The 115,343-nt window shown below is 55.9% G+C and carries 106 protein-coding genes (1 of these 106 running past the window's edge); 89 read left to right on the plus strand and 17 right to left on the minus strand.

The genetic code is table 11. The features are described 5' to 3' along the window. The 24 genes from V9K67_RS05845 to V9K67_RS05950 form a co-directional block, all read left to right on the plus strand. Positions 1 to 675, plus strand: a 675-nt coding sequence (locus tag V9K67_RS05845) for an IS3 family transposase (RefSeq protein WP_336720740.1), incomplete at its 5' end; no start/stop codon positions are given. 36 nt (positions 676 to 711) lie between these two features. After that, positions 712 to 867, plus strand: a complete 156-nt coding sequence (locus V9K67_RS27145; protein ID WP_414696763.1) for a helix-turn-helix transcriptional regulator — start codon at positions 712 to 714, stop codon at positions 865 to 867. Between the two features lie 229 nt (positions 868 to 1,096). After that, the gene (locus V9K67_RS05850; RefSeq protein WP_336720742.1) at positions 1,097 to 1,471 is read left to right on the plus strand and encodes a hypothetical protein; all 375 of its coding nucleotides are present in this window, start codon (positions 1,097 to 1,099) and stop codon (positions 1,469 to 1,471) included. A gap of 407 nt (positions 1,472 to 1,878) precedes the next feature. Further along, a complete protein-coding gene (locus V9K67_RS05855; protein ID WP_336720744.1) occupies positions 1,879 to 2,451 on the plus strand; it encodes a Crp/Fnr family transcriptional regulator in 573 nt (190 codons plus the stop codon). A gap of 67 nt (positions 2,452 to 2,518) precedes the next feature. After that, positions 2,519 to 2,971 carry a carboxymuconolactone decarboxylase family protein gene (locus tag V9K67_RS05860; RefSeq protein ID WP_336720746.1) on the plus strand — a complete coding sequence of 151 codons (453 nt, stop codon included), beginning with the start codon at positions 2,519 to 2,521 and terminating at the stop codon, positions 2,969 to 2,971. Positions 2,972 to 3,310: 339 nt separating this feature from the next. Further along, positions 3,311 to 3,706, plus strand: coding sequence for a hypothetical protein (locus V9K67_RS05865; RefSeq protein ID WP_336720747.1), 396 nt, complete (start codon positions 3,311 to 3,313; stop codon positions 3,704 to 3,706). Positions 3,707 to 3,860: 154 nt separating this feature from the next. Beyond that, positions 3,861 to 4,367, plus strand: coding sequence for a YcxB family protein (locus V9K67_RS05870; protein ID WP_336720749.1), 507 nt, complete (start codon positions 3,861 to 3,863; stop codon positions 4,365 to 4,367). A 222-nt stretch (positions 4,368 to 4,589) separates the two neighbouring features. Continuing rightward, entirely contained in the window at positions 4,590 to 5,126 is a 537-nt protein-coding gene (locus V9K67_RS05875; protein WP_336720750.1) for a hypothetical protein, read from the plus strand. 261 nt (positions 5,127 to 5,387) lie between these two features. Next, a complete protein-coding gene (locus tag V9K67_RS05880; protein ID WP_336720753.1) occupies positions 5,388 to 5,873 on the plus strand; it encodes a hypothetical protein in 486 nt (161 codons plus the stop codon). A gap of 301 nt (positions 5,874 to 6,174) precedes the next feature. Next, on the plus strand, positions 6,175 to 6,492 hold the full coding sequence (locus V9K67_RS27240; RefSeq protein WP_432205899.1) for an immunity protein Imm33 domain-containing protein: 318 nt from the start codon (positions 6,175 to 6,177) through the stop codon (positions 6,490 to 6,492). A 126-nt stretch (positions 6,493 to 6,618) separates the two neighbouring features. Then, positions 6,619 to 7,191, plus strand: a complete 573-nt coding sequence (locus tag V9K67_RS05885; RefSeq protein WP_336720754.1) for a hypothetical protein — start codon at positions 6,619 to 6,621, stop codon at positions 7,189 to 7,191. A gap of 317 nt (positions 7,192 to 7,508) precedes the next feature. Next, entirely contained in the window at positions 7,509 to 8,315 is an 807-nt protein-coding gene (locus V9K67_RS05890; RefSeq protein WP_336720756.1) for a hypothetical protein, read from the plus strand. Positions 8,316 to 8,405: 90 nt separating this feature from the next. Continuing rightward, positions 8,406 to 8,777, plus strand: a complete 372-nt coding sequence (locus V9K67_RS05895) for a hypothetical protein (RefSeq protein WP_336720758.1) — start codon at positions 8,406 to 8,408, stop codon at positions 8,775 to 8,777. A gap of 233 nt (positions 8,778 to 9,010) precedes the next feature. Beyond that, positions 9,011 to 9,361 (plus strand): DUF2200 domain-containing protein, encoded by a 351-nt coding sequence (locus V9K67_RS05900; protein WP_336720759.1) that lies wholly within the window; start codon positions 9,011 to 9,013, stop codon positions 9,359 to 9,361. A gap of 70 nt (positions 9,362 to 9,431) precedes the next feature. Next, positions 9,432 to 9,812 (plus strand): TfoX/Sxy family protein, encoded by a 381-nt coding sequence (locus tag V9K67_RS05905; protein WP_336720760.1) that lies wholly within the window; start codon positions 9,432 to 9,434, stop codon positions 9,810 to 9,812. A gap of 10 nt (positions 9,813 to 9,822) precedes the next feature. Beyond that, complete coding sequence (locus V9K67_RS05910) at positions 9,823 to 10,365, plus strand: NADPH-dependent FMN reductase (protein ID WP_336720761.1); 543 nt, start codon at positions 9,823 to 9,825, stop codon at positions 10,363 to 10,365. A 297-nt stretch (positions 10,366 to 10,662) separates the two neighbouring features. Further along, positions 10,663 to 11,439 (plus strand): hypothetical protein, encoded by a 777-nt coding sequence (locus V9K67_RS05915; RefSeq protein WP_336720762.1) that lies wholly within the window; start codon positions 10,663 to 10,665, stop codon positions 11,437 to 11,439. 133 nt (positions 11,440 to 11,572) lie between these two features. Further along, a complete protein-coding gene (locus tag V9K67_RS05920; RefSeq protein ID WP_336720764.1) occupies positions 11,573 to 11,992 on the plus strand; it encodes an SRPBCC family protein in 420 nt (139 codons plus the stop codon). 145 nt (positions 11,993 to 12,137) lie between these two features. Beyond that, positions 12,138 to 12,701, plus strand: coding sequence for a YdeI/OmpD-associated family protein (locus V9K67_RS05925; protein ID WP_336720765.1), 564 nt, complete (start codon positions 12,138 to 12,140; stop codon positions 12,699 to 12,701). Between the two features lie 21 nt (positions 12,702 to 12,722). Further along, the gene (locus V9K67_RS05930) at positions 12,723 to 13,202 is read left to right on the plus strand and encodes a DUF416 family protein (RefSeq protein WP_336720767.1); all 480 of its coding nucleotides are present in this window, start codon (positions 12,723 to 12,725) and stop codon (positions 13,200 to 13,202) included. 21 nt (positions 13,203 to 13,223) lie between these two features. Further along, positions 13,224 to 13,811: a Crp/Fnr family transcriptional regulator gene (locus tag V9K67_RS05935; RefSeq protein ID WP_336720768.1), complete on the plus strand. Its 588-nt coding sequence runs from the start codon at positions 13,224 to 13,226 to the stop codon at positions 13,809 to 13,811. Between the two features lie 129 nt (positions 13,812 to 13,940). Further along, positions 13,941 to 15,110 (plus strand): MFS transporter, encoded by a 1,170-nt coding sequence (locus V9K67_RS05940; RefSeq protein WP_336720769.1) that lies wholly within the window; start codon positions 13,941 to 13,943, stop codon positions 15,108 to 15,110. Between the two features lie 267 nt (positions 15,111 to 15,377). Then, positions 15,378 to 18,428, plus strand: coding sequence for a beta strand repeat-containing protein (locus tag V9K67_RS05945; RefSeq protein ID WP_336720770.1), 3,051 nt, complete (start codon positions 15,378 to 15,380; stop codon positions 18,426 to 18,428). Positions 18,429 to 18,585: 157 nt separating this feature from the next. Further along, positions 18,586 to 19,251 (plus strand): NADPH-dependent FMN reductase, encoded by a 666-nt coding sequence (locus tag V9K67_RS05950; RefSeq protein WP_336720773.1) that lies wholly within the window; start codon positions 18,586 to 18,588, stop codon positions 19,249 to 19,251. Positions 19,252 to 19,319: 68 nt separating this feature from the next. Here V9K67_RS05950 and V9K67_RS05955 read toward each other — a convergent pair whose 3' ends face one another. Together V9K67_RS05955 and V9K67_RS05960 are read right to left on the minus strand one after the other, a co-directional pair. Next, the gene (locus tag V9K67_RS05955) at positions 19,320 to 20,864 is read right to left on the minus strand and encodes a magnesium chelatase (protein WP_336720774.1); all 1,545 of its coding nucleotides are present in this window, start codon (positions 20,862 to 20,864) and stop codon (positions 19,320 to 19,322) included. A gap of 48 nt (positions 20,865 to 20,912) precedes the next feature. Then, complete coding sequence (locus V9K67_RS05960; protein ID WP_336720776.1) at positions 20,913 to 22,010, minus strand: vWA domain-containing protein; 1,098 nt, start codon at positions 22,008 to 22,010, stop codon at positions 20,913 to 20,915. Between the two features lie 397 nt (positions 22,011 to 22,407). Here V9K67_RS05960 and V9K67_RS05965 point away from each other — a divergent pair, with 397 nt between their 5' ends. The 17 genes from V9K67_RS05965 (at position 22,408) to V9K67_RS06045 (ending at position 44,229) form a co-directional block, all read left to right on the plus strand. After that, entirely contained in the window at positions 22,408 to 23,418 is a 1,011-nt protein-coding gene (locus tag V9K67_RS05965; protein WP_336720778.1) for an MBL fold metallo-hydrolase, read from the plus strand. A gap of 266 nt (positions 23,419 to 23,684) precedes the next feature. After that, a complete protein-coding gene (locus V9K67_RS05970) occupies positions 23,685 to 24,449 on the plus strand; it encodes a DeoR/GlpR family DNA-binding transcription regulator (protein ID WP_336720779.1) in 765 nt (254 codons plus the stop codon). A 38-nt stretch (positions 24,450 to 24,487) separates the two neighbouring features. Then, the gene (locus V9K67_RS05975) at positions 24,488 to 25,912 is read left to right on the plus strand and encodes an L-fucose/L-arabinose isomerase family protein (protein WP_336720781.1); all 1,425 of its coding nucleotides are present in this window, start codon (positions 24,488 to 24,490) and stop codon (positions 25,910 to 25,912) included. Between the two features lie 150 nt (positions 25,913 to 26,062). Continuing rightward, positions 26,063 to 26,875, plus strand: a complete 813-nt coding sequence (locus V9K67_RS05980; RefSeq protein ID WP_336720783.1) for a transketolase — start codon at positions 26,063 to 26,065, stop codon at positions 26,873 to 26,875. Between the two features lie 63 nt (positions 26,876 to 26,938). After that, positions 26,939 to 27,907, plus strand: a complete 969-nt coding sequence (locus tag V9K67_RS05985) for a transketolase family protein (protein ID WP_336720784.1) — start codon at positions 26,939 to 26,941, stop codon at positions 27,905 to 27,907. Between the two features lie 32 nt (positions 27,908 to 27,939). Continuing rightward, positions 27,940 to 28,902: a D-ribose ABC transporter substrate-binding protein gene (locus V9K67_RS05990; protein ID WP_336720786.1), complete on the plus strand. Its 963-nt coding sequence runs from the start codon at positions 27,940 to 27,942 to the stop codon at positions 28,900 to 28,902. A gap of 84 nt (positions 28,903 to 28,986) precedes the next feature. Then, positions 28,987 to 29,622, plus strand: a complete 636-nt coding sequence (locus tag V9K67_RS05995; protein WP_336720787.1) for a DUF2291 domain-containing protein — start codon at positions 28,987 to 28,989, stop codon at positions 29,620 to 29,622. A gap of 183 nt (positions 29,623 to 29,805) precedes the next feature. After that, complete coding sequence (locus tag V9K67_RS06000) at positions 29,806 to 31,311, plus strand: sugar ABC transporter ATP-binding protein (protein ID WP_336720789.1); 1,506 nt, start codon at positions 29,806 to 29,808, stop codon at positions 31,309 to 31,311. A 4-nt stretch (positions 31,312 to 31,315) separates the two neighbouring features. Continuing rightward, positions 31,316 to 32,317: an ABC transporter permease gene (locus tag V9K67_RS06005; protein ID WP_336720790.1), complete on the plus strand. Its 1,002-nt coding sequence runs from the start codon at positions 31,316 to 31,318 to the stop codon at positions 32,315 to 32,317. An 8-nt stretch (positions 32,318 to 32,325) separates the two neighbouring features. Further along, positions 32,326 to 32,937, plus strand: coding sequence for an SMI1/KNR4 family protein (locus V9K67_RS06010; protein ID WP_336720791.1), 612 nt, complete (start codon positions 32,326 to 32,328; stop codon positions 32,935 to 32,937). A 35-nt stretch (positions 32,938 to 32,972) separates the two neighbouring features. Then, on the plus strand, positions 32,973 to 34,475 hold the full coding sequence (locus tag V9K67_RS06015; RefSeq protein WP_336720793.1) for an FGGY family carbohydrate kinase: 1,503 nt from the start codon (positions 32,973 to 32,975) through the stop codon (positions 34,473 to 34,475). A 331-nt stretch (positions 34,476 to 34,806) separates the two neighbouring features. Then, the gene (locus V9K67_RS06020) at positions 34,807 to 37,992 is read left to right on the plus strand and encodes a SusC/RagA family TonB-linked outer membrane protein (protein ID WP_336720795.1); all 3,186 of its coding nucleotides are present in this window, start codon (positions 34,807 to 34,809) and stop codon (positions 37,990 to 37,992) included. A 25-nt stretch (positions 37,993 to 38,017) separates the two neighbouring features. Next, the gene (locus V9K67_RS06025) at positions 38,018 to 39,472 is read left to right on the plus strand and encodes a RagB/SusD family nutrient uptake outer membrane protein (RefSeq protein WP_336720796.1); all 1,455 of its coding nucleotides are present in this window, start codon (positions 38,018 to 38,020) and stop codon (positions 39,470 to 39,472) included. Positions 39,473 to 39,570: 98 nt separating this feature from the next. After that, positions 39,571 to 40,983 carry a DUF1593 domain-containing protein gene (locus V9K67_RS06030; RefSeq protein ID WP_336720797.1) on the plus strand — a complete coding sequence of 471 codons (1,413 nt, stop codon included), beginning with the start codon at positions 39,571 to 39,573 and terminating at the stop codon, positions 40,981 to 40,983. Between the two features lie 288 nt (positions 40,984 to 41,271). Continuing rightward, complete coding sequence (locus tag V9K67_RS06035; RefSeq protein WP_336720798.1) at positions 41,272 to 41,493, plus strand: hypothetical protein; 222 nt, start codon at positions 41,272 to 41,274, stop codon at positions 41,491 to 41,493. Between the two features lie 579 nt (positions 41,494 to 42,072). After that, complete coding sequence (locus tag V9K67_RS06040) at positions 42,073 to 42,966, plus strand: HAEPLYID family protein (RefSeq protein ID WP_336720799.1); 894 nt, start codon at positions 42,073 to 42,075, stop codon at positions 42,964 to 42,966. Positions 42,967 to 43,068: 102 nt separating this feature from the next. Beyond that, the gene (locus V9K67_RS06045; RefSeq protein ID WP_336720800.1) at positions 43,069 to 44,229 is read left to right on the plus strand and encodes an acyltransferase family protein; all 1,161 of its coding nucleotides are present in this window, start codon (positions 43,069 to 43,071) and stop codon (positions 44,227 to 44,229) included. Positions 44,230 to 44,660: 431 nt separating this feature from the next. On the opposite strand, the gene V9K67_RS06050 is transcribed toward V9K67_RS06045, so the two are convergent. The 6 genes from V9K67_RS06050 to V9K67_RS06075 all read right to left on the minus strand — a co-directional run bounded on the left by V9K67_RS06050 (position 44,661) and on the right by V9K67_RS06075 (position 55,887). Further along, on the minus strand, positions 44,661 to 47,972 hold the full coding sequence (locus V9K67_RS06050; protein WP_336720802.1) for a protein O-mannosyl-transferase family: 3,312 nt from the start codon (positions 47,970 to 47,972) through the stop codon (positions 44,661 to 44,663). Positions 47,973 to 48,247: 275 nt separating this feature from the next. Continuing rightward, the gene (locus tag V9K67_RS06055; protein ID WP_336720804.1) at positions 48,248 to 49,399 is read right to left on the minus strand and encodes a sensor histidine kinase; all 1,152 of its coding nucleotides are present in this window, start codon (positions 49,397 to 49,399) and stop codon (positions 48,248 to 48,250) included. 280 nt (positions 49,400 to 49,679) lie between these two features. Further along, positions 49,680 to 52,811 carry an efflux RND transporter permease subunit gene (locus tag V9K67_RS06060; RefSeq protein WP_336720805.1) on the minus strand — a complete coding sequence of 1,044 codons (3,132 nt, stop codon included), beginning with the start codon at positions 52,809 to 52,811 and terminating at the stop codon, positions 49,680 to 49,682. Positions 52,812 to 52,859: 48 nt separating this feature from the next. Then, on the minus strand, positions 52,860 to 53,921 hold the full coding sequence (locus V9K67_RS06065) for an efflux RND transporter periplasmic adaptor subunit (RefSeq protein WP_336720806.1): 1,062 nt from the start codon (positions 53,919 to 53,921) through the stop codon (positions 52,860 to 52,862). 104 nt (positions 53,922 to 54,025) lie between these two features. Continuing rightward, entirely contained in the window at positions 54,026 to 55,354 is a 1,329-nt protein-coding gene (locus V9K67_RS06070; RefSeq protein WP_336720809.1) for a TolC family protein, read from the minus strand. A 65-nt stretch (positions 55,355 to 55,419) separates the two neighbouring features. Next, positions 55,420 to 55,887: a GbsR/MarR family transcriptional regulator gene (locus V9K67_RS06075; protein ID WP_336720811.1), complete on the minus strand. Its 468-nt coding sequence runs from the start codon at positions 55,885 to 55,887 to the stop codon at positions 55,420 to 55,422. A gap of 141 nt (positions 55,888 to 56,028) precedes the next feature. On the opposite strand from V9K67_RS06075, the gene V9K67_RS06080 reads away from it, so the two are divergent. After that, a complete protein-coding gene (locus V9K67_RS06080) occupies positions 56,029 to 57,201 on the plus strand; it encodes a M20 metallopeptidase family protein (RefSeq protein ID WP_336720813.1) in 1,173 nt (390 codons plus the stop codon). Positions 57,202 to 57,275: 74 nt separating this feature from the next. On the opposite strand, the gene V9K67_RS06085 is transcribed toward V9K67_RS06080, so the two are convergent. The 5 genes from V9K67_RS06085 to V9K67_RS06105 all read right to left on the minus strand — a co-directional run bounded on the left by V9K67_RS06085 (position 57,276) and on the right by V9K67_RS06105 (position 60,779). Beyond that, positions 57,276 to 57,740 carry a hypothetical protein gene (locus tag V9K67_RS06085; protein WP_336720815.1) on the minus strand — a complete coding sequence of 155 codons (465 nt, stop codon included), beginning with the start codon at positions 57,738 to 57,740 and terminating at the stop codon, positions 57,276 to 57,278. Positions 57,741 to 57,936: 196 nt separating this feature from the next. Further along, positions 57,937 to 58,650 (minus strand): hypothetical protein, encoded by a 714-nt coding sequence (locus tag V9K67_RS06090; RefSeq protein WP_336720817.1) that lies wholly within the window; start codon positions 58,648 to 58,650, stop codon positions 57,937 to 57,939. After that, on the minus strand, positions 58,634 to 59,044 hold the full coding sequence (locus V9K67_RS06095; RefSeq protein WP_336720820.1) for a GntR family transcriptional regulator: 411 nt from the start codon (positions 59,042 to 59,044) through the stop codon (positions 58,634 to 58,636). Before V9K67_RS06095 ends, V9K67_RS06090 begins: the two co-directional genes overlap by 17 nt. Before the next feature lie 57 nt (positions 59,045 to 59,101). After that, positions 59,102 to 59,935: a hypothetical protein gene (locus V9K67_RS06100; protein ID WP_336720822.1), complete on the minus strand. Its 834-nt coding sequence runs from the start codon at positions 59,933 to 59,935 to the stop codon at positions 59,102 to 59,104. Then, positions 59,919 to 60,779: an ABC transporter ATP-binding protein gene (locus tag V9K67_RS06105; RefSeq protein ID WP_336720824.1), complete on the minus strand. Its 861-nt coding sequence runs from the start codon at positions 60,777 to 60,779 to the stop codon at positions 59,919 to 59,921. Before V9K67_RS06105 ends, V9K67_RS06100 begins: the two co-directional genes overlap by 17 nt. A 222-nt stretch (positions 60,780 to 61,001) precedes the next feature. Between V9K67_RS06105 and V9K67_RS06110 the strand changes: the two genes are divergently transcribed. The 3 genes from V9K67_RS06110 (at position 61,002) to V9K67_RS06120 (ending at position 64,993) form a co-directional block, all read left to right on the plus strand. Continuing rightward, positions 61,002 to 63,272: an NADP-dependent malic enzyme gene (locus V9K67_RS06110; protein ID WP_336720826.1), complete on the plus strand. Its 2,271-nt coding sequence runs from the start codon at positions 61,002 to 61,004 to the stop codon at positions 63,270 to 63,272. A gap of 121 nt (positions 63,273 to 63,393) precedes the next feature. Then, the gene (locus V9K67_RS06115) at positions 63,394 to 64,095 is read left to right on the plus strand and encodes an MlaE family ABC transporter permease (protein ID WP_336720828.1); all 702 of its coding nucleotides are present in this window, start codon (positions 63,394 to 63,396) and stop codon (positions 64,093 to 64,095) included. 37 nt (positions 64,096 to 64,132) lie between these two features. Next, entirely contained in the window at positions 64,133 to 64,993 is an 861-nt protein-coding gene (locus V9K67_RS06120; RefSeq protein WP_336720830.1) for an ABC transporter ATP-binding protein, read from the plus strand. Positions 64,994 to 65,153: 160 nt separating this feature from the next. Here V9K67_RS06120 and V9K67_RS06125 read toward each other — a convergent pair whose 3' ends face one another. Both V9K67_RS06125 and V9K67_RS06130 read right to left on the minus strand, forming a co-directional pair. Continuing rightward, a complete protein-coding gene (locus V9K67_RS06125) occupies positions 65,154 to 65,699 on the minus strand; it encodes a c-type cytochrome (RefSeq protein WP_336720831.1) in 546 nt (181 codons plus the stop codon). A 45-nt stretch (positions 65,700 to 65,744) separates the two neighbouring features. Continuing rightward, complete coding sequence (locus tag V9K67_RS06130) at positions 65,745 to 66,188, minus strand: cupredoxin domain-containing protein (protein ID WP_336720833.1); 444 nt, start codon at positions 66,186 to 66,188, stop codon at positions 65,745 to 65,747. Between the two features lie 234 nt (positions 66,189 to 66,422). Here V9K67_RS06130 and ric point away from each other — a divergent pair, with 234 nt between their 5' ends. The 6 genes from ric to V9K67_RS06160 all read left to right on the plus strand — a co-directional run bounded on the left by ric (position 66,423) and on the right by V9K67_RS06160 (position 71,341). Then, positions 66,423 to 67,397 carry an iron-sulfur cluster repair di-iron protein gene (ric, locus tag V9K67_RS06135; RefSeq protein ID WP_336720834.1) on the plus strand — a complete coding sequence of 325 codons (975 nt, stop codon included), beginning with the start codon at positions 66,423 to 66,425 and terminating at the stop codon, positions 67,395 to 67,397. Positions 67,398 to 67,465: 68 nt separating this feature from the next. Further along, positions 67,466 to 67,897, plus strand: a complete 432-nt coding sequence (locus tag V9K67_RS06140) for an RrF2 family transcriptional regulator (RefSeq protein ID WP_336720835.1) — start codon at positions 67,466 to 67,468, stop codon at positions 67,895 to 67,897. Then, positions 67,894 to 68,979: a DUF8744 domain-containing protein gene (locus V9K67_RS06145; protein ID WP_336720836.1), complete on the plus strand. Its 1,086-nt coding sequence runs from the start codon at positions 67,894 to 67,896 to the stop codon at positions 68,977 to 68,979. The genes V9K67_RS06140 and V9K67_RS06145 overlap by 4 nt, the downstream gene beginning before the upstream one ends. A gap of 23 nt (positions 68,980 to 69,002) precedes the next feature. Then, complete coding sequence (locus V9K67_RS06150) at positions 69,003 to 69,302, plus strand: metal-sulfur cluster assembly factor (protein ID WP_336720837.1); 300 nt, start codon at positions 69,003 to 69,005, stop codon at positions 69,300 to 69,302. Between the two features lie 108 nt (positions 69,303 to 69,410). Beyond that, positions 69,411 to 69,773 carry a hypothetical protein gene (locus V9K67_RS06155; protein WP_336720838.1) on the plus strand — a complete coding sequence of 121 codons (363 nt, stop codon included), beginning with the start codon at positions 69,411 to 69,413 and terminating at the stop codon, positions 69,771 to 69,773. Positions 69,774 to 70,006: 233 nt separating this feature from the next. Further along, positions 70,007 to 71,341, plus strand: a complete 1,335-nt coding sequence (locus tag V9K67_RS06160; RefSeq protein ID WP_336720839.1) for a hypothetical protein — start codon at positions 70,007 to 70,009, stop codon at positions 71,339 to 71,341. A gap of 9 nt (positions 71,342 to 71,350) precedes the next feature. Here the strand turns inward: V9K67_RS06160 and hisS are convergent, their stop codons facing one another. Both hisS and V9K67_RS06170 read right to left on the minus strand, forming a co-directional pair. Then, entirely contained in the window at positions 71,351 to 72,733 is a 1,383-nt protein-coding gene (hisS, locus tag V9K67_RS06165) for a histidine--tRNA ligase (protein WP_336720840.1), read from the minus strand. 30 nt (positions 72,734 to 72,763) lie between these two features. Then, complete coding sequence (locus V9K67_RS06170) at positions 72,764 to 73,237, minus strand: low molecular weight protein-tyrosine-phosphatase (protein ID WP_336720841.1); 474 nt, start codon at positions 73,235 to 73,237, stop codon at positions 72,764 to 72,766. Positions 73,238 to 73,458: 221 nt separating this feature from the next. On the opposite strand from V9K67_RS06170, the gene V9K67_RS06175 reads away from it, so the two are divergent. The 38 genes from V9K67_RS06175 to V9K67_RS06360 all read left to right on the plus strand — a co-directional run. Beyond that, positions 73,459 to 73,689, plus strand: a complete 231-nt coding sequence (locus tag V9K67_RS06175) for a hypothetical protein (protein WP_336720842.1) — start codon at positions 73,459 to 73,461, stop codon at positions 73,687 to 73,689. After that, a complete protein-coding gene (locus V9K67_RS06180; protein WP_336720843.1) occupies positions 73,686 to 74,627 on the plus strand; it encodes a PstS family phosphate ABC transporter substrate-binding protein in 942 nt (313 codons plus the stop codon). The genes V9K67_RS06175 and V9K67_RS06180 overlap by 4 nt, the downstream gene beginning before the upstream one ends. Positions 74,628 to 74,712: 85 nt before the next feature. Next, complete coding sequence (locus tag V9K67_RS06185; RefSeq protein WP_336720844.1) at positions 74,713 to 76,383, plus strand: tetratricopeptide repeat protein; 1,671 nt, start codon at positions 74,713 to 74,715, stop codon at positions 76,381 to 76,383. Positions 76,384 to 76,560: 177 nt separating this feature from the next. Beyond that, positions 76,561 to 76,971, plus strand: coding sequence for an NADH-quinone oxidoreductase subunit A (locus V9K67_RS06190; protein WP_336720846.1), 411 nt, complete (start codon positions 76,561 to 76,563; stop codon positions 76,969 to 76,971). Positions 76,972 to 77,108: 137 nt separating this feature from the next. Beyond that, complete coding sequence (locus V9K67_RS06195; RefSeq protein WP_336720847.1) at positions 77,109 to 77,693, plus strand: NADH-quinone oxidoreductase subunit B; 585 nt, start codon at positions 77,109 to 77,111, stop codon at positions 77,691 to 77,693. Positions 77,694 to 77,823: 130 nt separating this feature from the next. Continuing rightward, entirely contained in the window at positions 77,824 to 78,396 is a 573-nt protein-coding gene (locus V9K67_RS06200) for an NADH-quinone oxidoreductase subunit C (RefSeq protein WP_336720849.1), read from the plus strand. A 79-nt stretch (positions 78,397 to 78,475) separates the two neighbouring features. Continuing rightward, entirely contained in the window at positions 78,476 to 79,705 is a 1,230-nt protein-coding gene (locus V9K67_RS06205; RefSeq protein WP_336720851.1) for an NADH-quinone oxidoreductase subunit D, read from the plus strand. 30 nt (positions 79,706 to 79,735) lie between these two features. Beyond that, positions 79,736 to 80,233, plus strand: coding sequence for an NADH-quinone oxidoreductase subunit NuoE (gene nuoE / locus V9K67_RS06210; protein WP_336720852.1), 498 nt, complete (start codon positions 79,736 to 79,738; stop codon positions 80,231 to 80,233). Positions 80,234 to 80,254: 21 nt separating this feature from the next. Beyond that, positions 80,255 to 80,704, plus strand: a complete 450-nt coding sequence (locus tag V9K67_RS06215; RefSeq protein ID WP_336720854.1) for a nuclear transport factor 2 family protein — start codon at positions 80,255 to 80,257, stop codon at positions 80,702 to 80,704. A 48-nt stretch (positions 80,705 to 80,752) separates the two neighbouring features. After that, a complete protein-coding gene (locus V9K67_RS06220) occupies positions 80,753 to 81,124 on the plus strand; it encodes an aspartyl protease family protein (protein WP_336720855.1) in 372 nt (123 codons plus the stop codon). Between the two features lie 50 nt (positions 81,125 to 81,174). Further along, positions 81,175 to 82,527 carry an NADH-quinone oxidoreductase subunit NuoF gene (gene nuoF, locus V9K67_RS06225; protein WP_336720856.1) on the plus strand — a complete coding sequence of 451 codons (1,353 nt, stop codon included), beginning with the start codon at positions 81,175 to 81,177 and terminating at the stop codon, positions 82,525 to 82,527. 62 nt (positions 82,528 to 82,589) lie between these two features. After that, entirely contained in the window at positions 82,590 to 83,756 is a 1,167-nt protein-coding gene (locus V9K67_RS06230) for an NADH-quinone oxidoreductase subunit G (RefSeq protein ID WP_336720857.1), read from the plus strand. A 92-nt stretch (positions 83,757 to 83,848) separates the two neighbouring features. Then, the gene (locus V9K67_RS06235; RefSeq protein ID WP_336720859.1) at positions 83,849 to 84,241 is read left to right on the plus strand and encodes a HEPN domain-containing protein; all 393 of its coding nucleotides are present in this window, start codon (positions 83,849 to 83,851) and stop codon (positions 84,239 to 84,241) included. A gap of 6 nt (positions 84,242 to 84,247) precedes the next feature. Beyond that, positions 84,248 to 85,294 carry an NADH-quinone oxidoreductase subunit NuoH gene (gene nuoH, locus V9K67_RS06240; RefSeq protein WP_336720861.1) on the plus strand — a complete coding sequence of 349 codons (1,047 nt, stop codon included), beginning with the start codon at positions 84,248 to 84,250 and terminating at the stop codon, positions 85,292 to 85,294. 77 nt (positions 85,295 to 85,371) lie between these two features. Continuing rightward, positions 85,372 to 85,920, plus strand: coding sequence for an NADH-quinone oxidoreductase subunit NuoI (gene nuoI / locus V9K67_RS06245; protein ID WP_336720862.1), 549 nt, complete (start codon positions 85,372 to 85,374; stop codon positions 85,918 to 85,920). Between the two features lie 23 nt (positions 85,921 to 85,943). After that, positions 85,944 to 86,438, plus strand: coding sequence for an NADH-quinone oxidoreductase subunit J family protein (locus V9K67_RS06250; RefSeq protein WP_336720863.1), 495 nt, complete (start codon positions 85,944 to 85,946; stop codon positions 86,436 to 86,438). Between the two features lies 1 nt (position 86,439). Continuing rightward, entirely contained in the window at positions 86,440 to 87,027 is a 588-nt protein-coding gene (locus V9K67_RS06255) for a hypothetical protein (protein ID WP_336720865.1), read from the plus strand. 1 nt (position 87,028) lies between these two features. Beyond that, positions 87,029 to 87,358, plus strand: a complete 330-nt coding sequence (gene nuoK / locus V9K67_RS06260; protein WP_336720866.1) for an NADH-quinone oxidoreductase subunit NuoK — start codon at positions 87,029 to 87,031, stop codon at positions 87,356 to 87,358. Positions 87,359 to 87,406: 48 nt separating this feature from the next. Continuing rightward, complete coding sequence (gene nuoL, locus V9K67_RS06265; protein ID WP_336720868.1) at positions 87,407 to 89,287, plus strand: NADH-quinone oxidoreductase subunit L; 1,881 nt, start codon at positions 87,407 to 87,409, stop codon at positions 89,285 to 89,287. A 51-nt stretch (positions 89,288 to 89,338) separates the two neighbouring features. Next, entirely contained in the window at positions 89,339 to 90,817 is a 1,479-nt protein-coding gene (locus V9K67_RS06270; protein WP_336720869.1) for a complex I subunit 4 family protein, read from the plus strand. 68 nt (positions 90,818 to 90,885) lie between these two features. After that, positions 90,886 to 92,250, plus strand: coding sequence for an NADH-quinone oxidoreductase subunit N (locus tag V9K67_RS06275; RefSeq protein WP_336720870.1), 1,365 nt, complete (start codon positions 90,886 to 90,888; stop codon positions 92,248 to 92,250). A gap of 161 nt (positions 92,251 to 92,411) precedes the next feature. Then, positions 92,412 to 93,689, plus strand: a complete 1,278-nt coding sequence (locus V9K67_RS06280) for an ABC transporter permease (RefSeq protein ID WP_336720872.1) — start codon at positions 92,412 to 92,414, stop codon at positions 93,687 to 93,689. 366 nt (positions 93,690 to 94,055) lie between these two features. Next, entirely contained in the window at positions 94,056 to 94,781 is a 726-nt protein-coding gene (locus V9K67_RS06285) for a MotA/TolQ/ExbB proton channel family protein (RefSeq protein WP_336720874.1), read from the plus strand. A gap of 68 nt (positions 94,782 to 94,849) precedes the next feature. Then, positions 94,850 to 95,503: an ExbD/TolR family protein gene (locus tag V9K67_RS06290; RefSeq protein ID WP_336720875.1), complete on the plus strand. Its 654-nt coding sequence runs from the start codon at positions 94,850 to 94,852 to the stop codon at positions 95,501 to 95,503. Between the two features lie 37 nt (positions 95,504 to 95,540). Next, positions 95,541 to 96,119, plus strand: a complete 579-nt coding sequence (locus tag V9K67_RS06295; protein WP_336720876.1) for an ExbD/TolR family protein — start codon at positions 95,541 to 95,543, stop codon at positions 96,117 to 96,119. 50 nt (positions 96,120 to 96,169) lie between these two features. Further along, positions 96,170 to 97,015 carry an energy transducer TonB gene (locus tag V9K67_RS06300; RefSeq protein WP_336720877.1) on the plus strand — a complete coding sequence of 282 codons (846 nt, stop codon included), beginning with the start codon at positions 96,170 to 96,172 and terminating at the stop codon, positions 97,013 to 97,015. 593 nt (positions 97,016 to 97,608) lie between these two features. After that, the gene (gene mnmE / locus V9K67_RS06305) at positions 97,609 to 98,994 is read left to right on the plus strand and encodes a tRNA uridine-5-carboxymethylaminomethyl(34) synthesis GTPase MnmE (RefSeq protein WP_336720879.1); all 1,386 of its coding nucleotides are present in this window, start codon (positions 97,609 to 97,611) and stop codon (positions 98,992 to 98,994) included. Positions 98,995 to 99,069: 75 nt separating this feature from the next. Then, positions 99,070 to 99,498 carry a DUF1810 domain-containing protein gene (locus tag V9K67_RS06310; protein WP_336720880.1) on the plus strand — a complete coding sequence of 143 codons (429 nt, stop codon included), beginning with the start codon at positions 99,070 to 99,072 and terminating at the stop codon, positions 99,496 to 99,498. A 228-nt stretch (positions 99,499 to 99,726) separates the two neighbouring features. Next, positions 99,727 to 101,472, plus strand: a complete 1,746-nt coding sequence (locus tag V9K67_RS06315; protein ID WP_336720881.1) for a sensor histidine kinase — start codon at positions 99,727 to 99,729, stop codon at positions 101,470 to 101,472. Continuing rightward, complete coding sequence (locus V9K67_RS06320; RefSeq protein ID WP_336720883.1) at positions 101,450 to 102,208, plus strand: LytR/AlgR family response regulator transcription factor; 759 nt, start codon at positions 101,450 to 101,452, stop codon at positions 102,206 to 102,208. The genes V9K67_RS06315 and V9K67_RS06320 overlap by 23 nt, the downstream gene beginning before the upstream one ends. A gap of 380 nt (positions 102,209 to 102,588) precedes the next feature. Then, a complete protein-coding gene (locus V9K67_RS06325) occupies positions 102,589 to 105,660 on the plus strand; it encodes a SusC/RagA family TonB-linked outer membrane protein (RefSeq protein WP_336720885.1) in 3,072 nt (1,023 codons plus the stop codon). A 20-nt stretch (positions 105,661 to 105,680) separates the two neighbouring features. Beyond that, a complete protein-coding gene (locus V9K67_RS06330) occupies positions 105,681 to 107,102 on the plus strand; it encodes a RagB/SusD family nutrient uptake outer membrane protein (RefSeq protein ID WP_336720887.1) in 1,422 nt (473 codons plus the stop codon). A 12-nt stretch (positions 107,103 to 107,114) separates the two neighbouring features. Then, positions 107,115 to 108,611: a sulfatase gene (locus tag V9K67_RS06335; RefSeq protein WP_336720888.1), complete on the plus strand. Its 1,497-nt coding sequence runs from the start codon at positions 107,115 to 107,117 to the stop codon at positions 108,609 to 108,611. A gap of 3 nt (positions 108,612 to 108,614) precedes the next feature. After that, complete coding sequence (locus V9K67_RS06340) at positions 108,615 to 110,045, plus strand: arylsulfatase (RefSeq protein WP_336720890.1); 1,431 nt, start codon at positions 108,615 to 108,617, stop codon at positions 110,043 to 110,045. Between the two features lie 30 nt (positions 110,046 to 110,075). Beyond that, complete coding sequence (locus V9K67_RS06345) at positions 110,076 to 111,461, plus strand: sulfatase (RefSeq protein WP_336720891.1); 1,386 nt, start codon at positions 110,076 to 110,078, stop codon at positions 111,459 to 111,461. A 23-nt stretch (positions 111,462 to 111,484) separates the two neighbouring features. Beyond that, positions 111,485 to 112,948 carry a sulfatase gene (locus tag V9K67_RS06350; RefSeq protein WP_336720892.1) on the plus strand — a complete coding sequence of 488 codons (1,464 nt, stop codon included), beginning with the start codon at positions 111,485 to 111,487 and terminating at the stop codon, positions 112,946 to 112,948. Positions 112,949 to 113,123: 175 nt separating this feature from the next. Continuing rightward, on the plus strand, positions 113,124 to 114,164 hold the full coding sequence (locus V9K67_RS06355; RefSeq protein WP_336720893.1) for a LacI family DNA-binding transcriptional regulator: 1,041 nt from the start codon (positions 113,124 to 113,126) through the stop codon (positions 114,162 to 114,164). Positions 114,165 to 114,534: 370 nt separating this feature from the next. Next, positions 114,535 to 115,343: the beginning of an endo-acting ulvan lysase-like protein gene (locus V9K67_RS06360; protein ID WP_336720894.1), read on the plus strand. It continues 2,086 nt past the right edge of the window; 809 of the gene's 2,895 nt are visible here — the first part of the coding sequence; it begins with the start codon at positions 114,535 to 114,537; its stop codon lies off the right edge, out of view.

Raw genomic sequence — 115,343 nt, forward strand, 5'->3', positions numbered from 1 at the left:
AGAGCAGAACTGAAAGCCAGGGGCATTCATGCCGGCGACTTCAAAGTGCGGAAGGTATTGAAAAAGCACGCTTTGAAGGCCATTCAGCCCCGCAGCTTCGTTCCCAAAACCACTGATAGCCGCCACAGCTATGCCATCAGCCCTTTTCTGCTGGAGAACAGGCCTTTGCCTATAAAGCCTAATGAGGTATGGGTGGGCGACATCACCTATATTCCCATGGCCAGCGGCGGGTTTATGTACCTGGCGGTTTGGATGGACCTTTATTCCCGGCGCATTGTGGGCTGGGCACTGGAGAGCCACATGCAGGAGGGATTGATTATCAAGGCTATGAAAAGAGCATTGGGCAGCAGAACTATACCCAAAGGTCTGATCATCCACTCGGACAGAGGCGGGCAGTATGCCGGCAAGGCGTTCCGCAAACTACTCCGGGACCATGGCATGATCCAGAGCATGAGCCGGGCCGACAATCCTTATGACAATGCCTTTATGGAGTCGCACTTCAATCGCTTCAAGGCGGAACTTCTCCAGGATGGGGCTTTTCAAAACAGGGAGGACGCTCAAACGGAAATCTTTGAATACGTCGAGATGTATTATAACACAAAAAGGAGGCATTCGGCCCTCAGCTATGAATGTCCGATGGTCTTTGAAAACAACTATTATTTTTACAAAAACTAAGCAACTTTACTGTCCGGAAAAATCAACACACCTCAGATTACCGCAGATACGGCATTAAGGTTAAGTAAATATTTTGGAAATTCAGCTAAGTTCTGGCTGGGGCTCCAGGACGACTTTGACCTTGAGGAAGTAAGTCAGAGTAAGGCAGAGGTGATTAATGCGGTCCCCGCCTATAGCAGCAAAACCGCATAACATGCGGCTTTTCGTCATGGCGGGTGGCAGTAGTAACTTGAGCATTTGCCCATTGTGCGGCCGCGGTTCCGGCACGACGAATAAAGCCATGCATTAAATTCTTATCTTCAGCAATAGAACAAAATTGGGCTACTGTCCCGGGGTGACGAATCGCAGAATGCCGCCACGGCCGCAAAGCCCCTGAACGTACGTTGTAGGCAAGCTTATGAGACATACTCTAATTTTCATTGTGACAATTATTGCTTCTAGTACCGCTTTTGGACAGACGCTAAAGCGACAAGATGGCGAAACTGGTGAAATGTTTGCCAATCGTTCAAAGCCAGACTCTACAGAATTAGCGCATACAGTTTTTGAGACAGCTTTATTGGACACGACCAAAAAGGTTATCTTAGCTTTTTACAAAAAGACCATATATGAAGCCCGGCAAATGGATACGTATGTTGACCACAGCGAGTATGATATTATCCTTGGTTATTTATTTGTACCAACGGGTGACAATAACTATGATAGAAAGTTGATAGATACAATACCAAATAATGGTGGTGACCCAGAAATTCTTTCTGTTTTTTTGCAAATGCTGACAATGACAAGAACAAAGAGTTAATGGTGCTTTGTAAATATGAGCAACGACATTACGACTATTACGGTGCTTTTTATGACACATTAATCTATGACTACACCAACGGAAAGTTTAAATATTTAAAACAGGTAAGTGAGAAGTTCTTTGGATGTGAATGCGGGTGGAGGGATGGTAAAACTGAAAAAGCAAAATATAAGACGGCAAAGGACGTGAGAGCAGGGCTAATAAAAATGGGCTACACGAAGTAAGATATGAAAGCCATACCTAAAACAGCAGCTTGGCAAAAGCAGGGCTGAGGAAGAAAAATCAACTTTTTATCTTTGTTGGACAACAGCAAGTAAATGAAACGGCAGATTATTAAATTCTCTGCCTTCGCCAAGCTGTTGGACGTTACCTGAAATCTTACAACCAGCACTCCTAAAGCCCGAATCTTGGATACTTTTAAAAAACATATAGACAAATTCGCAGAAGTTTCTAACGATGAATTTGATGAAATTCAAAAATTCTTTGCCATCAAAAATGTAGCTAAAAAAGAAAACTTACTAGAGGAAGGACAAATTTGCAGACACCATTATTTTGTATTGAGCGGCTTGCTACGAAAGTTTTACATCAACGAAAAAGGCATTGAACAAACCACCGAATTTGCCATAGAAACCTGGTGGATGACCGACAACCTTGCTTACGAACGCAAAATTCCTTCAGAATTTTATATCCAAGCGGTAGAAAAATCTAAGATACTTTGTATCACACAAGACAATCAGGAAAAACTAGTAAAAGCATTGCCGGTAATGGAACGCTATTTCCGTTTTGTTTACCAGCGGGCTTACGCCGCAGCCCAAATGCGTATTAAATATCTTTACTCCCTTTCCAAAGAAGAGTTCTATTATCAATCGATTGAAAGGTATCCCGAATTTGCACAACGTATTCCTCAGTACTTACTAGCTTCCTATTTGGGATTCACACCAGAATATTTAAGCGAAATCCGTAAGAAGCGTATTTCTTAAACCAGTTTAAGATTTTTCGTTTTCTCATTTGCCAGCTTTGCATTGAACAATTTAAAAGAATCAGGCAATGCAAAAACGATTCAACATTAAAGCAGCAGCTCCCAATGCGCTAAAAGCAATGATTGGTTTAGAAACTTACCTTTCACAGTGTTCTATATCCAAAACAACCAAGGAACTTATTAAAATCCGTGCTTCACAAATCAACGGGTGTGCCTATTGTATCAACATTCATACGCAAGACGCAATTAAAAATGGTGAAACGGCCCAGCGTATTTTTTTGTTGAGTGCCTGGAGAGAAGCCGAAGGTATTTTTACCGAAGAAGAAAAAGTAGTGTTGGCTATAACGGAAGAGATAACTTTAATCCATCAAAGTGGATTATCAGACGACACGTACACAAACGCCTTGCAATTTTTCAGCGAAACTCAAATTGCAGATATTATAACGGCCGTTATTACCATCAATCTTTGGAACAGGGTTGTACTAAGCACCCACCTAATGATAGGACAAAGTCTTGCATAAGATTGAAATTATTGAAGATCACAGGTCGATCGACCTGTGATTCTTCGTTTGAGGGAATGAGTATTCAGGTTATCCGGGTTGGTTTAATTATGATACAAAACAATGTATAATAAGGAAGTAACTAATCGATTATAGAAATAGGCAGAAAAAGTGAGTGATGTGAGGTTCGAAATATAAAAGACTGCAGGTGACATGGTATTTCTGCCATAGCGGCTGAAGAATAAATGCTCAACAATTGAACAATATTGAACTTTATCAAGAAATTTAAGCTGACGGAACACGGACTTCCGCTACTGCAGAAATACCTTCTACGTTGGCCGAAATCTGAGACCAAACCTTATGATGAGAATTTTGATAGCTTTTATATTTGTATGTAGTGCCTGTAGTTCCTCTGTGTCCAACACGAAAGGTTCTGCTGATAGTCCATCAGCAATTGAACCTACGTCACTACGAGTAGACGTTGACAGGGACAATCCCGTCAGGTCAACTGATAAGGCCCTGCTTTTGGGAGCTTGGACTGATGGAAGCACCGAAAATGCCACCTTCAACGTTGGCAAAGACTCCATTTTCTACTTGGACGAAATGACATCTTTCCCCTATACTATGAAGGGTGATTCTTTGACCATATTTTATCCTGATATGAGCTTTCAAGGAACTGCAAAGTTTGCAGGTGACACTCTTATTCTGAGTGACCCTGAGTTTGGAATGACGAAATACACAAGGTTTAAAAACTGATTTTGGCTAACATCGGTTTTGTGCAACACCGGCTTGAAGTTCTTAATCCAAGCCATAGAATAAATATTTTACTTTACTAATATTTTCGGCTGACAGTACGCTATCGACGCTAATGCACAAAGCCGTTGACCGTTAGGCGAAACTAAACTTCCTTATGCGAAATTCATTTATTATTCGGCAAGACTTAACTTTTAGGGAATTTGCCAGTTCGACATTGTACTATTATTTCTCAGGAAGACTGTTAAAAAGATTCTTCTTATTTTTAACCGGACTGGCCCTGCTAAGTGTATTCCTGGGTTTTGCCAGTGCTTCAAACGGGATTGACCTTGTTACGATTATTAGCAGTTTTGCGCCGATTATAATTTTATTAATAGCAGTAACAGCATTCGCTTTTTTTATTTGCCTTTACATTTATAAGAGCAAGCCTTATCTTTTTGAGGGTGTATCATACGACTTTACCCACTGGGGTGTTGAAAGGCTGGGTGAACGAACTGAGTTTTCAAAGCCTTGGCGTGACATTACTGAGTTCAAGGAGACGAAGGCATTCTTTTTATTGTATGTCGGAAATAATGACTTCCATATTATTCAAAAGAGAATGTTTGCAAACCCTGAGGAGCTAAATGACTTTAGAAAATTATTAAAAGCTAATATTAAAGACTAAAGTCGCCTAACAGGCGGTTGGCAGCTATGACGGGACGACGATACACGGCATCAACGGCTGGTCACTAATCAGCAGCAGTTCCAGCAGGCAAAGTTCTGACGAACAATAGTGATAAACACTATACGGCCGACCTTTATTGAGCAGCGGCCCGTGGTAAAACATTCAACGGCGACCACCCCGGCAGAAAGCCCTATACGTTGTATGCCCTCTAAACTGACCTGTATGCATTTTGAAGATTTAATATATCCGCTTACTCTATTTTTAGTCGACCATAACTTTTCGGTGACCAGAGAGGTATTGCATTTTATTGAATACTCTTCCGATTCTGCAAATGTTACAGTGGCATATGCCAGCCTTGAATGCGTATTTTATGTGCATATTGGACAAAGTTCAACATCCTTAATTGAATTGACACCAATTGTAGTAAAAGAAGTTTTTGAAGATGATAGCTTTCAGTTTCAGTCAACACTTTCAATTGATAATTTGATTTGCTTTTTGAAAACTGCTGGAAGGTCTGTTTTGTTTGGTGATCCAAAAATATTCAAAGAGCTGAATGAATTTTCAACGCGCCAATCTGGAGAATTTACAAGAAAAATATTTCAACTGCAGAATGTTCAAGATGCAGACAAGGCTTGGAAACAAAAAGATTATTTAACTTTCATAAAGTGTATAGACCGTACAGACAAAGATTTGCTTCCGGGATCTTATTTAAAGAAGTATAAAATTGCTATTGACAAATTGCAGAGGCTGTCAAAATAGGGACGTATAACAAGCGCCTTTGCGTCATGGCGGGTCGACGCAAATAAATTCGGCTTTTACTCGCTGTTCAGCTGCGGTTCCGACTGCACGAATAATGCCGACCTTTTAACTCTTATTTTTATCATTAAAACAACTTTGGGCCACAGTTCCGGCGCGACCGATCACGGAACGCTGCCAGAAACGCAAAGCTCCTGAGCGTTGTGTGCTATGCAACGACTGCCCCTAAGTTTAAACATCTGTCAACTACCAACACTTAGACTAATGACAGCGGAAGAAGCAAAAAAGATTGGAAGCAGACAAGGATTAATTTCTATTGGATGGGGACTTATAATAGCACAGCTTATAATGACCTTATTCATTTCATTGGACAAAGGGTTCATTAAAGCGTTCTTTTGGTTTGCGAACGTTGAGTATAAACTCAATATTCTTATTGGAGCAATTATCATGCTTTTATGCGGACACTTTTACGGACAAATTGCAGGAACACAAATCATCGTAAAAAATAGGAATTTTATTGTTGTAGGCATTTTATGCGGTATGGCAGTATTGCTGACAACTGCCTTTTTATGCGGTTGGACAGGCTTTTTCCAGGAAGGACTTGATAACACAGGAACCAATGACAACCCTTTTGAGGATTATATTTATAAACCGTTTTTTTGGGTGACAACATTTGGTATTGTTCCAGCTTTATTGGTTGGTATTTGGTTTGGTGGACAGATAAAACGAAAAGGACGAAGGAGAAATTAAATTCACAAGCACACAACATGCGGCTTTTCGCCTTGGTGGACAACAGAAGCAACTTCGGCTTTTCCCCCTGTTCGGCTGGGGTTTCAATAGGGAGGATAAAGCCCGGCGTTTGGTTTTTATACCCAGCTATTCATTAAATTAGAGCTGCCGTTACAAGGGGATGCATCACCGAATATTGCCAAGGACCCAAAGCTCCTGAACCTTAGCAGCCATCGTATGGACATTTCCTGCAGTGAAAGAAATTAACTCTACAACTTTTGATCAAAGTCTCTGGGATAAACTCGTTTGTGAGTAAATAAGTATATGCCCGACCCATGGAGCGAAATATTCACCTGTTGACCCCTTTCAGATTATTGGACTAGCAGACGACCTGTCTCAAGTTCCTTTTCATGGATTGAGACATCCTACAGATAATTCGTCTGGATGGTATATATGGAGTGGTGAGTATAATAATAGTGACACTTTTTTTAAGCTGCATCACATCGGGCGCTTAATGTATTTCAAGCCTGAGGTTTTAAAATATCTTGGACGGACACCTGGATATGGATTTTTAATTGATGATCAAGGCTATGAGGATGTTTGGTTTGATGAATCGTTGCTGCGGATTAGCGAAGGTTAACATACGGCTCTAATCTTTAGCTAATAAGCAAATTTTGGCCTGTGGCTTCAGGGTGATGGGGCATAGGTCGCCGCCCTGGATGCAATTATCAGATATGCAACTGTAAGTTATCTAAAATTGAAAGCGATGGCTTTAAATCTGGATAAATCCAAAGAATGGTCAGAAATTGTAAAGAATTATGTGCAAGTTCTTGCTGTTATCATTGCAGGAGTTTGGGCATACAATTTATTTTTGAAAAAAGAAGCTCCAGGCCTGGAGTCGGTTGTTAATTTAAACACAGTACTAAATAAATATCCAACAATAAATAAAGATGCCAATAACTTCACTTTCTATGTCGAGTTTAAGAACAACGGGATTTCAGCCGTAGACATCAGTAAAGTGAAAATTGCGGTTTGGAAATTTAAATTGGACCTTAAAAATGTTTCTAAGCCTACTTATATCAACATTGAAGAAATCGAAAAAAGCGGCACTTCTATTTTCGAAAAAGAGTATCCAAATAAGGATAGCAGGAAAAATGTTGATATACTGTATCCATTTGTGCAACATTATTCGCCTGGGTCTTCTTATAGTCACAATTATCAATGGATTATTCCAAAAGGAGAAGATGACGAGTCTGTTTGCTTTAAAATTCAGGTTTACAAAAATTTTAATGACAAGAAGCCAACATGGCAATCATATTCCTGGAGTACTTTGAATTGATTTAATTACAGCTGCTGACAGGACAATTTGCAATAGCATAGCGGATGGACTAAACCTCGGCTGCAAATTTCCAGTCCGCTTTTGTTCCAGCTGGCAGTTAACGCTTGCCATGCCTTCGGTAATGCTTCAACGTTACCTGCCAGCAAAGCCAGAAATATCGCAAACGTCTTAACGGTTTAGGAGCAGGGCCGGCCCAATGTTGGCGAAACACAATGTCCTTATGGAGCAGCAGGAAAGCAATGGGACGCCAGTAACATGAAGTAGCCTGGTTCATTGTGTAAAATCTCAAAAGAAAGCATCTTACCCTAAAACGAAACATGCGGTATTCATTGTTTTTATTTGCTTTTTTCTTAATTTATAGGGTTGGTAGCTGTCCGGTAATAACGCCGAAAGGAAAATTGCTATTTAAGTTGAGTTTTGACAGCACGAAAGGGGTTGTGCACAGGGCATGGTACGAAAAAAGCTTTAGGGATACCATTTCGCCAATGAAAACCCTTAACAGCGAGTTTGTTATCGTCGTGGACCCTGATCTTAAAGCGACCGATTTCGTCTCATTTACTGAAAACTATTTTCGAGATCAATCAAATAACCTGGACACTTCTTTGTTTCGTCTTCTTAATGTAGAAGGTTGGAATCATTTGTCTGTTGATGAGAAAGCCGTAAAAATTTCAAATAAAATGGTTTCGTACCGGCAACAAGCAGACTCGCTGCATAGTAAAAACAACCTCGGTCATTGCCAGGTTTGGATTATCAACAACAGCCCGGGCAAGGTTTCTGTACAAATGCAAGATGCAAGCTATATCTGCATTTTACAGGCGCTTGCAGGCAGTGGACAATGGCATCCCATACAGACCTGGAGCTTTAGTAAATGCGGGAACAGTTATTACGACAAGACTTTCGAATCCGGGACAGCAAATTCTTTTGTAACGACAATACCCAACAGTGGAGACTATGAAACTAAATTACGATTCAAGCTATTAGGTAAGTATAAGTTTTATTATTCAAATGAATTCACCGGGAAAATTAACTTCAGTGATTTTGTAGATGAAAGAGCAAGTTACCCTTCCGGTGCAAGGCCGAATTTTGAGTATACGCTTGACAGCCTCATTCGTTTGACCAGGTAGGGACAAATACAGGGACGGCCCACCTCAGGGGCCTTGCTCCTATGGCAGAGCGGCAGTTGAGGCTTCGGCTATTTGCACCCAGCCGCGGCTTTGCCTCAGGTTGCGGCGACGGAAGTAGCCCCTGCTTTTACCGCTGCAAAGCAGCATCTTTATACAATGGCTATAGATTTTCACGAGCTGGAAACCGGCGCGTATTTATTTGGGCTGGATGAATATACATTCAGCTGCCTGGCGCACGTTTTTGACATGTTTTATCAATGGACAGGACTACGGATCGATCCGTACAAAAGCATGCAGCTAACTACGGAAAATTGCAAAGTTTTACTTCAAATCATTGACAACCAGGTTCAACAGGCAGACCTCAATAAGGATAAGAGAAAGACTAGGGCAATTTTAGGTTTTAGGGGACTTTTGGAATACTTTGTCCGGAAGAATGTCAGCTTTAAACTGCATGGAGACTGAAAATACGAACGGACCCGCACCACCTGCAGCTTTGCATTATGGCGGGACGATGTAAGGAACTTCGCCCTTTCCCGCTGTGCAGCCGGGCGCAGGCATAAAGGACCAAACCAGGGCTTTACTTCTTATCTTCAGTTTAAGATCGAATGGCGTTCCCGGGTGGTGCATCCGGGCTTTCCGCCCGGAACCCCCGGGGCTCTGCGGGAAGTGAACGCTGCCACATAATAACCACTTATATGGATCCTATACGCGTATTTAAAATGTCCTTTGCCGGCGTCTATCCGCATTATATTCAAAAGGCGGAGCGAAAGGGACGCACCAAGGAAGAAGTAGATGCCGTCATTTGCTGGCTGACCGGGTATGACCCGGAAGCCTTGCAGCAGCAAATCGACCGGAAAGTTGATTTTGAAACCTTTTTCGCCCAGGCGCCCCGGATCCACCCGAATGTTTCAAAAATTACGGGTGTCATTTGCGGCTATCGTGTGGAAGAAATCGAAGATGCGCTCATGCAAAAGATCCGTTATTTGGATAAGCTGGTGGATGAATTGGCAAAGGGTAAGACAATGGAAAAGATTTTTAGGAAGTAGTAAGGAGCTGGAGGCTTTTCAACGGGGAGAACAAATAATTTCGGAACGTTTACAGGCTTTGATTTTTTATATGGCTTACGATACCCAACTTGCGGACAGGATCAGGGAATACCTGGCGGCCTTTTCCGGGCTGAAGATCGACGAAAAGGAAATGTTTCGCGGCATCACCTTCATGGTAAACGGAAAAATGTGCGTCTGCGTCAGCGGCAGCAACCTGATGTGCCGGTTTGACCCCGCAGTGCAGGAAGCCGTGGCGGAGCAGAACGGCTACCTGCCAATGGTCATGAAGGGAAAAGAACTAAGCGGCTACTGCTACGTTCACCCATCTGGTTTTGCGTCGCGGAAAGACTTTGAATACTGGGTGAACCTGTGCCTCGACTACAACGACCGGGCAAAGCCGTCCCGGAAGGCCGGGAAGGAAATGCCCCGGCGGCATACACGTAAACCATAACCACCGACAAATGAGCCACCGGAAAAATATACTGGCCATCATGGGCAGTGCGGCGGAGCATTCCGCTAACCTGCGGCTGCTGGAGCTGATTGCGGCCCGGACCCGCGACGACTTTAACCTGACCATTTACAAGGGATTAAAATCCCTTCCCCATTTCGATCCGGATGCGTCGGGCGACCGTCCGCCGGGGGAAGTGGTGGCCCTGCGGGAAGCGATTGAAGGGGCCGACGGACTGATCATTTGTACGCCCGAGTATGTGTTCAGCCTGCCCAGCGGACTGAAAAACGCCATGGAGTGGTGTGTGGCCACCACCGTGTTCAGCGGCAAACCCACCGGCCTGATCACGGCTTCGGCCAACGGGCTGAAAGGACACGAGGAACTGCAATTGATCATGCGGACGGTGATGGCCCGGTTTACCGAAGAAACCACCCTGCTGATACAGGGCGTAAAGGGGAAAATAAACGAAGAAGGCGCGTTGAAGGATCACGCGACTGCGGAATCCCTGGACCGCTTCCTGCGGGCATTTAAAGCCCTGGTGGGGACAGCTGATTGATCGGGAGCGGTCAATTGTGCCGGGAAACGGGATCCGGGTAAACAGGTTTCAACCGGGTGTGGTGCCACTTATTTATGAACCATAAGACGCAATAGCGACAGTTACAGGATGGGCGTCGGAATGTTTTCCACATCCGGCCAGGAGAGGTCAGGAAAACTTTATGGAATGTTTTTGTATTTTCATGATGAGGCATGGCTATTTTTGCTTATAGGAGCGTTGCTGCGACCGGCTGGACGAACCAGGATGTTCCCGGGGAAAGCCAGGGATCTGCAGGCAGCTCTAATGACGATTCTGATTATGGCAAAACAAAGTACGAAAGGACTGCTCCAGGAGATCGCATCGGGCGACCTGGAACAGGTTTACATTTCCATATATTATAAAGCCGTCGATTGGGCGGTGGCCGGTTTTCTGCAGGAGGCCAACTCCCTGCTGGAGCAGCTGTGGAAGTCCGGTTTCCCGCACTCCCGGCACTTACGGCTGGCCGACGAAGGCTTCCAGGTGTTGTGGGAACTTTCCGGCCGGCACCCTTCCCATGTTCCTTTCCCCCTGAAAAGCATTGCGGAGATCGAGGCGGACAACTGGTCGGGGATTTTTTATCCCTGCGGCGAGGAATCCTACCGGCAGGAAGTGCTGGCGAAACCTTTTTCGGAACTTTCCGGCGGCGAGCTGTTTTTTAAAGCCGTCAATGCCGGTTATGACGGCTCCGAAAAGACGGAAGCTGTGTTAGCCGCCCTGAAAAAGTATGTGACTACCGAAAATGCCATCGATTATACCTACTTCCACGCGACCACCTGCGGCGCCTTGCTGGCCGCCCGGAACGACCGGAACGAGGAAGCGGAATATTTTATTAAGCTTTGGGGAGAAGGGTACCGGGAAAATTGGGTCAACTACGTCCTGGCCTACCTGATGCGCGACCGTAAAAGCGGCAGCTACCTGCTGAAGGGCATACTGGCGCCCCTATTTGGTTGGACCAGCGAGGGCTGCCGGCAGGAAACCGCGGACATCATGGAGGCGTTAACCCGTAGAATGAAAACGGAACCGCAACGGCTGGCGAATAAGTTTTATGCCGGCTAAGAGCGCCTGATGTTCACAGGCACGAACCAGTGGAGCAGCGACCACTATAAAAACGGGCGGAGCCCCAAAAGCCAGACGAGTAGGGAACAGCTCCATGAACTTTATGCCTGCAAACAGCGTTTCCTTACACAGAATGCTCAAAGCGTCCCCGGAAAAGGTGTACCGGGCCTTTACCGAAGCGAAGGCCCTTTCTTTCTGGCTGCCTCCCTATGGCTTCCTGTGCACGGTTCATGAACTGAACGTGCAGGTGGACGGGACCTTTAAAATGTCCTTTCATAATTTTTCCACCGGCAACGGCCACTCCTTCGGCGGCAAATACCTCGAGGTCACCCCCAACGCCTTCCTGAAATACACCGACCAGTTCGACGATCCGAACCTTCCCGGCGAAATGACGACCTCCGTCTGGCTGCAGCCGGTATCGGTGGGTACGGAGCTGAAAATAGTGCAGGAAGGCATTCCCGCCGTTATCCCCGCGGAAATGTGTTATTTAGGCTGGCAGGAATCCCTGGAAAAGCTGGCGAAGCTGGTCGAGCCCCATATCCCGGATGCGTAAATCCGGGGGATAATCCCAGTCAAAAGAAATTATTGCATACGCGCCCGCCTCTCCGCCGCAGAGGGCGGGCGCTTTGCTTTACGAAGCCCTGGTGTTCCCGTCAATGAGCTGAGAAGCAGCGGCTTTTGCTATATTTACCGGGAGAATGAACCCTACCGCAACTTTTTTTGCCACACCAACCGCCTTCAGGCAATGGCTGGAGCAGCACCACCAAACCGAAAAGGAATTGTTGGTCGGCTTCTATAAAGTGGGCAGCGGCAAGCCCTCCCTGACCTGGCCGGAAGCCGTGGACCAGGCGCTTTGCTTTGGCTGGATCGATGGCGTGCGCAAATCCATCGATGAAGAACGTTATTCCATTCGCTTTACCCCGCGAAAGCCCACCAGCATCTGGAGTGCCGTCAACATCAAAAAAATGGAGGAACTGACAAAAGCCGGGTGGATGACTCCTGAAGGACTGAAAGCATTCGGTCACCGGAAGGAAAGCCGGTCCGCCGTTTATTCGCACGAGAAAGAGCCTGTGGCGCTGGATATTTTGTATGAAGAACAATTCAGGAAAAATAAGGCAGCCTGGGAATTTTTCCAGCAACAACCGCCTTCGTATAAAAAGGTGATGACGCATTGGATCATGAGCGCCAAACAGGAAAAAACCAGGCAATCGCGGCTGGAAAAAACCATCACGGAAAGCGAACAGCAGCGGTGTATGCGCTGAGCCACTGAAACAGAAGAAACCATGGATTTTCTTGCATTTAAAAAGAAGTTGTCCCAACGGGCAAAGCAGCTTTCTTATGAACAGCGGGTGGCCCTGGGCCTGGACCTCTGCAACCGTCTATTTCCGGATTACAGGACGTTTGCCCATGCTTCGGGCTGGGGCAATCCCGATGTGCTGTTGGATGCTATCCGTTTCGTAGCTTCCGGCAGCCGGGACCCGCAGGCGATCAGCCGGCATACGGATGCCATCGAAGAAGTGACGCCCGATACGGAGGATTTTGGCGGAGCTGACTATGCCCTCAGTGCCTGCTGCGCCCTAATAGCCCTGCTGCAGCAAGTGGAGGAGCCGGAGGACCGGGAGTCGTTTGAGGAAATTGCCCTGGCGTATTACGATACCATTGACGGCAGGATCCAGGAGCAGGCGGATGATGAACCCGATGAACAACTGCTGGCCCGGCACCCCCTGCTCCTGGAAGCCTGCCGTATCCTTTTCGAAGCATAATCCAACGAATTTTCCCCACTGATGGCATACGAACAATTACAACAGCATATTGGCAGACGGGTATCCCTGACCGAAGAGGAGCTGGCGGAGTTTTGCAGCTTTTTCAAACCGGCAAAAATAAAAAAACGGCAGTTTATCATCCAGCCCGGCTTCGTGGCCCGTCACCGGTTCTATACCGTACAAGGCGCTTTCCGGGCATATGTCATCGGCGACGCAGGGGAGGAGCATACCATCCAGTTTGCCGTGGACGACTGGTGGATCACCGACTACAACAGCTATATCTTCCAGCAGCCTGCCACCATGTTCGTGATGGCCCTGGAAGACAGCACCGTGCTGCAGATCGACCATGAGAGCGAACAGCAGCTCAAGGCCGCCCACCACAAATTCGAAACGTTTTTCCGCATACTGGCCGAAGGCACCGCCGCCTACATGGCCCGCCGCGTGATCACCAACCTGACCAAAACCGCCGAACAGCGCTACCTCCAGTTTTTGGAGCAATACCCCCACGTAGCCGCTAAAGTGCCCCAATACGCCCTGGCCTCCTTCCTGGGCATGACCACCGAATACCTGTCCAAGCTCCGGAACAAACGCACGGGGCGGAAAAGTTGAACCAGTTCAACTTTTTTGCCCCAACCAGTTCGCCCTCCTTTCTGAAACCAGTTCATTGGAAGAAGGGCCCTGCCGCTGCCATCTTTGTGTTGTCTTTACAAGCAAAACACAAACGAAAAAATTACCTTCATGGCAGCACTGACCACAAAGCAAATACTCCTTATGGCGGCCACCGCCGGCATCAGCGTGGCGAATGTTTATTACAGCCAGCCGATCCTCAATGCCATCGCCCACAGCTTTCACCTGGAGGTGGAAAAGGCCGGCGTCATCTCCGTTCTGTCCCAGGCCGGCTACGGCTTCGGCCTGTTCTTCCTGACGCCTGCCGGCGACATGATCGACCGGAAAAAGCTGGTGCTGTACCTGCAGGGAGGCTTGATGCTGTCGCTCCTGCTCTTTGCCTTTTCCACGCACCTCTACCTGCTGTATGCGGCCTCCTTCCTGGTTGGCGTCTTTTCGGTGGTGGCCCAGGTGATCCTGCCCATGGCCGCCAGCCTGGTTACCGAAAACCGGGGCAAGACCATCGGCCAGGTCTTTACCGGCATCCTGGTGGGCATTCTGGTGGCCCGGGTATTCAGCGGCTTTGTTTCCGGCTGGCTGGGCTGGCAGTATGTGTACGGTTTCTCCGCCCTGATGGTGCTGGGAACGGCAGTGCTGATGCAGGCCGGCTTTCCTTCCGTGCCCCAGCGGTTCACCGGCACTTACCGGGGACTGCTTCAGTCCACCCTGGCGCAACTGGGGCGGTTTCCCCTGCTGCGGCAGACCGCCCTTACCGGCATGCTGGTCTTCGGTACCCTAAGCGCCTTCTGGGTGACCCTGACCTTTTACCTGGGCGAAGCACCCTTCCATTATTCGGCTGCCACCATCGGGTTGTTCGGTTTGCTGGCGGCTGCCGGCGCCCTGGCGGCTCCCCTGTTCGGAAAACTGGCCGACGGCGGATCGGTATCGCGGTCGCTGCTGTTTTCCACCGGCCTTACCCTTTTGAGCGTGCTGCTGCTGAAACTCTTTCCCGGCACCCTGGCCGCCATCTGGATCGCCGTCATCCTGCTGGATATCGGCGTACAGGCCACGCAGGTCACCAACATCGCCGTCATCTACGGCCTCGACCCCGGGGCGAACAGCCGGATCAACACGGTTTATATGACCAGCTATTTTATCGGTGGCGCCCTGGGCGCTTCCGGCGGCATCCATTTTTACAATACCGGCGGCTGGGCATGGTCCACTTCGCTGATGATCGTCCTGGGCCTCATCACCCTCCTGAACGTGGCGGCGACGGCCCGTTTGCAAAAGCAGCAGGGGTAGTTTATTAGGTATAATTATGTATGTTTTGATAGGGTGTATTGGATAGGGGTGCTTACTCCCGGATTTTTAAAAACAGAGTTTGCGTATTTTAGAGGAACTCTGCCGGCTGGTTCGGCGACTGCTCAAAATCCTCTGTCCGCATTTTTCCAAAAATTTAAATCGCATGCATTCTTCGGGTCCGGGGCCACCAGGTCGCCCGGAGGTGGTGCTCTTTTGTCTCCCGTAACGAACAGCTGTCATCAATTACCCTCATCAAATACATCGCACATGAAGCCAATTTTTACACTGCTTGGGACCGTTGTCTTCAGCCTGGCGGTCAACGCCCAGAACACTTTTCCCAAATCGGGGGCCGTGGGCATCGGCACCAGCGCCCCCGAATCCTCTTCCCTGCTGGAGATCCGGAGCACGTCGAAGGGATTTCTCTGTCCCCGCATGACCCAGTCGCAACGCAATGCCATCAGCCCGGTAACCATCGGGTTGCTCATTTACCAGACCGACAATACGCCGGGCTTTTATTATTACAGCGAAAGCGGCTGGAAGGCCGTCACTACGCCGGCCGGGGCAAATACGGCCCTGTCGAACCTGGCGGCGACCACCTCCGTGAGCGCTTCCCTGCTGCCGTCGGCTGCCAATGCCAGGGACCTGGGCAGCGCCGACCTGGCATGGCGCAATTTATTCGTAGAGGGCGTGGGTTACCTGGGGGCGGCCAAACTGGGCAACTATACCGGCCCGGCCCAGGCGGGCATGATCCGCTGGACCGGCACCGACTTCCAGGGATTTAACGGCACTTCGTGGACGTCGCTGACGCCGACCACCTATACCGCGGGCAGCGGCATCAGCATAACGGGAACGACCATCACCAATACGGCGGCCACGCAATGGGCCACTTCCGGGAACAGCATTTCCTACAACAGCGGCCAGGTAGGAATCGGCACGGCCACGCCCCAGAACAAATTGGACGTTAAAGGCGGTATGGCCATCGGCAGCAATTACGGCGGCAATTTTACCGCTCCTGCCAGCGGCGCCATCGTGGAAGGCAATATGGGCCTGGGCACGCCTTTCCCGCAAAACAAGCTGGATGTGAAAGGCGGCGTGGCCATCGGCAATAACTTCGGCGGCAACTTCACCGCCCCTGCCGCCGGGGCCATCGTGGAAGGACAGGTGGGCATCGGCACGGCCAGCCCCCTGAACAAGCTGGATGTGAAAGGCGGGATCGCTATTGGCACCCATTACGCCGGGAACCTGGCCTCCCCCGCGGACGGCGCCCTGATCCAGGGAAAGGTGGGCATCGGCACCGCAAATCCCGCGCAGCAGCTGGAAGTAAATGGCGTAACCAAAACCACGGGCCTCCAGATTACCGGTGGTGCCGCCACAGGCTATGTGCTGCAAAGCGACGCCCAGGGGAATGCCTCCTGGGTAAGTCCTTCGGTGTTTGGCGGCAGCGGCAGCGGCGGTACAGGTGGCTGGACGGTGAGCGGTTCGGGCCTGTACGCCTCGGTACCCGGCGGTGTGGGCATCGGCACCGGCAGTCCCACCAACAAGCTGGATGTAAGCGGGGGCGTCGCCATCGGGACGTCCTTTGCCGGGAGTGCGACGGCAGCCCCTGCAAACGGACTAGTGGTGGAAGGTTCCATCGGGGTAGGTACCCTCCGTCCGGTGAACAAGCTGGATGTCGGGGGCGGCCTGGCCGTTGGCTCCAACTATGCCGGTGTGACCACGGCTCCTGCGGACGGTATGGTGGTACAGGGAAAAGTGGGTATCGGCACCAATACGCCCACCAACCTGCTGGATGTGGAAGGCGGTGTGGCCATCGGCTCCTCATTTTCGGGTACCCAGGTAGCACCTGCCGACGGGTTGGTAGTGGAAGGAAATGTGGGTGTAGGCACCAGCACCCCTCTGAACAAGCTGGATGTGGAAGGCGGCATGGCTATCGGCTCGGCTTATTCGGGTACGAAGGTGGCGCCGGTGGATGGCGTCGTGGTAGAAGGCAGGGTGGGTATTGGGACCGCAGTGCCTACGAACAAGCTGGATATCAGTGGGAGCGTGGCGGTAGGAACGACTTTTTCCGCCAATGCCGTTGCGGCTCCCGCAGATGGATTGGTGGTGGAAGGAAAGATCGGTGTGGGTACCCTGGCCCCGGTGAACAAGCTGGATATAGGAGGGGGTGCGGTTATTGGTTCCAGTTATTCCGGCACTAAGGTGGCTCCCGCAAACGGTATATTGGTAGAAGGAAATATCGGTGTCGGCACGGATGCACCGGTGAATAAGCTGGACGTGAAAGGCGGCATTGCCATTGGCTCCGATTATGCAGGTGTGGTTTCTGCCCCCACCAATGGCGCTGTCATCGAAGGGAAGCTGGGTGTGGGCACCAGCACGCCCACCAACCTGCTGGATGTAAAAGGCGGGGCTGCTATCGGTTCTACTTTTGCCGCCGGCTTTACCGCCGCTCCTGCCGACGGGCTGGTCGTGGAAGGCAGCATCGGCCTGGGTACCCTGACACCCCGCAACAAGCTGGATGTGGAAGGGGGCATGGCCATCGGTTCCGCCTATTCGGGCACGAAGGTTTCTCCGGCCGATGGCGTGATCATCCAGGGGAAGGTGGGGATTGGAACGGATGCGCCCGGAAGCAACCTGGAAGTGAATGGCGCTACCAAAACGTCCAGCCTTCAGATCACCAATGGCGCCGTCAGCGGTTATGTGCTGCAAAGCGATGCCCAGGGCAATGCCACCTGGGTGGATCCTTCGGTGCTGGGCGGCAGCAGCGCTTTGGTGCAGCAGCAGCAGGCAGTTGCCACCGGCACGCAACAGGCGAAAGTAGATGACCTGGCGGCTGCAAATGCGGAGCTGAAGGGCGTAGTGGCGACCCTGCAAAATGAAAATGCCCGGCAACAGCAAAGCATCAACGAGATGAAATCGCAGTTAAGCCTGGTGTTGCAGCGGCTGTCGGCCCTGCAGGCGGCGCAGGAAGCGTGTTGCGAAAAAGAAAATAACAAGGAAAACAAAAACGGCCCGACCTCCGGCGTTAGCAGCACCAGCATCGAACTTTCCGGTGATGCACCTATATTGGAACAAAATATTCCCAATCCCTTTGGCCGCAATACGGTGATCCGGTACTACCTGCCGGCCGGTGTTACTTCCGCGGCTATAGTGATTACCGATGCCTCGGGGGTGGCCCTGAAGACGGTGGCCCTGGGCCAGCGGGGTAATGGCGTGCTCAACCTGGCGGCCGGTTCGTTCAGCGCCGGTACCTATTTCTATTCCCTGCTGGTCAACGGTAAAGTGGTGGCCTCCAGGAAGATGGTGCTTACCGGCAACTAGGCCGTCCGCAGTAAGAAAACTTTCCTGAAAATCACCCGGCTGTTTGGCGGCCGGGTGATTTTTGCATCTATGACGGCTACGGATAACCGTTTTTCTTCGGGCCAAATGTTTATTTTCGGGCGGATAACTTACCTATTCATTTAAACCAACGTATCGTATGTCTCTGCCTCAAGCTACCGGACAAAGAGAGCCCCTGCGCTTCCTGTTGTTTTCCGCCTCCATGCGAAAAGATTCCCTCAACACCCAGTTGATCCGGCTGGCCGCCCAACTGATTGAAAAGAACGGCGGTACCGTGGACCTGGCCGATATGAGCGCGTTCGACTGCCCCTCCTTCAACCAGGACCTGGAAGTGAATAACGAACACCCGGAGGGTGCGGAAGAATTCCGCAGGCGCCTGCTGGAGAGCGATGCGTTCATTATCGCTTCGCCGGAATACAACGCCTCCCTGCCCGGTAACCTGAAAAATATCATTGACTGGACCTCGAGGTTCCGTCCCCAGCCCTTCAACGAACGCCATGCCCTGCTGCTGTCGGCTTCGCCTTCGATGGTGGGCGGCAACCGCGGCCTGTGGTCCCTGCGCATCCCGCTGGAGCACCTGGGCGCCCGCGTCTACCCCGACATGTTCTCCCTGGCCATGGCGCACAAGTCCCTGACGCCGGAAGGCACCATAGCCGATGAGACCCTGGGCAAGCGCTTCGAGCAGAACCTGGTATCCTTTATGAACCTGGTGGAAGCCGCCAAGCATTACCCCTGTATGCGCAAAGCATGGGTGGAGTTCCTCGGCGAACAGCCCGACCCCCAGGTGGAACGGGTGGAGGCATAGGCGCATCCATAAAAAAAGCACCCGGCTCCTCTAAGAGCCGGGTGCTTTTTTTATAGCGGTTGCCTGCCTTATTTGAAATCATCTTCGTCCTCGTCTTCATCAAAACTCGAAGAAGACTGCATATTCAGCATGCTGCCCATCAGGTCCTTGAATTCGACGGCGGTTTCGAGGATTTTTTTGCTGATCAGGGAGTAGGAGGCCAGGCCGTGGAGTACGAACTCCATCAGCAGGGCGGCTTCCTTTTCATTGGCATGGCTGTAAGCCTTTTTTACCAGCGCATGCAGGCCGTCCACCTGGTACAGCTGGTTGATCTTTTCGCGGTCGGTCATCGCAAAGGTCAGGTTCAGGTTGTTGCCCTTGTCGAACCAGTTGATCACCGAGCGGTAGGGGTTCTCCGCCTGCTGCCCCTGCGCCTCGCCCTTGCGCGCCGCGGCGGGCCGCTTTTTCATCGAGTCGGGGTTGGGAAAATATTGTACGAACTGCGACCGGATGGCCTTGTCCAGCAGGTTCATGGCCACCTGGTACGGCCCTTCCTGCTCGCCTTCGTACACCAGTTCGATCTTGCCGGTGATGGAGGGGATGATGCCGATCAGGTCGGACATCCAGATCTGGGTCTGCTGCTCGCGGTTGATGATGGAGCGGCGCTCGGCGGCGCTTACGGCGTTCTCGAAGGCCGATATGGTCAGGCGGGCGCTGACGCCGCTTTTCTTGTCCACGAACTCGCTGCTGCGGGCTTCGAAGGCCACCTGCTCGATCAGGCGTTTGACCAGGTCGCTGATGGCCACCTTTTGCCGTTGCTCTTCCAGCACCTCGGCCTCCTGGTCGGTAATGGCCAGGGCGGTCTCCAGGCTCTTGGGGTAGTGCGTCAGGATCTGGCTCTGGATGCGGTCCTTCAGCGGCGTCACAATCGAGCCCCGGTTGGTATAGTCCTCGGGGTTGGCGGTAAAGACGAACAGGATATCCAGCGGCAGGCGCAGCTTGAAGCCGCGGATCTGGATGTCGCCCTCTTCCAGGATATTGAACAGGGCCACCTGGATGCGGGCCTGCAGGTCGGGCAGCTCGTTGATGACGAAGATGCTGCGGTTGCAGCGCGGGATAATGCCGTAGTGGATCACCTGCTCGTCGGCAAAGCTCAGGCGCAGGTTGGCCGCCTTGATGGGGTCGATATCGCCGATCAGGTCGGCCACGCTCACGTCGGGGGTGGCCAGCTTTTCGCCATAGCGTTCGCTGCGGTGCAGCCATTCAATGGGGGTGTCCTCGCCCTTTTCGGCCAGCAGGGTGCGGGCATATTTCGAAATGGGGGCCAGGGGATCGTCGTTGATATCCGAGCCGGACACGATGGGCACGTACTCGTCCAGCAGCTGCGTCATCTGGCGGGCCATGCGGGTCTTGGCCTGGCCGCGCAGGCCGAGGAACAGGATGTTGTGCTTGCTCAGCAGGGCACGCTCCACGTCGGGGATCACCGTTTCCTCGTAGCCCAGGATGCCGGTAAACGTGTCTTCCTTCGCCTGCAGCCTTTTGATCAGGTTTTCGCGAATTTCTTCCTTTATGCTCTTCGGCCGGTAGCCGGCTTCTTTCAGTTCACGTAAGGTGTTGATGCGTTTAATATCCATTGCTCTAGTTTGTTCGGTACGTTAATGGGACGGTCGGCGGTTCCTTTTTCAATATACTGTTTTTCGTTTGCCGCTTTCGAAGTCGCGGAAGATGAAAGCACCTAAATGATCCAGGGAGGCGAAAAAGGCCTTGCCGCTGTTGGTTTCCGTAAACTCCTGCACGAAGCGCTGGAGGTAGGGGTCGGTGGCGATCATGAAGGTGGTGATCGGTATTTTGAGCTTTTTGCACTGGGCCGCCAGGTTCAGGCAGCGGCTGGTGATCTTGCGGTCGAGGCCGAAGCTGTTCTTGTAATACCGCTTCCCGATCTTCAGGCAGGTGGGCTTGCCGTCGGTGATGGTAAAGATCTGCTTGTTGGGGTTTTTCCGCCGCCGCAGGATGTCCATGGCCAGCTCGAGGCCCGCCACGGTATTGGTGTGGTAGGGGCCTACCTGCAGGTAGGGGAGGTCCTTAATCTCCACCGGCCAGGCGTCGTTGCCGAAGACCACGATGTCGAGGGTGTCCTTGGGGTACTTGGTGGTGATGAGCTCGCTCAGTGCCATGGCCACCTTTTTGGCCGGGGTGATGCGGTCCTCGCCGTACAGGATCATCGAGTGCGAGATGTCGATCATCAGCACCGTGGAGGTCTGTGTTTTGAAGTCCGTTTCCCGGATGTGGAGGTCGTCCTCGTACATGCGAAAACTTTCCACGCCGTGGTTGATCTGGGCGTTGCGGATGGATTCGGTAAAATCGATCTGCTCGATCATGTCGCCGAACTGGAAGGGCCGGGTGTCGGGACTGATCTCGTCGCCCTGGCCGGGCTTAAAGGTATCGTGGTTGCCCTGCCTTGTTTTTTTGAGCTTGCCAAAGATCTCTTCGAGGCTGCGCTTGCGGATGCCCTGCTCGGTTTTGGGGGTAATGCGGATTTCGCCCCTTTCGGAGTTTTCGGTAATATACCCCTTGTCCTTCAGGTCGTCGATAAAGTCGCCCATGCCGTACTCGCTGTTGGTCAGCTCGTATTCACGGTCCAGCTGGTTCAGCCATTGGAGGGCTTCCGCCACATCGCCGTTGGTATAGGTCAGCAGCTGCAGGAACAGATCGAGCAGCTGGTCGAATTTCGTTTTGCCTTCGGCCCGGGGGTCGAAGCGGGTAAAATGGAAACCTGTCATAGCACACAATTGAAACGGTTAAAATCGGGAGCCGGCGGCCCGGCGCCTCCCGCCGGAAACCGGGGCGGGGCGGTCGGTTGGGCACCCTTGGCTTTTGTTGCCGCTAACGGGCTGTGCGGCAGGCCGATGGGGCGGTACCGGCTATTGGGGTTTAAGTTAAGATAAAATGGAAGATGGCGGTCACTTTGTCCCAAATCCTTCTGTGGAGGCGGCTGCAGCGGGGCCTTTCGTTCGCGGAAACCCATTACAGCAGCAAGAATGATGCAGGGTTTGATTGGGCGCAACGATCCCATCAACCACTGCGGTATGATCTTTTTATGAAATAAACGGGGCCGCGTCAGCGGTGTGGCCGGTCCACAGGCCAGGCGGGCCCCGGCAGAAAAGAAAAACCAAAGCCATGAACAGCAACCCAACCTCTGACCAACTCGAACAGTTCCGGCCGTTGCCGGATACTTCCAACGATCCCTCCACCGAACTTTACCCTGAAGGGGCCAACGGCCTGCCGATAGGCCAGCAACTGAAAGACCTGGCCCTCAAGCCCAAAAGCCTGACGCCACCGCACCTGATCCCCTTTATCAAAACCGATCTCCATGCCCTGCAGGCCGAGCAGCCCCTCGTGGTCTGGTTCGGGCACTCCTCCTACCTGGTACATTACCGGGGCGCCAACATCCTGGTGGACCCGGTCTTCAGCGGGCATTCCTTTCCGTTTCCCTACACTGTCAAGGCGTTCCGGGGCTCGGATGCCTTCGGGGTGGGCGACCTGCCCGAAATCGACCTGCTGATCGTCACCAACAACCATTACGACCATTTCGATAAAAAGGCCATCAGCCGCCTGAAAGACAAGACCAAACAGTTTTGCGCCCCCCTGGGCGTGGGCAAATACATCGAAAGCTGCGGCGTGGACCCCGACCGGGTGGCTGAGCTCGACTGCTGGAGCACCATCAAGCCCCTGCCCGGCGCCAGCCTGACGGCCACCCCGGTGCAGCATTTTTCCGGCTCGGGTTTCCAGCGCACGGGCATGCTGTGGTCGTCCTTTGTGCTGAAGTTGGACAATTATTCGCTCTACCTGGGCGGCGATTCGGGCTATGGCGCCCATTTCCGCATCATCGGCGACAGCTTCGGGCCGTTTGACCTGGCCGTGCTGGAATGCGGGCAGTACCATGCTGCCTGGTCGTCGGTGCACATGCTGCCCGAAGAGATGGTGCAGGCGGGCAAGGACCTGAAAGCCAAGTGCGTGCTGCCGGTGCACTGGGCGAAATTCGCCATGGCCGATCACCCCTGGGACGAGCCCATCACCCGCGTGGTGGAGGCGGCCCGCGCCGCCGGCGTCACCATCACCACCCCCCTCATCGGCGAGCGGGTGGTGCTGGACAAGTACTATCCTTATATGGAGTGGTGGAAATTGTAGGGGGCAATCCAACATCTTCCCATACATTTTATTAGCAGGAAATTATTCCCCAAAAAGCACGCAACGGAAAATGTTGCGTGCTTTTTTTATGCAATCCTTATGGATAAAGGCCTGGCGCGAAACCGGGGGAGAGGTTTTACGCCAGGGTATCTTTTTTCGTTTTCTAACTTTTTATTTTTGTTTGTTTTCGTTTTCTTGCTAAATTTGTTTGGCACGGAAAAACGCTATTGGGAAAAATTGCGTTTTTTTGACGCAAATTCTTGTATATGATGCCCAACCAGCGCAGAGAAAAGATTCTGGAACTGATAAAGGAAGACGGCTCCGCCAAGGTGATCAACCTGGCCAAGCTGTTCAAAGTGACGGAGGTGACGATCCGCCAGGACCTCGAACGCCTGGAAAAAGAAGGGCTGGTGCTGCGCGAACACGGCGGCGCTTTTCTGAAAAACGTGGAAGACCAGGTGCGTACCATCTCCCTGGCCAACCAGGAGCATATGGATAAAAAAGAAGCCATCGCCCGCAAATGCCTCGACTTTATCGAAAGCGGCGACACCATCATCCTGGACAGCGGCTCCACCACCACGGAGATCGCCCGCCAGCTGAAAGGCATGAAAAACCTGACGGTGATCACCAATGCCCTCAATATTGCCCTGATGCTGGGCGCCGAGCCGGGCATCGAAGTGATCATGACCGGCGGTGAGTTCAAGCCGCCCACCCTGTCGCTGACCGGGCAGAAAGCGGCCGACTTTTTCAAAGGCATCAACGTGCAAAAGCTCTTTCTGGCAACGGCAGGCATTTCGCTGCGCTCCGGCCTCACCTACCCGAGCATCTCGGACCTGGTGGTGAAAAAGGCCATGATCGACGCCGCGGAAACCCGCTACCTGGTGGCCGACTCCACCAAGATCGAAAAAAGCGCGTTCGCCAGCCTGGGCGCCCTTTCGCTGATCGATTACATCGTCACCGATGCCGGCATAGCCGAAAAACACAAACAATTATTTAAAGATCACGAGATCGAATTGATAATAGCGTCGTGAGTATTGACCCCCGCGGCCTCCCTAACGTAAAAAAGCAAATGAAAACTAAAACAAACGAAAGAGTAAGCCTTGGTGTTATTATCGGCAACCGCGATTTCTTCCCCGACAGCCTGGTAGAGCAGGCCCGCGTGGAAGTGATCGAGACCTTTGAAAAGCTGGGGATTAAACCCATCCTGCTCGATACGAATCAAACGAAACTGGGAGGCGTGGAATCCTTCCGCGAGGCCCAGAAGTGCGCCGAGCTGTTCCGCACCTTTTCCGAAGAGATCGCCGGCGTGGTGGTGATCCTGCCCAACTTCGGCGACGAAAAAGGCGTGGCCGAAACCCTTAAGTGGTCCGGCCTGAACGTGCCCGTGCTGGTGCAGGCCTACCCCGACGACCTGAACAAGCTGGATGTGGCCCGCCGCCGCGACGCCTGGTGCGGCAAGATCTCCGTTTGCAACAACCTCTACCAGTTCGGTATCAAGTACTCCCTCACCTCCAAGCACGTGGTGCGGCTGAGCGATCCTTCCTTCATCGCCGACCTGCAGCGCTTTGTGTCGGTATGTAAGGTGGTGAAAGGCCTCAAAAAGGTGCGCATCGGTGCCGTAGGCGCCCGCCCCGGAGGTTTCAATACCGTTCGTTATTCCGAAAAAATACTGCAGCGCAACGGCATTTCCGTGGTCACCGTCGACCTGTCGGAAATCCTGGGCAATGCCAACCGCCTCACCAAGGACGACGCCGTGGTGAAAGAGCGCCTCGATAAGATCCGGTCCTATGCCCCTACCGGCCGCACGCCCCAGGATGCCCTGGTGCAGATTGCCAAGCTGGACGTGGTGCTGGCCGACTTCATGGAAGAACACGCCCTGGACGCCACCGCCATCCAGTGCTGGACTTCTTTGCAAAAGAACTACGGCTGCAACGTGTGCACCAGCATGAGCATGATGAGCGAGAACATGCTGCCCTCCGCCTGCGAAGTGGACGTGACCGGTACCCTGAGCATGTACGCCATGCAGCTGGCCTCCGGCTCGCCCAGCGCCCTGGTGGACTGGAACAACAACTACGCCGACGATGCCGAGAAAGTGGTGCTGTTCCACTGCGGTAACTGGGCCAAGTCGTTCCTGCCCGATATCGAGATCAGCAACGCCCCCATCCTGGGTACTACCGTAGGCGTGGAAAACACCTATGGCGCCCTGGCAGGCCGTACGCCGGCCATGCCGCTGACCTACGGCCGCATCAGCACCGACGATACCCGCGGTGTGATCAAGGCGTATATCGGCGAAGGCATGCTCACCGACGACGAGCTGAATACCTTTGGCAACCGCGCCGTGGCCAAGATCAACAACCTGGAAGGCCTGATGAATTACGTATGCCGCAACGGCTTCGAGCACCACGTGGTGATGAATGCCTCTAAAACCGCCGGCATCCTGAAAGAAGCCCTGGACAACTACATGGGCTGGGAAGTATACGAGCATCAGAACTAACAGCCTCCTATTCCGCAAACAAACCAGCAATCATAAGGAACCCGGGACCTTGTTCCCACCCGGCCCGGGTTCCTCTTTCCTTTCCGCCCCGGGCAGTGCCCCTTCTCCCTAAACCATTCATCCTAACTCTTCACGATTCACTATCTTGTTATGACCCTAAAAGAATTGACACAAAAATCAGTGGAATACCGGAAGGATATCCTTTCGAGCATCTTCCACGCCAAGGCCGGCCATACCGGCGGCAGCCTGTCGTGCATCGATATCCTGAATGTACTGTACAACCACACGCTGAAGGTGGACCCTGCCACCTTCACTTCGCCTGACCGCGACCGTTACATTCAAAGCAAGGGTCATTGCGTGGAAGCGCTCTTCGTGGTGCTGGCCGACAAAGGCTTTTTCCCCAAGTCCGACCTCGATACGCTTTGCCGCTACGGCTCGCACTACATCGGCCACCCCACCCGCAAGGTGAAGGGCGTGGAGCAGAATACCGGCGCCCTGGGCCACGGTCTTCCCATGAGCGTGGGCGCGGCCATTGCGGCCAAGATGGACAGCAAGCCGTACCGCGTATTTACCCTGCTGGGTGACGGCGAGCTGCCCGAAGGCTCCAACTGGGAGGCCGCCCTCACGGCCGCTCATTACAAGCTCGACAACCTGTGCGCCATCATCGACTACAACAAGCTGCAGATCACGGCTCCTACCGCCCAGGTGTGCAACACCCACCCCATCGACGCCAAGTTTGAAAGCTTCGGCTGGGCGGTGCGCCACGTGGACGGCCACAACATCGGAGAACTGGTGGAAACCTTCGACCAGCTGCCCTTTACCGATGGAAAACCGAGCCTGGTGATCGCCCATACCATCAAAGGCAAAGGCGTGAGCTACATGGAAAACGAGCTCAAATGGCACCATGGCGTTCCCTCCGAAAGCCAGTTGGAACAGGCGTTACAGGAGTTAGCGGCTGTGTAAGTTCCTGAGTTCAGTGCCCCAAACCTGATTCCCAATACCTAATATCAAATACCTTATTTCCAAATGGAAGCAGTAATCGAAATGAACAAAACCACCGGCAAGGCCAACCTCGACGTATTTTCCGGTACGTTGCAGCAGCTTGCCGAAACCGACCGCGATATCGTGGTGGTGACCTCCGATTCCCGTGGCTCGGGCAAGCTGACGCCCTTCGGGCAGAAGTTCCCGGCCCAGCACGTGGAAGTGGGCATAGCCGAGCAGAACCTTGTAGGCGTGGCCGCCGGCCTGGCCTCCTGCGGTAAAAAGACCTTTGCCGTTTCCCCCGCCTGCTTCCTCACCGCCCGTGCGCTGGAGCAGATCAAAAACGACGTGGCGTATTCCAACAACCCCGTGAAGCTGATCGGCATCAGTGCCGGCGTCAGCTACGGCGCCCTGGGATCCACCCACCACAGCCTGCACGACTTTGCCGCCCTGCGCGCCATCAACAACCTGCTGGTGGTAGCCCCGGCCGACAACTACGAGACCGAGCAGGCCATCCGCCTGGCAGCCGAAAGCGAGATTCCCGTGTACCTGCGCTTCGGCAAAAAGCCCATGCCCACCCTGCCCCAGGTTGGTGATGCTCCTTTTGTCTTCGGCAAGGGCCGCATCATCAAAGAAGGCACCAACCTGGTGCTGGTAGCTACCGGCGAAACCGTGTATCCTGCCCTGCAGGCGGCGGAAAAGCTGGAAAGCGATTTCAACCTGTCGGCCACCGTGGTGAGCATGCACACCATCAAGCCGCTCGATTACGAGCTGCTGGCCACCGTAGCGGCTACCGGCAAGCCCATTATCACCGTGGAAGAACACAGCGTGTACGGCGGCCTGGGCGAGGCCTGCGCCTCTTTCCTGATCCAAAACGGCTTCCGCAACCCGTTCAGGATCATGGGCATCCCCGACGAGTACACCGTTACCGGCTCGCAGGTGGAAATTTTCAACCACTATGGCCTGTCCGAAGAAGGCATTGCGGCCGCCGCTTTACAGCTGTTGAACGCGTAATTTCAAAATTTTTCGATTAACGATTTCTTGCTATGCTACAACAAAAAAATATCTTCCGGGCCGCCCTTCTGCTGCTGACGCTGGTCGTCCTGTTCCTGGCGCCCGGCTGCGGGTCGAAGGCGGAAGCGGGCGGTCCCAAGAAAATGGCCGTGATCGTTTCCACGCTCAATAACCCCTGGTTTGTGTTCCTGGCCGAAACGGCCGCGAAGCAGGCCAAGGAGCTGGGCTACGACGCCAAGATCTTCGATTCGCAGAACAATACCGCCCTGGAGACCGACCACTTCGAGAATGCCATCGCCTCGGGCTTCAGCGCCATCCTGTTCAACCCTACCGATGCGCAGGGTTCCGTGGCCAACGTCATGCGGGCGAAGAACGCCGGCGTCCCGGTCTTTTGCATGGACCGTGAAGTGAATACCACCGAGGGCGCCACCTCGCAGATCCTTTCCGACTCCTACTCGGGCTGCGTGGCCATCGGCAAGTATTTCGTGGAGAAAATGAACAAAAAGGGCAAGTACGTGGAGCTGCTGGGCCTTGTAGGGGATAACAACACCTGGAACCGCTCCAAGGGCTTTCACAGCCTGGTGGACTACTATCCCGGCCTGGTGATGGTGGCGCAGCAAAGCGCCGACTTCGACCGCAACAAGGCCATGGAAGTGCTCGAGTCCATCCTGCAGGCGCATCCCGACATCGACGGTGTTTTCTGCGGCAACGATGCCATGGCCATGGGCGCTTACCAGGCCCTGGTGGCCGCCGGCAAGGCCGACCACGTAAAAGTGTTTGGCTTCGACGGCGCCCAGGATGCGGTGGAAGCCATCCGTGACGGCAAGATCTCGGCTACCGCCATGCAGTTTCCCAAGGAAATGGCGGAGACCGCCGCCCGCTACGCCGACGAATACCTCAAAGGCAAACGCGATTTCCCGAAAAAAATGCCCGTGGCCGTCGAACTCGTCACCCAGCTGAATGTAGGCGACTACATGGCGTACGGGAAGAAATAGTTGACGCATTCACGAGTTTACAAGTTCACGAGTTGGTTCCGACCAATGTCTAATGACCATTGCCCATTGACCAAATAACCCTCCATGCAAAAAAGAGTATTGAAATACGTTGCCGGAATAGCTGCCCTGGTGGTGCTGGGGTACAATTCCGTTTATTTTAAAAAGCTGGACGAAGTGAAGGCCGCCTCGGCCTCCAAGCAGTTCGACGCCGTGACCTACGCCCGCAATTACCTGGGCAAACGGCTGAAACCCAGCCTGCACCAGGCCATCGAAGTGGGCGAGCTGACCACCCTGCTGCAGCTCGATCCCAAAGGAACCTTTGAAAAACATTCCCATGCCCTGGGCATCGGCAACATCCGCTTCTTCCTGGTAAAAGGCGAAGGCACCATCACCGCCCTGGGTGAAGACGCCGCAACCCTGGCCATCCAAAAAGACACGACTTCCCGGAAAGTAAAGATCGCCACCGAGTTCGTGTTCGGCAATGCCGTCCGCGACGCCTCCGGCCTCATTAATATCAACGAGTTCAACAACACGATGGACTTCAACAACGTGTCGGCCGAGATCAATAAAATTATCCGCAGCGAAGTGCTGCCGCCCTTTAAAAAGGCCGCCAAACCCGGCGACCGGGTGCAGTTCACCGGCGCCGTGGAGCTCAATCGCCTCCACGTGAGCACCGACAGCCTGGAGATCATTCCCATCTCCCTGGAAATTAAGAAATAGGGAATCGGTTAATTGGTGTATAAGGATTGAGGGGACCAGTTAACCTTAAAAGAAGCATAATAAACGATAAACGGGTAACCCGGAACTTAGAATAAAGGAACAGGCCGCGGAACCGAACTCGTAAAATCGTGAACTTGTGAACTCGTGAACTACTAACCACGTAAACCTTCAAACTTCAAGAAAGTGCTTGCCGTAGAAAACATAACAAAGAGATTTTCCGGGGTGACCGCCCTGGAGGATGTTTCCCTGGAGATTTTCCCGGGGAAGGTAACGGCCCTGCTGGGCGAGAACGGGGCGGGCAAGTCCACCCTGATGAAGATCCTCTCGGGGGTGTACACCACCTACGAGGGCCGCATCCTGTACAAGAACAACCCGGTGTTTTTTTCCGGCACCCGCGATGCCCAGGCCTGCGGCATCGCCATCATCCACCAGGAGCTGAGCCTGATCCCACATCTAAGCATCACCGAAAATATTTTCCTGGGCCGCGAGCTCCTCACCCGCTGGGGCATGCTCGATAAAAAGGCCATGCGTGCCCGCGTGCAGGAGCTGCTGCAAAAGCTGAAGCTGGCCGTGGCACCCGAAACGCTCATTTGCGACCTGAAGGTGGGGCAGCAGCAGGTTGTGGAGATCGCCAAGGCGCTGCTCGTGGAGTCGGAAGTGATCATCATGGACGAGCCCACCTCCGCCATCAGCGACCAGGAGGTGGACGTGCTCTTTGGCATTATCGACGACCTGCGGGCCGAGGGCAAAGCCATCGTGTACATCTCGCACAAGCTCGACGAGCTTTCCCGCATTGCCGACCGCTACATCGTGCTGCGCGACGGCCGCTTCATCGAGGCCGGCGAGCTGCGGGGCATGAGCCAGGACGCCCTCATTTGCAAGATGGTGGGCCGCGAAATAAAAATTATCCGCAACCGGGCGGAGGAAGGCAAGAAGGAAGAACTGCTGCGGGCCGAAGGCCTGAGCCTGCGCCACCCGGTAAAGAAAGACGAACACCAGCTGAAGCCCATGTCCTTTACGCTGCACCGCGGCGAGATCCTGGGCATCTTCGGGCTGATGGGAGCCGGGCGTACCGAGTTATTGGAAACCCTCTTTGGCCTGCATGCCCCCCGCAGCGGCGGACAGCTGTTCGTGGAAGGACAGGCCGTGCAGTTCCGCTCGCCTTCCGGCGCCATCAAGGGCGGGCTGGCCCTGGTGCCCGAAGACCGCAAGCAGGACGGACTGGTGCTGGGCCTGGATATCAAGACCAACATCAGCCTCACCACCCTGGCCGACCTGCAAAAAGGCGGCCTGCTCGACGGCTCCAAAGAGCTGCAGCTGGCGAAGAAATATATCTCGGAGCTGGGCATCAAGACCCCTTCGGAAGCGGTGGCCGCCAAGAACCTCAGTGGCGGTAACCAGCAGAAGGTGGTGCTGGCCAAGTGGCTGGCTACCGGTCCCAAGGTGCTGATGCTCGATGAGCCCACCCGCGGCATCGACATCAATGCCAAGAACGAAATCTATAAACTCATTCTGCAACTGGCCGCGGCCGGCCTGGGCATCATCGTCGTTTCCTCCGAGCTGCCCGAGATCCTGGCCCTGTCCGACCGCATACTGGTGCTTTGCGAAGGCGCCCTTACCGCCGAACTGCCGGCGGCCCAAGCTACCGAAAACAACATTTTAAAAGCTGCTTTACCTAAAACGAATTGATTGTATGGATGCCATCATGAACCTCAAAAAGAACGCAGGAGCCAAAGGCCGCGCCGGATCGCTGGCCCAGTTCCAGTCGCTCATCGCCCTGTTCCTCCTGTGCCTGGCCATCAGCCTGTTGTCCGATAAGTTTTTTACCGTCGCCAACGGCTGGAACGTGCTGCGGCAGATCTCGGTGAACATCTGCATCTCCGTGGGCATGACGCTGGTGGTGCTCACCGCAGGCATCGACCTGTCGGTAGGCTCGGTGCTGGCCCTTTGCGGCGCCCTCACGGCCGGCCTGCTGAAAAACGGCATCGAGCTGCCGGCCAATAACCTCTATATCGGCTTTACGATGCTGGGCGCCGTGCTCATCGGCATGCTGGCCGGCGCCGGCATGGGCGTGTTCAGCGGCTGGACCATCACCCGCTTCAAGGTGCCGCCCTTCGTGGCTACGCTGGCCATGCTCACCATCGCCCGCGGCTTTACCATGCTGTGGACCGGCGGCTTTCCCATCTCGGGCCTGGGCGAGAACTTCGCCTTCCTGGGCACCGGCTGGCTGCTGGGCATTCCCGTGCCGGTCTGGATCTCCGGGCTGATCGTGGTGGGCGCCGTGGTGCTGACCAAGAAAACAAGGCTGGGACGGTATATTTACGCCATCGGCGGCAACGAGAATGCGGCCCGCCTGTCCGGCATCAACATCAATAGAATTAAGCTGGCAGTATACACTATAGCCGGTGCGCTGGCGGCCGTAGGCGGCATCATCGTCACCTCGCGCCTCGACTCGGCCCAGCCCAACGCGGGCATCAGCTACGAGCTCGATTCCATTGCGGCCGTAGTGATCGGGGGTACTTCGCTTTCCGGCGGCAAGGGCAGCATCCTGGGTACCGTGCTGGGCGCCATCATCATCGGCGTGCTGAATAACGGCCTCGTGCTGCTCAACGTATCGCCCTTCTGGCAGCAGGTGGTGAAAGGCCTCGTGATCCTGCTGGCCGTGATCATCGATAAAGCCAACACCAAGGAATAGTTATGATTATGGCCGTCCAAACAGAAATATTCAAAAGTTTCGACCTGGGGCGTTTCTGGGATGACAATGATTTTTCCCTGAACGAATACCGCGAGAGCCCGCCTTCGGCGGATTTGATTGCCTCAATCGAGGAGGAGCTGGGTTACCGGCTTCCGGCTTCCTATATCGCCCTGATGCAGACCGCCAACGGGGGCATGCCGGTGAATACCTGCTTTCCCACCCGCGAAGCGACCTCCTGGGATGCCGGCCACGTGGCTATTTGCGGTATCTTCGGCATCGGCCGTACCCGCAACTATTCGCTTTGCGGCCCCTTCGGCAGTCCCTTTATGATCCGGGAGTGGGGCTATCCCGCCGATGGCGTGTACATCTGCGACTGCCTCTCGGCCGGCCACGACATGATCCTGCTGGATTATACGCGCTGCGGCCCCGGGGGCGAGCCCGAAGTGGTGCACGTGGACCAGGAGCGGGGTTTTCGCAAAACCTTCCTGGCAAAGGATTTCGAGACCTTTATCCGGGGCCTGGTGAGCGCCGACCTGTACGACGCGCCGCTGGAAGACCTGGAAGCCCTGAAGGAGGGCTGTTATTCCGATATTTTGAAGATCCTCGCCGCCAGCGAGTAATCCTACCAATAAAAAAACAGTATAAACAGAAGATCATGATTCTCTCAATAGACCAGGGTACCAGCAGCACCAAGACCGTTCTTTTCGACGCTGAAGGAAAAGTGGCGGCCCGGGCTTCCGAGCCGTTAAAGACGCATTATGGCGCAGACGGCCACGTGGAGCAGGACCCCGAAGAAATTTACCGCAACGTGCTGGCCTCGGTAGGCGCCTGCCTGGACGACTTCCGCTCCAGGGGCGGCGATGTGGCGGCCATCAAAGCCTGCGGCATCTCCAACCAGCGCGAAACCTTCGTGGTTTGGGACGGGGCCGGCGAGCCGCTGTACCATGCCGTGGTATGGCAGTGCAAGCGCTCGGTAGGCATTTGCGAAGAACTGAAAAGCGAAGGCATGGAGCCCCTGATCCGCAAGCGGACCGGCCTCATTGCCGACCCTTATTTTTCGGGCTCGAAAATGATCTGGCTGTACCGCAACGTGGAAAAGGTGCGTGCCGCGGTGGACGCGGGCAACGCCTATTTTGGTACGGTGGATACCTGGCTGCTCTATAAGCTGACCGGCGGCCAGCGCTACCTCACCGACTTTACCAATGCTTCCCGCACCCTGTTCTTCAACCTCACGGAGCTTTCGTGGGATAAGGAATTGCTGGCGCTGTTCGGGCTTTCCCGCCTGAACCTGCCGGGGCTGGAGCCTTCCTCCTCCTCCTTTGGGGCATCCACCTTCGAAGGCCTGCTGCCGGCTGCCCTGCCCATTACGGCTATGATCGGCGATTCGCATGCCGCCGCCTTCGGCGAGGGGTGCTTTGCGCCGGGCACGGCCAAGGCCACGCTGGGTACCGGCTGTTCCATTTTGATGAACATCGGTTCCGAGCCCAAAACCTCCGAAACGGGCATGATCACCACCATCTGCTGGAGCACCGAATACCGCCTCGACTATGCCTTCGAAGGAGCGATTGTTTCCTGCGGCGCCACGGTGGAATGGCTTAAAAACGAAATGGGCCTGTTCTCCGACAGCCGCCAGACCGAAGCCATGGCCACTGCCGTGCCCGACAACGGCGGCGTGTACCTGGTGCCGGCCTTCAGCGGCCTGGGCGCACCTCACTGGGACATGAACCGCAAGGCCTCCATTTCCGGGCTGACCTTCGGCAGCAGCAAGAACCACGTGGTTCGGGCGGCGCTCGAATCCATTCCCTACCAGATCAAGGACGTGGTCGTGGCCATGGAAGCCGATACCGGCATCCCGCTGCAGCAGCTGATGGCCAACGGCGGCATTACGTCCAACCAATTTGTCCTCCAGTTTATTTCCGATATCCTGGGTTGTCCCGTGGCGGGCATCGGCATGCCCGATGTGTCGGCCCTGGGCGCCGCCTACCTGGCCGGCCTCAAGGTGGGCATCTACCGCGACCTGGAGCATTTGAAATCCCTGAACGAACATAAATCCGTTATTCATCCCGGTCCCGATGTCAAAAAGGTAGCTGCCTGGTATAAAGGCTGGCTGGAAGCTTTGAACGAAACGCAGGTGAAGCAGCAGGAGCTGGTTTCATAAGATACCAAATTGGTGAGGGGCCTGAAAGGGCCCTTCACTTTTAAAAGCCATATAAAGAATCATTCGATACGGCTTCTTTCTTTTGCTTTCGTTTTTTCTTTTATTATCATAAAATAAATCTTTCGGAAAAAATTTTTGTGTTCAAAAAGCCTTTAACTTGGTAAAACGAAAGAAGACGTAAGTGTCCGAAAGAAGATGTGGGGCGGGAAACGTGACGAACCGGAAAGTCCTTAGCCCTGACCGGGGCCTTATCCTTTACTACTGCTATCACTGATTTTATACTAACGATACGCATGGGTCTTGCCCATGTTCTTATTTTAAACAATGCCATATGAAGAAGATTCTATCCTTCTCGCTTGCTGTCTGCTGCATGCTCTCATCGTATGCACAAACCCGCCCGGTCACCGGCCGCATCGTGGGCTCGGATAAAGGCGACGCCCTCAACGGGGTCTCCATCCGGGTAAAAGGCTCCGATGTGGGCACTACCACCGACGCCAACGGCCGCTTCTCCCTCAACGTCCCCTCGGGCAACAACATCGTGCTGATCGTCTCCAACGTGGGATTTAAGGAACAGGAAGTAACCATTGGTAACAAAGGCGAACTGTCCATTACGCTTTCCTCCGACGCCAAGGCCCTCGATGATGTAGTGGTGGTGGGTTATGGCACCCAAAAGAAAAGAGCCGTGACCGGTTCGGTGGTTTCCGTAGGCTACGACCAGTTCAAGGACCGCTCCTTTGCCAACGTGGCCCAGTCGCTGGAAGGCGCCATCGCCGGGGTGAACATCACCACCTCGCAGGGCGCGCCGGGCTTTGGTCCCACCATCAAGATCCGCGGCAACAGCTCCATTACCGCCGGTACCACGCCGCTCTATGTGGTGGACGGCATGGCGCTGGAAAACTTCGACCTGAACCAGATCAACCCCCAGGATATCCAGTCCGTGGAAGTGCTGAAAGATGCCGCTTCCTCGGCCATTTACGGTTCCCGCGGCGCCAACGGCGTCATCCTGGTGACCACCAAGCTGGGAAAATCAGGCAAGCCCCAGGTGGCCGTGACGCTGGAGCGCGGCTTTTCTAAAGTAAACCGCAAGGTAGAAATGATGGATGCGCAGCAGTGGATCCAGTATTATATCGATGCGCGCAACAATGCCTGGGTGCTCCTCGATCCCGTGAACAATAAAGCCACCGACGACAACGCCAAAAGAGCGCTGGTGAGCGGTGCCAAGAACTACATGATCCCGCCCGACTTCCTGACCAACCCCGCCCAGTTCGGCAAAGGCACCGACTGGCAGGACGTCGTCTTCCGCAAGGCAACCACCAACAATGCGCAAGTGTCTTTAAGCGGCGGTACCGATAAGACCAGCTACCTGTTCTCCGCCGGCTACCTCGACCAGGAAGCCGTGGTGATCGAAAACTTTTACAAGCGCCTCTCGCTGCGCACCAACATCCGCCAAAAGATCTCCGAGCGGGTGACCGCCGGCCTGAACGTGGCCTTTACCGGCTCGCACGACCGCACCGACGGCACTTCCGGAAAAAGCGACGTCATCAGCCTGGCCATTCAAAGCGACCCGATCTTTCCGGAATACAACGAAAAAGGCACCCTGGGCTTCCTCGACCCCACCTCCAGCTGGAGCCGCTTCCAGACCTATGGCGTACAGCTGTGGCACCCCTACTCCCTCATCAGCTATGCCGACAAGCTGAATAAGACCTATAACACGCTGGCGAACGGGTACGTGGAAGTAAAGCCCATTAAGGACCTGACCCTGAAGGGAAGCCTGAGCGGCAACCTGACCAACAACAACTACAACTGGTACTGGGAGCAGAACCAGGGTTACGGTTATTCGAGCGTGCTGCCGGCACAGGCCACCTCCCGCAGCCTGTCGTCCCGCAACTGGCAGAGCGAGTTTACCGCCAACTACAATAAAACCTTCGGCGACCATACCCTCGGCGCCATCGCCGGCTACAGCGCCCAAAAGCAACGCTACGATTCCCTGACCGTCAATGCCGGCGACTTCCCCAACGACCTGGTACGCACCATCAATGCCGCGGGAACCATCACCAAGCCTTCCGCCGGCAACGGCGCCGGCGAATGGTCGCTGCTGTCGGTGCTGGGCCGCGTCAGCTACGGCTTTAAGAACCGCTATTTCCTGAACGCCACCCTCCGCCGCGACGGCAGCTCGCGCTTCGGACCTGCCTCCAAATGGGGTACCTTCCCCTCCGTTTCCGGTGCCTGGCTGGTGTCGGACGAGGAGTTCATGAAAAACCTGGGCGCCGTGACCAACCTGAAGCTGCGGGTCAGCTACGGACAAACCGGCAACAACCTTATTCCCAACTACGGCTCCGTATCGCTGCTGGGCACCTCCCGCTACGTCAACGGCACCACGCCGGTCAACGGCCTGCGCACGATCTCCATCGCCAACCCGAACCTCAAATGGGAAAAGACCGACCAGTACAACATCGGCTTCGACCTCGCCCTGCTGAACAACCGGTTGAACATTACCGCCGATGCCTATAAATCCGTGACCAAGGACATGCTGCTGAACGTGCCGGTACCTGCCTACACGGGCTTTACCACCCAGCTGACCAACATCGGCAGCATGGAAAACAAGGGCGTGGAACTGGGTATCAACAGCAAGAACATCAACGGCCCTGCGTTCCGCTGGAGCACCGACTTCAACATCTCCCTGAACCGCAACAAGGTGCTGAAGCTGGGACCGAACAACGCACCGATCGAGATCGACGAATGGGGCTATTTTGTAACCGAAGTGGGTCAGCCTCTTTCGAACTACAAAGGCTACATTTTCGACGGCATATACAACAACCAGCAAGAGGTAAATAATTCCGTGCACTATGCCGGTGCCGCCCCCGGCGACCCCATCATCCGGGATTATAACGGCGACAAGAAGATCGACGCCGGCGACCGGGCTATCCTGGGCAACGCGCAGCCCGACTTCACCGCCGGCCTGACCAACACGTTTTCGTACAAAGGTTTCGAGTTCTCCTTTATGCTGCAGGGCGTTTACGGAAACGAGATCTGGAACCAGCAGACAAGGTTCAGCAAGTTCTGGAACGACAGCCGCAACTCCTACGCCGCTTCCGCCAACTACTGGAAGTCGGAGCAGAACCCCGGCGACGGCAAGACCTTCAAGCCTTATGCTACCTTCCCGGCAACCGCCCAGGGCAAGGGCGCCTTCATCACCGGTTACTCCAACTACTGGATGGAAGACGGCAGCTTTACCCGCATCAAGAACATCCGTGTCGCGTATTCGCTGCCCCAGGGCCTGCTGCGCCGCACCTCTATCCGCAATGCCCGGATCTATGCCAACGCCGAGAACGTGCACGTGTTCAGCAAGTATGTAGGCTTCGATCCCCAGAACAGCACCTATTCGGTGGGTACCTCCTCGCAGCCCGGCGCCAACGGCGGCAACTCCAACACCCCTCCGGGGCTGATGCTGGGCGCGGATTACGGCGCTTACCCCATCCCGTTTGTGATGACGTTCGGACTGAAGCTTGATTTTTAATTTATTAACCGCAAGAACTACGAAAATGAAAATCTTAAATAAAAAGAAGCTCCTGGTCATCCTGGCTGCCGCCTGCATGGCTGTCAGCTGCAAAAAAAGTTTCCTGGAGCTGGCCCCGGTATCCAATGCCAACGTGAACGCGGTGTTCAAGACCCGGTCGGATTTCGACCTGGCCGTCAACGCCGCTTATTCCACGCTCTATACCATTTATGCTCCCAAGGGCGCCATGTCCTTTACCGGCGAGCTGATGTCCGATAACGCCACGGTCTCCACCCTGGCCATTTCGGGCTCGTTCACCATCGTGGACCAGCAGGCGTTCCGCGATTACTCCATTACTTCCGCCAATACCGGCGTGTACCAGTTCTGGGTAGATCATTATACCTCGCTTTACCAGGTAAACATCGTGCTGGATAAGATCGCCGGCGCTTCGCTGGACGAAGCCTATAAAAAGCAGGTGGTGGCGGAGATGAAGTTCCTGCGGGCCTTGTATTATTTCAACCTGGTGCAGTTGTTCGGCGACGTGCCCCTGGTGACCACGCCCATCGTAGGCGAAGAGGCCTATGCCATGAAGCGTTCGCCCAAGGCCGACGTGTATAAGCTGATCACCGACGACCTGAAGGCCGCCGCAGCGGACCTGACCGAGCCGGGCAGCGAGCCCGCCAAGGGAAGGGCCTCCAAAGGCGCCGCCAAGACCCTGCTGGGCAAGGTGTACCTGACCATGGGCGACAAGGCCGCCGCGGCACAGGTGCTGAAGGAAGTGTACGATGCCTATAACGGCACCAAGTACGACCTGCTTCCCAGCTTTTCTTCGCTCTGGGGCAATACCACGGCGCACAAGAATACCAAGGAATCGATCTTCGAGATCCAGTACCTGGGTGGCGCCGCCAACCCGTACAGCACCTACTGGTCGGCCTTTGCCCCCTTCGAGAACTTTGCCATTACCAAGTACGGCGGCGGGATGAATATGGTGACCGACGACCTGTACAACGAGTACGAAGCCACGGACAGCCGCAGGGATGCTTCTTTCTTCACGGGTTATACCAAAGGCACCACCTTCGTGCCCATCAAGTTCAATAAAAAGTGGGTGGACCAGACCGCGCCCCTGGACGGCAGCGTGGAAGCCAGCAACAACAACTTCATGATCCTGCGTTATGCCGATGTGTTGCTGCTGCTGACGGAAGCCACCGGCGATCCGCAATACATGAATAAGGTACGGGCCCGGGCCGGCGTGCCGCTCTACGGCACCCCCAACTATCCCTCGGCCAAGTACCCGACCATCGAGCTGGCCGTGGAGCATGAGCGCCGCATGGAGTTCGCCCTGGAGTTCCACCGCTGGTTCGACCTGAAACGTACCGGCCGTGCCGTGCCGGTGCTGTCGGCCAAGGGCAAGGCGATCAATGCCGATAAGCTGTTGCTGCCGGTGCCCCAGTACGCGCTGAACCAGAATCCGAACCTGCAGCCCCAGAACAAGGGATATTAATAGCTGCACTTTTTGTATACGACAAGTACAAGGCTGCAAAAGGAGAATACCTTTGCAGCCTTTTTGTTAGGTTCTTTCTTCTTTCATAACCATTCACTATGACTAGGCTTAGAAACCTTTTTTTGCTTTTCCTGTTTTCCGTAAGTATTTCTTCCGTTCGGGCCCAGGAGCCCGCCAAAAAGCTGCGGGTGCTGGTGCTGACCGACATTGAAAACGAACCCGACGACCAGCAGTCTTTGGTCCGCTTCCTCACCTACTGCAACCAGTGGGACGTGGAGGGGCTGGTGGCCACCACCTCGGTGCACCAGAAGAAAAGGGTGGCGCCCGAGCGCATACGCGAGATCGTGTCCGCCTACGGCAAGGTGCGCAACAACCTGTTGCTGCACGAGAAAGGCTATCCCGACACCGCTTATTTAACCAGCATCATCAAGTCCGGTTTTTCCGATTTCGGGATGGGCGCCGTGGGCCCGGGCAGGGACAGCGAGGGCGCTGACTGGATCATCAAAACCCTTGACAAGGCCGACGACCGGCCGGTATGGGTGCTGGTGTGGGGCGGCGCCAACTGCCTGGCGCAGGCGCTCTGGAAGGTGCAGATGACCCGTTCGCCCGGCGAGGTGGACCGCTTCGTGTCGAAGCTGCGGGTGTACACCATATCCGACCAGGATGATTCCGGTCCCTGGATCCGCAAAACCTTTCCCGGGCTGTTTTACATCTGCAGTCCCGGTTACCATGCCAGGGGTGCGTACCACCATGCCACCTGGACGGGCATCAGCGGCGACAAGTTCCACGGCCGGTTTTCGGGCGCCGATTTCAGCATCGTGGACAATCCCTGGCTGGACCAGCATATCCGCACCAACCACGGTCCTTTGGGCGCCCTGCACCCGCACACCAAGTTCCTGATGGAAGGCGATACCCCGAGTTTTTTATACTTAATTCCGAACGGGCTGGGCGATTCCGAGCATCCCGACTGGGGCAGCTGGGGCGGCCGCTACGAGTTTTACACGCCCCGCCTTCAAAAATGGTTTTATGAGCCCGAGACGCGGCCCTTCTGGAGCAATGCCGAGGACGAGGTGATGGGCGTCGACAGTGCGTATCAAACGAGCAACAAGGCTACCATCTGGCGCTGGCGCCAGGCCTATCAGAATGATTTTGCCGCCCGCATCGACTGGACGGTGCAGCCCTATAAAAAGGCCAACCACCCGCCGGTGGCGAAGCTGGCCCATGCCGCTGAAATTAAAGTAAAGGCCGGCGAAACGGTGGTGCTGGATGCCTCTCCCTCCACCGACCCGGACGGCAACCACCTGCAGGTGGAATGGATCCACTACCGCGAAGTAGGCACCTATGAAGGCCGGAATGCCGTTGCCATCCAGAACAACCGCCAGGCAAAAGCCTCCTTTGTGGCGCCGGCCGTTACCCGTCCCGAAACGGTCCATTTCATTGCCGCCGTCACCGACAACGGCGAGCCCGCCCTGACCCGCTACCAACGGGTGGTCGTTACCGTTTTACCGTAAAGGCACCTCACCCCGTCCCCCGCAAGCGGGGGCCACCCCTCTCCAAAATGGAGAGGGGATGCGTGGCTTCGCGGGAGCAGCTTACGACAACTGATAAGCATGTTGTGTCGTGACGCTTCTGCTTAAGACCTGATCACGTAACCCGTAATTGTATTCCGGGTAAGGACGCTTCGACCTATTAATTCTTAGGATAACCTGAACTTACCCGGAATGCAATTCCGGGGTGACGTTCTATGAATGCCTGTGCGAACGTTAAGCCCCGAAATGCAAACTGCTAAACTTATCCTTGTGAATTTTCAAGAAAAGGTGCATGACTTTGTTCATTTCTTAGAAGCGGCTGCAGCATACCCGGATGACGCTGCATTACAAAGAGTGGTAGCAATTTTAAAGGATGCCAAGTCGGAGAATGAGTTGAGGAGCAAAAGTCTGATCAATAGAATTTGGATGGATTGTGTGAAAAGTTGGTCAACCATTAATAGAATATCTAACTTTTTAGAATCGGTAACATGATAAATGAAGGAAACAGATATTTTAAACGGCCATGGGGCGAGACTACAGGAGATCCATTGACAGATGAATGGGGGCCCTCCGTTTATTATTTCGAGACCGACCAAACGGGCGATGTTCTCCGCCAATTACAGGTTTTTTCAAATGGCAGGCGATTAAAATACACTCCGGAATATTTGCAGGACGAATATGGTGGCTTATCAGACGTGCTATTGGACCTGGAAGAGTTTAGGGAGTTTGAAATTTCAAGGGAAGAATTTGATCAGGTATGGCTCCGGTGAAAGTAGGCAACGTTGAATTGTAAACTGGGTTGATTGAAAAATAGCTTTGACAAAATTCGGTGGGAAATTGATGAAGCGGAAAGAAGAATCAGTGCTGCTATCCGGGACAAATTTCTTTATGACGCAAAATGATACAGTACTATTCATAGAAGAGAAAATGATAAAGGCAATAAAGCAATCAAAGGGCTATTTCCTAATGGATTAACAGAAATATAACCGTCATTAAGATCCGATTAAAATCAAATCGGGCCGCCTGCTGCTTCAGAAAGATGGGCCATTTTTGGCCAAAAGTTGAATGAAGATGCGCCTGACTGTTCTGACCCTCCTGACCTTTTTGGCTGTTACCCGTGCCCAGGCACAGACGGAACAGGAGATCAACGAAACAAAAGACAGCCTGTATATTGTGGAAGTAGAGGACCGGCTCGAGCCCGATAAAGTACTGCATGCCGAACCCCTGTACATCGACCTGATCCGCGACCTGGGCGCCCGCAAAGGCGAAAAGGAATGGAACATCGGCATGGGATTGACCGACAACAATACGTACGATCACTATACCGCCCTGGTGGAATACGAATGGGCGCCCGTCAACCGCCTGGGCCTGGAAGTGGAGCTTCCTTTTTCCTTTTATTACCCTACCAGCCGGAACGCCTCTGCCCCGGCCAGCCAATTAAATAGCCTCAAATTGGCGGCCCAATACTCTTTCTTCGTTTCGGAGCAGTTGAAGACCAGCATGGCCGTGGGCTACATCCAGGAATTCGAATTGACCCAATTCCATCGCTACGGCAAAGGAAAACTATTCACCGGCAATGTGTATAACCCCTTCTTTGTAGCTGCCAAGCGGTGGGGCAACAACTTTCACACCCTGCTGTATACGGGTCCCGCCATCCAGTCCCATTTTGGCGGCCACGCCACCCATACCAGCTGGCAGATCAACAGCAACGTTCACTACATGATCCCGGGAACGAGAAACTTCATCGGGGTAGAGGTCAATAAAACTGCCCAAAAGGGCGATTTCGATATGACGCTCCGGCCCCAGATGCGGGTAGGCGTTGCCGAAAATTTATTGGTAGGAATTGTTACCGGTGTTCCGATCAGTAGGGAGAACGAGCGATTCAGCTCTTTTTTGCGGCTCATTTATGAGCCAGGACATAAAAAGAGCCTACATACAGGGCGATTCCGGCCGTTGCCGGTATAAGGAAAGCACCTTATTGACCAGCATAAGCAACTGGCACGTAGCAACGATTGTGTTAAATTGCAATTTTATAAACGATTTGCAAAACCCTGATCATTGCCCATTATGAAGACCAGTTCCCTGGCGGCAAAGCCGCATTACCCCGTACTCGATGGCCTGCGTGGCGTTGCCGCCCTGATGGTGGTTGCCTTTCACTTGTTTGAGGCCCATGCCACCAGCCGCTTCAACCAGATCATCAACCATGGCTACCTGGCCGTGGACTTCTTTTTCCTGCTTTCGGGCTTTGTGATCGGCTATGCCTATGACGATCGCTGGGGCAAAATGACCTTCGGCACCTTTTTCCGCCGCCGCCTGGAACGGCTGCAGCCGATGGTGGTGATGGGCATGATCGTCGGCGCCGTTTGTTTTTATTTCGGGGCGGGCGCCTACTGGCCGGCCATCGCCCAAACGCCCGTTTGGAAAATGCTGCTGGTAATGGTCATCGGCTTTACCATGATACCGGTACCGCCTTCGATGGATATCCGGGGCTGGAAAGAAACCTACCCGCTGGACGGCCCGGGCTGGTCGCTCTTTTTCGAATATGTTGTGAATATCCTGTACGGCCTGTTTGTCCGGAAATTTTCGAAAGCAGTGCTGGCGGTGCTGGTGGCGCTGTCGGCCGCCGTGCTGGTGCATTATACCGTTACCGGTCGCGGCGACGTGATCGGCGGTTGGTCGCTCGACGCCCGGCAGTTGCGCATCGGCTTTACACGGGTGCTATTCCCCTTCTTTGCCGGCCTGCTGCTGTTTCGTGTGTCCAAAGTGCGGCAGATCAAAAATGGCTTCCTCTGGAGCTCCTTACTGGTAATGGCCGTCCTGGCCATGCCCCGCATCGGCGGCCGCGAACACCTGTGGCAGAACGGCCTCTATGAATCTTTTAGCATTATCTTCCTGTTTCCGCTGATCGTGTACCTGGGTGCGGGTGGCGCCCCCGAAAGCAATATGGCCAAACGGGCCTGCAAGTTTTTAGGCGATATTTCCTATCCCATTTACATGACCCACTACCCGCTGATCTACATCTATACGGCCTGGGTGCAAGACAACAAAATTTCATTAGGGGAAGGGCTCCCGTGGGCTGGGCTGGTATTCCTGTCGTCCATAGTCCTCGCATATGCTTGCCTGAAGCTTTACGATGAACCGGTGCGTGCCTGGTTAAAGAAAAAGGCCGCAGCTCCGGCGGTGAAGCAAATTTCCAAAGAGAAATCGGTTCCTGCGGAAATGGAATAAGGTACTGTGTTATCAATGACAAGAAGGACAAAGCGCTACTTTAAGACGGTCATTCCGATCTCGCCTGAGGCGAGATCGGAATCCCCTCGGGGCACGAAAAGCCTGTTGCAGAAACAGGAAAGCCCTCCTTCGAACAGAGCCGGTCCTTCGTTTCCGAGGGGATTCCTCACTGCGTTCGGAATGACAGCCCTATAGGTTGTCATCAGCTTTAGGATTGTTGCTTCGAATTGGGTCCTCGGGATGACAGCTTTCCTATGATGGATAGGCTGTTATAGTTCAGTATCTGGGACTTATTTTTTCAGATGCCTTTTCAAAATTTAGGTAAGGTATAGCTACATGGGGCGGGGGAGAGGTTTTACGCCCCACCATAATAAAAAGGCCGTCTCGTTCAAGCGAGACGGCCTTTTTATTTATCTTCTAAAAGAAACGTGTTACTGTTTGTTCACCGAATCCGCGGCGGGCTTTACCGCTTCGGGGTGTTCGGTGGGAACGGCAGGCTGGGTGTATTTCTTCTCCACCTGCTGGTACACCTGCAGCATCATGTCGTTGATCTGCGCTTCGGTGGCCATCGACTGGAACAGCTCGTCGCCCTCCGCCCGCAGGTAGTCGTAGTACTTCTTCTGGCTTTCCAGGTCCTTGCGGATGGCGGTGCTGATCTTCTGCGCCAGCTCCTTGTTGCCGGCCTTATAGGCGGCTTCCATGTAGATCAGGGCGCTCTGGTTGTGCGAATTGTACCGGCCGGCCATGGCATACGGCAGGTTCTCGGTGCTGATGCCGCTTTCCGACTTCTGCAGCAGGTTCAGGGCTTCCTGCTTGCGACCCGCATCGGCCATGTTGCCCGCCGCTTCCGCAAAAGTGGTACGGATGGACAGCAGGTGACGACGGTTCTCCTCATCGAAATAAGTGCCTTTCTTGTCGGCACCGCCAAAACGGAATTTCTCCATCATGTTCCGGTACATCACGTCCGTATTGTTGTCGCGGAGGGCCGTGCCGCCCAGGTGGTTTTCCCGGAGGGCCTTGTCCACTTCCCAGTTTTGCTGCGGGTAGGCGTTTTTCACCGGCGTCAGGCGGTAGGTGAGGCCGTCCTTACGCAGGTACTGGCCGAAGCCCAGCTCACCGAAGGGCGAGGTGAAATAAATGGGACGCTTCCAGTTGTTGGCCGCGATGATGTTCAGGATGATCAGGTCGGCGCGGGTCATGGCGTCGCCCACTTCAAAGGCAATGTTGCCGTAGATCGAGTCGGTGGGGTTGGCCAGGCCGCTCTTGCGGGCAAAGGCGGTATCCACGGGCACGGTAAAGCGTTTTACCGGGTAGGAGTTCACGTTCTCACCCTCACCGAGCACGTTCTTCATCACGTCGAACAGGGGATAGAAGGCTTCCTTGTTCACGCGCGGGTCTTCCTGGTAGCGGATGTATTCACGCTTGTGGCCTTCGATCTGGTCGGCCGTCCAGATCACGTCGATCGGCTCGCTCTGGTTCACCTTGTAGCGCAGCTGGTTGGCATACCAGTCGATGCCCAGCAGGCTGTAGTTGATGATGCGCAGGTCGGGACGTACGCCTTCCACTTCCTGGGCATACCAGAGGGGATACGTATCGTTATCGCCGAAGGTGAAGACGATGGCGTTGGGCGCGCAGCTTTCGAGGTAATTGCGGGCAATGTCGGGGGCCAGCGTCTTCTGGCTGCGGTCGTGGTCGTTCCATTCCTGGGCGGCCATCACCACGGGAGCGATGAGGCAGAGGGCAAAGGCCAGGCCGGTGGCGGCGGTGCCGCCTTCCTTGCCGGAAGCGGCCTTGACGCCGTAGTAGAACAGGGCCGTAACGGCGGCAAATACTGCAGTTCCCAGCAGCGAGCTGACAATGGCGCCGCTGGCGGTAGTGGTGGTATTACTCATCAGCAGCACCAGGAAGGCCGTGACGGAGCCGTAGGTCAGCACGTTTTTAAAGATTGCCTTGTCCTTTTGCTCGCGGGCCATGCGGACCAGGGCGGCTACTGCCAGGCCGATCCAGATGGCATAGGCGTAGAAGGAGCCTACATAGGCATAGTCGCGTTCGCGGGGCTGGTTGCCTGCCTGGTTCAGGTAGATCACGATGGCCAGGCCGGTAAAGAAGAACAGCAGGAAGGTGATGATCCAGTCGCGGCGGTTTTGTAGAAACTGGTACACGCAGCCGATCACGCCCAGGATAAAGGGCAGGAGGAACAGGCTGTTGTGTGCCTTGTTGACCTTCAGGCTGTCGGGCATCTGCGACTGGTCGCCGAGCCTTGCATTGTCGATGAAGGACAGGCCGGAGATCCAGTTGCCGTCGCGCTTGTTGCCAAAGCCCTGGACGTCGTTTTGCTTGCCGGCGAAGTTCCACATGAAGTAGCGCCAGTACATGAAGCCCATCTGGTAGGTTACGAACCACCGGATGTTATCGGCATAAGTGGGGTCGGCGTATTTTTTCTGGGGATCTTCCACCCTCGGAATTCCCAGCCACTCGGCATAGAAATCCTGGTGGTATTGGTCGTTGCTGCGGTCCCAAACGCGGGGGAACAGCATATAGTCGTCGCTCTTGTAGAGCACTTCCTGCTCGCGGCCGATGGGAATATACTGGTCCTTGCTCTTGGTATATTTCATATCGGAGGAGTCGAAGGCGATGTAGCCGGTGCTCTCGTCCACCTTGTATTCGGCCGAAAAGTGGGGGCCGAACAGGATCGGCTGCGAACCGTATTGTTCACGACCCAGGTAGTATACAAGGCTCATGGGGTTGTCGACGTTGTTCATGTCGATGGCCGGGTTGGCGCTGGAACGCTCCATGGTGGTGACATAAGTGGAATAGCCCATCATCATGAATATAAAGCACCAGAGGCCCAGGCGCAAAAACGACCAGCCGCGCTGCACGGCCACTTTCAGTCCCCACCATACCAGCACGGCCAGCAGGATGAAGAAGAAGACGAAGCCGGAGAAGAAGGGCAGGTTGAAGTTGTTGACGAACAGGATGTCGAACTTGCCGGCCAGCTTGATGGTGTACTGGATCACCGCCACCTGCACCACGCCGGTGATGACGCAGCCGATGATGAAGGCCCAGATGGCGCCTTTCTGGCTGTATTTGTAGCGCTTGTAATAATAGATCATTACAATGGCGGGGATTACCAGCAGGTTCAGCAGGTGGACGCCGATGGACAGGCCCATGGCAAAGAAGATGAAAACGATCCAGCGGTCGGCGCGGTTGCGGAGCACCACGTCTTTGCCGGCCAGGTCGTCGGCCCGCTCCCATTTGAGCATGGCCCAGAATACCAGGGCGGTGAAAAAGGACGACAGGGCGTACACCTCGCCTTCCACGGCGCTGTACCAGAAGGAGTCGCTGAAGGTATAGGCCAGGGCGCCCACCACGCCGGAGGCCATGATGGGGGCGGTGTGGCGGCTGTCCGGTTCTTCGATGCCGCCGACCATCAGCTTACGGGCGAAGTGGGTGATGGTCCAGAAAAGGAACAGGATGGTGAAGGAGGAGGCCAGGGCGCTCATGATGTTCACCGCCTTGGCCGCGGTTGCCGGGTTGTCGCCGAACAGGATGATGAAGAAGCGTCCGAGCAGTACAAACAGCGGGGCGCCGGGAGGGTGAGGAAGCTGCAGCTTGTAGGCGCTGGCCACAAACTCGCCGCAATCCCAGAAACTGCCGGACTTTTCCGCCGTCAGAATGTAGGTCAGGGAGGCAATCGCGAACACTACCCATCCGGTAATGTTGTTCACTTTTCTGAAGTTCATGTAAGGAAATATTTTTAAATCGTGGCAAAAATAGGGAAGCCTTCAAAATAGGTGGGAAAAAACCTCACCCGCCTCACCCCCGGGCCTCACCCCCGGCCCCTCTCCATGTGGAGAGGGGTGCCCAAACCAGAATTTTTCCTACAGGTAGGGCACAAAAAAAGCCTTCCTTAAAGGAAAAGCTTACAAATATAATAATGTGTACCTCTGTTCAAACCAGTAGGAAAAGACTGTGGTTGGGGCACCCCTCTCCAGATGGAGAGGGGACGGGGGTGAGGCTATTGTTTTACCGGCAGGCGGATGCAGAAGACGGCGCCCTGGCCGGCTTCGGCGGTGGCGGTGATCTCGCCGCGGTGGTTGGCCACGATCTTTTTGCACAGGGCCAGGCCGATGCCGGTGCCGCTGTAGGCGTCGGGACTGTTCAGCCGCTGGAATAATTTAAAGATGCGCCCGGAATGCTGGGCGTCGAAGCCGATGCCGTTGTCGGCGATGCGGATCTCCAGGAAATCGGAGCCCTCTTCCTCCTGCGTTTTGCGCAGGCAGGTGATGCGGATCTCCGGCGGAATACCCGGGCGGGAGAATTTAAGGGAGTTGTTCACCAGGTTATAAAACAGCTGGTTGATCTGCAGCGGGATGCCCTGGATGGGGGGCAGGGGATCGTGTTGGATGCGGGCGCCCTTCTGCTGGATCACCAGCTCCAGGTCTTCCTGCACATGGGAAAGCACTTCTTCCAGGTCCACGGTCACAAAGTCGTCTTCCGTATTGGTTTTGTGGGAGTAATGCAGCAGTCCCTTGATCAGGTTCATCATCCGTTCGGCCGACTCGCATACCTTCATCAGGTCGCCTTTGCCTTTTTCGGACAGCTGGTCCATGCTGGTGGCGCAGAGGCGGCTGGCGTAGGTCTGGATCTTGCGCAGCGGTTCCTGCAGGTCGTGGGAGGCGGCGTAGGCAAACTGTTCCAGGTCGGCGTTCAGCACCTCCAGGCGGTGGTGGGCTTCCTTCAGGCGTTTGTAGTCGGTAATGTCCACCAGCAGGTTGGAGGCGCCCTGGAGCTTGCCGTTGCGGTCGAAGATCGGCTGGGGATGGGGCAGCACGTTGCGGCGCAGGCCGTCGGGCCGTTCCACCACGATCTCTTCGCCCAGTACGGGCCGCTGTTCTTTCAGCGCAATGGCCATCGGGCAGGTGTCGAGGTCTACCGGGCTGCCGTCGGTCCGGTAAATGCGCCACGAGCCGCACCACAGGTCCTTGCCGATCTCGGGCTCCCTACCCCACAGCTGCACGGCCGCTTCGTTGTAAAACTGGATGTAACCCTGCGCATCGCAGGTATACAGGGCTGCCGGCAGGCTTTGCAGCAACTGCAGGTACGGCCCCGCACTTTCGAAGGAAAGGCCGGGAGGCAACGGTTGGGTACCTAAGCTATGCGGATTCATATACAAATAAAATTAAAGGGACACGGATGTCCAATATACAAAAATTTGCTCCTGTCTCACCACTAGCCGGGGCAATCTTTGACGATTACTCCGGGGCGGTCCCCTATCTGCATCAATTATGGTGCTAACCTGCTTGCGGATAAGGTAGCAGGTATCCCTAATGTTTCCACAAATTTTTCCACTCCCGGGGCGGCCCGATGAGCTGTTCGGCCTGAAGTCAAAAAGGCGGCCCGGAGGCCGCCCTTGAAAACAAAACCATACAACAACTATTTACGTTCCCTTAGCCGGCAACGGTGTGCCCGGGAGCCGGGGCTTTTTCTTTTTTGCCGACCCAGCCGTTCACCTTGTTTTTTGCCTTTTCGATGATCATGTACATTGAGGGCACCAGCACCAGGGTCAGCAGCAGCGAAGAGGAGAGGCCGCCGATAATCACCCAGGCCATGCCGTTCTTCACTTCGGCGCCGGCGCCGGAGGCCAGGGCGATGGGCAGCATGCCCACGATCATGGCGATGGTGGTCATCAGGATGGGCCGGAGACGTTCCTTGCCGGCCTCGATCAGGGCTTCTTTCAGCTCTTTGCCTTCCGCCTTCAGCTGGTTGGTAAAATCCACGATCAGGATCCCGTTCTTGGCCACAAGGCCCAGCAGCATGATAAGGCCTACGATGGCGAAGATGGTCAGCGATTCCATGCTCAGCGCCAGGGCCAGCAGGGCGCCGATGATGGCCACGGGAATGGAGAACAGCACCACGAAGGGGTACACCACGCTCTCGTACAGGGCCACCATGATCAGGTACACCAGCACGATCCCCAGCAGCATGGCCAGTCCCAAAGAGCCGAAGGCTTCTTTCTGGTTCTTGGCATCGCCCTGGAAGTCGAGCACCACGCCCTGGGGCATTTTTACGGTGGTGAGCTTTTTCTGGATGTCGGCCACGATGGTGCCCGAAGGGCGGCCCACGGCGGCGGAGGATACTTTAATGGTGTTCAGGCGGTCGGAGCGTTCCAGCACGGCCTGTCCCTGCACTTCCTTCACCTCGGCCACTTCACCCAGGCGAACGATGGCGCCCTTGCTGTTGCGGAGGGTGAGGGCCCGCACGCTTTCGGCGTTCTGGCGGTCGCTTTTTTCCAGGGTCAGGTTGATGGGGTATTCCTCGCCGCCCTCTTTGAACTTCGTCTGGTCGTTACCGCGGAAGGCCAGCTGCACGGCGGCACCCACTTCGGGGATGCTCAGGCCTTTCAGGGACACCCGTTCGCGGTCCAGCTCGATGGCGATCTCGGTCTTGGGGCTTTTGGTGCTGAACTCCACGTAGTCGGTACCGGGAGTCGCCTGCACGATGCTGCGCAGCTGCTGGGCGCCTTTCCAGATGGAGTCCCTATTGGTGCCTTTAACGGCAATCTGGATGGGGGCCTGGCCGGCGCCTACCAGGCCGGTGGGGAAAACGGAGATCTTTACCCCCGGGATTTTAGAGATTTCGTCGCGGATGAGGCTGCTGAAGTCGTCGGTGGAGACCTTCCGGTCTTTTTTATCTACGAGGGTCACGGTCAGCTCGGCCAGGTTGCTGGTCGCCGAACCGGTACCCATCTGGCCGCTCTGGGTGCCCACGCTGGAGAATACTTTCACCACCTCGGGTTTAGCCAGCAGGAGGTTTTCGGTTTGCTTCACCGCCTGGTTGGTCTGGTAGAGCGGGGTTTGCGCCGCCATTTCCATTTTGATGGTAAACTCGCCGCGGTCGCCGTTGCCGGCAAAGGCGGAGCCGATAAAGCCGGCCGGGATCAGGGCAAAAGAGCCGAACAGCAGCACCAGCACACCGCCCAGGATGTAGCGCTTGTGGCCCAGGGCCCAGGTGAGGATCGAGCCGTAGCCTTCCTTCAGGCTGTCGAGGAAGGCCTCGAACTTCAGGTTCAGGTTACCCCACAAAGATTTCTTGCTCAGCACTTCCAGCTTGCCCCAGCGGGAGGCCAGCAAAGGAGTCAGGGTAAAGGAAACGAACAGGCTCATGAGGGTAGAGAACACCACCACCAGCGAGAACTCGCGGAGGATGTTGCCGATCAGTCCGCCTGCCAGGGCCAGGGGTACAAATACCACCACGTCCACCAGGGTGATGGCCATGGCCGTAAAGCCGATTTCGTTGCGGCCTTCCAGCGAAGCGCGGCGCTTGTCCTTGCCCATTTCCATGTGGCGGTAAATATTTTCCAGCACCACGATGCTGTCGTCCACCAGGATACCCACCACCAGCGACAGGCCCATCAGCGTCATCAGGTTCAGCGAGAAGCCGAACACGTTCATCAGGATAAAGGTGGGGAGCATGGCCGAGGGGATGGCCACCAGCACGAACAGCGAGGAGCGGAGGCTGTGCAGGAAGAACAGCATCACCAGGCCCACGATGAACACGGCCAGGAACAGGTCGTGCGTTACCGCGTCGGCCGAGGCCAGGGTGTACACGCTCTGGTCGGCGGCGATCTGGTAGTCGAAGCCCGAGGAGGCGTACTGGGTTTTCAGCCCTTCGAGCTTTTCCTTGACGCCCTGGCTCACCTTCACGGCGTTGGCATCGGCCTGTTTGGAGATTTGTATGCCGATACCGGGCTGGCCGTTGATGCGGTTGATGGTGGAGGGCTCGGTCTGGCCGTCGGTCACCACGGCCACGTCGCGGAGCAGCACGCGGCTGCCGTCGGTGGCCTCGCGGATGATAAGGTTGCGCAGCTCTTCCACTTTGGCGGTTTTGGCGTCGAGGCGGATGGAGAAGCGGGTGCCCTGGGTTTCCACGCTGCCGGCAGGGTAGGAGGAGTTGGAGTTGGCCACCATGCTGTTGACCTGGGCGGAGGAAATGCCATAAGCCTGCAGCTTGTCGTTGTCCAGGGTCACCTGGATCTGGCGTTCGTTGCCGCCGATCAGCGTCACCATACCCACGCCTTCCACGTTTTGCAGCAGCGGCTTGATCTGGTTGTCCACCAGGTTATAGAGTTCCGGTTCGCTCAGCTTGCTGGTGGCGCTGACGCGGAGCACGGGCAGTTCGTCGGTATTGAACTTGCGCACCACGGGGTCGTCGGCGTCCTCGGGCAGCTGCGATTTAATTTCGTTGATCTTGCGTTCGGCATCGCGCTGGGCGTTGGTGACGCTGGCATTGGAGGTCAGTTGCACCGTTACCATCGACAGGCCTTCCTGGGAGGAGGAGGAGATGTTGTCCACCCCTTCGATGGCGGAGATGGCTTCTTCCACTTTTTTGGTAACGCTGTTCTGCACCTCGTCGGAGGAAGCGCCCCGGTACACGGTCTGCACCGAGATCACGTTGGCCTCGAACTTGGGCAGCAGGTTGTAGTCCAGGTTTTTATACGAGATCCATCCAAACAGCACCAGGGTTACGAAAATAACCGTGATGAGCAGGGGACGTTTTATAGAGAGTTCTGTTATTGACATTTGTCTTGGAGTTTACGAGTTTACGAGTTCGTTTGAGCGGCTTAATGCCTACTGCCCATTGATCTTTTTGATCTTGCTTCCTTCCACCAGGTTGATCTGTCCGCTGGTGACCACTTCGTCGCCTTCCCGGAGGCCGCCCAGCACTTCGATGTTTTCACCGAATTCGCGGCCGACGGTCAGCTTGCGGGTAGCGGCTTTGTCGCCGTTCACTACGTACACATAGGGGTTCTTGGTGCCTTCCACTAAAGCTATTTTGGGTACCTGCAGCACGTCGATGTCTTTTCCGAGGTCGAAGGCTACTTTGATATAGGTGCCGGCCTTCAGGGTGGCGGCGCTGTTGGCCACCGACAGCTCCACGCGGTAGTTGTGGTTCTCGTCGCCTACGGGGCTGATGAAGCTGACCTTACCCGTAAAGGTTTTGCCGGGGAAGACGTCGGTGGTGATGAGGGCGCTTTGTCCCTGCTTCAGGCTGTATACGTCCTTTTCGTTCACGAACACCACGGCTTTCAGGTTGTAGATGTCCACCACGGTGGCGATGGGGCTGCCGGGGGAAACGTATTCGCCGGCTTCGCCTTTTTTGTCCACCACCATGCCGCTGATGGGCGATTTGATGGCGCCTTCGCCGATCTGGTTGCGGATCTGTTCGGCCTTGATGCGGGCATTGTCGAAGGAGTGCTGGGCGTCCTTGATGCTCTGGGCGGTGCCGGCATTGCCTTCGTACAGTTCTTTATTGCGTTGCAGGTCGGCTTCGTACTTGGAAATAGCTTCCTGCGCTTCCTTTAAATTCAGTTGCTGCTGGCGGGTGTCGATGGCGCCCACTACCTGGCCGGCGCCTACGCGGGTGCCCAGCTCGACGCCCAGGCGGGAGATGCGCCCGGCGGTAGTGGCGGAAATGTCGGCCTGGCGGGAGGGGTCCAGCACGGCCGGCAGCTCCAGGTCGCCGGTTACCCGGGCCAGGGAGATTTTGGTAACCGATACGGCTACCGGTACCTGTGAGCGGTCGACCGTGACATTGCGGGCGTCGATCACTTTTTTATTGCGGATCAGGGCAAAAGCCGTCAGGGCGATGAGCGCAGCAGCGATGGCGATAAGCGATATTCTTTTTTTCATGTTGTATTGTTATGGGTCGGTGGTCTTTGGTCAATGGTCAATGGACATGGGTCATTCGTTCTGTAGTTCACTAACTCAGGAACTCAGAAACTCAGGAACTCTTTTTACAGTTGATTGATAAACTCCTGGAGGGTGCCTTTTGCTTTCTCGTACTCCAGCCGGGAGGATACCAGGTTGAGCAGGGAGGTCATGTAGTTGGACTGGGCCTCCCGGTACGAGAAGTCGGCGTTCAGCAGGTCGGACATCGTGGAGACGCCTTTGCTGTATTCGAACTGGCTGGTTTCGTACACGCTTTTGGCCAGCTCCATGTTGTTGCGGTTGATCAGCAGGTTGCTGGTGCTTTCCTGCAGCTGGCGGCCGGCGTTCTGGGATTCCAGCTCGAGGTTCTGCTCGCTCAGCTTCAGGTTCTGGCGGGCATTTTCCAGTTCCAGGCGGCTTTGCTTCAGCTGGCTTTCGCGGCGGCGGCTGCTGAAGATGGGGATGTTCAGCTTTAGACCGATGGCCGAGTAGTCGTTCCAGTCGGTCAGGGCTTTGCCCAGCTCGTTGCCGAAGGCTTGTCCGCCGTAGCGGGCATAGGCCGATACGGTGGGCAGGTAGGCAGCCTGCTTGCGCTTCACGTCGATCTCCTGCAGCAGGATGTTTTGTTGGGCCAGCTGGTAGTCGGTCCGTCCCTGCACGCCGGCGGCGGGGGGCAGCGACTGGTAGTTTCTAAAGTCCAGCGAGTCTTCCACTACGATTTGGTCGGACAGGGGCAGGCCCATGGCGTTCTTCAGCGAGTTATAGGCCACGTCCATGCCGCTTTGCACAGCTTTCTTCTGGGCGGAGATGTTGTTGAGGTTTACCTGGACGCGGTCGAGGTCCACCTTTTTGGCCACGCCTTTATCGAAGCGGAATTTGGTGATATTATAGAGGTCTTTGTATTGCTTTTCATTGGTGTCGAGCAGCTTTTGCTGTTCCTTCAAAATAAGGATCTGGGCATAGGCGGTGGAGGTGCGGAAGACCAGGTCCTCGTCGTTTTGCTTTTTGTTGAGTTCAGCGATTTTCTGGTTGGGGCCAGCCGCTTTCAGGCCGTACAGCAGGCTTTGGTCGTACAGGGTCTGGTCCAGCTGCAGGTTGGCCATGCTGTTGTATTTGTTGCCCATCTGCACCTTGATGTCGCCGGGAGCGCCGAAGATGGCACCCGGCAGTACGGTGGACTGGCGCTTGATGTTGTCGTCCACGGTGGCCGAAGCACTGACCTGGGGCAGGTAGGCAGACAGGGCTTCGCGGGCCTGCTGGCGGGCGATCTCCTGCTGGTTGCCCATGATGCGGTTGCTGCCGTGGTGCTCCAGGCTATAGTGTATGGCCTCCTTCAGGCTGATGGGCTTTTGGGCAAAGGCGCCGCCGGCGGCCAGCAACAGGGTGAAGAGGGGGAGGAGTCGTTGGCGGATCATAGTTTTTCTTGTTCTTAAAGTTTTATTTAGTTCTTAACAAACAGAACCAATCGGGGCAAAAAAAATTAATTTTTACGGGCCTTCCATTTTTCGAACAGCAGCGGCAGCTCCTGTTTCATAAAGTCGAGCAGGTCAATCACCTCCAGCAGGCTTTTATTAAATTCGACGGTTTCAGCCGGCCGCTGCTCCACCACTTTTTTCAGCAGGGAGTTAAACGTATCCATGCCGCTCAGGTGCTTTTCCACCGCGCTTTGCAGGCCCTGGATCTTGCAGCGGAAGTAGCGCTTGCGCTCGCCGGGACGGGTCAGGTACTCGATCCGGTCGGTGCTGAGCAGGTAGTTCAGGGCATTGCTCACCGCGCTCTTGCTCATTTGAAGGGTTTCATATATTTCCTCGAAGGTCAGCTCGGTCGTATCCGATACCAGCAGCAGCGCCAGGATGCGGGCGCAGGCAGGCGACAGGCCGCTTTGCTCGTACAGCACGCCCAGCTCTTCGATCATGTTTAACTTGGTTTCCGTCAGTGGTTGGGTCATAGGTGAAATTTCGAGGCACAAATATAGCTTAGTTTTTCTGGTTCTGTAAAAGGAGAACCAAAGAAAATGTTAAAGGCTTTGCGCCCTTCCTTTTCCCCACCCGCTTCATACTATTTTCCATCCGCTATTTTTGCACCTTCTATGTTGGAAAAAATAAAGGAACTAGCCCGCTTATATGCACCTGAGTTCATCGGGGTCCGCCGCCACCTGCATGCCCATCCCGAGCTCAGCTACAAGGAATTCGAAACCTCGAAGTTCGTACAGCAGCAGCTGGCCGCCTACGGGATCCCTTTTGAAGTAAAGTCCACCACCGGCGTGGTAGGGCTGATCGAGGGCCGCAACCCGGCTTCCCGCATCGTGGCCCTGCGTGCCGACATGGACGCCCTGCCCATAACTGAACAGAACGATATTGAGTATAAGTCGCAGCAGCCCGGCGTGATGCATGCCTGCGGCCACGACGTGCACACCACCTGCCTGCTGGGGGCGGCCCGCATCCTGTCCGAGACCCGCCACGAGTGGGAGGGGACCGTCAAGCTGATCTTCCAGCCGGGCGAGGAAAAGAACCCCGGCGGCGCCAGCCTGCTGATCAGGGAAGGGGTGCTGGAGAACCCTAAGCCCCAGTCCATCTTCGCCTTGCACGTGAACCCGCAGCTGGAGGTGGGCAACGTCAGCTTCCGCGCCGGCAAGGTGATGGCCTCCGCCGACGAACTGTATTTTACCATCAAGGCCCGGGGCGGCCATGCCGCCACGCCCCATATGACGGCCGATCCCATCCTTATTGCGTCGCACCTGGTGGTGAGCTTGCAGCAGGTCATCAGCCGCAACGTGAATCCCTTTTCGCCTTCGGTCTTGTCCATCACCTCCTTCCAGGGCGGTTTTACCACCAACGTTATTCCCACGGAAGTAAAGCTGATGGGTACCTTCCGGGCCATGGACGAGGAGTGGCGGGCAAAAGCGCACGACCTTATCCGCAAACAAGCCTCCGAGCTGGTGGAGGCCATGGGTGCGGAGGCCGACGTGCACGTGGACGTGGGTTATCCCTGTGTCTATAATAATGAAAGCCTGCACGAGAAGGCCCGCGGCATTGCCGAGGAGCTGATGGGGGCCGAAAGGGTACAGGAAACCGAGATGCGCATGGGGGCCGAGGACTTTGGCTATTACTCGCAGCAGATCCCCGGCTGCTTTTTTCGCCTGGGCACGGCCAACAAGGCCAAAGGAATTACGGCCGGCGTGCATACCCCCCTGTTCAATATAGATGAAGCGGCCATCGAGATCGGCATCGGCATGATGGCGGCCTTCGGGGCAAAAGGATAACCAGAATATGTTTCCAAAAAGAGGCTGCCTCCATTGCCGGGGGGCAGCCTTTTTTTATAGGTTTCCCGGTGCTCCTATCCCTTTTGTTGCAGGCACCATTGGGGCGGGGCCATGGTGGTGGATTCCTCCAGGTCGTTCAGCTTTTCGGCCAGGGCTTTTTTGCCGGGAACGATCTCGTCGCGGCCCAGGGTTTTGGCTTCCTGGTAGCGGTTGGCCAGCGCCTGGTAGCGCTTGCCGGTTTTGAGGGCGTCTTCGTACAGGGCATCCAGCTTGAACCGCTTGTCCGCCGCCAGGGCGATGCCCGAAACGAACAGGATGCCCGTGCACAGGGTTTTCCAGTTGTTCTTGTTAATAATGCCCAGGTCCAGTAATATGGTGCTGCCGGTGAGCAGGGGCAGCACGGCGGAGAAAAAGATCACCAGGTAGCGCAGGGGGCGCAGCAGGCCCAGCCATTTGTCGTAGGCCTTTTTCCGGGCCAGGCATTCCTGGTACTTGCTGTCGAAATAGGTTTTGATCTCCTGGTATTGAAGGTCGTCCATAGCGTGGTTTTTGGTGCGTGATACCTGTTGCGCTGATGGTTTTCGTACCGGATTAGCCTTTCAGGGGGGGCGTTGCCGCCTCTAAATTTACTATATATAAATAAAATGCATTTCTGGGGGCAGGATAGTAAAAAAGCCCAACCCCTTGCCGTCGCTTTTGACAGGGGTTGGGCTGGGCCCGGCAGGTGGGTTTCGGTTACCGGGCTGCCCGAATTTTATGCAGGTTCTTTCCCGACAGCAAGGCCCTGGAGGAACTGTCCGCCTCCAGGATAAAGGCGCCGGCTGAAAGGCCTTCATCGTGCAGTTCGGATGCCTGCAGCCGTACGTCGAGCCTTTTCAGCGTTACCGGGTTCAGCCGCAGGGAGGACTGATTCCGCGCTACGATGTTCAGGGTGTCGAAACGGTACGGCCGGATGACATGTTTGGGGAGTACCCCGAAGTTCAGCTGTGCGCTGTCTAAATACAGGTTCAGGGAGCCCGCTTCCAGCGTATCGGTAGTGTGCACCTGGCTGGTAGCCAGGTAAACGGTGGCCCGATTGACGGTCAGGCCTGTTTTGCCGGAAAGGTGCAGGTTGACATCGGAATACTGGCGGAACTCGCCCTGCTCAATGGCAGTCAATACCAATGTGTCGCCCCTTCTTTCTATTTTGAATTTGCCGGCTTCATCCTTAGGATAAGCCAGGCGTGGGTAGGGATCCTTTTTATCGGTCTCCACGCGGACAAACATGTTGTTTGCCTGGATATGGGTGATGTTATCCAGTGGGTAGGTCTGCATAATCAGCTGCTTATCGGGGCCCGTTTTCTTAAAATGGCCGCTGCGAAAGCGTGCATAAACAGCAAGAAACATCGTGGACAGCAGCAGGAGGGACGTCAGAAAAGCCCCCAGTAAAATTTTATTGCTTGTTTTCATGTGTCGTTTGGTTTAATGATGCCTCAGGAAAATGCTCCTGTTTGTATTTTTCATACAGGGGTTCCAGCTCGCCCATGTCAATGCCCAGCAGGAACAGGCTGCGGAACAGCCCCGGCAGGTCGTTCTCCAAAAACTCGGTTTTGCGGTAGGCCCGCACTTTCTTTACGCCATCGGGAGCAACGAAGTAGCCGATGCCCCGCTGGTTGTAGATGATCCCCTGCTGCTGCAGGAACTCGTAGGTGCGCATGACCGTATTGGGATTGACTTCCAGCTGCGCCGCCAGTTCGCGGACGGAAGGGATCCGTTCCTCGGTGGCCCACTGCTGCAGCAGGATGCGTTCGCAGATGTGATCCGCTATCTGTAAATAAATGGAACTCGATTCCCGGAATTGCATAATAAAAAGGTTTTGATCAATACTTCATATCTCTTACTTCTTACCTCGTACCTGCCTTTACACTTCTTTTTCCCTGAGCCGGTAATAAGTGGTGATCCAGAAAACGGGGGCGATGGCATATTTCAGCAAGCTTGCGAACACCTCCCCGATCCACTTCGGCAACTGCACTTCCGTGGCCTTGTCATATTTAAAGATTAGGTAGGTGGAAAAGTTGTCCGTAAAACCACCCGGCAGCAGGCGCTCGGTAAACCAGTTGACCAACAGCCCCACCACCAGCGCGGTAAGAAACAGGGCGATCACCGTTTTGATGAAGCTGTACCTGGGAAAATACACCGACCCAAGAAGAAAGGCGGACTGGACGGCAATAAAGGCCAGGTAGAAGTAGATAAAGAAGTTCGGTTGGTTGCCGTGGCGGTTGGGTGCCACCCACACGTTGGCCACCTCTGCCGCCCTGGGTATGTTCCCTGCAGTCAGCTTGCCGCTGTAATAAGGGTGCAGCGTTCCCACCAGGGTAACATAGGCGGTATCGACCAGGTAAAAAGTGGCGGTGAATGCCACAAAGAACAAGGGCAGCGCATAAAACAGGCTGCACAGCAGCTTTTCGGGCAGCGAGGCCGGCGTCATCAGGTAACTGATAGCCCGGGGTTTTGTTGCCAGCTCGCCGAAGTGCTGGCTGGCGTAAAGGGCGCCGCCCAGGAACAGGCAGAAAAAGTAGGTTACCTGCTGCAGCTCGGGGTCCACGGGAATGCGGCGGGTCGTGGCCAGGAACAGGCACCAGAGCGACAGCAGGCCGGCGTAGGCGCCCAGGGACAACAGGTATTTTTTTCGGTTCTCCGCCCAGTGCCGGCCGACCAGCAGGGAAAAACGGTGAAAGCTAAATACGGGATGCATGCAGTTGGTTTGAAGGTTCGAAATGGGTTTTTACTTTCTGGCTGTTGGTGACGATGGCCTTGTACAGCAGCTCGAGGTCGATCTTCGTTTCGTCGCCGCTCTCATTGGGCGCAACGATCACGTTGCCTTTCAGCGACTGCTCGGCATACAGGGCGTCCTGCAGGTCGGCAGGATCATAGGAGTGGCGGAACGACAACTGCCGCGTAATCGTTTCCACGTCCTCATCGAAAAGAATTTTCCCTTCGTCGATGACCGTTACCCGGTCGATCAGGTTTTCGAGGTCCTTGACCTGGTGGGTGGAAATGACCATGCAGCGGTCTTCGTCGAGCGACTGGGCCAGCACTTTGCGGAACTGGCTCTTGCTGAGGATGTCGAGGCCGTTGGTGGGCTCGTCCATCAGCAGGTAGCGGGCATTGGTGGCCAGGGCAAAGGAGATGAGCACCTTTTTCTTCTGCCCGTAGCTCATGGCCTGCAGCGTGGCGCCGGAAGGAATGTCAAAGGCGGCACGGAAGCTTTCGAACTGCACCCGGTCGAACTTTTGGTAAAAAGGGGCCGTGTCCTTCAAAAACCGGTCAATAGAAACGTCGGGCAGGTGAAATTCTTCGGGTACCAGGAAAATGTCCTGCAACAAGCCGGGCTCCCGGCGGGTAGGTGCCTGGCCATCCACCCGGATCGTGCCTTTGCCGGGGTACAACAGGCCGGCGATGCTGCGCAGCAGGGTGCTCTTGCCCGCCCCGTTCTTCCCCAGCAGGCCGTACACATGGCCGGGGGTGAAGCGGAGACTCAGCCCTTCGAACACGGGCTTCTTCTTGTAGCGAAAACAAAGGTCCTCAATCTGGATCATAAGCTATCGTTTTAGTGTACTAGGTATGTAGTACACCGCTAAGATAGGAGGGCTTTGGTGAAAAACAAAAAAATTTGAGGTATTGGTTAATTGGTTCATTGGGGTATTAGGGGTTGCCTGTAGGGGAAAACGTTTCCAACGGGAAAGCCCAATATCCCAATTAACCAATTAACCAATACCTCAATTCACTAAATTGCCCTGCCTTCACGCTAAAAAATACGTATGCAGAAAGATCTACGCAAACAGGACGCCCTGAACTACCATGCCATGGGACGGCCCGGAAAAATAGAAGTCGTGCCCACCAAGGAAGCCAAAACCCAGCGCGACCTGTCGCTGGCGTATTCCCCCGGGGTGGCCGAACCCTGCCTCGAAATCGCCGCCAACAAGGAAAACGTGTATAAATACACCGCCAAGGGCAACCTGGTGGCGGTGATCTCCAACGGCACCGCCGTGCTGGGACTGGGCGATATCGGTCCCGAGGCCGGCAAGCCGGTGATGGAAGGAAAGGGCGTGCTGTTCAAGATCTTTGCCGACATCGACGTGTTCGACATCGAGATCAACGAAATCGACCCCACCCGCTTCGTGCAGATCGTCAAAGCCCTTGAGCCCACCTTCGGCGGCATCAACCTCGAGGACATCAAGGCGCCGGAATGCTTTGCCATCGAGCGCGACCTGCGCCAGCAGCTTTCCATCCCCGTCATGCACGACGACCAGCACGGCACCGCCATCATCAGCGGCGCGGCCCTGCTCAACGCCCTGCAGCTGCAAAAGAAAAAGATCGAGGCCGTGCGCTTCGTCATCAACGGCGCCGGCGCGGCCGCCATGGCCTGCATCCGCCTGTACGTGGCCCTGGGTGCCCGGCCCGAAAACTTTAATGTTTTTGATATCAAGGGCGCCCTCCACCGCCAACGCGACGACCTCGAAGAGTTCAAGCTGCCCTTCGCCAACGCCCGTCCCGGCAGCACCCTGGCCGACGCCCTCCAGGGGGCCGATGTCTTCGTGGGCCTGAGCGTAGGCAACGTGGTTACCCCCGACATGATCCGGAGCATGGCCCCCCGCCCCATCGTCTTTGCGATGGCCAACCCCAACCCCGAGATCGGCTGGACCGAGGCCACCTCGGCCCGCGAGGACATCATCATGGCCACCGGCCGCAGCGATTATCCCAACCAGGTGAACAACGTGCTGGGCTTTCCCTACATTTTTCGCGGCGCTCTCGACGTGCGGGCCACCCAGATCAACGAGGAGATGAAGCTCGCCGCCGTGCATGCCCTGGCCCAACTGGCGCAAACCCCCGTTCCCGACATCGTGAACCTGGCCTATAATACCACCACCATCACCTTCGGCCCCGGCTATATCATTCCCAAGCCGCTCGATCCCCGCCTGCTGGCTACCGTGGCCCCGGCCGTGGCCCGTGCCGCCATGGAAAGCGGCGTGGCCCTGCAGCCCATCGACGACTGGGAGGGCTACAAAAACGAGCTGAACCGGCGCCTGGGCCTCGACAACCAGGTGATGCGGGTGCTGGGCAGCAAGGCCCGCCGCGACCCGAAGCGGATCGTCTTTGCCGAAGCCGACAACGCCAAGATCCTCAAGGCGGCCCAGATCGTGTTCGAGGAAGGCATCGGCCTCCCCATCCTGCTGGGCGATGAAACAGCCATCCACCACATTGCCCGGGCCAACGGCCTCGACATCGAAGGCCTGCCGATCCTGGACCCCCGCAGCGACGCCATGGCGGAAAAGCGAAAAATTTACGGCGAGGCGTTTTTTCAAAAGCGGGGACGGAGGGGCTACAACTTCCACGAAGCCAAAAAGGTCATTGCCGACCGCAACCATTTCGGCTGCATGATGGTGGAAATGGGCGACGCCGACGCCATGATCTCGGGCCTGACCAAGAACTATCCCAACACCATCCGGCCGGCCCTTCAAATCATAGGCACCGAAAGCGGGGTGGAAAAGATTGCCGGCATGTACCTGATGCTGACCAAGAAGGGCCCCCTGTTCCTGGCCGATACCACGGTGAACTTCAATCCCACGGCCGAAGAGCTGGCGGAGATCACCCTGATGGTGGCCCGCGAGGTGGGGCATTTTAACATTACGCCCCGCATTGCCATGCTCAGCTACTCCAACTTCGGCAGCAGCGCTTCGCCGGAGGCCCAGCTGGTGGCCGAAGCCCGCCGCCTGGTGAAGGAGCGCATGCCGTCGCTGATCGTGGACGGGGAAATGCAGGCTGCCGTGGCCTTCAACAACGAGCTGCTGCGGGAGAACTATCCCTTCAGCGAGCTGGTGGACAAGGACGTCAATACGCTGATCTTCCCGAACCTGTCGTCGGGCAACATTGCCTATAATTTATTGAACGCCCTGGGCGCCGCCGACGCTATTGGTCCGATTTTATTGGGCTTAAAGAAACCCGTGCATATCTTGCAGCTCGGCAGTTCGGTGCGCAACATCGTCAATATGGCCACGATCGCTGTAGTTGATGCGCAGTTGAAGAGCTAAAACAAGTTCCGGGTTCACGAGTTCACGAGTTGTTTGCCGGTGACCAATGTCCCATGTCCATTGACGATTTAACGCGATACACACTATGACTATATTAAGCGAAGTAGGCAAATATGTTCTGATGTTAACCGGGATGTTCTCCAAGCCGGAGAACTGGCGGATGTACTGGAAGGAATTCATGCACCAGTGTTCCGAGATCGGCGTGGGCTCGCTGGGCATCGTGGTGCTGATCTCCTTTTTCATCGGCGCGGTATCCACGGTACAGACCGCCTACCAGATGGTCAGCCCCCTGATCCCGCTCTCCACCATTTCCCAGATCGTCCGCGATACGGTGATCCTGGAGTTTGCCCCTACGCTGGTTTCCATTGTGCTGGCCGGGGTGGTGGGCAGTAAGATCGCCGGCGAGCTGGGCAACATGCGGGTGTCGGAGCAGATCGACGCCCTGGAGATCATGGGCATCAATTCCAAAGCCTACCTGGTAATGCCGAAGGTGCTGGCGGCGATGATCGTCATCCCGATGCTGATCGTTCTTGCCATGGTGCTGGGCATTGCGGGCGGCCGGCTGGCCGGCACGCTTTCGGGCATCATCCCCGGCGACGTGTTCGACAAAGGCCTAAGGGAGGCCTTCCTGCCCTACAACGTCTTTTTCTCGCTGGTGAAGGCCTACACCTTTGCTTTCCTGATCTCCAGCATTCCGGCCTATTTCGGTTACCACGTGGTGGGCGGGGCCCTCGAGATCGGCCGCGCCAGCACCAAGGCCGTGGTGGTGACCTGTATCATGATCCTGTTGTTCGACTACGTGCTGTCGGCCCTGCTGCTGTAAGGCCGCCCGGACAACTCACTTTTAAAGCATTGCATCCATGATCGAGATAAGGAATTTAAAGAAAGCCTTCAACGGCAAAACGGTGCTCAACGATGTCAACGTGGAGATGAAAGCAGGCCAGTGCAACCTGATCATTGGAAGCAGCGGCAGCGGCAAGACCGTTTTCATGAAGTGCATGGTGGGCCTGTTCCGGCCCGACAGCGGCGACATCCTTTATGGCGGACAGAATTTTACGGAAATGTCCATCGAGCAGAAAAAAGAGGTCCGCAAGGAGATCGGCATGCTGTTCCAGGGCTCGGCCCTGTTCAGCAGTATGACCGTGGAGGAAAATATCCTCTTCCCGCTGGACATGTTTACCCGCGATACGCGCCGCAAAAAGATGGAGCGGGTGAATGCCGTGCTGGACCGGGTGAACCTGAAAGGCAGCAACAAAAAATTTCCCGGCGAGCTCAGTGGCGGTATGATGAAGCGGGTAGGCATTGCCCGGGCCATCGTGCTGAACCCGAAATACCTGTTCGTGGACGAACCCAACTCGGGCCTCGACCCGCAGACCTCGGGCCTGATCGACGAGCTGATCCTCGACATCACCCGGGAGTACAATATTACCACCGTCATCAATACCCATGACATGAACAGCGTGATGGAGATCGGCGACCATATCGTTTACATGTACCAGGGCCACAAGGAGTGGGAGGGCAACAAGAACGAGATCATTTTCAGCAAGAACGAACGGCTGAACGACTTCATCTTCGCCTCCGACTTTTTGAAAGACGCCAAGGACATGCGCATGCTGGAGGAAACCGGCAAGATATCCAACAACCGCAACATGCACGAAATGACCCACAAGGACGCCCCGTCCCTGGGCCCCTGCCCGGATGATACGCCGGAGGATAAATAGGGGATTGGTTCATTGGTTCATTGGATTATTGGGCCTTGACAGCTGAAATAGCTTTTCGGCTTATTTATTCCCTTCACCTATACTTTAAAGCCCCGCGGATACGCGGGGCTTTCGTTATGAAAGAACAAGCAGGCAACGGTTAGGGATAGGCGTAAGACCTTTAGACGACTTCTATGGCTTTCTCTTCCAGCGATTTTCTTCTCAGTTCCTTTACCTTTTTGAGGAATACCAGCGATACGCCCAGCATGGACAGCAGGATCAGCAGGGTGGTGAACAGGCCGGGGTTTTCGGCCGGGGAAAACAGCTGCAGCGCTGATGTTGAGGCTTTGGGCGCTTCGGCTGCAGGGGCGGCGGCCACGGCGCTGCTTTCTTCCTTGATGTATTCCACGACGCTTTTGATGTTGTCGTCGGTCAGGTCCGGGTGGTCGGGCATCTGTACCTTGTTGAACTGGTTGAACAGGGCGACGGCTGCCGCATCGCCGCCCTTGATCACTTTCTGCGACGAGTGCACGAAGTTGATGATCCATTCGATGCTGTGCCGCTTGTCCACACCCGCCAGGGCCGGACCGGTCAATTGTTTATGGATGCTGTGGCAGCCGGCGCAACGCGAGCTGAAGATCGCTTTTCCTTCCTCTGCCGGCGGCGCAGCCAACAGGGCGGTGACGGAACAGAGGGCAAGCAGGAGCGCAAAGAACTTCGTTTTCATTTTTTCGTTTTTATTATCCTTGATGAATGGAGTTACAGGGATCTGTTATTTCACCACCACCCGGGCCTGCATCATCGTATGGCCTTTTCCGCAGTACTCCTGGCAGGTGATCGGGTACACCCCGGGCTTGTCGAAGGTGGCGGACGCCTTATTGACCGTGCCGGCCACCACCAGCATGCTGATGCCCTTTTGGGGAATGTTGAAGCCGTGCACCAGGTCGTCCGATTTTACAAAAAAGTCCACCTTGCTGCCGGCCGGCACCTCGATCACCGCCGGTGCGAACTGCCACATGCGGGCGATGGCAAATACCCGGTAGGAGCCGTCCTCCACCCGGATCTGGCCGGGCTGCCTGATGGTCATGCTGCCGGGAAAGGCCGCCGGGTCCAGCGTCTTCATGTTTTGGGCAAACAGCACCGAAAACACCAGCAGGGCCACCACCAGGACCGCAATAGCCAGACTTGTATGTTCCGATTTCCTGTTAACCGACATAGAGCTCTTTTTTTAAGGGAGCGGCGGGCGGACCAACCGGCCTCCGCTGCACGTTTTCGGGGTCAAAACTAGAAGGAGGCCGGGGCGCCGGAAATGACCTGCGAAAAGGATCGGGATGATTTTAATCAGTTTTTCTGCCGGTTATGAAAGTCAGTTTTGCGCCTGACGGCGGTCAGTATCCGGGTAGAAGTATCCAAATACTTTTATTCCCGGATTCATTTAAAACACCCCATTATGAACGCAATTGAAAGCCTCTATGTTCCCGCGCTTCCTCCCGCGCTGAAGCATCCCACGATCTTCAACCTGTTTGACCGCGCCCTGCCGGGCGAGGCCTTTGTCATCATCAACGACCACGATCCCAAACCTTTATATTACCAGCTGCTGGCCGAAAAAGGGAATATCTTTTCCTGGAAGTACCTGCAGGAAGGCCCTGAAGAGTGGCAGGTGCAGATTGCCAAAAAACCCGCCGCCGGCAGCGAGACCGTCGGCCAGCTGGCGGCGGCCGACCTGCGCAAGGCCGAAGTTTTCCGCAAATACGGCATCGATTTCTGCTGCGGCGGCAAAAAATCGCTGAAGCAGGCCTGTGCCGACGCCCGGGTGTCCGAAACCGAAGTGCAGGCCGCCCTGGACAGCGCCGTCCAGGCAGCGGCGACGCCCACCTTCGATTTCAACCGCTGGAGCGCCGACTTCCTGGCCGACTATATTTACAACCAGCACCACGAATATTATTACGAGCACGGCCCGGTGATCGCCGACCTGTGCGACAAGGTGACCGGCCGCCACGGCAACCATTTCCCGCAGCTGTACGAGCTGAGTAACCTGTACCGCCAGCTGCAGCAGGAGCTGGACGTGCATTTCCAAAAAGAAGAAAAAGTGCTGTTTCCCTTTATCAAGGCCCTGGTGGCCGCCCACAAAACCGGCGATGGGTCCGGGCTGCTGGCCTATCCCTCCGTGCAGGGGCCGGTTCATGCCATGGAGGCAGACCACGACGATGCCGGTGAAGTGCTGGCTCAGATAAAAGCGCTGACGGACAACTACACCCCGCCGGCCGGCAGCTGCAACAGCTTCCGTTTCCTGTACAAAAAGCTGCAGGACCTGGAAGAAGACCTGCACCTGCACATCCACCTGGAAAACAACATCCTGTTTCCCAAGGCCCTGGCCCTGGAAGCGGACCTGCGCCAGGGATCGAAACCGGGGGTGTTCCATTAAGTATTCCGAAAACAGGAACGTCCGGGCTTCCGGACGTTCCTGTTTTCCCTTATCCTAAATTCCCAGCCATGCTCTCCATTTCCTGTAAATATGCGTTGCGTTCCGTGGTGTACCTGATGGTGCGTTCGAAGGAAAGGGTGCGCTGCAGCATCAAAGAGATCTCCGCGGAGATCGAAGCCAACGAGCATACCACCGCCAAGATCCTGCAGCAGCTGGTGAAAGCGGAGATCATTCATTCCGCCAAGGGACCCACGGGCGGCTTCTTTATGCCGGCATCCGCGAGGCCCATCCCCCTGATCGAGGTGGTGAAGGTCGTCGACGGCACCAACTTCTTTTTCGAATGCGGGCTGGGACTGAAAAGCTGCTCGGAAGAAAAACCCTGCCCCCTGCACCACCACTATAAAGCCGCCCGCCAGGCGCTGTACCAGCAGTTCAGCACCCATACCGTGCAGGACCTGTCCGAAAACCTTTCCCTTGGAAAATCATTTTTAAAACGATGAACAAAGCCCTCGGCATCCTGCCGCTGATTGTGCTGTCGCTGCTGGCCGCCATCTGGACCGGCTGGCTGCGCCTGGGCTGGTCGCTGCCCCTGCCCAACGCGGTGGCCCAGCACGGCGCCCTGATGGTCAACAGCTTTTTGGCCACCCTGGTCTTCCTGGAGCGGGCCGTAACGGTGAAGAGCCGGTGGCTGCTCCTGCTGCCGGCGGTCAACGGGATCAGTGTTCTTTTCTTCCTGGGGCACCAGCCTGCCGTGGCGCAGGGCCTGCTCATTGCCGGCAGCGGGGGCTTCCTGCTGCTGTGCGGCTATTTTGCCGGGCGCTACAAAGAATTGTACTACTACGTGTTCCTGGCTGGGGCCTTCTGCCTGCTGTCGGGGAACATCATTCTCTTCCACACCCATTTTTATCCCTATGCCGTCAGCTGGTGGATGGCTTTCCTGCTGCTGACCATTGTGGCCGAGCGCCTGGAGTTGAGCCGCTTCCTGGCCCTCAATAATGCCCAACGCGCCTGGCTGCTGGCCGCACTGGGCGGGCTGCTGCTGTCGCTGTTTGTACCCTTTCATTTGAACGGCAGCCTTTACTTTTCCGTTGCGCTGGTGGCGGTGGCCGCCTGGCTGCTGCGCTACGACATGGCCCGCCGCTCGGTGCGGATGGCGGGGCAGCACCGCTATTCGGGCGCGCTGCTGCTGGTGGGTTATGCCTGGCTGCCCGTGACGGCGCTGCTGTTGACGGCGGGCAGGCAAACGGCCTTCGGCTACGATGCCGCCCTCCATGCCTTTTTTATCGGCTTCGTGTTTTCCATGATCTTTTCGCATGCGCCCATCATCCTGCCCGCGGTGCTGCGGCTGCCCGTGAAGTTGTACCGGCCAGTGCTCTACCTGTGGTTTGCCTTGCTGCAATTGACCCTGGTGGCGCGTATGGCCGCCGACTGGGCCGGGGCCTGCGAAGTGCGCCGGTGGGCCGGCCTGCTCAATGGCGTGGTCATCCTCCTGTTCTTTACCACGGTGGCCCTCACCCTGCGCCGGGAGCTCTCCCGGCGGAAAATGTCCCCCAGGGCAAACCTGCATCCCGTCCTCCAGTAATTCACAGCAACAAAACATTCGCTATGCTTACCGAAAATGCTATCATCGAAAAGCTGAAAACCATTTACGATCCCGAGATACCGGTCAATATTTACGACCTGGGGCTGATCTACCAGGTGCAGGTCATTGGGGGGCAGGTGTACCTGCTCATGACGCTCACCACGGCTACCTGCCCGGCCGCCGCCTTCCTGCCCGAGGAGGTGCGGCAAACGCTGGAAGAGCTGCAGGACGTTGCCGCCGTGCACCTGGACGTGGTGTACGAACCTGCCTGGACGCAGGACCGCATGAGTGCCGAGGCGAAAAAGATCCTGGGTTTCGGTTAAGCCTGGGAGTGAATAGCTTCCCGGTTTTTAAATTTTAAGATTTCCCTAGCTTTTTGTGGGTGCGTATTTGCACTGCGCGGCTTTTTTTACAACAACACAGGCTGCACCATGAAAGCTTTTTCCATTATTAAAGTATTCGTTTCCCTTCTGCTGGTAGTTGTTTTTGCCAGTTGCCGTTCGAACCGTACTGCCCGTACACCTTATCCCAACGACCGGCGTTATCCCCATGACCGGCGTTATCCCGACCGTCGTTATCCCCAGGAGCGAAGCGTGTACCGCATGCCGCCCGGCCAGGCCAAGAAAGTGTACGGCCACCAGTCGGCCAGGGCGTTTGCCCCGGGACAGCAAAAGAAACGGTATTATGCAAGCCCGTCGAGCGACCGCCAGCGCTATTATGCGAAAAAGCACGATAACAAAAAACACAAGCACCAGGGCCACAAAGGAAAGGGTGGAAAAAAAGGAAGGAAATAATTCCCGCAGGTCTCTAAAAAAAACATCCAGCCGTAAGACTACGGCCGGATGAAGCATTTTCTTCTAACTAAAAATCTTAATAAATATACAGCGCTTATTTGGAACCTCCAATAGGGGTTGCTTATTAGTGTGCCCATAAAGGACCCCGGGGTCAGTTGTCTGCCTGACATTTATCAGCCATCGCCCTGAGGGCCGGAAGCACCGGGCCGAGGGGTTTTCCGGATGTTTGCACTATGGATCAACAGGTTGCAGGCGGTGCCGGCGAAGTAAGTCCCTTTGCCCGGAACCGGGAAATAAAGGAAAACAGGGCAGCGGGGTTGCCCGGGCAGGCGCCCCTGGGGAGGCTGCAGCAAAGATTGCTGCGGCTGTCGCTGTTCAATTTTTTCCTGCTGGCGGGGGCAGGGCTGCTCCTGCGGCTGCTGCCCTTTCTGTCCCATTTCCCGCTGGAGTACCGCCACCTGCTGCACGGCCACTCGCATTTTGCCTTTGGCGGCTGGGTGCTGCCGGTGCTGGTGCTGCTCCTGCTGCGGTACTTTCCCCTCCTTCGGCAACAGGTGGCGTTCCGCCACTGGCGCATTATTGCTTTCCTGGCCTTTGTATCGGCTTACGGCATGCTCGTTTCCTTTTCTTTCCAGGGCTACAAGGCCGCTTCCATCTTTTTTTCCACGCTTTCCCTTTCGGCCGGCATCTACCTGGCCGTGGTGGTGGGGAGGGCGCTCCGGGGCAGGGCGCTGCCGCCTTCGCTGCGGCTGGTAAGGGCCGGCCTGTTTTATTACTGCCTGTCCGCTTTGGGTCCCCTGGCTACCGGTCCGCTGGCGGCGGCCGGCAAGGCGGGCACGCCGCTGTATAGGGACGTCATTTATTTTTATCTGCACTGCCAATACAACGGCTGGTTTGTATTGACCCTGCTGGCGGTGCTGTACCGGGTGTTGGAAAAAAAGGGCATTGCCCGTTACGGGCAGACGGTGTACCGGCTGTTTGCCTTTTCGTGCCTGCCGGCTTATTGCCTGTCGGTATTGTGGCACGGGCCGGCGCTGGCGTTTTATGGGGTAGGAGGGCTGGCGGCCGCGGCCCAGGTGGCGGGGTTGTATTTTTTAGTAAAAGACGTCCGGGGGTTCCGGTGGGCGCAAAACGGTTCGGGCCTTTTGTTCCGGCTGGCGGCGGCGGCTTTTGTGCTGAAGAACGGGCTGCAGCTGGTGAGTGCGGGGCCGGCGGCGGCGGCCCTGGCGTCCCTCTACCACAATGTCGTGATCGCCTACCTGCACCTGGTGCTGCTGGGGTTTGTCAGCCTGGGTTGCCTGGCGGCCCTCTTTCATGCGGGTACGCTTTCGTTTTCCCCTCGAGCCAGGGTGGGTTTGGGACTGTTCCTGTTTTCGTTTGTGGCGACGGAATGCCTGCTGGTGGGGCAGGCTGCCGGTGCGTATTTGGGGGTTACCGTTCCCTATGTGCCGCTCCAGTTGTTGCTGTTCAGCCTGTTTTTCCCCATCGGCATCTTTCTCCTGTTCCGCTCGGCCTGCGGGCAAAAAAAAGAGACGTTGCGGGGCAACGTCTCTGCGGTATCGATATGATTGCTTTTTCTATTCGCTAAAAAACGCCACCAGCTCTTCAAACGAAACTTTCTTTTGTTCGCCGGTAGCCAGGGTTTTGATGTTGGCGGTGCCTTCCGTTACTTCCTTGCTGCCGATGATCACCACGTAGGGGATGTTTTTCTTTTCGGCGTACTTGAATTGCTTGTCCATTTTTACCGGTTCGTGGAAGAGTTCGGCAGCAATGCCTTCCTGGCGCAGGGCCTGCAGCAGGCTGTACGCCGTTTTCCCTTCCTCCGCTCCCAGGTTGAAGAACAGCACCTTGGTGCCCTGCTCCACGGTTTGGGGGAACAGCTTCAGTTCTTCCAGCACGTCGTAAATACGGTCCACGCCAAACGAGACGCCCACGCCGGGGATGTTGGGCACCCCGAACAGGCCGGTGAGGTCGTCGTAGCGGCCGCCGCCGCCGATGGAGCCGATTTTCACGCCTTCGGGCGCCTTGGCTTCGAAGATGAGGCCGGTATAGTAGTTCAGGCCGCGGGCCAGCGTAAAGTCGATGGTAAGGTTGGGCGCTTGTTGTTTGGCGCCGGCCGTGGCGCCTTCGAGCACAAACTCCAGTTCCGAAATCCCTTTCCGACCGGTTTCGGAGGCGGCAAACAGTTCTTTGGCCCGGGCCAGCTTTTCCCCGTTGGTGCCCTCAATGGCTAGGTAGTTTTCAATGACGGCTACCTGGTCGGCCGACAGGCCCCGCTGCAACAGCTCTTCCTTAACCTTGTCCAGGCCGATCTTGTCGAGCTTGTCGATGGCAATGGTGATGTCGGTCATTTTCTCCGCGCCGCCGCAAAGCTCGGCCAGGGCCGCCAATATCTTGCGCGAGTTGAGGCGCAGGTCGTAGCCCGTCATGCCCAGGGCGGTGAACACCTGGTGGTAGATGTGCACGAACTCCACTTCATTCAGCAGGGCGTTGCTGCCCACCACGTCGGCGTCGCACTGGTAGAATTCGCGGTAGCGGCCTTTCTGGGGCCGGTCGGCCCGCCAAACCGGCTGCACCTGGTAGCGCTTGAAGGGGAAGGTCAGCTGCCCGTGGTTCATGGCCACGTAGCGGGCGAAGGGGATGGTCAGGTCGTACTTCAGCGCCCGTTCGGTGAGGTTCTTGTCGTTTTTGCCCCCCAGTACGTTTTCAAAAGCGACTTTCGCCTTGTCGGTGTTCTTGGGGTCGTTCAGGCCGTTGTTCAGGATCTTGAAGATCAGCTTGTCGCCTTCTTCCCCGTACTTGCCCATCAGGGTGTCGAGGTTTTCCATGGCGGGGGTTTCCAGGGGCTGGAAGCCGTAGAGTTCAAAAACGTTTTTAATGGTTTGTAAGATGTATTGGCGTTTGCGCACCACGTCGGGCCCGAAATCGCGGGTGCCCTGGGGCAGGGAGGGTTTGGTCATTGTGCTGTTTAATAAGTCAAAAAGGGTCAATTAATTCGGTACGTTCGAACCGCTGTAGCGTTCGATGATGCGGTCGCAGGCCTGGGCAATCAGCTCGTACACCTCGTGGTAGCCGTCCTCGGCCCCGTACCAGGGGTCGGGCACCGAGCGGTCCTCGCCGGGGAAGAGCTCGTTGAGCAGCAGGTCGGCCTTGGCGGGGTCGAACTTGTCGCGGCCGATCATGCGGATGTCCTCCAGCACGTCGTCGGCCAGGGCGTAGATTTTGTCGTAGCGGTCGAAGTCGGACCGTTCAAAGCGGCGGGCCCGCTGGTGGCAAATGTCGATGCCGTTCAGGCGGGCCACCTTCTGCGACAGCCGGTGCGGGGCTTCGCCGATGTGGTAGCTGGTGGTGCCGGCGCTGTCCACCTGCCAGTTCAGCCCGGCCTGTTTTGCCTTGTGCTCCAGGATCCCTTCCGCCAGCGGGCTGCGGCAGATGTTTCCCAGGCACACCATTAAGATCCTCATAACGTCTGTGTTCAATATTTCCGCAAAAATAAAGGGAAGTGAGAAAGTATGGAATAGGGCCGGTTCCGCATCTTTTAAAGCCCCTGCGGATAAACACCTCCCTTTTTTGGCGGTTGCCGCTATGCTGATCCGTTAGTTTTCAGGGGAAGGGCAACTTTTATAAGAGTTGAAAAGTGAAAATCATTAATTTGCTGGCCTGGCAAACACATAGTACATTTTTTATGAACCAGTACGAACAGGAAAAGAAAAGGGTAACGCTGATGCGCTCCATCGCCAACTACGGCATGGGCGTCTTTTTTATTCTGGCCGGCATCTTTTTCCTGGTGTACGCCCAGCTGGGCATCGACCTGGGCATGGAGCCTTCGCCCCTGGACCTGGTAATTGGCGGGTTGTTTGTGATCTATGGCATCTGGAGGGTTTACCGGGGATACAAGAAGAACTATTTTAAATGATGAATCGGAGAAGAACAATATTGAAGGTGCGGCAGACGGCCTGGATGGGCTTGCTGCTGTTGGTTTTAAACAGCTGCGGCGGGGAGGTAGACCCCAACGCGCCCACCGACACCCTGACCGAGGGTACCATTCACATCAGTGCCGATGAGTCGTTCAAGCCCGTCATCGACTCGCAGGTGCAGGTATTCGAAGCCTCGAACCCCGCCGCCAAGATCGTCGTGCACTACAAGCCGGAGGCGGAATGCCTCAAGGATTTTGCCGTCGACTCCATCCGCATGGTCATCGCCACCCGCAGCTTTACCCCGGCCGAGGAACGCTTCATGACCGACTCCCTGAAGGTAGACCCCTCCTTTATGCGGGTTGCCTTCGACGCGGTGGCGGCCGTAGTGCACCCCCAGTCGTCCGATACCCTGCTGAAGCTGGCCGACATCCGCGACCTGCTGGCGGGTAACTCTTCCAAAAAGCTGCAGCCGGTCTTCGACGGCACCCGCGCCACTTCCACGGTACGCTTTGCCCTCGACTCGATCCTGAAGGGCGCTCCCCTGGGTCCCAACATCACGGCGGCCCAATCCAGCGCCGGCGTGATCGATTATGTGGCCAAAACCAAAAACGCCATCGGCTTTATCGGCGTGTGCTGGATCGGTAACCCCGAGGACTCCACCCAGCTCAGCTATTTGGACAAAGTCAGGGTGGTGCAGCTGGAAAGTCCCCACGAGCCCGGCATTTACGTGACGCCGGCCCAGTACAACATTGCTTACGGCCGCTACCCGATGATCCGCAGCCTGTATTACGTGCTGAAGGAACGGCACAACGGCCTGGGCCACGGGTTTGGCTACTTCCTCACCGGGCAGCGCGGCCAGCTGGTATTCAAGCGGGCCTACCTGATGCCGGGGCAAATGGCGTTCAACGTGCGCCAGACCAACCTGCGGGATGAGTAACGGATGAGCAACATTAACAATGAGTAAATAAACTCCTGTATAGTTTTTGACATCTTAACCGACATCTTTAAAAACGAAAAGAAAAATGAAGAAGACCGCGATTGTACTGTTTTTTTCCGCCGCATTGTCCGTTCCGGGTTTTGCCCAGAACGTGCAGGAGGGTAAAAAGCACCTGAATGCCGAGCGCTACCAGAGCGCTAAGGAGGTTTTTGAAAAGCTCCTGGCTGCCAACCCCAAGAATGCCGAAGCCAGCTACTGGCTGGGACAGACCTATATTAAAATGAAAGATTCGGCCACTGCCGTTTCCCACTACCAATCGGCCCTGTCCGCCAACAGCAACGCTCCCCTGGTGCTGGTGGGCGCCGGCCAGATCGACCTGATGCAGGGCAAGAGCGCCGAAGCCAAACAAAAGTTTGAGACCGCCATCAGCCTGGCCAAAGGCAAAAAAGGCACCAACCCCGACGTGCTGGCCGCTATCGGCCGCGCCAACGTGGATGCCCGCACCGGCGACCTGGCCTACGGCATCGAAAAGCTGAATGAAGCCGCCAAGTCCGCTCCCAACAATGCCGAAGTGTACTTCGCCCTGGGAAATGCCTACCGCAAAGCCCATGAAGGCGGCCCGGCCGTGACCAACTACATGAAGGCCACCCAGATGGACGCTGCCTACGCCCTGCCGTACTACCGCATGGCCCGCATCTACCAGACCCAGCAGCCTTATTCCGATATCGTGCTGACCAACCTGAACAATGCTGTGGCCGCCGACGCGAAGTTCGCGCCCGCTTACCTCGACCTGTATTATTATTACCTGCTCTACGCCAAGGATTTTGCCAAGGCCGAAGAGTTTGCCAACAAATACATCTCCAGCACCGACCCCAGCGTGGAGAACGATTACCTGAAGGCCCAGACCATCTTCGTGCAAAAGAAATACGACGAGGCCATCGCCATCGGTAAAAATATCGTGGAAAAGGCCGGCGACAAAGCCAACCCACGCGTGTACCGCCTGCTGGCGTACAGCAACCTGGAAAAAGGTGACACCGCAGCGGCCCGTCCGTTCGTAGAACAGTTCTTTACCAAGGCCGACCAGGAAGATATCGTTCCTGCCGACTACATCATGCGTGCCGACGCCTATGCTTCGGAAAACCCGGACATCGTGCTGGAAAGCTACCTGCAGGGCGCCAAGCTGGACACCGTTCCGGCCAAGCAGGTGCAGTTCCTGAACCAGGGCATTGACCGCTTTACCAAATCCGGCAACAAGTCGGCCGTAGCGGCCCTCCGCGAGGCTTCTTTCCGCCTGCGCGGCGCCGATGCCAACCCCACCGAGCTGATCTCGTACATGGCGGTTCCCTACTACCAGGCCGGTAATTTCCAAAAGGCCGACAGCGTTTCCAAAGCCTATATCACCATGATGCCCGACAGCATCTACGGTCATATCTGGAGCGCCCGTTCCCTGGCCCGTATCGATACCTCCATGGAGCAGGGCCTGGCCATCGATGCCTACAACAAGCTGCTGGACGTGGCTTCCAAAGACAAGGTGCGCTTTAAGTCGTATGGCGTGGAAGCGGCCGGTTACCTGGCCGGTTACTACAACAACGTGAAGAAGGAAAAGGATACTGCGGTAACCTACCTGAAGCGCGCCCTGGAGTTTGATCCCGAAAATGCGTCCATTAAGAATAATATCACTATTTTAGAGAAGCCTGCTGCGGCTCCGAAACCGGCCACTAAACCGGCGGCTCCGAAGAAACCGGGGGCTAAGTAGTAAAAAAATGAAGACTTATGGATAGGATTTGTAAATATAGATCTGATTTGCATATGTAAATTCTTGTGCTAAAGGGTCCTCCGGCTTTCGGGGGACCTTTTTGTTAGGCCTTCCAGGAGAAATATTAACCGCAACATTGCAGAGACTCGCTTATTTTTGCCACCATTTCAAACGACTATGTTCCACCTTTTACAGGCGCAAGTCGCCACCGCCGTTACCCATACCGACACGGCCGGCAGCTACCTCCCGGTCGCCCTTCAGTTACTTTTTGCCGTCGGCCTGATCGGACTGCTTATGGGGGTTACCCACTTGCTCGGCCCCAAACGCAATACGTCCGATAAGCTGCAAACCTTCACCAGCGGTATCGAAAGCCACGGTGAGGCCCGTCAGCCCATGGCCATCAAGTACTTCCTGGTCGCCATCCTCTTTGTGCTGTTCGACGTGGAAGTGATCTTCTTTTATCCTTATGCCGTGAATTTCAGGGGCTTGGGTTGGAGCGGTTTTTGGGCCGTCCTGATGTTCGTAGGCTTCTTCCTCTGCGGCTTCATCTACATCGTGAAGAAAGGCGCCCTGACGTGGGAAGACTAAAAATGTAAAATTTAAAATATTAAATGTAGAATGTAAAATATGGAATGTAAAATTTAAACATGTAAGAAGACGGCGTCGGCGCAGGGGAGAAAGTTTTACATTTTAAATTTTATAGTCTACATTCAAAATTTATTCATATGGCTCGTCCTGTATCGTATAATATCAACGAAAAGCCGCTGGTACAAGATATCAGCCTGGCGAATATGCCCGAAGGGTACCAGGGAGAAGGATTTTTTACAACAAAGCTGAGCGATGTGGTGGGATTGGCCCGGAAAAACTCTATCTGGCCCCTGCCGTTCGCCACTTCCTGCTGCGGCATTGAATTCATGGCCACCATGGCCTCGCACTACGACCTGGCCCGCTTTGGTGCGGAACGTTTGGGCTTCTCGCCCCGCCAGTGCGACCTGATCATGGTGATGGGCACCATCGCCAAAAAAATGGCGCCGGTGGTGCGCCAGGTGTACCTGCAGATGGCCGAGCCCCGCTGGGTGATGGCCGTAGGCGCCTGCGCCTGCAGCGGCGGCATCTTTGACAGCTACAGTGTGCTGCAGGGCATCGACCAGGTGATCCCGGTGGATGTGTACGTGCCCGGCTGCCCGCCGCGGCCCGAAGCCATCATCGACGGCATCATGCGCATCCAGGACCTGGTAGGCAAGGAAAGCATCCGCCGCCGTACCGGCGAGCAGTACAAGCAGCTCATGGCCAGCTACGGTATCCAGTAAATCCGGAATGCCCAAAAGTTCTTTATTCAAATAGATTATTCATTATCATTTTTAAATAAACCCCTTCGCCCGAAAAGCGGAGGGGTCCCCAACTCCCGCTCCACCGGAAAGGGTAGGGGAGAGGCCGAATATGACAAACGAAACCATCAAACAACGGCTGATCGAAAAGTTTGGCGACCAGGTAGGCGACTTCAGTGAGCCCTATGGTATGCTGACCTTTGAAGCACCCAGGGAGCTGAACATCCAGGTGCTGGAATTTTTATACCACGACGAGGAACTGAAGTTCCGCTTCCTCACCGACCTGGCGGCCGTGCACTACCCGGCCTACCCGGGCAGGGAGTTGGCGGTGGTGTACCACCTGCACAACCTGGTGGACAACGTCCGCATCCGCTTCAAGGTGTTTGCCCCCATCAGCCAGCCCGATGTGGCCACGGCCACCAAGCTGTTTGCCACCGCCAACTGGCAGGAGCGCGAAGCCTATGACTTTTACGGGGTCAACTTTGTCGGCCACCCCAACCTGATCCGCATCCAGAACGTGGACGAAATGGATTACTTCCCCCAGCGCAAGGAATACCCGCTGGAAGACCAGACCCGGATCGATAAGGACGATGAAATGTTTGGCCGCGGCGGCTCCTTCGATTTCGGCAATAAGTCCGCCGCCGACCACCGGCATACCATCAGCGAGGCGGAAAAAGAGGGATAACCGGTAGCGGCCTCCCCCTGTTTTCGCCGTTGTTGCTTTATGCAGCGACGCATTCTATCAGTTGATCACAAACTCATTCATGTCTACGACAGAAAAAAATAGAAGCCTTCCCGAAGGAAGCATCGAACGGACAACGACCAAGCTCAACCTTGGACCTACCCACCCGGCCACCCACGGGGTTTTCCAGAATATTTTGGAACTCGATGGCGAACGCATCGTGTCGGCCGAGCAAACCGTCGGCTACATCCACCGGGCCTTTGAAAAGATCGCCGAGCGCCGCCCGCTCTACCAGATCACCCCGCTGACCGACCGCCTCAATTACTGCTCGGCCCCCATCAACAACATGGGCTGGCACATGACCTGCGAAAAGCTGCTGGGCATCCAAACCCCCAAGCGGGTGGACTACCTCCGCGTGATCATCATGGAGCTGGCCCGGATCGCCGACCACCTGATCTGCAACTCCGTGATCGGGGTGGACACCGGCGCCTTTACCGGCTTTTTGTACGTGATGCAGTACCGCGAGCTCATCTACGAGATCTGGGAAGAGGTCTGCGGCTCCCGCCTCACCACCAACATCGGCCGGATCGGCGGTTTTGAACGCGACTTCAACAACATTGCCTTTACCAAGCTCGAACGTTTCCTGAAGGAATACCCCGACGTGCTGAAGGAATTCGAAAGCCTGTTTACCCGCAACCGCATCTTCATGGAACGCACCATGGGTGCCGGTCCCATTGGTGCCGAACGGGCCCTGAACTACGGCTTTACCGGTCCCAACCTGCGGGCCGCCGGCGTGGACTACGACGTGCGGGTGCATTCGCCCTACTGCTCCTACCAGGATTTCGACTTCGAGATCCCCCTGGGCACCACCGGCGACTGCTACGACCGCTTCCTGGTGCGCAACGGCGAGATGTGGCAATCGCTCCGCATCATCAACCAGGCCTACCAGAAGCTGCAGGAGTTCAAGGGCGAGGAAGCGACCGTTTACCATGCCGACGTGCCGGAATACTACCTGCCGGCTAAAAAAGACGTGTACACCAAGATGGAAGCCCTCATCTACCACTTCAAGATCGTGATGGGCGAGATCGACATGCCGCCGGGCGAAGTCTACCACAGCGTGGAAGGCGGCAACGGCGAGCTGGGCTTTTACCTCATCAGCGATGGCGGCCGCGCCCCCTACCGGCTGCACTTCCGCCGTCCCTGCTTTATCTACTACCAGGCGTACGAGGAACTCGTCAAAGGCAGCATGCTCAGCGATGCCATCATCGTGATGAGCAGCCTGAACCTCATTGCCGGTGAAATGGACGGCTAATCACAAACTAATAAACGCATTAATATCACAATGGTGACATTCTCAAAGGAAAAACTGGACAAGGTGGCCGAGATCATCGCCCGCTACCCGGAAGGAAAGCAGAAGAGCGCGCTGATCCCCGTGCTGCACCTGGCTCAGGAAGAGTTTGGCTGGCTGAGCGCCGAAACCATGGACTACGTGGCCGGCCTGCTGCAGCTGAAACCCATCGAAGTGTACGAAGTGGCCACCTTCTACAGCATGTACCACCTGAAGCCGGTGGGCAAATACGTGTTCGAAGTGTGCCAGACCGGTCCGTGCATGGTCCGCGGCAGCGACGACATTATCGACTACATCAAGGAAAAGCTCGACATCAAGGTAGGCGAAACCACCCAGGACGGCCTGTTCACCCTCAAGACCGTGGAATGCCTCGGTGCCTGCGGCTATGCCCCGATGATGCAGATGGGCAAGTTCTTCAAAGAGCACCTGACCCCCGAAAAGATCGACCGCATCGTCGACGAATGCCGGGCCAATGCGGCTAAAAACAATTAATTCGCCTCTTAACGCAACGATATGAAAAAGCAATTTTTGTTTCTCTGCTTTACCCTGCTGACCGTAGCGGGCTTCGCCCAGTCGAAAAGCGAAACGGCCGTGCTGGCCCGCGTCGACGCGCTGACCCAGGCGATCTTCGGCAAAAAGGACAGCCTGGTGCTGGCCGACGTGGTGAGCACGAAAGTGACCTACGGCCATTCCGGCGGCAACATCGAGGACAAGGCCACCATGATTAAAAATGCCCTGGCCAACGTCCAGACCTATAAAGATTTTACCTACGAACCCATCAGCATCATTTTCCCCAACAAGGAAACCGCCGTGCTGCGGCACAACCTGCGGGCCATCACGGTGAACCCCGACGGCACCCAGGGCCAGCTGAACCTCGGCGTACTGCAGGTATGGGTGAATGAAGGCGGCAAGTGGCGCATCGTAGGACGCCAGGCCGTCAAGATCCCGGAAAAAGCAAAATAAGACCAGCGAACATCCGTAACCAACGCATCACCTCCAAAAAACCTAAGCATGGCAACCGCCACCGTCACACTCAGGGTTCGCGAACGCCGTACGGCCGAGAACTTCCGCGATGTGGAGTTTCTCTTCGACAGCGGGCTGGCCTATAGCGTCATCCCCGGGCCGGTACTCGACCAGCTGGAGATCGTTCCGTACCGCGAAATGAATTTTTCGCTGGCCGACGGCACCATGATCAAGCGCAAGGTGAGCTCGGCTTACTTTGAATTCGGGGGCGAAGGCGGCCCGGCACCGGTAGTGTACGGCGAGGAAGGGGATGTGGCCCTGCTGGGGGTGACCACCCTGGAGTCGATCGGCCTGGTGCTGAACCCTTTTACCCGTACCCTGCACCCGATGCGGCTGTTCATGCCCAGCCTGCAGCGGTAAAAACATAACCGTTCATTTTCAAAAGCGAAGGCCCGCAAGGGCTGTCACATATGGGAAGAAAATTATTACTGGAAAACGCACATATAGAAGGTATCCGCTACTACGATACCTATGTGAAGAACGGCGGCTACCAGGCCGCCGCAAAGGCGCTCCAAATGGCGCCGGCCGACATCGTGGAAGAAGTGAAGAAAAGCGGCCTCCGCGGCCGTGGCGGCGCCGGCTTCCCTACCGGCATGAAATGGAGTTTTTTGGCCAAGCCCGAAGGCGTGCCCCGCTACCTGGTGTGCAATGCCGACGAATCGGAGCCCGGCACCTTCAAGGACCGCTACCTGATGGAGTTCATCCCCCACCTGCTGGTGGAAGGCCTGCTGATCTCCTCCTTCGCCCTGGGCTCCAACCGCACCTACATCTACATCCGCGGCGAATACGCCTGGATCGTGGATATCCTGGAACAGGCCATCGCCGAAGCCAACAAGGCCGGCTGGCTGGGTAAAAACATTAAAGGAACCGGCTTCGACTGCCAGATCTACGTGCAGCGCGGCGCCGGCGCCTACATCTGCGGCGAGGAAACCGCCCTGATCGAAAGCCTCGAAGGCAAAAGGGGCAATCCCCGCATCAAGCCGCCCTTCCCGGCGGTGAAAGGCCTGTACGACTGCCCCACGGTGGTGAACAACGTGGAAACCCTGGCCGCCGTCGTGCCCATCCTCAACATCGGGGCCGAAGAATACGCAAAAATCGGTATCGGCAAGTCCACCGGCACGAAGCTGATCTCCGCCTGCGGCAACCTCAAAAAGCCCGGCGTGTACGAGATCGACATGACCATCTCGGTGGAAGAATTCATTTACAGCGACGAATACTGCGGCGGCATTGCGAATGGCAAGCGCCTGAAGGCCTGTATCCCGGGCGGTTCCTCGGTGCCCATCCTGCCGGCCAACCTGCTGCTCAAAACCGCCAAGGGCGAGCCGCGGATGATGACCTACGAAGGCCTGGCCGAGGGCGGTTTTGCCACCGGCACCATGATGGGATCGGGCGGCTTTATCGTGCTGGACGAAGACCAGTGCGTGGTGCGCCACACCCTGTCGCTGGCGCGCTTCTACCGCCACGAAAGCTGCGGCCAGTGCTCGCCCTGCCGCGAGGGCACCGGCTGGATGGAAAAGATCTTGCACAACCTCGAATACGGTAAAGGCAAAAAAAGCGATATCGACCTGCTGTGGGACATCCAGCGCAAGATCGAAGGCAACACCATCTGCCCGCTGGGCGATGCCGCTGCCTGGCCCGTGGCCGCCGCCATCCGCCACTTCCGCGACGAGTTCGAGTGGCACGTGACCAACGCCCAGGAAGCGCAGGCGCGCAACTTTGGCCTGGCCCACTACGCCGACCCGCTGACCGTGGCGGTGCCGTAAGGTTATTAGAAGCATATTTCATTGATTTTTTGATTCAAAAATCCTCTTTAGGGGATAGCGATATGGAACAACAAAAACTTTTTAAGGTAACAATCGACAACATCACCGTGGAGGTGGAGCCGGGAACGACGATCCTGCAGGCTGCCCGCCGCATCGGCGGTGATGTGGTGCCGCCGGCCATGTGCTACTACAGCAAGCTCAAAGGCAGCGGCGGTAAATGCCGCACCTGCCTGGTGAAGGTGGCTGCCGGCTCCACGGCCGACCCGCGCCCCATGCCCAAGCTGGTGGCTTCCTGCCGCACTACGGTAATGGACGGCATGGTGGTGGAGAACATGACCAACCCCGCGGTGCTCGAAGCCCGCAAGGGGGTGGTGGAATTCCTGCTGCTCAACCACCCCCTCGACTGCCCGGTCTGCGACCAGGCCGGCGAGTGCGACCTGCAGGACCTGGGCTACGGCCACGGCGCCGAAAGCACGCGCTACGAGTTCAAGCGCCGCACCTTCGAGCGCATCGACCTCGGGCCCTATATCCAGCTGCACATGACCCGCTGCATCCTCTGCTACCGCTGCGTGTTCACCGCCGACCAGGTTTCCGGCCAGCGCGAGCACGGCGTGCTCGACCGCGGCGACCATGCCCAGATCGCTACCTATATCCAGAACGCCCTGGACAACGAATTTATCGGCAACGTCATCGACGTCTGCCCCGTAGGCGCCCTCACCGACCGCACCTTCCGCTTCAAGAACCGCGTATGGTTCACCAAGCCGGTGGATGCGCATTGCGACTGTCCCACCTGCTCGGGCAAGGTACGCCTGTGGATGCGGGGCGACGAGGTGCTGCGCGTCACGGCCCGCAAGGACCAGTGGGGCGAGGTGGAGGACTGGATCTGCAACAGCTGCCGCTTCGAAAAGAAGAAAGTGAGCGACTGGGTGATCGAAGGACCTGCCCGCGTCGACCGCCACTCGGTGATCTCGCAGGGCCACTACGAAAAAGTGGTGAAGCCGAAGGAAACATTCTCCGCCGTGATGAACGGCCGCCAGCCGAAGCTGCTGATGGACATCCACAGCGTGAGCGGCGTGAACACCGTGGAGCTGAGCGAGCTGCCCGGACCGGCCACCAGCAGGACCTTCAGCGGCGAAGCCCACAGCGCCGGCCACAATCCTACCGACATCAAGGCAGGGCTGGGACCGAACGTGAAGGGGACGGATTCGACCAATCCCAACACCCCCTAAAGGGAGGAATTGGGTTATTGGTTAATGGGGATATTGGGAATTTGTGGGGAGGGGAATTACCGGGGCAAGCCCGGATCACCAAACAAAACCTTATGAACGATACCCACGCGGAAATGGCCGGTATCCGGAAAAAGAAAGCCCTCGACACCATGAAAGAGGCCAGGGCCCTGGCCACCGCCAAAAGCTGGAACCAGGTGCCCGACCGGCTCTATTACGCGGCTTTTTACATGGTGGGCGCCCTGCTGGCGCAGAACGGCTTTTTTGCCCGAACGCATACGGGCCACAAAAGCCTTTTCTTCAAAGAATTCGTGCGGACCAGCCGGATCACCGCCCAGTCGGGCGACTTCTTCCAGCGGTTGTTCGACGGGCTGACGGAAGGCAATTATAAAGAAATGGCGGCCCCGGAAGAAGGCGAAATGCGGCGGCTGATAAAAGAAACGGAAAGTTTCCTGAACGAAATAAAAATCATTTTGGTCTCAAAATAACACTAGATGTATCTGTTACAATTCGACTGGTTCCTGGTCCTGGAAAAATTCATCCTCATTGCGCTGATCGTCACCATCTCGCTGGTGGTGGCCATGTACAGCACCTATGCCGAGCGCAAGATCGCCGCCTTTTTGCAGGACCGCCGCGGTCCCAACCGGGCCGGCCCCTTCGGCCTGCTGCAGCCCATGGCCGACGGCCTGAAACTGTTCATGAAAGAAGAGATCATCCCGCTCACTTCTTCCAAGTTCCTGTTCATTCTCGGTCCCATGCTGGCGATGATCACCGCCGTGATGACCAGCGCCGTCATCCCCTGGGGCGCCACCATCGACGTGGCCGGCCGCCAGGTACCCCTGCAAATCGCCGACATCAACATCGGCATCCTCTACATCTTCGGCGTGGTGAGCCTGGGTGTCTACGGCATCATGATCGGGGGCTGGGCGTCGAACAACAAGTTCTCGCTGCTGGCCGCCGTCCGCGGCGCCTCGCAGATGATCTCCTACGAGCTGGCCATGGGCCTGTCGCTGATCGCCGTGCTGATGATCTCCGGCTCGCTGAAAATGAGCGTGATCGTGGGCCAGCAGATGACCCAGGGCTGGAACATCATTTACCAGCCCCTGGGCTTTTTGATCTTCTTCATCTGCGCCCTGGCCGAATGTAACCGTACGCCCTTCGACCTGGCGGAGGCCGAGAATGAGCTGAACTTCGGCTACCACCAGGAATATTCCTCCATGAAGCTGGGTTTTTACCTTTTTGCCGAATACATCAACATGTTCATCAGCGGCGTGGTGATGTCCAGCCTGTTCTTTGGCGGCTACGACATCCCCTTCGTGAACGAAGCGGCCTGGGGTAACCATTGGTGGGTAGGCCTGATCGGCTTCGGCGTGCTCATGACCAAGGCGGTGCTGTTCATCTTCCTGTTCATGTGGATCCGCTGGACCATCCCGCGCTTCCGCTACGACCAGCTGATGAACCTCGGCTGGAAAGGGCTGCTGCCCCTGGCGCTGCTCAACATGCTGATCACCGCCATCGTGGTGCTGGCTTTAAATAAATAAATACAAACGATCCGGGCAAAGCGAAAACGGCTAAATTTGCGGCGTTTCGAAAAAGCCTGGTTTTAAATACATTCCGGATGCAAGCATTAACACAAAGAGGAAAACAGGTGGACCGCCGTCCGATGACGGTGCTGGAAAAGCTGTACCTGCCGGCGATCTTCAAAGGCATGGGTATCACCTTCAGTCACCTCTTCAAAAAAAGACCGACCATCAGCTACCCCGAGCAGACCCGCCCGTTTTCGGCCGTGTTCCGCGGGGTGCATATCCTGAACCGTGACGAAGAAGGACGCGAGCGCTGCACCGCCTGCGGCCTGTGCGCCGTGGCCTGCCCGGCCGAGGCCATCACCATGGAGGCCGCCGAGCGCCAGACCGGCGAAGAGCACCTGTACCGCGAGGAGAAGTATGCCGCCAAGTACGAGATCAACCTGCTGCGCTGCATCTTCTGCGGCCTGTGCGAAGAGGCCTGTCCCAAGGACGCCATCTACCTGTCGCAGACCTTTGCCCAGGCCAACTACGGCCGCGAGGGCTTTATCTATAAGAAACAAGATTTACTCATTCCAAACCCGGTAACCCATCCCGAGGAGTATGCCAAGGCCAAAGGCACCCTGGGAAAGGAAACGAAATAACGGAACCAATTGCAAGCAAACGCATGGGGATCACACAACTACTTTTCTGGACACTCTCGATCATATCGGTTTTCAGCGCCCTGATGGTCATTACCAGCAAGCACCCGGTTTACAGCGTGCTGTGGCTGATCATCACCTTCTTTACCATCTCGGGCCATTATATCCTGCTCAATGCGCAGTTCCTGGCGGTGGTGAACATCATCGTGTACGCCGGCGCCATCATGGTACTGTTCCTGTTCGTGATCATGCTCATGAACCTGAGCAAGGATACCGAGCCCCAAAAGAGCAAGTGGCTCAAGCTGGCCGGCGCAACGGCGGGCGGCTGCCTGCTGCTGGTGCTGGTGGCGGGCCTGCGCCAGGCCGAAGGCCGCATGACCGAGCTGGGAACCGGCGACATCGGCCTCATCCAGAACCTGGGCAAGGTGCTTTTTAGCGAATACGTGGTGCCGTTCGAAATTTCCAGCGTGCTGTTTTTAAGCGCCATGGTCGGAGCGGTAGTCATAGGTAAAAAGAATTAACATGAAAAAGCTCTTTGTATCCCTCCTCGTCCTCTTCTGCTCCTTTATCAGCGCCGGCGTCCAGGCCCAGGAAATCGACCTGAAGGCCCTGGAAAAACTGGACCTGAAGCAACTGTTCGGCAAAAAGCTGACGGTGAAAAAAGGCTTTAGCCCCGACTTTTACCTGGGCAACGTGAAGATCGCTTCGATCGATGCCGTGGAAAAGATCCTGGGTTTTAAAAAGAGTCCCGAGATCAACAAGTTGTTCCGCACCTTCAAGACCGGCCGCACCGTGTACCGGGTTGCCTCCTATACCGGGGCCGCCATCACCGTTTACGGGGCCGTGCGCGGCGCCATCAACAACGCGAAGGATTCGTCTTCCGCTTCCACCAAAGATGCCGCCCTTACCGCCGTGTATGCCGGCCTCAGCTCCGTGGCCACCGGCGTGCTGGTAAAAATGCTGACCAAGGGCGCCTCCTATAAAGCCGTGGACCTGTTCGGCGGCGCCGTCAGGAAAAAGCTGGGGGATATTTTCAAGGTCGATATCGGCCTGGCCCCGCAATACAACGGAACCACCGGACTGAAGGCCGGACTAAAAATAGCCCTTTAATATGCCTATTAACTATTACATATTTCTATCCATTGCCCTGTTCGTTATCGGGATCATCGGTGTGCTGACCCGCCGCAATGCCATCATCATCTTCATGTGCATTGAGCTGATGCTGAATGCCGTGAACCTGCTGCTGGTCGCTTTTTCCAAAATGCACCACCTGGCCGGGGCCGCACAGAACCCCCAGGCGGGCAGCGACGGGCAGTTGTTCGTGTTCTTTATTATGGTGGTGGCGGCAGCCGAAGTGAGCGTGGGCCTGGCCATTATTGTGATGATGTTCCGCAATACCCACTCCATCGACGTGAACTTCCTGAACCGCCTGAAACACTAAGCGCCCTAATACAAAACAAAAACCGCCGCCGAGGCGGAATCGAGATCTATGAGCAATCTGATAGCACTTATTCCACTGCTCCCCTTTATAGGATTCGTCATCAATGGCCTGGGCCGGAACCAGTTGTCCAAGGGCCTGTCGGGCCTCATCGGGAGCGGTGCCGTCCTGGGCTCTTTTTTGATCAGCCTGCTGATCTTTTTCCAAAAGAGCTATTCGGCCAGCCCGATCGAGTACTTCACCTTCTTTTCCGTAGGTGCGCTGAAAGTGCCCTTCGCCTTTTTGGTGGACCAGCTGACGACCCTGTTCCTGCTGATCATCACCGGCGTGGGCTTCCTCATCCACGTGTATTCCACGGCCTACATGCACGAGGAGAAGCGCGAGCACTTTGCCCGCTACTTCGCGTACCTGAACCTGTTCGTGTTTTCGATGCTGCTGCTGGTGATGGGCGCCAACTACGTGATTATGTTCATCGGCTGGGAAGGCGTAGGGCTGTGTTCGTACCTGCTGATCGGCTACTGGTTCAAGAACATCAATTACACCAAGGCGGCCAACAAGGCCTTTATCATGAACCGCATCGGTGACCTGGGTTTCCTGCTGGCGCTGTTCTGGCTGATCACCAAGCTGGGCACCGTTTCGTACGGCGAGGTATTTACCGCCGCCAGCCTGGCGAAGCTGTCCGCCGCCGACATCACCGGCATCACGATGCTGCTGTTTGTAGGCGCCACCGGCAAGAGCGCCCAGATCCCGCTCTACACCTGGCTGCCCGACGCCATGGCCGGTCCCACCCCCGTATCGGCCCTGATCCACGCCGCCACCATGGTGACCGCGGGTATTTATATGATCGCCCGCAGCAACGCCCTGTTCTCCCTGGCGCCTACTACGTTGAACGTCGTGGCCATCATCGGTGCCGCTACGGCCCTGCTGGCCGCTACCATCGCGGTACGGCAGAACGATATCAAAAAGGTGCTGGCGTATTCCACCGTCAGTCAGCTGGGCTACATGTTCCTGGCCCTGGGCAGCGGCGCCTACGTAGCCGCCGTCTTCCACGTGATGACGCACGCCTTCTTCAAAGCTCTTTTGTTCCTGGGCTCCGGCAGCGTCATCCACGCCATGAGCGGCGAGCAGGACATCCGCTTCATGGGCGGGCTGCAGCACAAGCTGAAAACGACCTACTGGACCTTCCTGGTGGGCTGCCTGGCCATTGCCGGCGTGCCGCCTTTTTCGGGTTTCTTTTCCAAGGACGCCATCCTGCTGAGTGCCTTCCAGCACAATAAAGCCCTGTACGTGATCGGCCTGATCACCGCGGCGCTGACCGCCTTTTACATGTTCCGCCTGCTGTTCGTGACCTTCTTCGGCGCCTTCCGCGGCGACGAGGAGCAGCGTCACCACGTGCACGAAAGCCCGGCGCCCATGACCATTCCCCTGGTCGTGCTGGCGGTGCTGTCGGCCATCGGCGGTTTTGTAGGCGTGCCCGAGGTATTCATGCATGGCGGCGAGAAGCTCACCGAGTTCCTGGCACCCGTGATCCCGGTTGCCGAAGGCCACCATATTTCGCACGCCACCGAGATCGGCCTGATGGCGCTGACCACCGGCATCGCCCTGGTGGCCATCATTGCCGCCTGGGTACGCTACCGCAAGTACCGCGAGGAGCAGCCTTCGGCTGTGGGTAAGCTGCTGCAGAACAAATGGTATGTGGACGAACTGTACGACGCCATCGTGGTGAAACCGGTAAACAAGCTGGGTGCCGTATCGAATAAGTATGTGGAAAAATCGGGCATCGACTGGCTGGTGAACGGCGTGGGCCGCCTGGTGAACTACGGCGGCCGCCAGCTGCGCTGGCTGCAAAGCGGCCAGGTCGGCAGCTACGTCCTGCTGATGGTCGTCAGCATGCTGATGTTCTTCGTGCTCCAGTTCTTTTTGAAGAAGTAGGAGGGACGTTTTCCAATTCGTATCATTCGTTCAATTCCTCTAATTCGTATTATGATTGTTTTATTACTGATATTGATTCCTTTAATCGGCGGACTGGTGTCCTTTTCGCTGAAAGACGCCCAGGCCGCCCGGGGCTGGGCCCTGTTGGTGTCGCTGTTGACCCTGGCGGTAGCCCTCTGGGGGCTGGCTATGCCCGATGCGGCGCCCTCCCTGCGGTTCTCCGCCGGCTGGATGTCCACCCTGGGCAGCAGCTTTACCCTGGAGCTGGACGGCCTGTCGCACCTGCTGTGCCTGCTGACCGCCGTTTCCTACCCCATCATCTTTATCGCCACCTGGAAGACCGACTACCGGCGGGCGCACAACTTTTTCGCCCTCATGCTGCTGACCCAGGCCGGCATGATCGGCGTGTTCACCGCCATGGACGCCCTCCTGTTTTACTTCTTCTGGGAGCTGGCGCTGATCCCGGTTTACTTCCTCTGCTCGCAATGGGGCGGGGAAAAACGCATCGCGGTGACCTTTAAATTCTTTATCTACACCTTTACCGGTTCGGTGCTGATGCTGATCGGCCTGCTGTACCTCTACGCGCTGACGCCGGATCGTTCCTTCGCCCTCAGCTCGTTCTACGCCCTGAACCTGCCGGCTTCCACCCAGACCTGGCTGTTCTGGCTGCTGTTCGTGGCCTTCGCGGTAAAGATGCCCGTATTTCCGTTCCATACCTGGCAGCCCGACACGTATGAGCAGTCGCCCACGGCCACCACGATGGTGCTGAGCGGCATCATGGTGAAGATGGGCGTATTCGGCGTGCTCCGCTGGGTAGTGCCGGTGCTCCCGATCGCCACCTACCAGTGGGGCGACGTAGTAATGACGATGTCGGTGATCGGCATCCTGTATGCTTCGGTGATCGCCATCCAGCAGGACGACCTCAAGCGCCTGATCGCTTATTCCTCCATTGCCCACGTGGGCCTGATGGTGGCGGCGATTTTTGCCGAAAACAAAAGCGGCCTGCAGGGCGTGATGATGCAGATGTTCAACCACGGCATCAACATCATCGGCCTGTGGATCGTGGTGGAGCTGATCGAGCGCCAGTTCGGCACCCGCAAGCTGTCCGAGCTGGGCGGCCTGGCCCAGAAGGCGCCGGCCCTGGCCATCATGCTGGTGATCGTGGCCTTCGCCAATATTTCCCTGCCGCTGACCAATGCCTTTGTGGGCGAGTTCCTGATGTTCAACGGCATCTTCAGCTCCACGGCCACCCAGTACAACATCCTGTTCGCCACCCTGGCGGGCATCAGCATTATCCTGGCGGCGGTGTACACCCTGCGGATGGTGCAGAAAGTATTTTATGGCGAGACCAACGCGCTGACCGCTGCCGCCACCGATATCCACCGCAACGAGAAGGCCGCCCTGGCCCTCATCATCGCGATGATCCTGGTGTTCGGCATCTACCCGCAGCCCCTGCTGAACCTGACCGAAGGATTCGTGGACGGCGTGCTGAAGGAAGCGGCTTACAGCGACCTGATTATTAAGAAATAAGGCTTCCCCAGCGGGAGGCCGGGCCGGCGGACCCGGTCCAATGATGATAAATTTCAGATGAAATCAATATGAACGCATTAATCTTATCGGCTGTCTCGGGTGTCCTCATGATGTTCAGCGGCCTGTTTTTAAACAGCAGAAGCTCGGTACGCAACCTGGCCCATGTGCTGTTGCTGCTGGTGATTGTCGCCAATATCCTGGAGCTGAAGGGCATCCATTTCTTTCCCATCGACCTGAAGAACATGATGCGGTTCGATCCCTTCGCCCTGCTGTTCACCCTGGTGGCTTCCGTAAGCACGCTGGCCTTCTTCCTGCTGTCGTCCCGCGACATGGAGCGGGTAGGGGTGAGCTACAGCGAGTATTTTGCGCTGATCTTCTTTATCCTTTGCGGCGTGGGCCTGGCGGCTTCGTTCACCTCCCTGCTGCTGCTGTTCCTGGGCATCGAGATCATTTCCATCCCGCTCTACATCCTCACCGGCAGTGAAAAGAATAACCTCAAAAGCAACGAGGCCGCCCTCAAGTACTTCCTGATGGGATCCTTTTCCACCGGCCTGATGCTGATGGGCATTGCCCTGGTCTACGGGGCTTCCGGCTCGTTCTTTACCACCAACATCCAGATGATGCAGCCCAACGTGCTGATGATCACCGGGCTGATGATGCTGCTCTTCGCCCTCGCTTTCAAGGTGTCGGCGGCACCCTTTCACTTCTGGACGCCCGACGTATACGACGGGGCACCTACGGTATTTACTTCCTTCATGGCCACGGTGGTCAAGGCGGCCGGCTTTATTGCCTTCATGCGGTTGTTCAATGAAGCCTTTGCCAACATCCGCCCCGAGTGGAAGCTGCTGGTAGGCATCATCACCGTCCTGACGCTCTTTATCGGCAACATCACCGCCGTGTTCCAGCAAAGCGTCAAACGCATGCTGGCGTATTCGAGCATTTCGCAGGCCGGCTTTATGATGCTGGCGGTGTATTCGCTCAATTCCGACGCCCAGGAAGGCCTGGTGCTGTACGCAGCCGCCTACTCTTTGGCCACTATCGGCATCTTTGCCGTGCTGATCAAGATGAAGGACCAGACCTTCGAGGGCTTTAACGGCTTTGCCCGGCAGCAGCCCCTGATCGCCGCGGTCCTGACCATCTTCGTGCTGTCGCTGGCCGGCATCCCGCTGACCGCCGGCTTCCTGTCCAAGTTCTACATGCTGCGGGCCACCATCGCCGCCGGCAGCCTGTGGCTGGCGCTCTTTGCCGTGCTGATGGCCGCCGTGAGCGTTTATTACTATTTCCGCCTTATCCAGGCCATGTACTTCCGCGAAGGCGATGCCCGGGCATTCGACGTCACTTCGGGCTTTAAATATACCTTGGTGGGCCTGGCGGCCGTGACGATCCTTTTGGGTCTGTTCCCCGGTATTTTGACGTATTGGCTTTATTTTTAACATTTATGGTTCGTGGATTGTAACGGGTGAAACTGCCCGCAAAGGGCATTTTATTAGTACAACCACTTAATTGAAGGAGAAACTCTGCAGTAAAAGCAACCCTAAACCGCGAACACAAACGATAAACCATAAAGGTTCACTATTTTAGTGAACCTTTTTTTATGCAGACCCTGGACGTCTTCTCGCTTGCCTTCCGATCCGTCCGCAGCAACAGGCTGCGTTCGGGCATCACCGTCGCCATTATCGCCTTCGGCATTATGGCACTGGTAGGCATTGTAACGGCGATCCAGGCCATGAACCAAAAGTTGACGGAAAGCTTCTCCACAATGGGGGCAAACGGGTTCAGCATCCGTTATAAAGAAAGAAGCTTTAGGATGGGAGGGAACAACAGCCTCAGCCTGAAAGTGGCGCGGAAGAGCGCCCGCAAGCAGAAGCAGTCCAGCCTGGGAAGGCTGGTCACCAAAGACGAGGCCCGGGAGTTTGTAAACCGGTACCGCTTCCCTGCCCTGGCCGGCATTTCCGTAATGGCGACAAAGTCGGCCATCGTCACGGCCGGCGGCCGGAAAACCAATCCCAATGTATTCCTGTTCGGGGGCGACGAGCACTACCTGGCGCTGAATGGCTTTGAGGTGGAGCGGGGCCGCAACTTTACCCGGCAGGAGGTGCTGGCCGGCGGCAGCGTCTGCATCGTGGGGCCGGACGTGGCGAAGAAGCTTTTTCCGGACCGGCCGGAACGGGCCGTCAACAGCACCCTCCGCATCAACGGCCGTCCCTACCGCGTCATCGGCCTGCTGGCCTCCCGGGGCGCCACCTTTGGCTTCAGCCGCGACAACCTGGTGCTGACCAGCTACAACAACGTAGAACGAAATTTCGTCGCCACCGCCTCTTATGTCATCGGCATCCAGGCGCGGAATGTGAACCAGGTGGAGGAAGCCATGGGCGAGGCCGAGGGCCTGTTCCGGGGCATCCGCGGCCTCCAGGTCACCGAAGAAAGCAATTTTGTGCTCGACCGCAGCAACAGCGTGGCCGAGAAAGCCATGAACAGCCTGGGTTTCCTGACTATTTCGGCCACCATCATCGGCCTGATTACGGTGATCGGGGCGGCTATCGGCCTGATGAACATCATGCTGGTGTCGGTGACGGAGCGCACCCGCGAGGTGGGGCTGATCAAGGCCATCGGGGGCAAAAGCCGGGTAATCCGGCTGCAGTTCCTGGCGGAGGCGCTGATCATCAGCGTCCTGGGTGCCCTGTCGGGCATCCTGATGGGGATCGGGGTAGGCAATATCTTTTCCATGGTGCTGAACACGGGCTTCGTCGTGCCCTGGCGGTGGATCCTCTACGGGGTGGCCATCTGCTCGGCGGTGGGATTTCTGGCAGGGCTGTACCCGGCGGTAAAAGCGGGGAAATTAAGTCCCATAACGGCTTTGCGCTACGAATAGTTAACAGGTTTTTTTCAATAGAAGAAAAATATTAAGAAAAAGATTGAATAAATTCGCTTTCCGTTTTTGCAGAGGTGAATGTAGAAATGAGATTAAAAAAAATATGATGAAAATTTTGTTTTTCCTCATAACGTTTAACATTTTTTTTCCTTAGCATTGTGACCTTAAATTTTTAAACATAAACCTTTCATTTCGTAAAACTTAAAAATTACAGTCATGGTAGAAACAAGACCGTCTACAACAACTACAACACCATCAGCGAAGACAGCATCTACATCCGTGCAACCTAAAAAAGGCGGCAATGCCATTTCCTGGATTGCCCCGGTAGTTTGTATTGTAGCTGGTTATTGCATTTGGAGATTTTTGATGGGAGCTGAAACAGGCTTCAAACAACCCGATCCCGCCGGTGGCTTCTGGCCGCACCACGTAGGCCCCAAATCCGCCTTTAACGGTATTTATGAAGGGGGTATCATCGTTCCGATCCTGATTGGCATGTTCCTTATGGTAGTGGTATTCTCGATCGAGCGCTTCCTCACCATCAGCAAAGCCCTGGGTAAAGGTTCTATTGCCGACTTCATACGTCGCGTACAGTTCCAACTGGCCAACCGCAACGTGGATGCCGCTATTGCCGAGTGCGACAAACAACGCGGTTCCGTAGCCAACGTAATGAAAGCTGGTCTGCGCCGCTACAAAGAAATGATCGCCAACACCGAGCTGGATACCGATCAGAAAGTTCTGGCCATTCAGAAAGAAGTGGAAGAAGCTACCGCCCTGGAACTGCCCATGCTGCAGAAGAACCTGGTGTTCCTGTCTACGATTGTTTCCGTAGGTACACTGACCGCCCTGCTGGGTACTGTATTAGGTATGATCCGTTCGTTCTCCGCCCTGGGTGCTGAAGGTGGCGCCGGTGGTGCCTCTGCCCTGGCCGTAGGTATCTCTGAAGCCCTGTACAACACCGCCCTGGGTATCGGTACTTCCGCTGTGGCCCTGGTTATGTACAACATCTTCACCACTAAGATCGACAGCATCACGTACGGTATCGATGAGTCTGGTTTCACCCTGACCCAGTCTTTTGCTTCCATGTACAAATAATGTACGGAGCAGGAGTTATGGAAAACAGGATGTTATTGAATCTCAATCTTACCAAATTTTAAGTCAACATGCCAAGTGTAAAAATTCCCAGGAAAAGCACTGATACGGATATGACCCCGTTTGTGGACGTGGCGTTCCTTATCCTGAGCTTCTTCATCCTGGCGACCAAATTCAAACCACCGGCTCCCGTCGAGATCAAAACCCCGTATTCGGTTTCTACCAAGGAACTCCCGCAGAACGATGCGATCCTGGTAGAGTTGGACAAGGAAGGAAAAGTGTACTTTTCCATGCTTTCCGAAAACGACCCGCAGGTGAAATACGACGTGATCAAGAATCTGAACAATACAAGGAATCTTGGATTGACAGAGGCCGAAATGCAAAACTTTACGAAGTCGATTTCGATCGGCGTTCCGTTCCAGCAGTTAAAGCAGTTGCTTGCCCAACCGGCAGAGAACCATGCTTCCATCAAACAACCGGGGATTCCGGTTGCTGATACTGCCAACAACGAATTGTACTTCTGGATCCGTGACGCAGTGAGCGCCTTTTCCGGCCGCAAGATCAACTACCTGATCAAAGGTGACAACGATGCCAAGTATCCCAACTTTAAAAACGTTCTGGCAGCCTTCAAAAAGAACGACATTTTTAAATTCCAGTTGGTGACCTCGCCCGAAGAAGCCCCGATCGGTACGGACCTGTACAATACCCGTAAAGGTTTGAAATAGGAGTAAAAACGATTATTAACAACAAAATACTGACAACATGGCTTCATTAGATACTGGCGGTGGCGATAGTGGCCATAAGAAAGGCCCAGGCGTCAAAAAGGCCAAGAAGCTTTCCACCCGTGTGGACATGACACCGATGGTGGACCTGGGGTTCCTGCTGATCACCTTCTTTATCTTCACCTCTACCATGAGTACGCCCACTACCCTGGACTTATTCATGCCCAAGGATACCGATAAGAAGGAAGAGCAGAACAAAGCCAAGGAGTCGGGTGCCCTGACCATCCTGATGGGCGCCAAGGACAACGTATTTTATTACGAAGGCCAGCTGGCTCCGGATGCTTCCAACTTCAAAACCACGAACTTCAAGGGGATTCGCGATGTGATCATCAATAAAAAGAAGACCACGCCCGCCGATGACCTGGTGATTGTGATCAAGCCCAATGAAGAGGCGACCTACAAAAACACGGTGGACATGCTCGACGAGATGACCATCAACGAAGTGAAACGTTTTGCAATGGTGGATATTTTCCCGGATGAAAATAAATTAATTCATGCCACCCAGGGTACGCCCATGCCTGCGGAAACGCCGGCGGCCGCACCCGCACCTGCGCAGTAATGCTGGGTATGGAAAATAGACAGTACTGCATCTAACAACAAATATTCAAAATGGAAGCAAATAAGATTTTAAGTGCCGACATTCTCGACATCCTCTTTGAGGACCGGAATAAGGCTTACGGAGCCTACGAGCTGCGCAAGACGTACAACCGGCGCATCACTCTTGCTTTGCTGATCACTGCCGGGGTTGCACTGGCCATCTTTATTGCCGTGTTCGTGAACAGGGCACTGGAGGCCAACAAACCCGCCCAGCTGGAAGTAAAGGAAGTGGTGTTGGAAGACATCAAGCAGGAGAAAGAGGAGGAGGAGAAAAAACCTGAGCCCCCTCCGCCGCCTCCGCCGAAACAAGAACCCCCCAAGGTGGAAATGACCAAATTCACCCCGCCCCAGATCGTGAAGGACGAGGAAGTGAAGAAAGAAGACATTCCGCCGGAAATGGAAAAAGTGGAAGAAACCAAGATCGGCGTTATCAACCAGGAAGGTATTAAGGACGAAGGTCTGGCCGCTCCCCCGGTAGTGGATGCCGGTAAGGCGGTGGTGGAAGCCCCGAAGCCCGTGGAAGACGAATCCAAGGTATTCGAGAAGGTAGAAGTGGAAGCTGAATTCCCCGGTGGTACTTCGGCCTGGGCCCGCTACCTGAACCGCACCCTGAACGGTAGTGTTCCCGTGGACAACGGTGCACCGGAAGGATCTTACACTGTTATCGTTCAGTTCATTGTGGACAAGGCCGGTGCCATCAGCGATGTAAAGGCCCTGACCAACCACGGTTACGGTATGGAAGAAGAAGCCATCCGCGTAATCAAGAAAGGTCCGAAATGGACCCCGGCTATCCAGAACGGTCGCAACGTAAACGCGTACCGCAAGCAGCCGATCACCTTTGTAATTGCCGCGCAATAATAGTCTGACAATTTATAAAGTGTTTTATAGGCCCCTCGCTCTTCGCGGGGGGCTTTTTTGTTGGGAATTCTGCGGTGTTCCCGAGTTTAGTTCCTGAGTTTCTCAGTTCCTGAGTTCCTGGGTTAGCGTAACTCCGGAGGAAGGCATCCGGAGGATCAGAAGCTAAAAGCCTTATAGCGCCCTGTCTGCTCTATTGAAGGAAAGATCACGTATCCCGGAATTGTATTCCGGGTAAGTTCGGTTCACCCTTAGGCCCTTTTTGAAGCCACGATTTTGGCCAGGTGGCAGCCTGTTAGGCTGTCATTATGAGGACCCATTTCGGGGCAACAATTATAAACCCGGTGAAAACCTTTGAGACTGTCATTATAAGCGCAGCGAAGCATCCCGTCGGGAAAGGATAGCTGTTGCGGTTCGAAGGAATGGTTTCCAAAACCAGCCTAACCCCGAAAACAACTGGAATCCTAACCTTATGTTGGAGTGTTCCCAACACCAAAACAACTCGTGAACGCGTGAAGTTGTGAACGCTGGAACTGAACGCAGGAACTCAGGAACTTTGGAACTCAGGAACTTTTTTCGTCTAATTTTGGAACGTTATGAATTTGAAACTTTCCGGCTGGGACGATACGATCGTGGCATTGGCAACACCGCCCGGTGTGGGCGCCCTGGGCATTATACGACTGAGCGGCACTGCGGCCATCGAAGTGCTGAATAACCTGTTTCCTTCCAAGGATTTGGCCAAGCAGGCCTCCCATACCCTGCATGTAGGCTATTTAAAAAACGGCGAGCAGGTGCTGGATGAAGTGGTGATCTCGCTCTATAAAGCCCCTCGGTCGTACACCGGCGAGGATGTGGCCGAGATCAGCTGCCACGGCTCGCCTTTTATCCTGCAGCAGGTGATCGATGCCTGTATCCAGAAAGGCGCCCGCCTGGCCAAGGCCGGGGAATTTACGTTGCGCGCCTTTTTGAACGGCAAGCTGGACCTGACCCAGGCCGAGGCTGTGGCGGACCTGATCGTCAGCAATACCGCCGCTTCGCATAAAACCGCCCTGACCAATATCCGTGGCGGCTTTTCTTCGGCATTAAAAGACCTGCGGGAGCAGCTGATCCAGTTTTCCGCCCTTATCGAACTGGAGCTGGACTTTTCACAGGAAGACGTGGAATTCGCCGACCGTACCCGCCTGAATAACCTGGTGGTGGATGCCCTTTCCCAAACCGGCCGCCTGCTGCAATCCTTCAAGTTGGGGAACGTGATTAAGAACGGGGTAAGCGTGGCTATCATCGGCAAGCCCAATGCCGGCAAGTCCACCCTGCTGAATGCGTTGCTGAATGAAGACCGGGCCATTGTTTCCGATATTCCGGGCACTACCCGGGACACTATTGAGGAAGTGATCAACATCGACGGCATCCTGTTTCGCCTCATCGATACTGCCGGTATCCGCGAACATTCCACCGATGTCATTGAAACGGTAGGCATTGAAAAAAGCCTGCAAAAGATGAAGCAGGCCGATGTAGTGCTGTATTTATTCGACGTGAACGAAATGTCCAATGAGGAGCTGCGTTCCATTGCCGGGCAGCTGGAGCAGCAGGGCAGCAATTTTTTGCTGGTAGGCAACAAGGCGGATGCGGTGGACGAAAAGGAAGTGCGGGCCAAGTTTACCGACGTGGCCGGCATCATCTTTATTTCCGCTAAATCGCACCTGCACCTGGAAGTGCTGAAAGAGCGGATGGTGGATGTGGTGCTGCAGGAAAAGGTGCAGGCCGAAAACGTGATCGTTACCAATGCCCGTCACTACCATGCCCTACAACAGGTTCATTCTTCACTGAAAGATGTAGCCGAAGGCTTGGAAAACCGTTTGCCCGGAGATTTGTTGGCACTGGATATACGCCGTTGCCTTCAGTACTTGGGAGAGATTACGGGGGAGATTACAAATGATGATCAACTGGATTATATTTTCTCTAAGTTCTGTATCGGAAAGTAATGGGGCGCTCTCAAAATTTCTTTTACCAACACCATCACATTGACCAAAATATCGGGTATTTCAAATTCCTATCATATGTCAGAAAACAATTTGCAACGATTTCTAGATGCTCAGGATAAGCGTTATGCGATTGCCCTGGAAGAAGTGAAAAGCGGTCGGAAGCGTAGCCACTGGATGTGGTACGTCTTTCCTCAGATACAGGGTTTGAGCCTAAGTGAAACATCAAAATACTATGCGATCAAAGACAGCAGCGAAGCGGCTGCTTACCTGGACCACCCCTTGCTGGCCAGCCGGCTGGAGGAGATGAGCAACGCCTTGCTTCAATTGCCCGGTAGCGATGCCCACGCCATACTCGGCAGCCCGGATGATCAGAAGCTGCGCTCTTCCATGACTTTATTTTCCACTGTGCCCGGCGCCAGTCCGGTGTTTGTAGCCGTTTTGGAAAAGTTTTATGGAGGGGAGAAAGATCACAAAACCCTTGAGCTACTCCAAAGGCAGCATTGAAATACCGCCACCCATGCAAGAAGCATTTTTTTTACGCACACGAGCAACGGCGTATGTTTCGACGTCCTGAACGGTTTTAGCTTTATTCCAAGAAAGTGACTTTTTGCCGGAAATAATGGTTACAGATTCTTATCCGGCAAGGACAGATACTAGCCCGCCTGAGGCGTATGCTGGTTCTCTCAAAATAAGACCAAAACTTGAGACATGTTTGCCGGACAAACATGTTTTATGAAACTGCTCCACCAAACTATGACAGCTGTAAAGCTCTATCCTTTCTCCATCCTTTCGGTTTTGTTGCTGCTATTGCAGGTACCTGCTTTCAGTCAAAGAACTGATACGGCCAAGGTCATTTATTCCGACAAAAACTCCTGGGAATACAAGATGGAAACAGGAAGGGATCCCTGGATGCGTACCCGCCGGAACCAGGATTTCCAGGTATATCACAAATACAGGCAGGAAAAGCAAGCGGTAACCAATGGCAGGCGGCATATAGCAAATGGCAGCTATTACGGCAATGCCACGCTAAACTGGCTGAATGACGTCAGTGAAATTGAACTGGCAGCCGCAGGAATTACCCGGCAGAATGCAGACAGCTTTATCTATCATGTGACGCTGAACGACAGTGTCGAGCTGGTTCCCTGGAGCAAGCCCCGGGAATTCCGGTCCGCCAATGGTTTCACCTATGCCTACCTGGGTAGGTTCGCCGCCGCCGGCAGGATAATTCGATTAGAGCTATATAAGACGGGGAAATACTTTGACCGTAGCGAATCGGTGTTCAACAGCCTTTATCTTCCCCCGGCAAAGCTGAAAAATGTAGTGCTTGCCTATAATGACAAATACCTGTTCAAACCCTACAAGCAGCATTTTATTCCCATCAGCAAACAGTTGCCCTTCGACACATCCGACTGGAAAAAGGACGCGATAAAGTTCCACTGGTCTGACAGCATCAATCACCTGCGCATAGAAATGGATGCCACCCTTCAGAACGATATGTACAATGTGTACCTGAAGCGCACTATAGACGGAAAGACGGACACCGCCTATATTTCCAACAACTGGGAAATGACGTACTACACGCCATGGCCTTTTTTCCGGATCAACAGTTCCTTTTTCAACCGGCCGGGCCGCTATGAAATTCTGGTGGTGCCGGAAGCTCCCGAGGATTTCCGGCATAATTCCAAAACCAGCGCCGTTTCTGTTCCCTTTACCGTACTGGCCAACGAAACGACGCTGTTTTCCCTGCAGCAGGTGCTGCTAGGGCTGGGCGGGGTGTTGCTGGCCGGTTCCCTGCTGTTTGCCTATGTCCATCGGCGGAACAAAAGTAGGCTCGCCCAGGCCGCCCAACAGCAGGAAATAGCCCGGCTCCAACTGACTTCCGTTCGCGCACAACTGAACCCGCACTTTGTGTTCAATGCCCTGGCAGGCATACAAAACCTGATCAACAAGAATGAAATCCTGGCGGCGAATTCCTACCTGTCGCGCTTTGCCCGCATCACCCGGGGCGTGCTGGACGAGCATAAGACGGACCTCGTCAGCATTACGGATGAAATGAAGTTGCTGCACGATTACCTGCAGATGGAACAGCTGCGTTTTGGCTTCCGCTACACCATCGAGGTGGATGAGGCCATGGACGTCACCAATACGGAGCTCCCGGCCATGCTGCTGCAGCCTTTTGCTGAAAATGCCGTCAAGCATGGCGTTGCCCGCTTGAAGGAGGGCGGCCTGATCGAGATCCGGCTGCGGCAACAGCACCATAACCTGGTGGCTTCCGTGCGGGATAACGGTCCTGGCTTCCTGGTGGAACGCCCCTCGGAAGGCCGGGGACTGGCATTGTCTAAAAAACGCATCGAACTTTTGAATACCTTTTACACGGAAACGCCGATCCTCCTGGACATCCAATCCGGTACAGGTGGGACCTTGGTTTCCATAACCCTTCAAAACTGGATGGAGCATGCGTGTACTGCTCGTGGATGACGAAGCGCCGAACCGGGAGAACCTGCAGGAACTCCTGAAACAGTACTGTCCCGAAGTAACGGTGGTGGCCGAGGCGGACAGCGTGGCGGAGGGCGTGGCGCTGATTCGCCGCCATGCCCCCGAACTGGTCCTGCTCGATATCCGGATGCAGGACGGGACGGGCTTCGACCTGCTGCAACAACTGGGGCAGGTGGATTTCGAAGTCATCTTTATCACCGCTTACGATCAATACGGCATCCAGGCCGTCAAGTATGCGGCCCTGGATTACCTGCTCAAGCCTGTCGATATTGGCGAACTGCAGGCGGCTATCGGGAAGGCACAGGTGAAGATCGGGCAAAAGCAAAAGAACGAGCGCATGGAATACCTGCTGGACTATCTCAACAGGGGCAGGGAGTTTCCGTCCAAAATCGCCCTGCCCCTTTTCCATGAAACATTGTATGTGGACGTAGCGGAAATAATCCGCTGTGAAGCCAACAACACCTATACCTATTTTTACCTGAGTTCCGGCGAGCAGGTGCTGGTTTCCCAAACCCTCAAAGAGTATGAACTGCTCCTGGAACCGCAAGGCTTCCTGCGCACCCACCAGTCGCACCTGGTCAACATCGCTTTTGTTCGCAGCTGGTTGAAGGAGGATGGCGGGTCCCTGTTGTTGAAAGACAAAACGAGGGTGCCGGTATCAAAACTAAACCGCGAAAAAGTGAAGGCGGTACTCCGCCGCCAGTTGGGCCTGCAGTAAGCGTTAGGCTGTGCCGATGCGAAAAATTATATTTTAAATTTCGTTGGAAGAACTGCTTTTTCTATATTTGTCCACATATTTAGTAGACTATTTGACCGGCCGTACTGTTAACCGCCAGCATGACCCGGTCCTTAACCCTAAACGCATACAGTAATGTATCTTCCCGTTTCCAATTCAACGTGTTCTTTGGCGGTGCAATCATCCTTTCGTTCTCCGGTAAACTTTTATTGTTAGCGCCTTTTATCCCGGTAGCCTGCAGCGCTATTCATGGGAAAAACCCGTGGTGAACCGTGCTGCCCGGTAGCCGGCTATGCATCTTTCCATTTCATTTATAACGATAAAAGACCTTCGCGAGAGGGTGGGAAATCTATTGCTACAACATGAGAACCGTTTTTACCGCAACCCCTGCTGATGCTTCCGTTTTTTTGCGCATAACCATGCTGTTGGTCTTGGTGGGCAGCATGCTCCTCAGCCGGGCCCAGACCAACATTACCCTTTCAGGAAAAGTGACCGACCAGTCGGGCAAGCTGCCCCTGGCCGGCGCTACGGTGCACATTAAAGGCACCACCCACGAAGTGGTGACCAACGACCGCGGGGAATTCAGCTTTCTTACCGGCCAGCGCCTGCCGGTCACCTATATCGTCAGCTACGTGGGCTATCTTACCCGGGAAGTGACGTCCACCACCGGCCAGGGATTTTCCATAGCTCTGGACCAGGGCAACAACCAGCTCAATGATGTGGTGGTGATCGGCTATGGCACGCAGAAGAGAAGCGACCTCACCGGCTCCATCGCCTCGGTGCCCCCCCAGGCCCTGAAACAGCCGGTCAGCTCGTTTGACAAGGCCCTCCAGGGTGCGGTAGCCGGCGTGCAGGTGACGCAAAGCAACGGCGCCCCCGGCAGCACCGCCAGCATCCGCATCCGCGGCGGCAACTCCATCACCGGCAAAAGCGAGCCGCTCTATGTCATCGACGGCTTTATCGTCTACAACAGCAATGCCGACGTGGATGCCGGCGTGACCAGCGGCGCGGGCCTCAATGCCCTTTCTACCATCAACCCCAGCGACATCGAATCCATCAGCGTATTGAAGGATGCCTCGGCCACCGCCATTTACGGCGCCCGGGGGGCCAACGGCGTCATCATCATTACCACCAAAAAGGGAAAGGCCGGCAAGAACGTGGTCACTTACGACGGGTCCTACGGCGTACAGGAAATCACCCGGCGCATCGATGTGCTGACGAGTGCGCGGGACTGGGCGCTGCTCAAAAACGAAGCCCGCGTGAATGCCGGCAAAACGCCTTATTATACAGAAGCGCAACTGGCCACCCTGGGCGAAGGTACGGACTGGCAGGGCGCCGCCTTTCATAAGGCCGCCCTTCAAAACCACCAGCTGAGCATCGCCGGCGGCGACGAACGCACCAGCTACTCCATTTCGGGCAATTATTTCAAACAGGACGGCATTTTGCGCAACACCAACTTTGAGCGCTACTCCACCCGCATCAACCTGGACCGCAATGTATCCTCCCGCTTTAAGGTGAGCACCAACTTTACGGCCAGCAAGGTGAAAACGCAGGTGGCCAGCGACAACGTGGTGCGCTCCCTGCTGCTGATGCCGCCTACCGTTCCCCTGAAAGATTCTTCGGGAAAGTACACCTACCAGAGCGAGTTCGAAACGCCCCTGGGCAACCCGGTGGCCACCCTCTACCAGGAAACCAACCAGTCGCAGACCTACCGCGTCCTGGGCAATATCTTTGGCGAGTACCGGCTGCTGGACGGCCTGAAGGCCAAGGTTTCCTTCGGCGCCGACGTTATTTCCAACAAGCAAAACCGCTACATCCCTTCCTCCATCTACCAGGGCGCCAATACGAACTCCACCGGCACGGCCTCCGTGGGCCATAAGATCACCAATACCTGGCTGAATGAAAATACCCTGAACTACGTCAAAAAGCTGGGCGCCCTGCATTCCTTCAACGCGGTGGCGGGCTTCACCCAGCAGGCGACCCGTTCGGAAAGGGTAGTGGCCGCCTCGCAGGGCTTCGTCACCGACCTGCTGTCGTACAACGACCTGGGCAGCGCTTCCACCTACAACCAGCCCACCTCCGGCTCCTTTGACGAAGGTCTCCGTTCCTTCCTGGGAAGGGTGAATTACTCCTTTGCCGACCGCTATTTGTTTACCGTCAGCGGGCGCGCGGACGGCTCCTCGCACTTCGGCGCGAAGAACAAGTGGGGGTATTTTCCCTCGGCGGCCTTTGCCTGGAACCTGGGCAAGGAATCGTTTCTTCCGCTTCCTTACGCGGTCAACAACCTCAAGCTGCGCCTGAGCGCCGGCGTTACCGGCAACCAGGAGATCAGTCCCTACCAGTCGCTGTCCACCCTCAACAACAACACCTACTTTTTCAACAACGTGACGGTGGTGGGCTTTTCGGCCAACCGCATCGCCAACGAGGAACTGAGCTGGGAAAAGACCACCCAGTACGACGCCGGCCTGGACGTAGACCTGTTCAAAAGCCGCATCAGCCTGACCGTGGACGTCTACTACAAACGCACGGACGACCTGCTGCTGAATGTGAATATTCCTTACACCACCGGTCAGTCCACCGCCTTGCTGAACTACGGCTCCGTTTCCAACAAGGGCCTGGAGCTGGCGCTGACGACCGAGAACCTGAGGGGCGCCCTCAACTGGAATACCAGCCTGGTGTTTTCGCTCAACCGAAATAAGGTGGAAAGCCTGGGCGACGGCATCGACTATATTATTTCCGGGGCTAGCATCGCCAGGGTAGGCGAACCCCTGGGAACCTTTTATGGCTTTAAAACGGACGGCCTGTTCCAAACCAAGGACGATATTTCCAAACTGCCGGTCTACCTGACCAAGAACAAGCCGGGCGACCAGCGGTACGTGGACCAGGACGGCGACGGCAGGATCACCGAGACGGGCGACCGTACGCTTATCGGCAACGCACAACCGAAATTTATCGGCGGCCTGACCAACAACTTTTCCTATAAAGGCCTGGATATAACCCTCTTCTTCCAGGGATCGTACGGCAACCAGGTGTTTAACCAGAACCGCCAGCAGCTGGAGCTGCTCAGCGGCCAGCAGAATGCATCGGTGACGGCCCTGCAGCGCTGGACGCCCACGAACCCGGGCAACCTGGTGCCCCGGGCCTTTGAAGACCCCGCGGCCGCCAACTCCGACCGCTTCGTGGAAGACGGCTCCTACCTGCGGCTGAAGAACCTGGTGGTGGGGTACACCCTCCCGCAGCGCTGGTCGCAAAAAGTCCGCTCCACGCAGGTGCGCCTGTACGTGACGGCGCAGAACCTGCACACCTGGACGAAGTACACCGGCTTCGACCCCGAAGTGAGCCGCAACGGCCAGACCACCCTGACCCAGGGGATCGACTATGCGCTTTATCCCAACGCCAAAACCATATCCGGGGGCCTGACCCTTTCCTTTTAACGAATCCATCGCTGTCTCTCATGAAAAAGCTTTTTTCCATAGTTGTCTTATCGGTTCTCTTTGCCTCCTGCGCCAAGCTCAAAGAGGAGCCGGATTCCGTGATCACCACCGGGCAGTTCTACCAAACCGCCGAGGAAGCGGTGGCCGCGGTGAACAGCATTTACAACGCGGCCCTGAACAACGGCGGCATCACCATGTACAACCGCCTGTTCAACCTGGCGTTCGAGATCCAGACCGATGACGTCATCGCCGGCCAACGGGTCACCAACATCGACGTGCGCGCTATGTCGTCGCTGACGCAGTCGACCACCAACGACCGGGTGGACGAGCTGTGGCGCGAGCATTACGTGGCCATCAACCGGGCCAACATCGCCATCGACCGGGTACCCCAAATCGATATGGACACGGTGCTCCGGAAGCGCCTGGTGAACGAAGCCCGGTTTTTAAGAGGGCTGCTGTATTTCAACCTGGTACGCCTCTGGGGCAGGGTGCCGCTGGTGCTGCACGAGTCCACCACCCTGGGCAAGGACGCCATCCAGGTGGGCCAGGCTTCCGTGGAGGAGGTGTATGCCCAGGCCATCGCCGACCTGCAGGCGGCGGAGCAGCTGCCCGCCACCTACGCGGCCGCCGATGCCGGCAGGGCCACGTCCGGGGCCGCCAAATCCCTGCTGGCCAAGCTGTACCTCACCCGCAGGGAATGGGACAGGGCGGCCGCCAAAAGCCTCGAAGTGATCAACGGCCCCTATGGCTATGACCTGTTCCAGAACTTTGCCGACGTCTTCAACGTCGCTACGAAAAACGGCAAGGAGCACATTTTTTCCGCCCAGTGCAAGGGCGGCAACGGGCAGGGCAACCGCCTGGCTTCTTCCTGCACGCCCGTTGGCATCCCGGGGGTGGCCTCCGCCGGCACCGACGAACCCAATGCCGGCGTGTACGCCCTGTTCAGCGCATCCGACAAGCGCCGCGACGTGACCTTCTTCACCTCCCTGGTCAGCCCCACCAACGGCAGGACCTACACCTTCGCGCCCCGCTTTTACAAATACTTTGACCCGGCCAATATGGCCACGCCGACCGAGTCGAACCAGAACGTCCCCGTGATCCGTTTTGCCGAAGTGTTGTTGATTTATGCCGAAGCGCTCAACGAGGCGAACGGCCCGGGAACGGAAGCCTATGGGGCCATCAACCGGGTGCGCCGGCGGGCCGGCCTGGACCCCCTTCAAAACCTGTCGCAGGACCAGTTCCGCGAAGCGGTTTACCTGGAAAGGCGGCTGGAGCTGCTGTTTGAATTCCAGCGCTGGTTCGACCTGATTCGCACCCGCCGCATGGTGGCCGCCCTGCATGCCGCCGGCAAGACCAATGCGGCCGAAAAGCACTACCTCCTGCCCATCCCGCAGCGCGAAATCGACCTCAATCCCCGGCTGGTGCAAAACCCGGGCTGGTAATTTCAAAAACTTTTGAAACCGATACGACACAACAAGATGATTCAAAAAAAGCACCTGCTTTATTTTTCCGGCCTTTTGCTGGCCCTTTTCTGCGCCCGCGGCTCCTTCGCGCAAAGCGCGGGCAGCCGGCCCAATATCCTGTTCATTTACATGGACGACCTGGGCTGGACCGACGTGGCCCACGGCAGCACCTTTTACGAAACGCCCCATATCGACCGGCTGGCCAAAGAAGGCCTTTCCTTCAGCCAGGCCTATTCGGTGGGCCCCAACTGCGCCCCCAGCCGGGCCTCGCTGCTGACGGGCAAGTACACGCCCCGGCACGGCGTATTTACCGTGGGCACCTCCGAAAGGGGTGACTCCACCCAGCGCCGGCTGGTGCCGGTACAAAGCAACCCCCTGCTGGCGCCTTCCTTTGTTACCATCGCCGAGGAACTGAAAAATGCCGGCTATGCCACGGGCCTCATCGGCAAATGGCAGCTGGGCAACCAGAAGGGCGGCACCGGCCCCCGCCAGCAGGGATTCGATTTCGTAGTCTCCGGCAGCCCGGGCACCCCCTCTTATTTTTATCCCTATACCAAAGGCGGCAAACCCGGCGCGCCGCACGAAGGCCTGGAAAAGGGCCGGGAAGGGGAGTACCTCACCGACCGGCTGACCGATGAAGCCATCGGCTTTCTGCAACAGCGCCGCGAGCAGCCGTTCTTCCTCTACCTCTCTTATTTTGCCGTGCATACCCCCATCCAGGCCAAGGAAGAAAAGATCCAAAAATATAGGGCCAAAAAGGGCAATGCCTACCACAACCAACCGGTCTACGCCGCCATGCTGGAAAGCGCCGACGAAGGCGTGGGACGGGTACTGGAGGCCCTGGAAGCATTAAAGATTGCAGACAATACGGTGGTGGTCTTTTATTCCGATAACGGCGGCTACGGGCCGGCATCCGGCCAGTACCCGCTCCGGGGCGCCAAGGGAATGCTGTACGAAGGTGGTGTTCGGGTACCCCTGATCGTGAAATGGCCCGGAAAAACAAAGGCCGGGTCGATAGAAGCTACCCCGGTGATCGGTGTGGACTTTTACCCTACGCTCCTGGACATTGCCGGCGTACGCCGGCCGCTGAACGCCCAGGTGGACGGGAAGAGCTTTTTGCCCCTGCTGCTGCACAACGGCACCCTGCAGCGCGACGCCCTGTACTGGCATTTTCCCGCCTACCTCGAAGGCTATAACGGCGATAAGCGCCATACCGACATTTTCCGTACCCGCCCGGTCAGCGCCGTACGCTCCGGCGACTACAAGCTGCTGCAGTTTTACGAAGACGGCCGCCTCGAATTGTACAACCTCAAAGAAGACATCGGCGAAACAAAGGATTTGTCGAAACAGCAACCGCAGAAAACCAAAGAGCTGCTGGCCCAACTGGAAGCCTGGAAAAAAAGCGTGAACGCCCCCGTGCCTTCCGTTCCCAACCCTTATTACGATCCCAATGCCAAACCGAAGCTGGTTTCGGCCAATAACGATTAAATTATGAAGATTCGCTCCCTGATTCAACGGCTGTTTTTCGTGGCCGCTACCGCTGCCCTGGCCCCCGCTGCCCGGGCGCAACAAGACCGTCCCAACATCATCATCATCGTGGCCGACGACCTGGGCTGGAACGACGTGGGCTACCACAACCCGAAGATCGTTTCGCCGAACCTGGACGCGCTGGCCAAAAGGGGCGTGGAGCTGACCCGCTTTTACGTGGCGTCCATTTGCAGTCCCACCCGTGCCGGGCTGCTGACCGGCAAATACCCCGACCGCTTCGGTATCCGCAATGAAGTGATCCGGCCCAACATGATCGGCGGCCTGCCGCTGGAAGAAAAGACCCTGGCCGATGTATTGGCCAGTGCCGGATACGAGCGCCGGGGCGCCTTTGGCAAATGGCACCTGGGGCATTCCGATGCCCGGTACCACCCCCTGAACCGCGGCTTTACCTACTATTACGGCCATTACAATGGCGCCATCGATTATTATTCGCACTACCGCAACGGCGCGCTGGACTGGCACCGCAATTTTGAAGCAAGCAACGATACCGGCTATTCGGTGGAGCTGGTAGCGAAGGAAGCGGCCGCCTTTATCAAGGAAGCGCCTGCCGGCAAGCCGTTCTTCGCCTACGTAGCCTTCAACGGCGTGCATTCGCCGGTACAGGCCCGCCCGCAGGACCTGGCCCGCAACGGCTATGATGCCTCCAAACCCTCCGAGGGCATCCCCGGCGGGGGCGGGCAGCCGGGCGAATACAACGGCGCCGACTTCGGCACCCGCGGCAAGGGCAACAACCTGCGCCAGACGTTTTCCGCTATGGTCACCGGCCTGGACGACGGCATCGGCCGCATCTGGGCCGCCCTGGAAGAAAAAGGCATTTCGGACAATACCCTCATCTGGTTTTTAAGCGACAACGGCGGCATCCCCCGCTTTGGCGGCAACAACGAGCCGCTCCGGGGCACGAAACATACAGAGTGGGAGGGGGGCGTGCGCAGCACCTCCCTGGTGTATTGGAAAGGCAGGTTCGAAGGCGGGAAAAAAGCCGGCGAGGTCATGGGCTTCGTGGACGTGCTGCCCACCCTCAGCTCCCTGGTACGGGCGAACGCGCCCCGGGCGGTTGACGGCAAAAATATCCAGGAAGGCATCCGGGGCAGCCAGTTGCCGGAACGGGTGTTCTTCCTGGGAAAGGAAGCCGTGGTGTCCGGCCGCTGGAAGCTGAACGAAGGACAGCTGTTCGACCTGTCGGCCGACCCTTCGGAGACCACCAACGTGGCGGCTGCTCATCCCGGTGAACTGGCGCGGCTGTCGAAAGCCCTGGCGGAGTATAAAAAGATCGTTATCCCCACGCCCTTCCCTTCCCGGCCGCAGGGCTGGCGACCCCCGGAAAACTGGGCCATCCCCGGCGCCCCCGAAACCCAAAGCGCCCGCATTAACTGATTTTCAAAAAATAGCATGAAGCACCCATTTATGAAACGTTCTCCTTTTCTTTCTCTTTTCCTCCTGGCGCTTTCGGCCCTGGCGCAACCGGCGGTCAATGCCCAGGGGCAACCGCCCAACGTGCTCTTTATTGCCGTGGACGACCTGAACGACTGGGCCGGTCCCTTCGGCGGCTACCCGGGTATTAAAACGCCTCACCTCGACCAACTGGCCAGGGACGGCCAGATCTTTACCCACGCCTATTGCTCCGCCCCGGCCTGCAACCCTTCGCGGGCCAGCCTGCTCACCGGCGTGCGCCCCTCCACCTCGGGCGTTTATCACAACAACCAGCCCTGGCGCCCCGTGCTGAAAGACGCCGTGACCCTGCCCCAGTACTATACCGCCAACGGCTACGAGGTACAGGGCATCGGCAAGATTTTCCATGACGCCTATAACGATGCCGCCTCCTGGCCGGTCTACCACAAAGTGGTGCCCTCACCCCAGCCGGCGGCCGCCCCGGTAAACGGTTTTCAGAACTTTGACTGGAGCGCCGTGCCGGCAACCGACGAGGACATGGGCGATTACCAGAACGTGCAAAAGGCCATCGGGTTCTTGCAAACGCCCCGCAGCAAGCCGTTCTTTTTAGCCGTGGGCTTTACCCGCCCGCACCTGCCCTGGTACGTGCCCAAAAAATATTACGACCTCTACCCCCTGGAATCGATTACGCTGCCCAAAACGGCGAAAAAAGACCTCGAAGACGTACCGGCCGCCGGCGTGAAAATCGCGGCGCCGCAGGGTGACCACAAATATATCGTGGAGCACGACCAGTGGAAGAAGGCCGTGCAGGGCTACCTCGCCAGCATCACCTTTGCCGATGCGCAGATCGGCCGCCTGCTGGAGGCCCTCAAAAGCTCGCCGCACGGCCGCAACACCATCATCGTGCTGTTCGGCGACCACGGCTGGCATTTAGGGGAAAAAGAACACTGGCGCAAGTTCGCCCTCTGGGAAGAAGCGGTACGGGTGCCCTTCTTCGTGGTAGCGCCCGGCATAACGAAGCCCGGCTCCGTTTCCGCCCGCCCGGTTAACCTGATGGACATCTACCCCACGCTGCTGCAGCTGTCGCAGCTGCCGCCCAAGCCCGGGCTGGAAGGCAACAGCATCGTGCCCCTGCTCAGGAACCCCGAAGCCACCTGGAAGCACCCCTCCCTGACCACCCACGGCCTGGGCAACCACTCCTTGCGCTCCGAACGCTGGCACTACGTCCATTATAAGGACGGGTCGGAAGAACTGTACGACCATGAGCAGGACCCGCAGGAATGGAACAACCTGGCCCGGGATGCCCGCTACGCTTCCGTGAAGGCCGAACTGGCCGCCTTCCTGCCGAAGGTCGATGCACCCAATGCACCCACCCACCAAAAAGGATCAAAACTGGATTAAGCAACTCTTTAATTTCTCCTTTCATGAAACGTTCTCTGTTTTTTCATCAGGCGTCCCGGCTGGCGGCCGCCCTGTCCGCCGCTTTTATCATCAGCGGTTTTGCACCTGCCCGGGCCGAAGACCCGAGGCCCAAAAAGCCGTACAACGTATTGTTCATCGCGATTGACGATCTCAACAACGAGCTGGGGTGCTACGGTTCCCCGGTGGTCAAGTCGCCGAATATCGACCGGCTGGCAGCCCGCGGGGTGAAGTTCGTGCGGGCCTACAACCAGTTCCCGCTTTGCAGTCCCAGCCGCTCTTCGCTGCTCACCGGCTACCGTCCCGACGTGACCGGGATCTACGAGCTGCAAACGCACTTTCGCAAAAACCTGCCGGGCGTCGTGACGCTGCCCCAGCTGTTTAAGAACAACCAGTATTTCAGCGCCCGGGTGGGCAAGATCTTCCATTACGGCGTGCCGGGCCAGATCGGCACCAACGGCCTCGATGACTCCCTTTCCTGGAGCCTGCGGGTCAATCCCTACGGACGCGATAAGGTCGAAGAATCCAAGGTGGTGAACCTCACCCCGGACCGCGGCTTGGGCAGCGCTCTTTCGTACTATATTGCCGACGGTGCCGACAACGAGCAGACCGACGGCAGGATCGCCGACGAAGCCATCCAGCTGCTGCAGCAGAAAAAAGACGAACCCTTCTTCCTGGCCGTAGGCTTTTTCCGTCCGCATACGCCCTACGTAGCGCCTAAAAAGTATTTTGACCTCTATCCCCTTGAAAGCATTCCCCTGGCGAAAAGCGTGGAGAACGACCTGGCCGACGTGCCGGATGCCGCCCTCTTTACGAAGCCGGCCCACTGGGGCCTGAACGAGGATGCCCAGAAGCAGTCGCGCCGGGCGTATTATGCGGCCATTTCGTTCATGGATGCCCAGGTAGGAAGGGTGCTGGACGAGCTGGACCGGCTGAAGCTGACCGAAAACACGGTGGTGGTGCTGTGGAGCGACCATGGTTACAATACCGGCGACCACGGCCAGTGGATGAAGCAAAGCCTGTTTGAAAAGTCGGCCCGCGTGCCCCTGATCATTTCCGTGCCGGGAGGCGTCAAAGGAAAGGCTTCGCCCCGCACCGTGGAACTGCTCGATATTTATCCCACCCTCAGCGAGCTGGCCGGCCTGCGCAGCCCGCAGAAGGTGCAGGGCACCAGCCTGGTACCCCTGTTGAAGAACCCCGAAGCTGCCTGGAACCTGCCCGCTTATACACAGGTAAAACGCAGGGACCTGATGGGCCGCAGCGTGCGTACCGAACGGTGGCGCTATACCGAGTGGGACGAAGGCCGTGCCGGCGCGGAGCTGTACGACCACCAGAACGATCCCGGTGAATTTACCAACCTGGCCCAGGATCCCCGCTTCAGCGGGCAGGTAAAAGAGCTGGCCGCCCTGCTGCGCAAAAACGATAGGGAATCCAAACAGCTGACCGCCGCCCTTCCCCATCTTCCATAAGAATTTCGGATTTCGGATTTCGGATTTCGTCTCGCCTTGGGCGAGATTGACTGCAGGAAGACTCCTACTCCTTTCAAGGGGATCCGAAATCCGAAATCCGAAATTTCCATGGGTGTGCTAAACAATTTTTTTTATTTAGCGCCTTTCTTTGGAATTTGCCCTCCAAACCACGGCCATGAAGAAAAAGGTATCGATCCACGACATTGCCAGACACCTCGGGGTTTCCGCCACCACGGTCTCCTTTGTGCTCAATGGAAAGGCGGAGGAAAAACGCATCTCCGAAGACCTGCGCAAACGGATCGAGGACTATGTCAAAGAAATCGGGTACCGCCCCAACCTGGTGGCCAAAAGCCTGCGCACCGGCCAGAGCCGCCTCATCGCCATGCTGGTGGAAGATATTTCCGACCCCTTCTTTTCTTCCATCTGCGGCATCGTGGAGCAACGGGCCTACAAGCTGGGCTACCGCATTTTTTACGCCTCCACGGAAAACGATACCGAAAAGACCCGCACCCTCATCCGCATCTTCCAGGAACGGCAGGTCGACGGCTTCATCATCGCCCCGCCCCCCGGCATTGAAGACGATATCAAGGCACTCGAGGAGGAAAACATTCCGGTGATCCTGTTCGACCGCTACTTCCCGGGCTTTGCCACCAACAACGTACTGATCGACAATTTCGGCGGCGCCTACGAAGCCGTGCGCCACCTGCAGGAGCGGGGCTACGGGCAGGTAGGCTTCGTTACCCTCACCTCCGAGCAGTCGCAGATGCAGGACCGCCTGGGCGGCTACCTCAAGGCCGTGAAGGAGCAGGGTACGACGAAGTGCGTGCTCAAAATTCCTTTTCACCAGGATAATGCAAAGGCGGTGGAAAAGATCCGGGCTTATTTGCAAAAGCATCCCGAGCTGGACGGCATCCTGTTCGCCACCAACTACCTGGCGGTGAGCGGGCTGGAGGCGATCGGCAGCCTGGACCGGAAAATCCCCGACGAGCTGGGCATCATCGGTTTTGACGACAACACCCACTTCAACCTGTTCTCACCCTCCATTACCGCCGTGGCCCAGCCTATTCCCGAGATCGCCGAAGGGGTGCTGCAGATGCTGCTGAAGTGCCTGGAACAAGGCAAAAAAGGTATTTTGAAGAAAGAAACGGTGGTGCTGCCCACCCGCCTGGTGGTCCGCAAATCGTGTACGGAAAAGCACAAGACGGCCGCCGTGTAGGGGGCTTGCGTAAAACCTCTCCCCCGCCCCGCCTTCGATGTGGCACCCCCTCCCCACATAGGGAGGGGGATCGTAGCTTCGCGGCAGTACAGCATAAACGAAAGAAAGAATAGTAAGAACCAAAGTCTTACTGGCAGGCCAATTTTTGTTTCTGCCTTGCAGGCGCTTCTCCCGCGAAGCCACGAAACCCCTCCCTATGTGGGGAGGGGTCGCCGCACCGAAGGTGTGGCGGGGGAGAGGTTTCCCTTACGCCCTAAATTTTTTTTACCTTTTTTGCTAAATCGATTTAGGAACTTGTTATCTTTACTTTCTCGAAACGGATGGGTTTATGGGCATGACCCCCAAAACCGCTTTTAAGACGCATTGCCAGATGAAACAAAAAACACTTTCTACCAACCATACTTCCCGGAAAAGCCCCAAACGGGCGGCTGCCAAAGCCGGCCTGATAGGCGCGTTCCTGCTGGCGGCCGTCCTGGGCAGCGCCCAGGAAATAAAGGTTCCCGACTTTCCCGGTACCGGCCACCCCCGCCTGCTGACCAGCAACAGCGAAAAAGCCTCCCTGCTGGCGCAACTGGCGGCAAACCCCCAAATCCGCGAACACTACCAAACGATCCGCAAAAACATTGACGCCTACGTGGACCGCCACCAGGCGGACAGTACCTGGATCGTTTCGCGCCTGCAGCTGTATTGGAAGACCAAAGCTTCGGAGGTTTATGTAAAAGGACCGGTTTATTCCCACGCCTCCGGCCAGGCCCCCGTGCCGACGGTCCGCTTTACCGGCGCCCGCGATGCTACTTCCAACTACACCGCTCCCAAGCTCGAAGACATCCTTCCTTACATGGACGACCCCCGCGGCCTGTACCTGCTCAACCGCACCACCAACACCCTGGAATGGACCGACCCCGCCAAGGCCGGCCGCGTGGTGGAAAGCATCAACCGCTCCCTCCTAAACATGGCCCAGTCGGCCGCCTTCGTGTACTGGCTGACCGGCGAGGAAAAGTATGCGCAGTTCGCCTTCGACCTGTTTGACACCTATATGACGGGCATGTACTACCGAAAAGAACCGGTGGATCTTTCGCACAGCCACATCCAGACCCTCGTCGGCCTGTCCTCCTTTGAAGTGATCCACGAGGACATCCTTACCGAGCTGGCCCCGACCTACGATTTTTTGTACGCCTA

Origin of the sequence: Huijunlia imazamoxiresistens (assembly GCF_037132455.1) — a bacterium.
Classification (GTDB): Bacteria; Bacteroidota; Bacteroidia; order Chitinophagales; family Chitinophagaceae; genus Flavisolibacter; species Flavisolibacter imazamoxiresistens.

Excerpts from the sequence above, each read along its gene's own strand:
- V9K67_RS06120 (WP_336720830.1), top strand. The coding sequence starts at position 64,133 with ATGATCGAGATAAGGAATTTAAAGAAAGCCTTCAACGGCAAAACGGTG.
- nuoF (WP_336720856.1), top strand. The coding sequence starts at position 81,175 with ATGGGAAGAAAATTATTACTGGAAAACGCACATATAGAAGGTATCCGC.
- V9K67_RS06275 (WP_336720870.1), top strand. The coding sequence starts at position 90,886 with ATGAACGCATTAATCTTATCGGCTGTCTCGGGTGTCCTCATGATGTTC.
- V9K67_RS06310 (WP_336720880.1), top strand. The coding sequence starts at position 99,070 with ATGTCAGAAAACAATTTGCAACGATTTCTAGATGCTCAGGATAAGCGT.
- nuoK (WP_336720866.1), top strand. The coding sequence starts at position 87,029 with ATGCCTATTAACTATTACATATTTCTATCCATTGCCCTGTTCGTTATC.
- V9K67_RS06145 (WP_336720836.1), top strand. The coding sequence starts at position 67,894 with ATGAACAAAGCCCTCGGCATCCTGCCGCTGATTGTGCTGTCGCTGCTG.
- V9K67_RS06125 (WP_336720831.1), bottom strand. The coding sequence starts at position 65,699 with ATGAAAACGAAGTTCTTTGCGCTCCTGCTTGCCCTCTGTTCCGTCACC.
- V9K67_RS06235 (WP_336720859.1), top strand. The coding sequence starts at position 83,849 with ATGAACGATACCCACGCGGAAATGGCCGGTATCCGGAAAAAGAAAGCC.
- V9K67_RS05890 (WP_336720756.1), top strand. The coding sequence starts at position 7,509 with ATGCGGTATTCATTGTTTTTATTTGCTTTTTTCTTAATTTATAGGGTT.
- V9K67_RS05910 (WP_336720761.1), top strand. The coding sequence starts at position 9,823 with ATGAGCCACCGGAAAAATATACTGGCCATCATGGGCAGTGCGGCGGAG.
- V9K67_RS05955 (WP_336720774.1), bottom strand. The coding sequence starts at position 20,864 with ATGGATATTAAACGCATCAACACCTTACGTGAACTGAAAGAAGCCGGC.
- V9K67_RS05950 (WP_336720773.1), top strand. The coding sequence starts at position 18,586 with ATGTCTCTGCCTCAAGCTACCGGACAAAGAGAGCCCCTGCGCTTCCTG.
- V9K67_RS06025 (WP_336720796.1), top strand. The coding sequence starts at position 38,018 with ATGAAAATCTTAAATAAAAAGAAGCTCCTGGTCATCCTGGCTGCCGCC.
- V9K67_RS06180 (WP_336720843.1), top strand. The coding sequence starts at position 73,686 with ATGATGAATCGGAGAAGAACAATATTGAAGGTGCGGCAGACGGCCTGG.
- V9K67_RS05975 (WP_336720781.1), top strand. The coding sequence starts at position 24,488 with ATGAAAACTAAAACAAACGAAAGAGTAAGCCTTGGTGTTATTATCGGC.
- V9K67_RS05980 (WP_336720783.1), top strand. The coding sequence starts at position 26,063 with ATGACCCTAAAAGAATTGACACAAAAATCAGTGGAATACCGGAAGGAT.
- V9K67_RS06170 (WP_336720841.1), bottom strand. The coding sequence starts at position 73,237 with ATGAGGATCTTAATGGTGTGCCTGGGAAACATCTGCCGCAGCCCGCTG.
- V9K67_RS06110 (WP_336720826.1), top strand. The coding sequence starts at position 61,002 with ATGCAGAAAGATCTACGCAAACAGGACGCCCTGAACTACCATGCCATG.
- V9K67_RS06155 (WP_336720838.1), top strand. The coding sequence starts at position 69,411 with ATGAAAGCTTTTTCCATTATTAAAGTATTCGTTTCCCTTCTGCTGGTA.
- V9K67_RS05885 (WP_336720754.1), top strand. The coding sequence starts at position 6,619 with ATGGCTTTAAATCTGGATAAATCCAAAGAATGGTCAGAAATTGTAAAG.
- V9K67_RS06050 (WP_336720802.1), bottom strand. The coding sequence starts at position 47,972 with ATGAACTTCAGAAAAGTGAACAACATTACCGGATGGGTAGTGTTCGCG.
- V9K67_RS06250 (WP_336720863.1), top strand. The coding sequence starts at position 85,944 with ATGGGGATCACACAACTACTTTTCTGGACACTCTCGATCATATCGGTT.
- V9K67_RS06150 (WP_336720837.1), top strand. The coding sequence starts at position 69,003 with ATGCTTACCGAAAATGCTATCATCGAAAAGCTGAAAACCATTTACGAT.
- V9K67_RS06355 (WP_336720893.1), top strand. The coding sequence starts at position 113,124 with ATGAAGAAAAAGGTATCGATCCACGACATTGCCAGACACCTCGGGGTT.
- V9K67_RS05940 (WP_336720769.1), top strand. The coding sequence starts at position 13,941 with ATGGCAGCACTGACCACAAAGCAAATACTCCTTATGGCGGCCACCGCC.
- V9K67_RS05995 (WP_336720787.1), top strand. The coding sequence starts at position 28,987 with ATGCAAAAAAGAGTATTGAAATACGTTGCCGGAATAGCTGCCCTGGTG.
- hisS (WP_336720840.1), bottom strand. The coding sequence starts at position 72,733 with ATGACCAAACCCTCCCTGCCCCAGGGCACCCGCGATTTCGGGCCCGAC.
- V9K67_RS06185 (WP_336720844.1), top strand. The coding sequence starts at position 74,713 with ATGAAGAAGACCGCGATTGTACTGTTTTTTTCCGCCGCATTGTCCGTT.
- V9K67_RS06030 (WP_336720797.1), top strand. The coding sequence starts at position 39,571 with ATGACTAGGCTTAGAAACCTTTTTTTGCTTTTCCTGTTTTCCGTAAGT.
- V9K67_RS06195 (WP_336720847.1), top strand. The coding sequence starts at position 77,109 with ATGGCTCGTCCTGTATCGTATAATATCAACGAAAAGCCGCTGGTACAA.
- V9K67_RS05865 (WP_336720747.1), top strand. The coding sequence starts at position 3,311 with ATGATGAGAATTTTGATAGCTTTTATATTTGTATGTAGTGCCTGTAGT.
- V9K67_RS05935 (WP_336720768.1), top strand. The coding sequence starts at position 13,224 with ATGGCATACGAACAATTACAACAGCATATTGGCAGACGGGTATCCCTG.
- V9K67_RS05880 (WP_336720753.1), top strand. The coding sequence starts at position 5,388 with ATGACAGCGGAAGAAGCAAAAAAGATTGGAAGCAGACAAGGATTAATT.
- V9K67_RS06015 (WP_336720793.1), top strand. The coding sequence starts at position 32,973 with ATGATTCTCTCAATAGACCAGGGTACCAGCAGCACCAAGACCGTTCTT.
- nuoI (WP_336720862.1), top strand. The coding sequence starts at position 85,372 with ATGCAAGCATTAACACAAAGAGGAAAACAGGTGGACCGCCGTCCGATG.
- V9K67_RS06215 (WP_336720854.1), top strand. The coding sequence starts at position 80,255 with ATGAAAAAGCAATTTTTGTTTCTCTGCTTTACCCTGCTGACCGTAGCG.
- V9K67_RS05915 (WP_336720762.1), top strand. The coding sequence starts at position 10,663 with ATGGCAAAACAAAGTACGAAAGGACTGCTCCAGGAGATCGCATCGGGC.
- V9K67_RS06330 (WP_336720887.1), top strand. The coding sequence starts at position 105,681 with ATGAAAAAGCTTTTTTCCATAGTTGTCTTATCGGTTCTCTTTGCCTCC.
- V9K67_RS06095 (WP_336720820.1), bottom strand. The coding sequence starts at position 59,044 with ATGCAATTCCGGGAATCGAGTTCCATTTATTTACAGATAGCGGATCAC.
- V9K67_RS06160 (WP_336720839.1), top strand. The coding sequence starts at position 70,007 with ATGGATCAACAGGTTGCAGGCGGTGCCGGCGAAGTAAGTCCCTTTGCC.
- V9K67_RS06105 (WP_336720824.1), bottom strand. The coding sequence starts at position 60,779 with ATGATCCAGATTGAGGACCTTTGTTTTCGCTACAAGAAGAAGCCCGTG.
- V9K67_RS06205 (WP_336720851.1), top strand. The coding sequence starts at position 78,476 with ATGTCTACGACAGAAAAAAATAGAAGCCTTCCCGAAGGAAGCATCGAA.
- ric (WP_336720834.1), top strand. The coding sequence starts at position 66,423 with ATGAACGCAATTGAAAGCCTCTATGTTCCCGCGCTTCCTCCCGCGCTG.
- V9K67_RS06190 (WP_336720846.1), top strand. The coding sequence starts at position 76,561 with ATGTTCCACCTTTTACAGGCGCAAGTCGCCACCGCCGTTACCCATACC.
- V9K67_RS05970 (WP_336720779.1), top strand. The coding sequence starts at position 23,685 with ATGATGCCCAACCAGCGCAGAGAAAAGATTCTGGAACTGATAAAGGAA.
- V9K67_RS06100 (WP_336720822.1), bottom strand. The coding sequence starts at position 59,935 with ATGCATCCCGTATTTAGCTTTCACCGTTTTTCCCTGCTGGTCGGCCGG.
- nuoL (WP_336720868.1), top strand. The coding sequence starts at position 87,407 with ATGAGCAATCTGATAGCACTTATTCCACTGCTCCCCTTTATAGGATTC.
- V9K67_RS06040 (WP_336720799.1), top strand. The coding sequence starts at position 42,073 with ATGCGCCTGACTGTTCTGACCCTCCTGACCTTTTTGGCTGTTACCCGT.
- V9K67_RS06300 (WP_336720877.1), top strand. The coding sequence starts at position 96,170 with ATGGAAGCAAATAAGATTTTAAGTGCCGACATTCTCGACATCCTCTTT.
- V9K67_RS06315 (WP_336720881.1), top strand. The coding sequence starts at position 99,727 with ATGAAACTGCTCCACCAAACTATGACAGCTGTAAAGCTCTATCCTTTC.
- V9K67_RS06045 (WP_336720800.1), top strand. The coding sequence starts at position 43,069 with ATGAAGACCAGTTCCCTGGCGGCAAAGCCGCATTACCCCGTACTCGAT.
- V9K67_RS06350 (WP_336720892.1), top strand. The coding sequence starts at position 111,485 with ATGAAACGTTCTCTGTTTTTTCATCAGGCGTCCCGGCTGGCGGCCGCC.
- V9K67_RS06280 (WP_336720872.1), top strand. The coding sequence starts at position 92,412 with ATGCAGACCCTGGACGTCTTCTCGCTTGCCTTCCGATCCGTCCGCAGC.
- V9K67_RS05945 (WP_336720770.1), top strand. The coding sequence starts at position 15,378 with ATGAAGCCAATTTTTACACTGCTTGGGACCGTTGTCTTCAGCCTGGCG.
- V9K67_RS06325 (WP_336720885.1), top strand. The coding sequence starts at position 102,589 with ATGAGAACCGTTTTTACCGCAACCCCTGCTGATGCTTCCGTTTTTTTG.
- V9K67_RS06140 (WP_336720835.1), top strand. The coding sequence starts at position 67,466 with ATGCTCTCCATTTCCTGTAAATATGCGTTGCGTTCCGTGGTGTACCTG.
- V9K67_RS06065 (WP_336720806.1), bottom strand. The coding sequence starts at position 53,921 with ATGAAAAAAAGAATATCGCTTATCGCCATCGCTGCTGCGCTCATCGCC.
- V9K67_RS06075 (WP_336720811.1), bottom strand. The coding sequence starts at position 55,887 with ATGACCCAACCACTGACGGAAACCAAGTTAAACATGATCGAAGAGCTG.
- V9K67_RS06010 (WP_336720791.1), top strand. The coding sequence starts at position 32,326 with ATGGCCGTCCAAACAGAAATATTCAAAAGTTTCGACCTGGGGCGTTTC.
- V9K67_RS06230 (WP_336720857.1), top strand. The coding sequence starts at position 82,590 with ATGGAACAACAAAAACTTTTTAAGGTAACAATCGACAACATCACCGTG.
- V9K67_RS06115 (WP_336720828.1), top strand. The coding sequence starts at position 63,394 with ATGTTAACCGGGATGTTCTCCAAGCCGGAGAACTGGCGGATGTACTGG.
- V9K67_RS06340 (WP_336720890.1), top strand. The coding sequence starts at position 108,615 with ATGAAGATTCGCTCCCTGATTCAACGGCTGTTTTTCGTGGCCGCTACC.
- V9K67_RS06290 (WP_336720875.1), top strand. The coding sequence starts at position 94,850 with ATGCCAAGTGTAAAAATTCCCAGGAAAAGCACTGATACGGATATGACC.
- V9K67_RS05920 (WP_336720764.1), top strand. The coding sequence starts at position 11,573 with ATGCTCAAAGCGTCCCCGGAAAAGGTGTACCGGGCCTTTACCGAAGCG.
- nuoH (WP_336720861.1), top strand. The coding sequence starts at position 84,248 with ATGTATCTGTTACAATTCGACTGGTTCCTGGTCCTGGAAAAATTCATC.
- V9K67_RS06220 (WP_336720855.1), top strand. The coding sequence starts at position 80,753 with ATGGCAACCGCCACCGTCACACTCAGGGTTCGCGAACGCCGTACGGCC.
- V9K67_RS06005 (WP_336720790.1), top strand. The coding sequence starts at position 31,316 with ATGGATGCCATCATGAACCTCAAAAAGAACGCAGGAGCCAAAGGCCGC.
- V9K67_RS06320 (WP_336720883.1), top strand. The coding sequence starts at position 101,450 with ATGCGTGTACTGCTCGTGGATGACGAAGCGCCGAACCGGGAGAACCTG.
- nuoE (WP_336720852.1), top strand. The coding sequence starts at position 79,736 with ATGGTGACATTCTCAAAGGAAAAACTGGACAAGGTGGCCGAGATCATC.
- V9K67_RS06130 (WP_336720833.1), bottom strand. The coding sequence starts at position 66,188 with ATGTCGGTTAACAGGAAATCGGAACATACAAGTCTGGCTATTGCGGTC.
- V9K67_RS05905 (WP_336720760.1), top strand. The coding sequence starts at position 9,432 with ATGGCTTACGATACCCAACTTGCGGACAGGATCAGGGAATACCTGGCG.
- V9K67_RS06080 (WP_336720813.1), top strand. The coding sequence starts at position 56,029 with ATGTTGGAAAAAATAAAGGAACTAGCCCGCTTATATGCACCTGAGTTC.
- V9K67_RS06200 (WP_336720849.1), top strand. The coding sequence starts at position 77,824 with ATGACAAACGAAACCATCAAACAACGGCTGATCGAAAAGTTTGGCGAC.
- V9K67_RS05985 (WP_336720784.1), top strand. The coding sequence starts at position 26,939 with ATGGAAGCAGTAATCGAAATGAACAAAACCACCGGCAAGGCCAACCTC.
- V9K67_RS05990 (WP_336720786.1), top strand. The coding sequence starts at position 27,940 with ATGCTACAACAAAAAAATATCTTCCGGGCCGCCCTTCTGCTGCTGACG.
- V9K67_RS06270 (WP_336720869.1), top strand. The coding sequence starts at position 89,339 with ATGATTGTTTTATTACTGATATTGATTCCTTTAATCGGCGGACTGGTG.
- V9K67_RS06255 (WP_336720865.1), top strand. The coding sequence starts at position 86,440 with ATGAAAAAGCTCTTTGTATCCCTCCTCGTCCTCTTCTGCTCCTTTATC.
- V9K67_RS06175 (WP_336720842.1), top strand. The coding sequence starts at position 73,459 with ATGAACCAGTACGAACAGGAAAAGAAAAGGGTAACGCTGATGCGCTCC.
- V9K67_RS05900 (WP_336720759.1), top strand. The coding sequence starts at position 9,011 with ATGGATCCTATACGCGTATTTAAAATGTCCTTTGCCGGCGTCTATCCG.
- V9K67_RS05930 (WP_336720767.1), top strand. The coding sequence starts at position 12,723 with ATGGATTTTCTTGCATTTAAAAAGAAGTTGTCCCAACGGGCAAAGCAG.
- V9K67_RS06020 (WP_336720795.1), top strand. The coding sequence starts at position 34,807 with ATGAAGAAGATTCTATCCTTCTCGCTTGCTGTCTGCTGCATGCTCTCA.
- V9K67_RS06060 (WP_336720805.1), bottom strand. The coding sequence starts at position 52,811 with ATGTCAATAACAGAACTCTCTATAAAACGTCCCCTGCTCATCACGGTT.
- V9K67_RS05965 (WP_336720778.1), top strand. The coding sequence starts at position 22,408 with ATGAACAGCAACCCAACCTCTGACCAACTCGAACAGTTCCGGCCGTTG.
- V9K67_RS05870 (WP_336720749.1), top strand. The coding sequence starts at position 3,861 with ATGCGAAATTCATTTATTATTCGGCAAGACTTAACTTTTAGGGAATTT.
- V9K67_RS06070 (WP_336720809.1), bottom strand. The coding sequence starts at position 55,354 with ATGATCCGCCAACGACTCCTCCCCCTCTTCACCCTGTTGCTGGCCGCC.
- V9K67_RS06285 (WP_336720874.1), top strand. The coding sequence starts at position 94,056 with ATGGGAGCTGAAACAGGCTTCAAACAACCCGATCCCGCCGGTGGCTTC.
- V9K67_RS06090 (WP_336720817.1), bottom strand. The coding sequence starts at position 58,650 with ATGAAAACAAGCAATAAAATTTTACTGGGGGCTTTTCTGACGTCCCTC.
- V9K67_RS06345 (WP_336720891.1), top strand. The coding sequence starts at position 110,076 with ATGAAACGTTCTCCTTTTCTTTCTCTTTTCCTCCTGGCGCTTTCGGCC.
- V9K67_RS05860 (WP_336720746.1), top strand. The coding sequence starts at position 2,519 with ATGCAAAAACGATTCAACATTAAAGCAGCAGCTCCCAATGCGCTAAAA.
- V9K67_RS06085 (WP_336720815.1), bottom strand. The coding sequence starts at position 57,740 with ATGGACGACCTTCAATACCAGGAGATCAAAACCTATTTCGACAGCAAG.
- V9K67_RS06295 (WP_336720876.1), top strand. The coding sequence starts at position 95,541 with ATGGCTTCATTAGATACTGGCGGTGGCGATAGTGGCCATAAGAAAGGC.
- V9K67_RS05875 (WP_336720750.1), top strand. The coding sequence starts at position 4,590 with ATGCATTTTGAAGATTTAATATATCCGCTTACTCTATTTTTAGTCGAC.
- V9K67_RS05925 (WP_336720765.1), top strand. The coding sequence starts at position 12,138 with ATGAACCCTACCGCAACTTTTTTTGCCACACCAACCGCCTTCAGGCAA.
- V9K67_RS06055 (WP_336720804.1), bottom strand. The coding sequence starts at position 49,399 with ATGAATCCGCATAGCTTAGGTACCCAACCGTTGCCTCCCGGCCTTTCC.
- mnmE (WP_336720879.1), top strand. The coding sequence starts at position 97,609 with ATGAATTTGAAACTTTCCGGCTGGGACGATACGATCGTGGCATTGGCA.
- V9K67_RS05960 (WP_336720776.1), bottom strand. The coding sequence starts at position 22,010 with ATGACAGGTTTCCATTTTACCCGCTTCGACCCCCGGGCCGAAGGCAAA.